This is a genomic window from Companilactobacillus tucceti DSM 20183, assembly GCF_001434665.1.
GTDB lineage: Bacteria > Bacillota > Bacilli > Lactobacillales > Lactobacillaceae > Companilactobacillus > Companilactobacillus tucceti.
The window spans coordinates 1-86,321 of record NZ_AZDG01000009.1 but is presented as its reverse complement, the minus strand read 5'-3'; the positions used below and the strand labels follow the sequence as shown (position 1 = coordinate 86,321).

The window sequence follows — 86,321 nt, the reverse complement described above, 5'->3', positions numbered from 1 at the left end:
TTAAGAGGTGCCTCAGGTCCAAAATCATTCATCAATACGATTTGACAAAGAACCATATGTAGAAAGCAACTTATGCAAATTTATTAATCTTTGGGAACTACGACACCTTTTTTAAGGATCAAGTTTCCATATAGAGCAGTTTCGCCGGTTTGAATTATTGCAAAGCATCCTTTTGAATACTTGTAAAAATTCTGACGTTCAATAGTTTTAATATTATATTTTGGAAAGGCATCTCCGATATCCTTCTTATATGTGTCCCAAATATCTGGACGAGGATCACCTTCAACGGTCTCCATTAAAATGGCTTGATAGTCTGAATATGTATCAAGTGGCATTAATTTAAGAATTCCTTCCAATAGTGTTGGAACGCCTAATCCATCTGCGCGAATAACACGATCGTTATTTGTCAAAGCTGGATAGTTTCCATCAGCTAATAGGATCTCATCCCCATGTCCCATTTCCATAAGACATTTAACAAGTTCTGGGGATAATTCTTTAGGAATATTATTTAACATATCTTAAGCCTCCTTGTGTTCCCAGTATGATTCGATTTCTTCCAATGATTTACCTTTTGTTTCAAGCACGTATTTATGAATATACCAAACGGCAAAGGCAGATAAGGCAGCAAAGAAGTAGAAAATATTAATTCCGATTGCTTCCAAAATAATTGGGAAAATCAATGAGAATAAGGCATTAAATAAGTATTGTGTAAAGGTGATAACACCCATTCCCAAAGCTCTGGCTTTTAGAGGAAGAATTTCTGGAACGTATGACCAGAATACAGGTCCTAAACCAAAGCCAAACATGAATACATATAGGAAAATTGAAATAACAGCAATAGTAGCATTAGTTGACCAAATACACATAGCAATGGCTGGTAGTACTTGACCACCTAAACTAATTTCAAGTAACTTCTTACGACCTAAACGGTCAATGAATGGTAATGATACTAAAGTTGAGATAACTAACGCTGCACCAACACCAAAGTCAGCGATAATACTTGCATGTGCTAATCCAAGGTTATGGAATATTTCTGGTGCATAGTAAACGGCAGCATTAATACCTGTGAATACTTGGAAAGCTGTTAGGACGAATAACAATGTCAAAACTGGTCTAAATTTACCAAATAACTCACCCAAACCAGCTTCTTTAGTCTTCAAACTGTTTTGAATATCGACAATTTCGCCTTCAACTTCTTCATTTGTAACACGAACTTTTTTAAGGACTTTTCTAGCCTTATCGATTTGACCATCTCTGATCAACCAACGAGGACTTTGTGGACTGCATAACATTCCGACTGTGAAGATAACAGCTGGAACAACTCCAAGTCCTAATGTCCAACGCCAAGCATTATTTTCCAAGTTATAAGCACCAACACCGTATGCGGCTAAGATACCGATATTAACACTCAGTTGATAAAGCGATGACATTAAACCACGAATATTTTTAGGAGCTAATTCTGATAAATAAATCAATCCATACATATTAGCAATACCAGCAGCAATACCAAGAACCAATCTAGCAAACATCAAGAATGCAGTTGATCCGGCCATAGCTGACATGATACTACCTACAATAAAGACAATACCTCCGACAATTAAAACATTACGACGTTCAATTTTTTTCTCTAGTGCTGTAAATACAACGATCGATGGTAAAGCACCAAATAGAAGAAAACTTACAACTAAACCTTTTTCAGCGGCGTTTAATCCGAACGCACTAGTAATTGATGGAAGTGCTAATGAAATAGCACCTGAATCATAACCATATAACAATCCGGCAAATCCACCTAATATAGCAAAGACATAAACTATCGGCGCAGTTTTTATTTTCTTTTCTGCATTTTGGACTTCTTCCATGATTTGACCCCCTAACTAACAATTTCTTTCTTCAAGATTTTTGTAAAACCGTCGATTCGACTATTTAATTCATCTGAATCCATAGCTTGTGGGGTTATTATTCTAGTGTCAAAAGAACTCTTAACGATACTTAATCGTTCGGAATCATCTTTAAAGTATCCAAGTGCCTTATATTGAGCTAGTACATTACCTGTAACACTGGCTTCGGTTGGTCCTGTTTGAATTTCTTTCTTACAGAAATTAGCCGTTAATTGCACAAGTAATCTATTTTTGATCCCACCTCCAAACATATAAATTCGTTTAATTTCTTCATTAGTAATACTTTCAAGATTATTGATCGTATCTCGATAACTTAATGCTAAACTTTCAAATACGATTTGTAGCAACTCACCACGTGAACTAGGAAGTTTTTGATCAGTTTCTTTTAAGAACTGAATGATTTTTTCTTCCATATTGCTTGGTGTAGCAAATAGTGGATCATTTGGATCTATATAACTACCAATATATTCAGCACTTTCAGCTTCATCAACCATCTTACTGAATTCAACCATTTCACCTTCGAATGACCACTCTTTTTGAAGCTCCTGAACTATCCAAAGTCCAGTAATATTTTGAAGTAAACGATTTCCACCGTCAAAACATCCCTCATTAGTTAAACCAGCTTCAAAGGCTTGTTCAGTTACAACTGGTTTATCAGTTTGTTGACCAACAATCGACCATGTACCGCAACTGATAAATGCAACATTTTTAGCTTCTTGACTTGAAATAGGCAATGAATATACCGCAGCACCTGTATCGTGTCCAATTCCGTCGATAACTTTAATGTCAGAATCCAAATGTACTTCTTTGGAGATATCTGGCAATACATTACCAAGGACATGTCCACCACGTTGTATATCTCCAAACCATTCTTTCTTAAATCCTAAACGATTGAAGATATCATCACTTAATTCGCGACTGACTCCGTCTAAGAGTCCACTTGTAGAAGCAATTGTAAATTCATTAGACTTAACTCCACTGAAGAAATACTCTACCAAGTTAGGCATAAACATGATATTAGCAACTTCGTCTTTTAGATATGGATGTAAATTCATATCAGCAAACAATTGGAAGTTAGAATTAATTAAATTAGGTTGTACACCAGTTAAAGCAAACAATTCTTTAGGCGTAAGTTTTTCATAAAGTTTATTTTCAAACTCTTCTGTTCGTGTATCACGATAACTATGAGGAGTTAAAAGCATCTTTCCATCGTGTCCTACTAAACCATAATCAACACCCCAAGTATCTACACTTAAACTGTCAATTTTTTTGAGGTCACGTTGGGCGATCATCAATCCGTATTTTATTTCTTGGAATATTTTTAAGTAATCCCAATATAGTGAATCGGTCAATTCTATCGGTTGATTAGAAAAACGGAACTGTTCTTTCAGTTCCATTTTTCCATCTTTCAAAGATGCTGAAATTATTCTTCCTGAACTTGCACCTAAATCAACAGCGATTACATTACGTTTCATTAGATACACATCCATTCATTTTAGTCGTATAGTGGTCCAAATGTCTTACATGCATTAAAGTCAGCAGCTTCAAGGTTAGCTGTACCAAGTGAAGCCCATGAACGTGGTCTGAAGATCTTGTCTTCATCAACGTTATGCATATTAACTGGTATACGAAGAACAGATGCTAATGTGATAAGGTCGGCACCAATATGACCGTAACTAATTGCACCGTGGTTTGCACCCCAGTTGTTCATTACGTCATATACTGACTTGAATGCACCTTCACCAGTTAGTTTTGGAACGAAGAATGTTGAAGGCCAGCCTGGATCAGTACGTTTGTTGACAACATCAAAGACATTTTCTGGTAAGTCAACAGCATATCCTTCAGCAATTTGTAATTCTGGTCCAACACCTTTAACAAGGTTGATACGTGACATTGTTACAGGCATTCCTTCTGGTCCACCCTTTGTAACGTAGTTACTTGAGAAACCACCGCCACGGAAGTAGCCGATATTTGCAGGGATCCAACGTGTATCTTTAAGATTTGCTTTAGCTTCGTCTTCTGTTAAATCATAGAATGGTTTGATAGCTGGTTTGCCATCGATCTTCTCGTCACCTGTAGCGTCAAGTGTTTGTGCACCTGAGTTTGATAGATGTAAGAATCCATTTTCTGCAAGACCTGTTAATTTAGTTCCTGTAACTCTTTCAACAGCATCTGCACTCCAATATGTACGTACATCGGCGAAGATTTGAGGTGTATTTGTTAGTAAGTAGTTGAACAACATTGATGTTCCGTTCAAACTATCATTTTCAGTAGCAAATACGTGTGGTGCGTGAATTCCATTCCAGTCATATTGTGAGTTCATCATTGTTTCCATGTAGTCACCGTTAGGGAAGTGATCAGTCCATTGACGTTGACCTTGGAATCCAGCAGCAATTGCATAATGACCTTCTGACTCTTCTTTGTAACCTAACTCTTCAAGAGTTGTGTTACCATCCATCAAGTCTTTAGCAATCATGTACATCTTGACACATTTTTCTAATTGAGCTTCTTTTTCTTCATCACTAAATTTATTAGGATCATCTTCGTTATATACATCTGGTCCAACTGGTGTATATTCTTTAGCCCATGCGAGAGCCTTCTTAAATTCTTCTGGATCGTAGATTTTTTCGTCCCAACGACGAACGATTTCTGACATATCTACGTATTCATTACGCATACCTAAGTAGTCTTGGAAGAAATCAGCATCTGTGATTGATCCACCAATACCCATGGCAACATTACCAATTGATAGATATGCTTTATTGTGCATAATACCTGTAGCAAATGCAGCTTTAGCAAAGCGAATAATCTTTTCTTTAACATCTTCCGGAATTGAAGTGTCATCTGCATCTTGAACATCTTTACCATAAATACCGAATGCTGGAATACCCTTTTGAGTATGTGCAGCAAGTACAGCAGCTAGGTAAACAGCTCCTGGACGTTCTGTACCATTGAATCCCCAAATTGCATGAGGCAATGTCTTTGTCATGTCCATTGTTTCACTACCGTAGCACCAGCAAGGTGTAACAGTTAAAGTACCACAAACATTTTCTTTATCAAATTTTGCTTTTGCCATGGCAGCTTCATGTACGCCACCAATTGTTGTATCAGCAATAACAGTTTTTACAGGAGTTCCATCTGGATATTTTAATGTGCTTTCAATCAACTTAGCAGCTGATTTTGCCATTTCCATTGTTTGATCTTCGAGTGATTCACGAATACCACGTCTACGGCCATCAATTGTAGGACGGATACCCAATTTTGGAAATTCAGTTTTTAACATAATGTAAACCCTCCATTTTTTGTGTTTGTACTTCATCCACGCCTAGATTATAAAGCGCTTACATTACAACGTTCAATGGATTCCAGCACTTTTGAATAAAGTGCATAAATCACTCCGTTTACCTGTTCAAATTGTGAATTTCTTTTAACAGCTTATCCAAACCAGTTCATTTTTCTAATAGACTACTTCTACGTTTTGATCCTCAATTGACTGTAAAAAGTCTTCCGGTGGCATCTCATCAGTTATGATCACATCTATATCTTCGTGTCCACACAATCTATAGTAATCGACCCGATTTATTTTAGTATGGTCACATAACAAGATGGTCTTTTCTGCTTGCTTTATCATTTGAGATTTTACAGCTGACTGTTCATCACTAGCCATATAAATTCCATTCTTGTCCACACCTGCGCAAGAAATAATAGCAATATCAGCGTGGAAACTCTCCATAAATCTTCTTGCAGAATCTCCAATTATAGAACCTGAAAATGGACGTAAACGCCCACTGGCAATAAAGGTCTTGATCTTAGGATTACCATTTAAACTAGTTGCTAGATGTAATCCATTAGTAATAACTACCAGATTATTTCTTTCACTTAAATACGGTTCTAAATAAGAAGCAGTCGTACTTGAATCTATTATTAATGCCTGATTATTACCTATAAAAGTATCGCAAATACCGGCAATGTATTTCTTACATTCCAGATTTTCACCAGCTCTAACTTGATATCCAAATTCAACATTATTATTGCTGACCAATTCCACTTGTCCAAAGTTTCGATTAATTTTATGTTCATCTTCCAGAACAATCAAATCACGTCTTAAAGTAGAACGGCTCTCATAAGTCAATTCTTCCAATAATTTCATATCTACTATCTTTTTTTTATTCATTATTTCCATAATTTTATCTAAACGTTCTTTTCGATACATGAACTATTGCCTCCAATTTTTGAATCATTTTGAACATATGTGAACTGTATAATGGTTACTATCTGAATTTTATTCAATCTCTTTAACCACTGCTTCTATTTTATCCTAGCAGGATATAATGTTCATTGACATCAAATGTTGTATTTTATCCACAAAAATAATATTTCATTTGAAGGAGTCTTATATTATGAAAATGATGTTTCAAACTGAACGTGAGGATTTAGCCAACACAGTTCACAAGATGTTCGATAGAAAAGATACAAATATTGCCGGCGGAAATATGTCAGTTAAGGTATTTGATCAAAATGATCATCCTTATATTTTGATGACACCTACCTTCATGTCAGAAACATTCTATGCTGATCTTCATGCAGCACAGATTTTAGTCATTGATGGCGAGACTTATGAAAAAGTAGATGGTGTCGGTGATGTCACAAGAGAAGTAAATATGCACGAAGAAGCATACACAGCACATCCAGGAATTCGCTGCGTCTACCACTCACACGCACCAAAGGCAATGTTTTGGGCAACTGCCGGAATGGATATGCCAAATGTTACTGAAGTTACACGTGAATTAGGAGAGATCAAATGCCTACCATATGCACCAGCATGTACTCAAGAATTAGCTGACACTGTTCATGAGGCATTACTAAAAATCGGTGACAAAGCTATGGAAAATGTTTTCCTATTGAATAGTCACGGGATTTTGGTAACATCTACTGATTTACATGTCGCTACAAGAGTTATGGAGACACTTGAATGGAACGCCGAAATTGCTTATCAACAAACTATCTTTATTAAGTTAGGAATTCTACCTGATTATCAATCATGTGGTAAGAATTACAAAGAGCCAATGCCAAAGGGAGCTCTTCCTGGAATTGCAATGCCTCAATTTAACAAAGTTGCTATGGAACATCCTTTCCCAGAGCATATTCAAAGACCTGATGAGGATAAGTATTAAATAGTTTCGTTTGTGCTTCCGATATTGAGTAATTCCACCTGTTGTGCGACCGACTTCAGCCGAGGTCTGAAGTCTCGATTTGAAGCTTTGCTTACGCAAATCTTCGAATCGTCGGTGGAGTAAGAACGCAAGCGTTCAACTCCACTTTCACAACTGGTTCCATTACTCAATATCTCCAGCTTATTTTTAGTTGGTTTACTGTAATAAAAATTAATCGTACGAATACTTAAGACCACCCGCTTTATGGATGGTCTTTTTTATATGACATATTTGTTCACAACTCAACCCAGATAACATTGATCCTATATATATATATATATTTAAATTTACCTATATCAAGCTGGAGGTAATAAGAAAGTGCTGCTAGCTATGAATGTGGTGTTGGTCGCTTGCGACCTTACACCACGGAAGTATTTTGAGATTTGCGTAAGCAAAGCTCAAAATCTAGTTTCGAGACCTTGGCTCGAAACGTTCCCATAGCATGCAGCACTTTCTTATTACCGGAGGCGGCAAAAAAACACCACCAACCTTTTATTTAACCCTCTATAAACCCCTATAAATAAGGCTTTATAAAAATATCCCAATTTTTGTAAGAATGTCTTTCAAAAATTGGGATATATAAATTCACTTATGGTTGTATAGTAATAACTGTAATAGATGTTAACCCTCATAAGAAAAAGTAACATACACACACATAATTAAGTAATATAAAAAGTCTATCGACCACACATCGATAGACTTCCCACACACACAACACACACAAATTATTAATTCAAATATTACGAAATTGAAGATGTAACTTTTTGTTCTATAACATCATACATTGAAACGTAAGCATCAGTAGAAATACGTACATAAGGTATTCCTAATTGACTAGTAATTACTGAATCTGAATACCATGAACTTCCAGGAGTAACAGACAAATCGTCTCTTTCTTCGAAGTTATGATCATAAATAGGAACTGAGTGATCTGAGGCTACTTTGATAACCTCAGGTCTTTTTTTGTACAAATAACTATCATCTGAACTTAAATATGCCCCTGTTGATACTTCGTAATAATCTTTACCGTTAATGTTATTAACACTTCCGACAGCCCATGTACTGTTAGCTGGAAGAGCAACGTCGATCTTATTACCAGAATCGTCATAAAGTGTTGCTTGATCAGATGAAACTTCAGCAGTGTAATTCTTGGCAGTTACTGAATGTGCCTCTGCTGTTGTTGGTGATGCAAATGCTGCTCCGATTCCCAAAACGGATGCAGCTAAAAAAAGAATAGATGTTTTTTTCATGTTTGTACCCTCGACTTTAATTAGTTAAATTACGACATAACATACACAAAATAACCACACATTATTTTGTATACACACAAGAGATTAACCACACACGTAAATCTCTTTCCAAAGTTTATACTACACACCCTTGAAGTAAATTACAACGAAAAATTCCATTTTTTGTAAATCAATCTTACGAAAGTTGGAATTTTTTAATAGGATTATTGTGATATGAGGGTTTTGGGGCATTCTCAAAAAATATTAAATTTATTATATAAATCTAAAAAAAGGACTAGTTGGTCAAAATATGACCAACTAGTCCTTTTCACGTTTACCAACTTGCTTTTTTAACTCCGGGAATCTGACCAGCATGTGCTAATGCTCTAAAATTCAAACGAGACATTTTGAATTTACTCATATAACCTCTTGGTCTACCATCGATCAGATCACGCGAACGTAATCTTGTTGGTGAAGCATCTCTTGGGAGCTTACTTAATTCCTCATAATTGCCAGAACTCTTTAGTTCTTGACGTAACTCAGCGTATTTAGCTACAGTCTCTTGTAGTCTTTTTTCACGCTCAATTTTTGCTTTTCTTGCCATATAATTTACCTATTCCTCTATATTTTGTGAGGAAGTCTCGCTAGATAATCATCGAATCATGTATGACAATAGCAAAGCTTTAATAATATAGCAAATAATTTATCTTATTTAATTTCATATCTCAAAACAGTTTTTAACTTATCAGGTTCAACTCTTCTTGCATCTGACAAATATATTTCTCGATGTATCATTGAAACTCTTGTTTTATTGAGTTTGGCACATTCTTGATTCATCAATTCAAAACTAGCTGGTTCATCATCATACTTCCCAATATGAAGAATCTCGATAACTTGCTTTTTTGAATATGTCTTTCGTTCCAAATCATCCATTAATGGTTGATACTTTTTTTCTTTAACGTTTTTAATGGCTTCTTCAACAACTTCACTTGGCACAAAATCAGGTACTCGCATCATAATATCGTAAATAAATTCATTTTTATCCAAATGATCCATTTTCTGTCCGGCTTCTGTTAATGACCAAACACCTTCTAATGGAAAAACTACATAATCATCAAATTCAACTTCTTTATCTTTACAATACTTTCGGTATTCAGCTTTTATCCCATAAGACATCGGATATAGAGCCTGCAATCGCTCCTTCAAATCGGATCCATTTGGATCACCTTGTCCAGGTAAAGAAATAAATGATTGTTCTGGAATATCTAACACTACTGGTTTTTGCTTTGGTAAATAAAGATTTTTCTCTTGCTTACGCCATTCGTATTTCATAACTATCTCCTAGTAATACTGAAATCCTAACATTGCAAAATTGTTTGGCACATAACGTGTTTCTGTATATTCAAATAAACTTCCAATATCGGTATAAACAAATTTTGTTAATGAACCTACACAGTTCAAATCACCTAATTCCAAAACTTCACTATCTCTTTGATTAGCTGAAACAACTGATGAAATAGATCTTTGAGCTGCTACCTTAAACAATTCATTGTCTCGAATGTATTTATAAACAGAACCTTGCGCGTCTTCTCTACTAAATCCCTTTAAAGCATCAGATCTAAAATAACTATGATCAATTGCTAACCCTTTTCCATCAAATAGGCGTAACCTTTCTAAATAAAAAGCTTTATCATTGATGTTAAACGAGGTTAGGTTTGCTATCTTTTCATCGACAATGATTTCCTTAAAGTTCAAAACGTCAGTATCCAACTCTTGAATAAATTTATTTTGTGGAAAAGAACGTAATCCTTGAAATCCTTCAGAATTATTGGCAGAAAAAACTACTTGGTTGCTACGAACAGGTTCTAATACAACAACCCCACGACCCTTTACAGCATAAACAAGACCCTCTTCTTGCAACTGCTTGAGGGCTCTACGGACTGTGTTTCGTGTGACGTCAAAGCGTTTTGAAAGATCCTCTTCTCTAGGAAGAGATGTCTTTGGAGGATATACATTAGTTTCTATTTCTTTTTTTAGTGCTTCGTAAATTTCTGTATACAATTTCTTTGGCATCAAATTTTCCTCAACTTAGATTATAAAAGAATTATTTGTTTAAACAGGTACTGTTATAACATGTTTAAACATGGTATTATAATAACAGTGAAACCGTTATCAATAAAAGCCAATTTTTTAAAATAATTCAAAAAAATATACTTTTATTATAAACCATAAACCTCATCTTTATTAACATGGAGGTAATATTATGCCTAAAACGACCGATTTAACTTTAATGTCTCCGGTATCTGGAAATGTTATTCCTCTTACACAGGTGAATGACCCTGTTTTTTCTCAAGAATTAATGGGGAAAGGTTTCGGTGTGGAACCTAATGATAACAACGTTTATGCCCCAGTTAGTGGGACAGTAGCTTATGTTGCTGAAACTTTACATGCTTTTGGAATGAAGACTGATGATGGCGCTGAAGTCTTGGTACACATGGGAATCAATACTGTCGAACTATCCGGAAAACCATTTAAACTGAGTATTTCTGCTGATCAAAAAATAAAAGCCGGGCAAGAAATCGGAACGATGGATGTCCAACAAATCAAGGATTCTGGACGTCCAACTACTGTCATCGTAGCAATCACAAATACAGCTGATTATTTAAAAGATATTCATGTACAGACTGGCTTAAAAAAGCTAAAGAAACAGGAGCTATTGTTGTTCCTAAAAACTCTAAATCTTCAAACAAGGAAGATATTTCGTACTCAAAAATTGCAACAGAAATCATAAAAAATGTGGGTGGTAAGGATAATATCAAATCCTTGATACACTGCATAACAAGATTGAGATTTTATTTAAAAGATGAATCTCTAACAAATAAAGAAGAATTAAAGAAAATACCTAAGGTTATCGATGTAGCAAAAGGTGGTGGACAGTATCAAATCGTCATAGGACAAGAAGTTACTAACGTATATGATGAAATAATAAAACAAATTGGTACCGATCATGAAAAACCACCTGAAGAAGATAAAACTAAAAAAGTACCCTTCTTTCAAAAGGTACAAAGAGATTTCTCGCGTTTTCTAAGCGTTTTAACAGAATCCATTGCTCCACTGGTTGGAATTTTGGGTGGCGCTGGTATGTTCAAAGGAGTTCTAGCAATACTACTCCAATTCCATATTATGGAGAAAAGTAGTGGTCTCTATATAACATTAAACACCATTCCTAAAGGTGTATTTTACTTCTTACCGGTTCTCTTAGGTTATACTTCCGCAAAACGACTACATTCGAATCCGGTAATTTTGGCAGTCGTTGGTGCAATATTAGTTTACTTTTCCACCGTAGCCGCTTACCTACCATTCCCTGCAATTATGACAAATTATGTTTCATCTATTTTCCCAATCATCTTTGCAGCATGGGTAGCAAAGCACCTTGAGAGAGTTCTAAAAAAGTTCATCCCCAGAATTTTACAAACTATATTTTTACCAATAATAGAAATAATTATTCTTCTATTACTAGTCATTATCATTGCCGGACCTATTATCTTGATTGCCAGTTATAAACTATCAGATGGTGTAAACACGATCTATAGCTGGAATCCGGGCATAATTGGATTACTGATCGACGGTCTCTATCAATTCTTGATCACTATGGGATTGCATTGGATAATCATACCAATTGTTGTTAATGATCTAGCAACAAACGGTCATAGTTATCTTAATGCCTTGCTTTCAATCACCATGGTTGCCCAAGGTGGTGCTGTTTTAGCTCTAGCACTAAGAACACATGATAAAAAGAGTCGCCAAAACACTTTCAAAGCATCTGCTTCAGCATTTTGTGGAATAACTGAGTCAGCTCTTTATGGATATATATTAAAGCACCAAAGAATTTTTATACTTTCAAACATTGGAAGTGCTATCGGTGGTTTGATCTGTGGATTATTACATGTAAATAATTATGCATTAACCGGTTCCCTTGTTGGGATACTTTCATTTGTAAATCCACAAGCAGGATTTGATACAAACTTTTTGAATGCAATCATCGCACATTTAAGTACTTTACTAATTACCTTTGTTTTAGTTTACATATGGGGAATCAAAAAAAATTCTAACGATTAAAGGTGATATTTATGATTTATACTGACACTTGGCTACAAGACTTTTCCGACTACAACAATATAAATAACATTAATGAATCTGGTCATCAGGAAATAACTATTTTTAAACCCTTAGCTACTAAAAAAATTCGTTTAAGATTAAATAATCTATATGATGACGTCCCATTAAAATTCACCAAACTAGTTATACACAGAGAGGGTCGTAAATCAATTGATGTTCATGTTGACGGAAAATATACCTTTGAATTAGCGCCACATTCAGCAAAATGGACCGATTGGATAGATATAGATATTAAAGCAAATGATTATTTAACGATCGACATTCATTCTCCAAATAAAACTATTCATTCATTAGGATCCAATCTTTCAGAGTCATTTACCAAAATAAAAAACTTTACTGATAGAAATGATGGATTCTTCTTCGGCGTTTCAGCAGTCCAAGCTCAAGTTGAGAAGAAACCAATCAAAATTGCCTTTTTTGGTGACTCGTTAACAAATCAAGGATTTTTCAGTGCCCCTCTTTCAAAAGAATTAACATATATTAATCGAATAGTTACCGCTAATTATGGAATTTCCGGAAATAGATTGCTTCATCCGGGAAGTGGAAAATCACAATGGGTTCAAAGTTTTGGTCCAGCAGGTGTTGATAGATTTGACGAAATGCTCAACGATTTTCAACCCGATATCGTTATCTTCATGGAAGGTGTTAATGATCTATTACATCCCGGTGCAGGAAGTCCCATCGATGAATTACCAACCAGTCAAGAATTGATTGACGGAATCAATAAGTTAAATCAAAAATGTTCTTTAAATAATATCGTCTTTGTACCAATGACAGTCACACCTTTTAGAGGAAATATCAACAACGGAATCTACGCTTGGAATCCTAAAAAAGAAGTCATTAGACAAGAATTTAATAAGTATATAGTTCGATCATTCCCATATGCCGTTGACCTAGCACCCTTTGTCAGCGATGCATCTCAAACAAGATTAGCTTATGAATTTGATAGTGGCGATCATATCCATACTTCTAAATGTGGAGGAAGAAAAATCGCTCAGTTCATAGAAAGAAACCTGATAGACAAAGGATTGGTGGAAGTAATTAAGGCTAATCGACAAATAACAGAGTGAAACAAAACAGAGTGAAACAAAACATGCCCAGCTTTCGAGCATTAAAGGAAATAGTCCCAACAATCCGATTTTGGATTGTTGGGACTATTTATTTTAAGCGGAAAAAGCTATGTTTTGTTTCACGTTTACGCCGCATATATAACTTTATAGCAGTTCAATCGATTCACATTTACAATATTACCTATCCAACCTGACTAGTTCCATCGTTATAATTCAAGGTTACTCCTGATTGAACATTAAAAATATAAACATTAAATTGAACCTCGTTATCACCAATTGATTGTGCTTCCATTTGAACACCACGTGCTAACAATTCATCTCCACGAAAAATTGGTGTTACTCGATATCTAACAAAATGATTACTGCTTTGTTTTAGATAATAAGCAATATCCATTTCATGTGCCTGCATTTCAGGACTATTCAACGAACGTGTTCCCGTCATTAAATTCTTAGGATTATTATTTTGCCCTGTTAATTGGTAACCAATCAAATGACTACGATTATAGAGCCAACCTGAACTGATTTTTTTATTATGCCAACCAGTTGGATTCCAAGTTAGTCCTTCTCTTTTGGCTGTTGGCATCAGAGAAACATTTAATAAAGCGTTAGCAGACGTTGCTCTATTTAGATTATCCAGATCGCCATATGTTTGCCAAGCACCATTAGCAGTTGATTTATCATCATCAGAAAATTCCGGCTGATTATTATTAACAACTATTTCTTGAGTACCTGTATAGTCGAGATTAGCCAAATTATCCTTAGATGTATCAGAACTATTATTGCTAAACTTTCCTTGATCATTTTCAGTTAAAAAGTCTTCATTCTTCGTAATCTTATCTTGAAGATCCTTAATATCTGACTTCAGAGCTTTGTTTTGCTTGTTTAGTTTTGATGCTTTTTTCTGATATGAATAATCTTTAACTACTTTTGTCTCTTGGGTCGGTTTTGAAGAAGAGTTGCTACATCCGGCCAATGTGAATAAGGCCAAAATAGTGATAATTATATTTACTGATTTCTTCATAATTATACCTTGGCCTTTCTATATCCTGCTGCAATCGCTTCTTGTTCAGAATTAAAATAGACTGCATTTGAGGAGTTCATATTATAACCTCTTTGACCTGGAACATGATAAATATGAGAGTTCTTATTACCAACTATTTGTCCGCTACTAGAAGTATTCATATCTCCTTTGGTGACACCAGACCCTGAATCATTACTTGCCTTAGCTTGCTGAGCTTGTGCTTGTTCTTGTGCCTTAGCATCTTCTTGGGCCTTTTTTTGAGCCTTTTCTTGTTCTTCTTGTTGTCTAGCTTGTTCTCTAGCTGCATCTTCTTTTTCTTGTCTTTGTTGGTCTACTATCTCATCTTTTTTATCTTGAGATTTATCAACTTGCTTTTCTAATTTCTTCTTTTTAGCAACTAAAGCTGTATGTTCATCTTTAGCAATTTCATATTTATCTTTACCAACATATTTCTTTACTATTTTTACATTACTATCAGCCGAAGATTCTACACTGTTTGGTTGAGTCCCAAATAATAACAGTAATATGAAAGCTACAGAACTATAAATAAATCTTTTTTTAACACCTTGTCTACGCTTATTTTTTAAACGAAAAAATTTAACCCCATAATAAATCGCTATAACGGCAAAGATTATCTTCGCCAATTGTAGTATAAAAGTCATTCCCACACCTCTCCTATAATTTTAATTGTGTTTTGTAATACCATTCCCCTATGATTTGGGCAATCATAAATCCTGTAGCTATAGCTCCAGCCACCATTGATACCTTAACTATCAATGCAATTGCCTTATCAAAGTTTCCCAAAACTAAACTACTGACAGCTTGATAAGCTGTAGCTCCAGGTACCAGTGGAACTAATCCTGGAATATTAAATAAAATAACTGGCATTCTTTTAATATGAGCAAAAATGATGCCACATATACCAACACTTATCCCTGCTATCAAGTTAGCAAACATTCGTCCAGTCCCAGCTTCAAACAAGACCCAATATGTTAACCAACCGATCGTACCAGACCATCCCGCAAGATTCAGAGCTCTTTTAGGAATATTTATTATTAAACCAAACCCAGCTGTACCAATATAACTAAGTACTACTTGAATTAAAAATTTTACAAAGTAGTCCATAATAACCTCCTAAAAGTATCTGAATAAAACGGCGATTCCGACTGAAATTGCACAGGCACTCATTCCTGCCTCTAGTGCTCTCTCAAGTCCAGATAACAAATGTCCAGCCAACAAGTCACGCAGTGCGTTAGTGATCGCCACGCCTGGAACTAATGGCATTACCGCCCCTATTAGGATACTGTTTAAATTATGTCCCAATCCTAGACGCACGCCTAATATTGCTAAGGCACCTAAAATAAATGAACCCAAGAAATCACTTATAAATCTAATTGAAGTTGTACGAGTAACATAAAAAGCAACCAAATATCCAATAGTTCCAGTGACACCAGCCAAAGGGATATCAAACCAATCATACTGTTGCGTGAAGATTATCATCATAGTTGCACTTACTAAAAATGCCCCTAATAATTGCATCCACATAGGATAAGTCGGCAAATTTTTATCTAGTTTATCCAACTCATCTTTTAACTGACTTAACGTCAACTCTTTATTACCATAACGACGTGATAGTGTGTTTACTCGATCCACTTTTTCCATGTCGATACCACGATGATTAACTGAACCAAACTGTGTTACCGGCTGTCCTTTTATACTCATCATGACCCCTGTCAGAGTAGTGAAAGCAGCACTATTTTTTTGACCAGAGTTATAGGCAATACGTTTTACCGTGTCCTCAACACGATACATTTCAGATCCGCCCTCAATCATCAAACGCCCTGCTAAAAGACAAGTATCTATTACTTCAGTTGCATCTTCTCTTTTATCTTCTTCCATTTGATGTCACCTCGTTTTCATTAAAGTTAGTATAATTTGTGAATCATAATACTTCAATATTAAAGAAAGCATCATAACTAAAGCAACTAATTTTTAACAAAAATAAAAATAGCCAGTATCTGATCGACAGAAACTGACTAATAATTTGAATATTTAATTGTTAGGCGTCGTTCTTTTAACTAACGCAATGACACGGTAAGCAATATCTTCACCAACAAGTGTAATTGCTGAACCCGCTAAAATAATAATAATTCCGATAATTGTACGTGCATTAATAGCCTCTCCCAAAATAAATAATGATAATACGGGGGCCAAGGCTGGCTTGATCAAAAAGATCAATGAAGCTTGCACGATACCGACCTTTTCCATTGATAAGAAATAAAGACCAAAAGCCACTCCTGTAACAAGGACTGATATATATAAGATCAATGGTAAAGTCTGCCATGTTAATCCCTTAAAGAATGGAACGTTGACAAACTCGCTATATCTAGCAGGTAAATTGCTGACAAGATTAGTGTGCGTCAACCCCATCAGGATACCTAGTTCACCAGCACCAAATAAAAATGCTAGACAAGTCATAGATAAACCATTGATTCCAATTTTCCCACCATAGATTCTAGACATAACGCCATATAATCCGAAAATAATAGATGAAAGTAATCCTAAAATAATTCCGGCTGGTTTGCTTAAATTAAATGGATTAATAATAACTAATAACGCAACTAAAGTTAAAATCAGCGCAAATGTATTGGTACGAGTAAGTTTTTCATGGAGAAAAATGAATCCGATCATCAAGCCAAAAATTGGATTAGCACTAAGGATAATCGCAATAACTGAAGCTTTAGATATTTGAATCGATAATTGATACAGCGTCATACTGACAACCACAATAACAAATCCTGTCAACGCACAAAGCCACAAATCTCTTGCTGACAATTTAATATGATTTTGTCGCATATGCATAATGGCAAAAGGCAATAGTGCCAATCCACCAATCAAAAAACGAATGAAGTTCAATTCTACTGGATTGAACTGTCCCCCTGCTATCTTCAGTGCAATTTCCATCGAACTGAATAGAAACATTGGTATGACTATATATAGAATAGACTTTATCTTCAAAACTTTAACTACATCCCCCAATTTTTAGTAAGTAAACAATATAAGTTTACTACTTTGGTGGTAGTGAAATTAAGGGTAAATTTCAAATTTAATAGTGAATTCGGTTTCACAAGGCATTAAAAAAAAGAGTTCACCTATTATGAACTCTTATCTCTTAGAACTTCTACTTTTTGAATCAAGTTACCTAAAAGCACATCGTCAATATTGTTTTGTTCCAATAAATGATCAATCGACTTACATTCTAAGAGTGAACTTAAATCTTCTTGATTTTTTTTATTGGACAAAGTAATCACCCACCTAAAACAGTTTGCACACCACAATGTAAACGATTACATTACCACTATACTTTTTTTAATGTTATTTTACAAATCTTTTTAAATGTAAAAAGGTTCCTGCAATCCTATTGGACTACCGAAACCTTTCGTTTTTGTAATTGAAATATTTTATTTAAAATTTCTTCAACTGTAATCTAACTGCATTCAATACTGCTATGATCGTAACTCCAACATCAGCAAAGACTGCTTGCCACATACCAACGATACCGACAGCACCTAATAATAGGAATAAAATCTTAATAACTAACGCTAGAGTAATATTTTCAACAACTATCTCTCTAGTCTTTTTAGCAATATCCATTGCTTTAGCAATTTTTGATGGTTCATCACTCATAATTACCATATCGGAAGCATCAACAGCGGCATCTGAACCTAAACCACCCATAGCAATACCTAAATCAGCTTGTGTTAAAACGGGCGTATCATTTATTCCATCACCAACAAAGGCAACTTTATTATCAGTTTCAGACATTAGATCATTTACGATATCTACTTTATCTTCTGGTAATAAGTCGGTATAAACTTTATCTAGGCCTAATTTTAAGGCAATATCCTCACCAATAGCTTTATTATCACCAGTCAACATAACTGTTTTAATACCACGTTTTCTTAAACTAGCAATAGCCGCTTTGGAATCAGATTTAGGACTATCAGCAATAACAATATTTCCTAAATATTCATTATTTCTACTAATATATACAATCGTTCCAACACCATCAGACTCAACCACATCTATGCCATTAGCCTTCATGGTTTTAAAATTACCGGCAATAACTGATTGACCATCAATTGTTGCACTAACGCCATATCCGGCTTTTTCTTTATAGTCACTGACAGAAGATTTGATTTCTTTACCAAAAGCAGTCACGATAGATTGAGCAATTGGGTGATTAGAATTGCTTTCAATTGCGGCTGCAATTTCTAATAACTCATCTTTTGAAATACTTTTAGGATTAACACTGGTAACAGAAAATTGACCTTTAGTTAAAGTTCCTGTCTTATCAAAAGCGATTGTGTTAACCTTGTTCAATGATTCCAAGTAATTGCTACCTTTAACCAAGATACCTTGTTTAGATGCCGCACCAATTCCACCAAAGAAACTTAATGGAACGGAGATAACTAAGGCACACGGACAAGAAATAACTAGGAATACTAAGGCACGATATACCCAATCATTCCATTCACCATTGAATAGTAATGGAGGTACGAGTGCTAAAAAGACAGCCATAGCAACAACTATCGGCGTATAAACTTTAGCAAATCTAGTAATGAATTTCTCTGTATTAGCTTTGCGTTTACTTGAGTTTTGCACTAAGTCCAAAATCTTAGCAACTGTAGAATCATTATAAACTTTTGTAACTTTAACTTGGAGAACTCCACCTTGATTGATCGAACCACTTAAAGCATCGTCACCGATCGTGATTTCACGAGGCATTGACTCACCAGTCAAAGCTGACGTATCAACACTTGATTGCCCTAAAACGACTTTACCATCAAGAGGAATCTTCTCACCAGGTTTAATTAATATCGTTTGTCCAACTTTAACTTGTTCAGGACGAACGACTAAAGTTTTGGAACCATCTTTAATAGTAGCGAATTCTGGTTTTACAGATAACAATGCTGATATTGAACGCTTGGATCTATTAACGGCAATGTCCTCAAAAAGATCTCCTACTTTATAAAAATACATAACTGCAACAGCCTCAGGGTATTGACCAATGATCAAAGCCCCTATGGTGGCAATACTCATCAAGAAATTCTCATCAAAAACTTGTCCTTTAAAAAGATTCTTGACAGCATTCAAAACGATCTCTCCACCGATGATAGCGAAAGCAATTAAGTAAAGCCCGATCGAAACCGAATCAGCAAATGAATCATTCGTAGCAAGTATTAAGAAAATTGCAGATAATACTAGCTTAGTGATAGTCATCTTTGACTCTTTAGTCAAAACATTCTTGACCCGATGATTTTTTTTGTTAGTTTGATAATCTGATTCGACTTTGTATAATTTCATCGCGATATCCTCCTTGTGTAAAGCGTTTACATGAATATATGAGCAATCATTCATACATCAATTATAATATAATATTCGATGGTAAACTTCAACCATCTAGAGTAAGAAAGGCGATTTTATGACAGATAATAATTTCGAAAAAGAACACATAAAATCTCTAAACAATTTGAATAACGAAATCCCCAATAATGACGAACTAGAGGCTATGGTCAACGTCTTCAAGGCATTCGGTGATATGACCAGAGTCAAGATCATATTGGCACTGTCACAAACACCATTAAGTGTCGGTGAAATAGCCGATTCACTAGAAATGAGCCAATCATCTATTTCCCATCAATTGAGCTTGTTAAAACAGTTGAATTTAGTTTCAAGTATGAGAAAAGGACGTAATATTCACTATCGACTTAGCGATCAGCATATTATTACTATTTTTAATCAGACTAAGGAACATATTGTGGAAGACGAAAATGACAATTAGAGAGCAATAAAAAAAGCGGTTAGCTTCCGAGCATTACCTAGGATAATAGATATGGCGATTTATGCCATATTTATTATCCGTAGTAAGCGGAGTTGAACGCGTGCGTTCTTACTCCACCGACGATTCGAAGATTTGCGTAAGCAAAGCTTCAAATCGAGACTTCAGACCTCGGCTGAAGTCGATCGCACAACAGGTGGAATTACTCAAAATCTCACAAAACACTAACTAACTTTTAATAACTTCTTGTCCTCTAAGATTCCAAGTAAAAGCAAACAAACCGGCTGCAATCAAACAAGATGCCATAACAGTAATGAACCCTGAATTCCAACCTAAATGATCAACAATAACACCCATAATTGCATTAGCTGCGACTGATCCAAAAAGATATCCAAATAATCCTGTTAACCCTGCAGCTGTCCCTGCAGCTTTTTTAGGTACAGAATCTAATGCTTGTAATCCAATCAACATAACTGGTCCATAAATTAAGAACCCAATCATAAACAATGCAATATTAACCATCATTATATTAGTAGAACGCCAATACATGAAGACAAAAAATGTCACAACCAACATAAATGAAAATCCTGCTGGACCACGACGTCCTTTAAATAACTTATCAGATACCCAACCGGCAAAGATAGTCCCTGGAATACCGGCAATTTCATATAAGAAATAAGAACCTGAACTAGATGCTAATGAAATATGACGGACTTCCGTTAAATAAGCTGGAGCCCAATTTTCAATACCATATCTGACAAAGTAAACGAAAATATTGGCACATGCTATTATCCAGACCCATTTATTGTTCAAAACATATTTAAAAAGTATCTCTTTAGCCGTCAATTCTTTCTCATACATCACATGTTCTTCATTAGAATAATCATCTTTATATTCTTCAATTGGTGGTAAGCCCTGTGATTCAGGTGTATCACGAATTAAAATATAGGCTATTACAGCAATAACTATTCCGACTAGAGCTGGAATAATAAAAGCCCCATTATATGATTTCATACTTGAAATATTCGACGCAAAAAAAGCTATTCCAACTACTGCAAGTGGTGCCATTAAAGCTCCACCAACATTATGAGCAACGTTCCAAACAGAGGTCCAAGACCCACGTTCGGAAACGGAGTACCAATGTGTAATAACACGTCCTGATGGTGGCCATCCCATTCCTTCAAACCAACCGATCAAAAATAACAAGATAAACATCGAAGTGATCGACTTAGTTAAAATCGGAATAAAACCAAATGCTAAATTAATCAAAGCTGTCAAAATTAAACCTAATGGTAAAAAGATCCTAGCATTACTTCTATCCGACACAATGCCCATGAAGAATTTACTAAATCCATAAGCTATCGAAACAGCTGAAAAAGCAAATCCCAATTGTGTTTTGGAAAATCCTTCATTAATTAGTTTCGGCATAACAATAGAAAAATTATTGCGCAATAAATAGTATCCAGCATAGCCAATAAAAATACCAAAGAAAACTTGCCAACGTAATTTTTTATACGTTGGATCGATTTTATTTGTTTCCACTTTCTTTTTGGCAACTGGAGGTGTTAAAAAGTTCATGTTATTCCCCCCTGATTTAAAGTTCACGAACCTTTATATAATATTCTGATAACGCTTGCAGTGCAATATTTTTTCCAAAATAAAAAAGCCTTACATCAAGGCTTTATGCATATAGTGTTTATATAATCCAGCATATCTTCCGCGATAATCACTCTTCCATGGTTTATCACGTCCACAAAAATGCAAGATAACAGTATTATCGATCACCCAATCCAGATCCCACTTACCATCACCAATTGCAAAATACAGTGCACTCATTCGAGCATCAAAATTATATAATTCGTCTGGTATTTTCATTATTTGATGGCCATATAGACCATTCAAAACATCTTGATCTGGTAAAAATAATGTCAGTTCATTTTCTTTAATGTATGCAAATATGTCACCTGCTTTAACAGTTTGACGAATTTTAGGAAGATTAAATAATAAAACTCCTGAATTGTAATAACTCTCAGCTTCATAATTACCCAATCTTACTTTGTTAAATGGTTCCGTCATATTACTGGTCAAAGCTGAATGACTAGCTGCCGCATATAAATTATCGCCAAGATCCAAGTTATAAAGTGTATGCAGATCATTTATAACCAATATATCAGCATCTAAATATAAAATTCGATCAATATCTGGTAAATACTCGTGTGCAAGTAATCGATAATAGATAGTTGCTGGATATCGGTCCGTTATAGGAGCGTCTTTAAAACGAGCTCCATCGACGATAATGGGATGGTATTTCATTCCTACTTTATCGCAAAAATCCTGAATTCTTTTTATTTCCTTCAATTTATCTTTTTGAAGAACATAAATATCAAAATTCCCTTTAGTGTTCATTTTTATCGAATACAAAGTAGTTAACATTTGTTTAACAACATTATCATCAATTGCAAATAATAAATTCATATCATCCCACCTCCAAACTCAGTATAACAAAAAAGGCCATGATATTGGTCATAGCCCTCTGTACACACACTATTTATCAAAAACATGTAGCAAAACGCTTTTTGTCACACTCTACTTATAAGGATTCTCTTTTAAAACTTTTGCATAAAATTCAATGTCATGGAAAGATTCTCCAAAACGTTTTTCAAAATGTTCACTATTTTCAACATCTTTATTCAAAGTCCCATCAGCTTCAAAGTTTGACTCTGCATTCCAAACTAGAACCGGCTTTGGCATTACGATCATATCCATAATTTGTAAAATTGGGACCATTGAAGTAGCTGCCAACATGCCTCCATCACTAAAACAACTATAACTTATAATTTGAACTGGTTTCTTGCTTACTTGAGATCCCACCAAATCTAAAGCATTCTTGAAACCACCGGGAATAGCATGATTGTATTCTGGAGTCATCATGATATATCCATCTTGCTCTTCGACAGCATTGAGCCACTTATCTTCCATATCCGTTGTACCAGAAACCTTTGCCATTAAAGGAATCTCTTCATGGTCATATACTGGTAATGGAAAATCATGTAAATCTAACCAAGTATATTTAACATTTTCTGTATCTTTCATTATTGACTTTAAATGTTTAAAAATCTTACTTCCTAAAGCATCTCCACGCACACTACCCAAAATTATTCCTATTTTTGTAATCATTCAGTCACCCTCAGCCATTCTTATAATATATAATATAAATTCTTTTATTATATATAAAGCGTAGTTGTAGTGTATTTTTAAGTCAAAGTTTATGCTCAAAGGATATTTTTGATATGATTGATTAACAATCACTAAAGGAGCCCATTATGATCAAACAAATCAACAAAGATACAACTCTACTTTCACAAAAATCTACACCAGCAACCCCCAAAGATAGTCAGGCTATAACTGATTTAATAGACACACTAAAATCACACCAAGAAGACTGCGTAGGAATGGCTGCAAATATGATTGGTATAAACAAACGAATCATTGCCTTTCAATTAGGTAACATGGCCATTCCAATGATAAATCCAGTAATTATCAAAAAGAGTGATTCTTATGATACTGAAGAAGGATGCTTATCGCTAATTGGTGAAAGAAAAACTAAACGATTCAAACACATTACAGTTACTTATTCAGATGCTTCATTTAAACCACAAAAACAAGATTTCAGTGATTTTGTAGCTGAAATTATCCAACATGAAATAGATCATCTGGACGGGATTTTAATATAAAAGGTCTGACAAAAATGTCAGGCCTTTTTTGTATTTCTTTATTTAAATCCATCCTAAAAACAATAATAAAAAACTGAAAATCATGAATAATGGAACCAGTTGTGAAAGTGGAGTTAGGTCGATGAACTTCCGACCTTACTCCACTGGCATCTTTGAAAATTTACGAATTATGCAAAGTTTCAAAGTGAGTCTTCAGACCTTGGCTGAAGACGTCCACACAACAGGTGGAATTATTCATGATTTCCAGTTACACCACTATATAAATATATAAAATCTATTCTTCAACCGGTTCCACAATACCGTCAACAACACTTTCAATTGCTTCAACTAAGGGACTATCTGCTTTAATACCAGTTTCGGCAAATCTATCTTCCCACCAGTCAATTCTTATCTGTTGAACTTTTTTGACAACCTTTTTACCAGTATCAGTTAATTTGAGAATTTTAGTTTTACCTGCTCCATCAACTTTACTCAAGTAATTCAATTTTTTCATCTTATTGATCTCTCTAGTAGCTAATCCTTTATCAACCACAAGCAATCTTGCGACTTGATTTTGACTGACTTCTTTATAGTCACCAATCGACAATAAAATACATGCGGCTGTTGGATTTAACTGTAATTTATCAAATTGTTCTTTTGTATCTTTATAGTATTTTCGATGCAAGATCGATATATCTTGGGCCAAATATCCAATATTTTTCATCTTAAAATTCTCCAAGTTTTATGTGTTGACAAATCAACACCAACGATTTATATTTACTACAATAACATCACGAACCAAGATACTCAAGGAGGATATACATTAATGTCAACTGAAAAAAACGGTGCTGAAGCTTTATTCAATTCGATGGTAAACCAAGGGGTTAAGTACGTCTTTGGACTTCCAGGTGCCAAGGTCGATAAACTTTTTGACCTACTAGAATACAGCAAAGATCCTAAAGCCCCTAAACTCATCATTACTCGCCATGAACAAAACGCTGCCTTTATCGCATCAGGTATTGGTCGTTTAACAGGAAAGCCAGGAGTTGTTGCAACTACTTCAGGTCCCGGTGTTTCAAACCTAGCAACTGGATTGATCACAGCTACTTCTGAAGGTGACCCTGTTGTTGCTCTTGGTGGACAAGTTCCTCGTAATGACGTTTCTAGATTGACACACCAAAGTATTCCTAGTAAGGAACTTCTAAATTCTGCTACAAAAGATAGTGTTGAAGTTCAAGACGCCAACAATATCTCTGAAACATTCGCTAATGCTTATCAAACAGCTATGGCTCCAAAATCTGGTGCAACTTTTATTTCACTACCAAAAGATGTGCTAGACGATTCCGTAACTGATGATGAGATTAAAACACTCGCACCCATTCAACAAGGTGGAGCCGACAGCGATACTATTTCTCAAATTATCGACAAAATAAAACACGCCAAACTCCCTGTTATTTTAGCTGGTATGCGTTCTTCAAGTGAAGAAGTAACTGAAGCTATTCATCATTTCTTACACAAGTTCTCGATCCCAGTTGTTGAAACTTTCCAAGGTGCCGGAGTTATCTCAAGAGACCTTGAAAAAAACTATTATGGTCGTGTCGGATTATTTAGAAACCAAATTGGTGATGCCATGCTTAAAGAAAGTGATCTAGTTATCGCCATTGGATATGACCCTGTTGAATACGAAGCAAGAATTTGGAACGTTGACCTTAGCGGTGAGATCATTAATCTTGATAGTATCGCTCCAGAAATTTCAAATGAATACCAACCTGATTTAGTTGTTCAAGCAGATATTGCTAAAACAATTAGAGATCTTGCACACAACTTACCTGATGACATTGGTTTAAGTGATGATTTAAAGAAACATTTACACGAAATGCAAGTAAGTTTCGTTTCTCAAGATAAAGTTCCTGAAAGTAAGGCTGGCAAGGGATTGCATCCCCTAGAAATCGTTCATGCTCTTCAAAACCAAGTTAACGATGATACAACTGTTACAGTTGATGTTGGTAGTCATTATATTTGGATGGCTAGACATTTCAGAAGTTACAAACCAAGACATTTACTATTCAGTAATGGTATGCAAACTCTTGGTGTAGCTCTACCATGGGCTATTGCCGCAGCACTAGAGCGTCCAGAACAGCCAATTGTCTCTGTTGCTGGTGATGGTGGTTTCTTATTCTCAGGTCAAGAACTTGAAACTGCGGTCCGCTTAAATCTTAATATCGTTCAACTAGTATGGAACGATGGTTTTTATGACATGGTTAAATTCCAAGAAGTTGCAAAGTATGGTCGTTATTCAGGTGTTACACTGGGTAAAGTAGACTTTGCTAAATACGCTGAGAGTTTTGGGGCAACTGGTATGCGCGCTGAAACAGCTGATGAATTAAAGGACCGCTTAGCAGAAGCTTTCAAGACTTCTGGTCCAGTTGTAATTGATATTCCTGTTGACTACAGTGACAATATCAAACTTGTTTCAACATTGCTCGAAGACGTATTGAACTAATAGGAAGGAACTTATTATGTCAAAGACAAATATTCTTTATCAACATGGTACTTTAGCTTTATTAGTACCTGGTTTGCTTGATGGAACACTCACCATGAACGAATTATTAAAACACGGTGATACTGGTATTGGAACTGGTGAAGGTTTAGATGGTGAATTGATCATTCTTGATGGCACACCATACCAATTAGATGGTGATGGCAATATAAACATTATTGATGGTGATTTTATAATGCCTTTTGCAAACAGCCACTTCGCTGATTATGCAGAAATGATGGAAATTGAAAATATTGAGCGTGATGATTTACAATCACAAATCAAACAAGCCGCTAACAGCGATAATACTTTCTTCTCCATTAAGATAACTGGTACTTTCAAAAATATGACGACAAGAGCCGTTAGAAAATCATCAAAACCATATGATTCTCTAGCAAAAACTGCCGAAAATCAAAATACGTTCAACAAAGACGAGGTAACTGGTACATTGATAAGTTATCATTCACCTACTCTATTCGATGGAGCAGCAGTTGGTGGTTTCCACAGTCATTTTCTATCAAACGACCATAGTTTTGGTGGACATATTTTAAGCTTCGAATCAGTAACCGGCGTTGTATCTTTCCAACAATTCGATACATTAGAACAGCACTTACCTACTGATAATAAAGAATATATGGAACATGATTTTTCTAAAGATAATATTCTCGACGACGTACATAAAGCCGAAGGGTAAATAAAGGAGAGTGCAAAAACAGGCGGTCTGCAGCTTTTTTTGCACGTTTAGGATATAAAAAGTCGAAATCTTCAAATCTGAAGGTTTCGACTTTTTTGTATCAAATTATTTAGTTTTTGAGTGCTTCAATAATATCAGGTTCAATTTTTTCAGGTTTAGTAACTGGCGCATAACGTTTTATCACTTGACCATCACGACCAATCAAGAATTTGGTGAAATTCCATTTGATACGACCATTACCTGCGGTTTCCTTTAAATAAGTAAACAATGGATCCTCGTCTTCACCATTTACTTTTACTTGCTTTGTCATTGGAAATGTCACTCCATAATGCATCTGACAATAGTCACTTGTTTCCTCATCTGAACCTAATTCCTGATGAAATTGATTAGATGGTAACCCCAATACCTCAAAGCCTTGATCGTGATGCTTCTTATACAATCCCTCAATTGCTTCAAGTTGTGGAGCTAGCCCACATTTACTTGCAGTATTAACAATTAATACTACCTTACCTTTATATTCATTAAAGTTGATTTTGTTACCGTTCATTTCTATTTCTGAAAAATCGTAAATAGTTGCCATGGAGATACTCCCTTCTGTAAGAGTGCGACAAAGCATGGTCAGCTTTTGCGCATTAAGGTAAAGGACCCAATCAATCCGATTTTGGATTAATTGGGTCCTTTTTTAAACGAAAAAAACTGTGCTTTATTACACGTCTACGCTACATATTTAAAATATATACTATTCTTTCAATCAATAAAAGATTTTAACCATTTTTATTCAGTAATTGTTTCAACCCATCTATTTAATAAATAGATACTTACTACCGCTTCAATTATAGCTACCAATAAGAATACAGAAACGTTCAATAGGAATGTCCAAAAATCATTTGAGTTACTGATCAACGCCATTGAATTACCAATTTGTTCACTCAAAAATCCGACAACTCTAAGAACTAACCAAATAACTAAGATATACATCACAATATTTAAAACTTTGCGTCCTGTACTAGGTAAAAAGTTACTTGCGGAACGTCCAACTAAGTGAATCAAATTAATTGTTGTCCATCCTAAAACTACCATGGCAATTGTTAATATAAGACCTGTTAGCCCTGCTAATATTCCGTTTGCTGTTGTAAAACGATGCATTAACTTCATATAAGTTATCACTTCTTGAACCGCGTTCCAATTCATTGCAATAACAATTCCATAAAGAATTCCTTCTATCAAAACTACATATAAGAATGAAACCAAAGTAGATGCTAAATTGGCAAGATAGAATTTTGTATCACTGATAGGTATCAAACGATAACTATCACGAGTAAAAGTTGATTCCTGAAGGACTGCCAGGCGAACAAAAGCAAAGATAAATACAAGGGATGACCAAGAAAATACGATGCTAGAAAATGTTTCTGTACTCATATTTCCTGTAATTGCTACCCAAATCGAACTAACTGCAATGGCAATTAAATCGATCAATAGGATAAAATTCATTGATTTGAATCTCTCATTGATAGTAACTTTAAATAATTTTCCAAAACTAGTCATTTGAATCACCTTCCTCATACAAACCTTCATAAAATTCTTCAATACTTTGACCAGCATTTTCACGAATCTCATCAGTCTTTTTATGACAATTAATAGTCTTATCTTTAACAACTACAATTTCATCTAAAATTGGAGCAATTTCAGCAACATAGTGGTCACTAATAATCATTGTTGAATCTTCAGACTTCCATTTGATAATACTATTGATAATTTTCTTACGACTCATACTATCTATTCCACCAAATGGTTCATCTAGTAAATAAAGATCTGCCTTTCGTGCCAGAGTCAAAGTAATTATCAACTTTTCTTTCATACCTTTAGATAAAGTAGAAATTTTAGCAGTTTTATCTAATTGAGAAAACTCTAATAATTCATCAAAACGTTCCTTATCAAAGTCAGCATAGACAGTACTATAGAAATTACGTAGTTTCTCAATCTTCATTCCAGAAGGAAAACCACCTAGATGATCTGTAAAACTAACATAACTTTTTCTCTTTGCAGCTGTTGTCGCGTCTTTAACAGCTATATTGCCGCTTCCATGTGCACTTCCAGTGATAAGTCTCATCAAAGTTGTTTTACCGGCACCATTTTCACCAAGTAAACCAACGATTTTTCCGCTTTCAATTGTTAAATTAACATCATGTAAAATGTTTTTTAAACTATGACTGTAATTTAAGTTATCGATTTTTAGTAAATCACTCATGTTCACCACTCCTATTTTTCATATAATCTTTTAATTCGGCTAAAATTTCATCGTCAGTCAAGTTCAGGGCATGTAACTGTTTGTATGACAGTGATAATTGTTTTGTAACTAATGCTTTTTTTAAATGTTTGATACTATCAATATCTTCTGTGACAAAATTACCCTTGCCTCTTTGAGATATAATTATTTTTTCAGTTATCATTTCAGCAAGTGCTCTTTGTACCGTATTAACATTAGCAGTAACATCGATAGCTAATTGTCTCACCGATGGTAATTTTGCACCAGGAGCTAAAGTGCCAGTGATAATTTTATGATAGAGATAATTTTTTATTTGGTAATAGATTGGAACCTTATCGTCAAAATTCAAAATCATTCTCCTCTCTATTGTTATAGTTCATTAGTACACTATAATACCATTACAAAAAATATGCAAACAATACTGTCTTTTAGGACTCTTAAATGGGTCCTCTTTTTTGGGTTCATTTTTCTTGCAATCAAATAATAACTGTTTAGTATTAAGGGAAATCAGAGGCCTAGTATCATATATGTATATTAAAATACCCATAATCAATTACTTTTATACACATATTCGGCCTTTAGATTTTAAAAAAATTACTATTTAAACATGGTAATAGTTATGGGTGATGACAATGAAAATAACAACATCGCAAAAAGATTATGACCCTATGAGAAAATATATCCACGATGCTTTTTTTGAACGAGGCCATGTTCTTTTAAAAATAAGACAAATAATCATCACGATTCTAGCTTGGATAATAATGATCGTCCCGATTTATTGGACATTGTCATTAACTGTTTTTGCTAATAAAAATATGCAAGGACAACCTTGGTCCGTTCCAGAAGGAAAAGATTTATTTGACTTCTTTGGACACTTTTTAACTGACGCATTCCTTGTTCTAACCATTATTACAGTAGCTTTTACTCTCTATAATAATTACTACACAACCTATCACGTTAAAAAGCATACTATTTACAACGAGAAAAAATTATTTGCTCGTCGCGAAGCTATCAAGGATTTCTATAGTTCAAAATTCGGAGAACGTTATTATCGAAGAAATGAAATTAGATATTATGTAGTAACACCTGAAAATAATTTTGAGATCAAAACCATAGACAAAATTTATAGTAAATTCGAGGACGCTAAATTATGATCAAAACAGGAATCTCAGTTTTTGATTCTGTGGCTAATTTTCTGTTATTGATCTTGATTTCATACCCAATATTAGGTTCATTTTGTTGGATGATCGGAACTATCTGCTATCAATTTCTCTATGCCCACAAAATCAAAAATTACAAACATATAGATAAAAATATTCAACCATTTGTAACGATCATGATCCCGGCTCATAACGAAGAAATCATGATCGAACATACAATCAATTATTTAATGAATGACTTGAATTATTCTAACTATGAAGTATTAGTCATAGATGATGGATCAACAGACCAAACCCCTGAAATACTGAAACATCTGATGTTAAGATATCAAAATTTAAAAGTTATCCGTATCGAAAAGAACCAAGGTAAAGCTCATGCTTTTAATATTGGCATTGCTTTTACTAAAGGGGAATTTATTCTAAGTAACGACGCCGACTCACTACCTGAACCAGACGCTATTTGGAAATATATGAATTACTTTGATACTTCTGAAGGACAAAATATTGCCGCCGTAACGGCCAACACAGATGTTTTAAATCGAGATACGATTATTTCTAAATCTCAAACCGTTGAATTTTCTAGTATCGTTGGCATAATCAAGCGAAGCCAAATTGGTGTTTTTGGAAATATGTACGCTTATAGCGGAGCCAATACAATGTATCGCCGTGACGCTTTGATCGATGTTGGATTATTCAGACAAGATCGTGCAACCGAAGATATTAGTATTGCCTGGGACCATCAAATCAGTGGCTGGTCAACCGTTTTTGCTCCAAATATTGTATTTTATATGAATGTTCCTGACGACTTAAAGAGCTTATACCATCAAAGAAAACTTTGGGCTAAAGGCGGGACAGAAGTTTGGTTAGCAAATTTTTGGAAAATATTCCTCCATCCTCTAAAATACATTCGCCAAATAGCATTTTTAGTAGATCAAACCTTTAGTACCGTCTGGTCATTTTTCTATTTCATAAGTTTAATGCTTTTTCTAGGATCATTAGTCGGCTTCATTTTTACTGGAAATCTAGAACAAGTGATTTTCTTATTTGCAATGTCATTTGTATTTCTAACCTTTGAAATGATAGCCGGAGTTATGCAATTAGCCGCAGCTTTAATAATTGATGGTAAAGCAGCCAAGTTTAAATATCTAATGTTCATGCCTTTTTATTCATTAGTCTATTGGCAAGTAAATGCACTTTCTGTAGTTACAACCTTTATACCAGCAATAAAAACCATTATGGGATATGGACAAGGTACTTGGAAAAGCCCTGAACGTCATATGAAAAGGAAATAGAGCTGTAGAGAGCGTCAAAAAACACGCTCAGCCTTCGAGCATTAAGGCAAACACCCTCATCAATCCGAATGGATTGATGAGGGTGTTTGTTTTAAGCGGAAAAGGCTGTGTTTTTTGACGCGTTTAAGCTGCATGTTTAAGGTAAAAGTTGTGTTTCTTGTCGCGTTTAAGGAAGATCATTACTCATTAATAAACTTCTGTTGGATCTCTTCAAGTGTCAAACCACGTGTTTCTGGAACACATTTATATGCAAAGAACCAAGCAATAACATTAAATATCGCAAAAATTATAAAGGTTAAACTTGGACCCATAGTGGAATTCATAATTGGGAATACATACCCAACTACAAAGTTTGATATCCATAAGAAGAATGTTGCAGCTCCCATTCCCAATCCACGAATATGTTGTGGAAATATTTCAGAAAGCAAAACCCAGACTAGTGGTGATATTGCTCCTTGGAAAAAGGCCATAAATGTCATCAAACAAATAATTACACCATAAGGAAGCATTGCTGAATTCAAAACATGAGATAGTATTACTAAAGTAATCAATGAAACTGTTGTGCCAGCAATACCGGTCAACATGTATTTACGACGATTCAATTGAGTTATCAAGTGCATACTTACAATTGTTGCAATGACCGCTACAATACCGTTACCAATATTGGCGATCATCGAAGAACTCTTTGTAAATCCAGCTTGATTCAATATACTGGTTCCATAATACATCATGATATTCACACCAATAAATTGTTGCATAATACCTAATCCGGCACCTATTACGACTAGGCGACGAATCCAAGGTTTTCTAAGTTCTTTAACTGGTTTTATTTTTTCAGTATTTTTATTCATTATAGAATGAACAGTTCTAAGCTCTCTTCTGCCATCACTTTCGTCTCTTCTAATAGTTGACAAAATTTTGAGAGCTTCTTCATCTCTGCCTTTAAGAACTAACCAGCGCGGAGATTCTGGTAAAAATTGCATTCCAATAAACAAAGCAGTAGCTGGAATCATTCCAAATCCCAACATATAACGCCAAATATGTGGAACATTTACAAAATTAGCAAATAAGGCGTTAACAACGAAAGCTAACAACTGACCAGTAACGATCATAAACTCATTTTGAGTAACTAATTGTCCTCTAAGATCAGTCGTAGCAATTTCGGATAGATAAGTAGGTACAACTACTGAAGCACCACCTACTCCTAAACCAACAATAATTCTAAAGAAAATAATAGAGATAACATTTGGCGCTATTGAACATCCCAAGGTTCCAAAGAAGAATAGAATTGCCAAAATAATAATCAGGCGTTTTCTTCCAGCCTTATCTGATAGATGTCCTGAAACAATAGCCCCAAAAGCAGCTCCTAAAGTGACACTACTTGTTACTAATCCCTCATTTGATGGGGATAGATTTAATTCCTTTGGACTAGCCATATAGCTAATGGCACCATTAATGACACCAGTATCAAAACCAAATAGTAGTCCACCAATAGTTGCTACACTAGCAATTCCTTTCAGTTTTCGGACAACATTGTCATTGTCATCTGAAGTCTCATCTTCGATATTTATCGCGTTTTCTTCTCTCATTCAACCACCTCTGAAAATATTTAAAACAAAAAGAAAACTTGAATATAGTAATTAAATCAACAAAAAAACAGCCTACCTAAATATGCTGTTTTCTTGCAGTCTTTCCAACTACCACTATTTTCACCCTAACACTAATTTGTGATCAGCGCACGGATATCCAATTTTAAATACCTGTTTCAAACTTAAAAGTCTTATCTTCAATTGTAATACGATTTCTTCCAGACTTCTTAGATTGATATAAATAATGATCGACACGTCTAAATAAATCTTTGATATCTTTATCCGTCGATACAAGTTCTGAAACGCCAAAAGAAACTCTAACGTTTAACTCATTACCATCATAATATAATGGATCATTTATCAACTGATTTCTAATAGAACGAATGATTTTTGAAGAGTCATCAACATTCATCCCTTTAAAAATCACAACGAATTCCTCTCCGCCATATCTAAACAATTGTCCTTTTGATGTCTGTTTGAACAATTGATGATGGAATACCTCAGCAACATGACGCAATACTTTATCACCTGCTGAATGACCATATTTATCATTAAAATCTTTAAATTTATCAATATCAAACATTCCCATTGTTAAAGGAGCACTGTTTTCTTTACTATAAACTTTAAAAATTTCGTCAATAGTTTCATCAAAGTTAGCCCTATTTCTTATACCTGTTAACTCATCATAGTTAACTTTTCTAGACATAATATTGTAGTCATTGAATGATGTTCTGATCCATTTTGAAAACAATCTAATGATCCACATGTAAATAACAAATCCAATTATCATATAAATCGTCTTTAATGGAGAGAATTTATAAATAGACCAGATCAAGATCCACCAAATTCCACCATAAATTATTTGTAACGCTAGGTATTTCCATTCTGTACTTATAATTGTATTTTTATTAAAAGCAATGTAAATGACAGTTATTGCCATAGCAATCAAAATTGCAATAAAGAAAATATTGAATCCCATATTACCAGATGATAAATGGTGTCCAAAAATGTAAAGTGGAGCCAAAATATTTACCGCATCAATAAAGTGATTTTGCATCGTGTATAGACAATAAAGTAATAAAGTCATTTGAGTTGTTGCATAGAACCAATTAGTTGAACTTCCAGCATTTATAGCTTTAAAAATGTGCTGAACCAAAATCATTCCTACAACAAGAGCAGCTACTTCAATAAATCCAAGAAGCATAATAAACGATTTTTTAGTATGCCTTCTAGATAGATCCTCAAAATAATATGACATAAAAGTTAAAATCGTAATCAAACCAACTGTTATCAAGCCAATAATAATTGCATTGATATTAGCATCTATGTTTAAAAGTCTTTGAAAAGTACCAGCTTCTAGCTGTGTTGTCATTCCGTACCTCTAAATTTATTTTTTAAATTAAACTAACTGCTGAGCAGTCAATTACAAGTATACTACATGTTTTTAAAATAATTATATTTATAAAGGCGGTTATGACATATATCGTGTGTTTCTGAGTTTTTATAGCCTAAACGTGTAAAAAAAAGCTGCAACCTCCACATAGTCTAAAACCACGAACGATTGATAGTGCCAATCATTCGTGGTTCTAGGCTACGCTCCGGTGGCAAAACGCCTTTTTTTACACTCTCTAATAATGATGTGGTTCATGCTTAATTTCATGTGAAACATGTCCTAACATAGCATTTACCATTTCTAAAATATGGGGATCATCTAATTTATAATAGACGTGTTTACCTTTTTTTATTCTAGATACTAATTGGTATTGATGGAGCATGGCAAGTTGGCGTGATACCAAGGGCTGTGGCAAATTTACTTCTTCTACGATACTACTTACATCTGCCTCATTATTTTCTAAAAAATACAAAATCTTAATACGACCACTATTACTTAAAACTTTATATATTTTAGCCGCCTCGTTTAATAGCGCATCACTTACTTCCATCTTCAATTACCTCTTAATTAAAATAATGCAATCAAATGACTGATCAGACCACTATCCCAGAAGACATACAATCCAATTATAATGTAGCAAAACTTCATCAATTTTTCTCCGTGGGCAGTCATTACATTTGCAACCATTGGAATATCAGCAATTAATTTAACGACCAAAACTACAATAATTGTCAATATGCCAATAAATACTAACGTCAAAGCAAAGTTTAGCATAGTTTCACCTACCAAGACAGGTAAGAAAATCGATAAATTGCATCCAGCACAAACTGACAAGTATGTGATCAAAACACTTAAGACAGGTGACTTACTAGTTCTATCATTAGAGTCATCATCATCTTTTCTCAAGGCTAAATAAATAGGTAAAAATCCCAATAATCCCAGGATCCACTCTGGCAAAAATAGTAACAAAGCTTTACCAACAAAAAAGCTTGCTGTAAGTAAAATAATATTTCCTAATAAATACCCCAAAATAACCTGCGTTAAGCGATACTTCTTTAATAGAAACAACAGCATAAAAAAGAAATCCAAGTTAACACTTATAAAGGTTAATGTTAAAATCCCGAAATTCATAATATCCTCCTTTTTGAATACGTATATCATATTACACATATGTTATATGTCAATAAAAAATTAGCTCCATAATCTAAAATCGATTACAGAGCTTTAATTTGATAGTAAAAGGTTTGAATATCTTTTGTCTTCGTTACTCTTATTTGGAAGAGACTAATGACATTTGAATTTCTAATCCTAATCCACGAGCATATCTATTCAATGTAACTAGTGTTGGCATTGAGTCCATACGTTCGATTTTTGCTAGTTGAGGTTGTTGCATACCAATTCTATCGGCTAATTCCTTTTGAGTAACTCCAAGTTTTATCCGACTATCATGCAACTTTGATAAAGTGGTTACCACTTTCATCTCATCTTCATTAATGCTACTAGTCTTATCTTTTATATTATCCCATACGATCATTAGTCTTTCTCCTTTCAATCAATAAAAATTAAGCATCTTTAACAGCTGGTTCACGACTTCCTAATCTTACTTTTTCAACTTCATGTACGCTTTCTTCTAAGTCTTGTTCCTTAAATCCAAAGAAGTAAGTACATGTAAATGAAACTATTAAAGCAGCAGCAGAAGCAATTAAGAATCCTGTAAAGCTACTATCGATTCCTTTTGGATTGATAAATGAAGCAAATCCGATAAGTGAGCCGGCAAATCCCCACATATCAACGTGAAGTAAACCTGTTAATAAACCACCAATGGCTCCACCGATATTGGCTGTCCAAAAGATTCTGCCATATTTCAAATTAATACCATACATTGCAGGTTCCGTTATACCAGCAAAAGCTGAAATTGTAGCAGCACCGGCAATTTGTTTCATAGCAACATTCTTTCTTGTTTTAAAGAATACAGCCATAACGGCGGCACCTTGAGCAACCATTGTTGCTGATATAATAGCATTCAACGCACTATGACCCGTTGTAGCAATCTGATTAGCAACGACTGGAATAACAGCCCAATGTAATCCAAAGATAACCAAACATTGATAAAATCCACCTATGATCAATCCCGAAATAGCAGGACTAAAGTTAAGTAACGCTACGATTCCCATAGCTAAATATGAACTCATTAATGTAATAACTGGTCCAACTACTATTAAAATAATTGCACTAACTACAAACACTTCAACAAGTGGACTTACAATCATTCTAACTGTTGCTGGAATATGTTTCTTTAACCAAGGTTCAATAATTGATGCCATCCATGCAGCAGCAATCATTGGAAAGATCGAATATGTATAATTTGCGACATGAATTGGAATACCAAAGAAATCCGCATTCATAGTCATTTGAACTGAACTAGTTTTTGAAGCTAATTGAACTAATGTTGGATATGCTAGAACTCCACCGATAACTCCAACAATTATCTGATTTGCGCCTAACCTTTTAGCGGCTGTAAATCCAACTAAAATAGGCAAGAAGTAGAATACTGAATCTCCCATTGCATTAATTATCATATAAGTACTGCTTGTATTAGATAACCATTTTGCTGAAACAATCAACGATAATAATCCTTTTAGAATACCTGAGGCAGCCAACAATCCAATTACCGGCATCATACTAGCCGTTATAACGCCAATCAATGAACTAAAATAGTATTTTGTTTTAGGCCATATTCCCTTAGGAGCTGGTTCCTTTTGTGCTTTTGATTCATTATCGTTAGTGCCAATTCCTGGTCCAAGTTGAGAAACAACTGCATCAAAAACATCTTCTACCGCAGGTCCAATAACAACTTGATATTGACCTCCAGCTTTAGCAACATCAAGAACTCCATTTAAATTCTTAATGATTTCATCATTTGCTTTTGATTCATCTTTTAAATAAAAGCGTACACGAGTTATACAATGGATAACATTATCAACGTTACTAGCGCCACCGACATTTTTTATAATATTTTTAGCAAGTTCATCAAAGTCCACTTTTTTCTTACTCGCACCGTTGTTATCTGATTCATTTTCTCCTTTAGCCAATAGACTGACGGTAGCAGCCTTATTGCCGGCTTCAACTTCACCTACGTGAATATCGATTTCTTTGAGGACCATTGCTGTATTAGTAATAGCAACAATGACATCAGTTATTTTCCCTGCATTTTTAATTTGATCAATATCCATAGTGGCAATTTGTTGTCCAGCCTCTATGTGGTCTCCTTCTTTAATCAAAATATTAAAGGGTTCACCATCTAGTTCAACTGTATCAACACCCATATGAAGTAAAATTTCCATTCCATCATCAGTATCAATTCCAATTGCGTGTTTAGTGCTGGCAATCAAAACCACTTTACCTGAAACTGGAGATACGATTTTACTATCATTAGGCAATATACCAAAGCCTTCACCCATAGCTTTTTCGGAAAACATTGGATCGTGAACATCAGAAATATTCACTAGATTTCCCCCTACTGGGGCTAGCATATTCATAGTGTTGCTCATGTTTAAACACCTCCTAGCTCTTGTTTACAAATATAAGATACTATAATTAAAAGATGTTTAAACATTATATTAGGATAATTATTTTTATGAATTTTGCAATATATGTTTAAACATATAAAAAAGACCTCATATAAATGAGATCTTAAATAAAAATAACTATGCTACTGTGACTCTCATACGCCCATTACGCTTTGAATAATATAAGTTTTGGTCAACACGATTATAGAAATCCATTGAAGTTTTATCATCTGAAGTCAATTCAGATACCCCAACAGATATCGAAACACTTACGGGCTTTACTCCAGAATGAATTTGCAAATGATTTATCGCTATAAAGATTTGATTAACAATTATTTTCGTATCATTAACCGTATATCCGGGGAAAACAACATTGAATTCCTCACCACCAGTACGGTAAAACAAAACCTTACTATCATTGGCATCTAAAACGGTTTGTACGACTGAAGAAACTTGTTGCAATACATGGTCACCCGTTAAATGTCCGTATGTATCATTAATATTTTTAAAATGATCAATATCAAACATCATCATCGACAAAGGCCGCTCTTTTTTAACACTATCACTAAAGAGACATTCAATATCATCTTTATAGGCCGCAAAATTACCTGTTTGAGTCAAAGCGTCGTGACTAGCAAACTTTTCCAATTGTAGTTTTACTTCAGAATCATGAGATAACATCGTTATGTAAATGTATAACAGTGCTTCAAAAATGGTCATGTATAACCATTCTTGCCAAAATGTAGACCAGGTGAAGTTAAACTTAAATTTCATCCAAGTCCACAATGGACCTCCATATCCAATTACAGTAATCATATAAACAAAGGGTTCGATTTTTAGATTATGGAATCTAAGTCGAACAAAATTGAGTGTCCAGAAAAATGCCATCAAAGTTATCGCATGGCCCCAAGATTGCCAGTACCCTAACGATTGATTAAATACCATATAAACTAAAACGATTGGACCGAAAAAGTAGTATGGAACATGGATATTTAAGAAGTATGCACAAAATGTAATTGCTAATAACTGAAAATTCATAAACTGCCACGATGTACTTTTACCAACTACTAACGTTTGAATACTGAATACAAACACTAGCATGTAGAGAACACCATACCATCCATTAACAAGGTCATCCGAAACGTCCATATGTCGTGAATGTACCCAAGAAATAATCCAATTATAAGTAACCCAATATAAAGTAAAGACACCTAGTATAAAGAAAACACTCGTTACAAAAGGTGGTAATTGCCAATCAGACCACGTCATTATTACCCTTCCTCTTATCATTAATTTAATATTATATATACAATTAGCACGATAAGTCTTATGATAGGCTACTTGAGTTTAGAAATAAAGTGTCCTATTTGACATCTATTTTTGATAAATAAACACTATTTCATTTTCACCAGAGTGATCAGGTGAATATTTCCAGTCAGGATCAGAAAACTTTTTTATTTCTTCAATATGTTCAACTTTATTTTCAGCCATGAAACGAACCATTTCACCACGTGCCATTTTAGCCAATGTGGCTTTAGTTTTTAGCTTTCCATTTACGATACTTCCAAAAACAATTGTAACGAATTTTTGATTTGGTGATAGAAATGGCGTTATAGCTTTTGAATATTCTTTTGAAGCTAAATTAACAATTGGTTCTTCATTATTCGACAAAGCCCGATAAATTTGTTCTCCCCAAAAACTATAAAGATTTTTAGCTCCAGCAACTTTAATTCGAGATTGCATCTCTAAACGATACGGCACTATACCATCAAATGGGCGTAATATTCCATAAAATCCTGATAATATTCTCAAATTATCTTTAACGTAGTCAAGTGCAGATTCAGTAAAAAGATCTGGTGCCATGTATTGATATTGAATACCACTAAAAGCTATCAATGCAGGTGTCAGATGCTTGTTTATATCAAGTTTTTGAAGCCACTCATAGTTTTCCTTGGCCAATTTATCACTACACTGCCAAAGTCTTTTTGCTTCTATATAAGTTAATTTTTTCATTTCAGCCAAAATTATTGCGGTTTTTTCCAGATACTGTGGCAAATCCTCATAATTAAAAGTATCTGTATCTACAACCATCTTTTTGGCAGGCGCTATTATTATTTTCATGATTTTATTTTAGACGAAAAAGGCGACTGTGACATAATTTTTTATTCGTTACCTAAATGTGCAACTCAGCATAGCTTTTTATGCTTAATACAAATAGGAACGAATTCACCTTTTATCTTTATCCTCAAACTTGCTACTTAAACGTGCAACTCAGCATAGCTTTTTCCGCTTAATACAAATATGGACAGTAATCCGTTGGATTACTGTCCTTATTTGCCTTAATGCTCGAAAGCTGGGCATGCTGAGTTGCACTCTTATTCTTCAGCGGCAAGTTTTTCACTTTTTACTTGTGCTGCTAATCTCTTATTACCATGATGCAAATCAACAACTGTCCAAACTAACAATGCCAATACGGCAATAATTAGAATGTAAGCAATAATTTTTGAGGCATCTACATCACCTGCTGTTGGGTGATCACCGAAGAATGCCAAAATTTGATCAGGCAAACTTATAAGGTTCAATATTGTTAATCCGATAACTGATAACCAACCTAGAACCTTGACCCATAGGCTATTCTTGAATCTGTTACCCATTTCCATAGCACTATCTGTCATCATCAATAATGGCAACATTGAAAATGGTAAAGCGAAAGCTAGGAATACCTGTGAATTATTCATTAAGTTATTCAATGCTGTATGTTCGTCAACTGCACTCTTTCCACTAGTCAACATAACACAGATCAAAACTGGAATAACTGAGATCAAACGTGTAACTAATCTTCTCAACCAAAGAGGCATCTTCATGTGGACGAAACCTTCCATGATAACTTGTCCTGTAAGTGTACCTGTAATAGTTGAATTTTGACCAGATGCCAATAAGGCAACGGCAAATAGTGTTGATAAAATACCTGATTTGGCAACGCCAATTAAAATTCCATTACTTAATGTAGAAGTATCTGACAATGCTTCATATAATCCAAAGAATGAAGGGTCTTTAACAGCACCTGTCTTAAATACGGCAACACCCATGATCAATAGCAAGGCATTAACGAAAAATGCGGCCGTTAATTGAATATTTGAATCCCAAGCTGAAAACTTAACGTTTCTAGCAACAGATTCTTCATCATTATGATCAACTTTACGTGTTTGTGAAATAGCTGAATGCAAGTATAAATTATGAGGCATAACAGTAGCACCAATAATACCTAAAGCACCACTTAATGGAGTCATACCAGCAATCTTTTCACTAGTTGAAAAGGTTCTTGATGTTGGAATCAATCCACCGAATACTCCACTCCAATCAGGGTTTGATAAAGCGACTTGATATACGAATACGAATAAAATGACTAAAATCAAGCAAACAACAATTGCTTCGATTTTTCTGAATCCAATTTTTGTTAATAATAGCAAAACTAAAACATCTAAAACGGTAATGAATACCGCGATAACTAATGGTATGTGGAATAACAAGTACAAAGCAATTGCGGCACCAATAACTTCGGCAATATCTGTCGCCATAATCGCAAACTCTGTTAAAATCCATAAAACGATTCCTAATGCCTTACTCGTTCTGGCTCTAATGGCTTGCGCCAAATCCATACTGCTTACAATCCCTAGTTTAGCTGCCATATATTGTAATAACATGGCAATTAAACTAGAAATTAGAATAACTGACATTAGTAAGTACTGGAAATTTTGACCACCAGTAATTGAAGTTGACCAATTACCTGGATCCATGTAACCAACTGCGACTAGTGCACCTGGTCCTGAATAAGCCAATAATGTTTTTACAAATCCTTTATCCTTTGGTACTGAAACTGTCCCGTTAATCTCTTCTAGAGAAGGACCGTTAGCATATTGGATAAGTTTATGCTTACGTGGAGTTTCGTTTTCCTTTGTCATAAATAATCTCCCTTAGTGCAAATTACGATATTTTATTTTCAACGTACGATCATGATTGAGATTGGTGAATACTTAGCCATGTACGCTGCTTGTGATCCAAAATATTTTCTAATTCCCTTTTTGGATAATGAACCAATAACCAACAAGTCAGCTTCTGTTGCTGGTACAACTTCTTTGACGATAGTTTCACCAGGGTCACCTTCGGCGACAAACATTTCTACACGTTTAACACCTGCATCAAGTGCCACTTGGCGATATTCCTTGATGTGTTCTTCCAACTCTTTACGCTCACCATGAACATAATCTTTGGTTAATGCTTGATAAACATTCATTTCATCATTTTCCAAAATAGAAGTAATTATCATCGTGGAATCATCTTTGATACAACGTCTCATTGCATATCTAAATGCAAGTTGAGCATCTGCTGAATCATCAACACCCACTAGAACTCTATTGAAAGTATTTTTATCTTTTGACATGTTAATTGCTCCTTTCTACGTTTCCCATTCTAGTACAAATTAATAATCTGTAAAGATTTTTTTAGTCCATGCTAATAAAATCTTTTTGATTATTTATCTTGAATTCTAACCTCAAAAGTGATTTAGTCAATCAATTTGCAATATAAGTTTAAACAAGATTGCACTGCAAAACGTTATATATCGGCAGTGTAACTAATAGAAGAAATAATTTCCAGTTCATTTTATTAAAAATTATTTAGCCTGTTAAATATTAATATTAGGTTTAGCTAATTTTATGTTGACAGCTAGATTATCTCAAAATATGCTTAAAGTATTAAAAAATATTCTGGTGATCAATAATGAATGACTTAAATTTTCTGAAATTAATATATGAATTAGGCGGTTTCTTACATCCCGTCAGCAACGGTGCCATAGCAAAGAAAGCCCGTTTGAGTAACGCCTCTGTAACGGAGCGCACAAAGAATATCTATGAAAATACAGAGTTTCTAACATATCGGCGTTATTACGGATCTCAACTTACCAAAAAAGGAATCGAATTACTTAAACCGTATATCCAACAACAAAGATTAATTGAAACTTGGCTAGTAAATAACTTGGATTATTCTTTAAAAGATAGCCATATTGAGGCTGACATATTGTCAACATCCGTAAGTGATAATTTTGTCTCCAGATTAAATAGATATTTAAACTATCCCAAAATTTGTCCACACGGTAATGTCATTCCCAATAATTCTGAAATTATCACCGATGATCCTTTGACATTAACTGATGAACTAAAAAAAGACCAAACATACGTAGTTCAGAGCTTTTCTGAAGATGACTACATATTTGGCCTTTTAGAAACAGTCGATATTAAATTGAATGATTCTATAAAGATATTAGATATTATTGATGGTATTGTGATCATTTATAACTATAGAACTAATAGTAAACAACTATTACCTAAAGTATTAGCTGGTTCTATTAGAATAGTTGAAACTAGTAAAGCAATACTTGAATAAGTACTTATGATTGTTCAATTCCCGCTTGTTTCAATATTTTACTTTCAATTCCATGTTCCAACTCTTTATCATGATGAATCGGAACAGGAACAGTTACATTAGTTGTTGGATTATACATTTTTAAGTGTGAACCTTTTTGGGATTTTTCCACAAACCCATTTTGTCTTAATAACTTAACAATTTTTTGAGGCTTCATTGCCATTTTATTACCTTGAATTCTCGCAATTAGAATTGCGTTATTTCTACTTAATTGTAAATTGTAACACAGCAAAAGAGTGCAACAAAAGTTAGAAATCAAAAACAGGGGCTGTGGTAAAACCATTTTCCCTTAAACATGCAGCATAAACGTGGAACAAAACATAACTTTTTCCGCTTAATACAAATGACTCCAGTAATCCAAAATCGGATTACTGGAGTCATTTGCCTTAATGCTCGAAAGTTGAACATGTTTTGTCCCACTCTCTCCTACTTTACATCATTTTTAATAAATTCATTCGTTGCAACTCGATAATAAACATCCCCATTGATAACTACAACTTTATCTACTTTATAAGCGGCATTAGCTGGTAGTACAACTCCAGTTTGATTGCCACGTTCATCGTAAACGGTAGTTGGTTCGTCAGTAGTTATATTATTATGTACACTTTCGTATTCATAAACTTCTTCGACTGGAACAAATTCATTTGTTGATACACGATAATAATTTCGACCATTTATAACCGCAATTCTGTCAGTTCTCCATTCAGTACTTGGTCTTAAACTTCGACTAACAGGAGCTCCAGTATAATTGATCAAATCACCTTTTTCATTATTATATACTCTAATAAATGTTGGTCCTTGATAAAGATATACATAAACATTGCTTGCTTTAACAAATTCATTTGTCGATACACGGTAATAAAGAACGTCATCTAAAGTATATTCTTCATCACTGAGCCAATCGGTATTTATTCCAAGCATTCTATCAGAAATCAATTTGCCGTCTCTGTTATATAACTTAACCGTCTTAGTTGTAGTACCAACTGTTTGATTCTTCTTGACTATTTTTGCTGAATCATCATTAGAGATATTAGCTACCAAAGGATCTGTATGATTTTTAACTTCATCACCATCACTAATTCCGTCTCCATCTGTATCGGGATTTAGAGGATCAGTGCCATACTTGATCAATTCATCTGCACTAGTTAATCCGTCCTTATCAGGATCAGATGTATAATGGATGATCTTTGGTTCACCAGAATCATCAGTAGTTACAACGGTTGCAGCACCATCTTCATCTGGAAGAATTGCCTTACCTTTAGTAGGATCGATAGTTTGGTTCTCAACTTCTTTGCCATCATCAGATTCACTAACAGTCTTTGTACCTGTTGTAGGGTCATAATTGTAGACAGTCTGTTTATTTCCATCATTGTTCCATTCCTTTGTTACTTTAACAACATTTCCATCTTTATCTTTTTGAGTTATCGTAACATTTCCATCTTTGTCAGTATCTTTACCCAAAACAGTTAATTGTCCGGGAACAATAGTGATATCGTAATTAGGATTGTCACTTGATGCTTTAATATCATATGCACCAACTGTTGTAGCATCAGGTTCTTGATAACTTAAATGTAGACTATTTAATAAATTATTATCGCCGATTCTAGGATTTCTTAATATAGCCTTATTTTCAGGATCGTCTTGACCAACATATACTGTCTGATTATCAACTGTAATAACGATTGGACGCTTTGCAACAGTCAATGTAGCCGTATTAATTGAGTCATCGCCAAAACTATAATTAGGATTTTCAGATTTCAATCTATTTATAGCTACATCAGTCAATTTAATATCGTAACTTCCAGCTTGTAAGTCAGCTTTATTAACGACATTCCCATCTTTTAGAATTTCAAAATCATCTTGGCTGAATGTTGTTTTACCAACGCTAGGTGTGGCTAAAAAACTAGGCTTATCTCCGTAAGTCATCTTTGAATCATTCACTTTTACACTAGCTGATGCTGGTTTGATCGTAAATGTCCCAGGTGTAACTGTAACATCGTAGTTAGCGCTATTAACAGTACCAGTTATGGCGTATGTTCCAACATCAGAACCATCAACACGACTTAATTTAACTCCTAAATCTGAAAGTTTATCGCCCTTTACGAGAACATCGCTAGATTCGTCAGTTAATTTTAATTCTGGATCTTTATCACCATAATTTTTACTACTATCTTCAGCAATTACTGTTACTGGTTTCTTTGTAATACTAAACTTACCTGCTTTGAAAGTAACATTGTAGTTATTATTCAAATCAGATGGATTATCGAGATTAATTGCATAGTCATTAACATTTTCACCAGCGACTCGACTTAATTTAACTCCTAAACTGTCAAGAGTATCACCGTTTACTAATCCATCAGCTGAATCCTTTGTTAAATTGAACTTAGTTGGATCAGTATTTCCATAAACTTTACTACTATTGTCAGCAGTAATTGTAATATCTCTTGGAGTTACAGTGAGTTCTGCTCGTTCTGGGTTATTGAAAGTATAATCAGGATTTGCATCATGAAGTTTGTCTAATGCTTCAGCTTTTAATTTAACAAAGTAAGTTCCACCAACTTGTAAGTTAGTAGTTACGGCGTTTCCGTTTGGATCCACAATTTCATAGTCGCTTTGTTCAAGAGTGTTAGAAACTCCACCGACATTTATATCACTCACAAAGTTAGGTGTATCACCATAAACAACTTTAGTAGGTTCAATTGTGATACTGTCAGCTGTAACAGCAGCAGGCTTGATCGTAAATGTTCCTGAGTTGACTGTGATTTCATAGTTCTTATCCAAATTAGATGAATCGTCTAATTTAATAGCATAAGTTCCGGCATGTTCACCGTCTGCACGTACTAATTTAACACCTAAATCTGAAAGTTCATCACCATTTACAAGTACCTTAGCTGAGTCAGGAGTCAAAGTTAATTCTGGATCAGTTGATCCATAAACTTTACTGTTATCTGCTGCAGTAACTGTAATTGCAAGTGGATTTATTGTAAACGTTCCTGGATTGACTGTGATCTTGTAATTGTCATTCAATTTAGACGACTTATCGAGATTAATCGCATAATCGGATCCAACATCTTCGCCAGTATTACGGACTAAATTAACTCCCAAGTCTTCAAGTGTGTCGCCGTTCACTAATTCATCAGCTGAATTACTTGTTAAAGTGAGCTTAGGCTCATCTGCTCCGTAAGTCTTACTATTATTATCAGCTGTAACAACAATTTCTTTTGGTGTAACGGCTAATGTATTTCCATTAAAGTTATTGAAACTATAATTCTTATTTGCTGAAGTTAATTTGTTTAAAGCGCCATCTGCTAATTTAATAGTATATTGACCATCAACCTTCAAGTCAGTATTTGCCACTTTATTATTATCAGAGTCAAAAATCTCATAATCAGTTGAATCTAAATTATTAGTAAAATCATTAGCTTTAGATGTTCCAGTAAATATAGGAGTATCACCATAAACCACGTCAGTGTGACCGATGTCAAAACTAGCATCTGCCTTTGTAATAGTAAATGTACCTGGAGTTACAGTGATTTCGTAATTAGGGTTCGTTGCCGTTCCACTTATTGCATAATCTCCGACATCATCCCCTGCTACACGTGTTAAATTAACCGTCAAATCAGTTAATTTATCATTATTAACAAGTCGTTTAGCAGAGTCAACAGTCAATGTAAATGTAGGGTCATCGTTGCCGTAAACCTTAGTACTATCAGCCGCTGTCACTGTAATGTTCTTTTTATTGATAGTAAATGTGCCGGGTGTAACTGTAATGTTGTAATTCTTATTTAGAGTTGAAGAAACATCTTTATTTATGCCGTATGTATCAACATCTTCGCCCTTATCACGGCTTAATTTAACACCCAAGCTTGTAAGTGTATCGCCATTTACTAAACCTTTTGCGGAATCATCAGTTAAAGTGAATTCACTTGGATCAGCATCACCATAAGTTTTATGGCTATCCGAAGCTGTAACTGTAATATTCTTTGGATCTACGGTTAATTTTGCCACTTTCGGAGCACTAAATTCATAATTAGAATTAGCGTCGTTAAGAGTCTTTAGTACACCATCTTTTAGTTGGATATTATAATCTTCACCAACTTGGAATTTAGAATCCACTGCTTTACCTGTGGAATCAACAACTTCAAAATCATCTGCTGTTAAATTATCAACTGCATCAGTATGATCCACACTCCAAGCAAATGTTGGTGCATCACCATAAGTTATTGTTTTTGGAGTTATATCGATATCAGCTGGTGCTTTTGCAATCGTGAATGTACCAGGATTTATCGTCACATTATAGTTCTTGCTATCACTAGTACCAGTTATGTCATATGTTCCGACATCTTCACCTTTAACACGCTCCAAAGTCACACCTAAAGCAGACTTAGTGTCATCACCAACAAGAGAACCGTCTTTTATACTGTCAAAAGTAAGTTCTGGATCTTTTTCCCCATAAACTTTACCTAAATTATCAGCTGTTACGGTAACTGGCTTTTTACCAATAATAAAAGTACCTGGTACTACAGTGACATCATAATTTTTAATATCAGAAAGTTTTATTGAAGGATCCATATTAATTGGATATTCACCAGCATCATCACCATGATCCCTAGATAACTTAACGCCAATACTTTCCAAAGTATCACCATTGACTAAGTCGTCAGTAGTGCCAACAAATTCAGGTTCACTATTATCACTATCACCGTACGTTTTACCATATATTCCCTTTGGAACTGTCACAGTCAATGGACGTTTAGTAACTGTTAATTTCCCAGTGTTGAATGTCGTAATAGTATAATTTCCTTTACTTAAATCGGTTTGAGCTTTGTCTGTATATCTAATTGAATAGTCTCCGCCAGCTTGCAATTGGTTAGCTGTGACTACTTTGTTTGCTGCATTATCAAATATTTCCAAATCAGTTGCATCTGTCTTAATCGTATCTACATTGCCACTCAAAACCGGAGTATCTCCATATGCTACTGTTAAATTATTGACATTCGCTTCAACACTCTTTGGATTGATCGTTAAAACGCCGGAAACATAAAGTCCGGCATTATCATTCGTACTCAAGCTCTTTAAGTAAGTACGTCCAGCATCAGTCAGCATTAAAACATATTGACCGACATCTTTTGGAGTAACGGGAGTATCACCTTTACCTGAAGCACCCCAAGTATAAAACTGATAATAATTTGGATTATCTAAGCCTTGAATTTGAGCGGTAGTAGGGGTTCCAAAATCCGGACCAAAACTGACATTAGGGAATCCATTATCATCACCATAAGTTACACTCCATGAGTCAAATGTTGCCAAACTGTTTTGTGCATCCTTATTAGTTGTTTTCAAAGATGTCAGATCATCATTAAAACTGATCAATAAGTTTTTAACGGCTTCCAGGTTTTCATAGCCAGTTTGTCCATCGTTATAAATATCTGTAGCGGCGGTATCTGTCTTGCCTTTTTCAAAAGCGGCTTTAGCTTGCCCGTTTTTATCAGAAACTTCTTCATAAATATTAACAACTGATTGTAATAATTTATCAGCGGCTGCTTTTTGAGCCGTAGTTAGGCCTGACAAACCAACAAAAGTATCATACATGGTTTGAGCTTGTTGTTTATAATCGTCAGCTTTAGTTTGATTAGCGGTAGCTTGTTGTTCCCAATAATCTAAAGTGGCAGTAGTTGGTAAAAGAATACTATCGACACTTTGAGGTTTTGTACTATCTAGAGAATCGGTTGCATTAGCGTTACCAACATCTGACCAATAATAATCATCACTATTAATAGCAGTTTTTCCACCACTAGCTACAGCATTGCCCTTAGAATCCTGGTAAGCTTGTTTATCTAAAGTATCAGAAATTGATTGACCTGTTCCGACGGTAGCATTATCTACAACGGATTTACCGTCAACTGTTTTACCTGTTCCAGTGTAATAATGTCCTACTGGATTAGCCGTACCTGTAGTCGTTGATGTATCTGTATTAGTTGTACCTTGATCAATTGGTAAAACATCGTCGGCTATTGCCTGACCATCAGCGGGTTTATTTAAAATAACCGATGTAGGTGTATATCCTGGAATTTGAACCAGAATCGGTTTACCGTCAACTGCCACTACTGTCACTGGATCTAATCCACTAATAGGCTTTTTAGTTGTGGAATCAACGGGAGTGACCTTCGCTTTAAAAGCCAATCTCACCGGAACTGTCATCTGCTGATTATCAGCATCCGTAACTGTATAACTATAGTAAGTACTATCTGCAATACCATCCTCGTCCTTGATAACGTGGACCGTTCCGTTATTATTTGAAACAACTTTGCTACTATCGATCACATAAACATTACCAGCTGAATCTGTTGGTATAACCGCTACTAATGAAGGATCAACTTCACCATCTGCAACGGCACGATCTGCAGCAGCTTGAGTTGAGAAAATTGAAATAGTATCACCGATATTGGCGACAGCTTTAACGTTTGTTTTATCTAATAAAGCTCCTTGATCCGCTGAATCAACCAAATTAATTGTTAATGGAATCGTCTTAGGTGTATAACTAAAGCTACTTATTTTAGCAGAATAATCATTCAAGCTACCACCGGTTGAAGCGGCAACTGAAAGTGAATAACCAGTACTGATATCATCAATGTGGCGACTAAAAGATGTTCCGTTTAATGTAACAGTTAACATTTGTGTGGAAGCATCGTAGTGCATTGTAAAATCATTAACTGGTTGTGAACTACGAGTTAGTCCCAAGTTACTAGATGACTGAACATCCCCAGTATTGGTACTTTGCAAACTACCAGATGAATCAGTTGTTCTCCAACCTATATATGGATAGTTATAACTATATGTACTAGGATCATTAAAGTTGCTATTATAATATTCATCAAAAACAAATCCAAAGGCATTACTCAAACCACCAAGGCCTAATTGTCCACCAGAGCCACCTTTAGTAGCTTCAGCAGGATCTCCTGGTGCAAAGATAAAGCCAACACTGTCAGCACCACCGGAACTTTTACTACCAATACCTAAAGCTCCTGACATATCAAAATTATGTCCAAAATCGATTTCATGTTCGAATGAAACGTGAGCAGACTGGTGTCCTGATATAGAACTTGATCTGCCAGGTGAAGAATAATACTGATGATCCCCAAGTGTTGTAAGGTCAACAGAACCATCAGAACCAATTTGAATATTGTGTGTGTTATCAGCAGCATCAGAATCCGAATCCCCGCCATCTCTATTTTCAACGTTAGCGGTAAAGTGCCCTGCAATTTGATCAGATGTTAGATTAACAGTCGATGTGTCAGCACCGACACTAACATTTTGATTCTGGGATAAAACTGGGTACTTAGTTGCATTCGTACTATCTTGTGTTGTACTGCCCTGTTGTGTTTGCGCAGTAGCTTGTGCTACCGGTTGATTTTTTGAGGTATTACTTGTTGTATTAGATGTACTTTCGGTCGTATCACCAGCGCTATCTCCTGTTGGCACCGGTGACTCCGCAGCACTATTTGACATAGTAGTTTGTGTTGTTACAGCTGATGCATGGGCATCAACGACTCCCATACTTTCAGCAATCGCAAATACTGAAAAGCTTACTAGTAAACCACCAAATATTCTCGTCTTGATTTTCCAACCGGTGTGTCCCTTATATAATATGAATCTCTTCTTAACATCACCGTTGGTCACTTTTTGTCTCAAAGTTTAGATCCCCTTTTAGATCAATTATTAGATATAATCGATTTATCTCTATTTTCCCTGAATTTAACTTCGACATTATGACAATTTCGTGTTTGTAAGTTCCTCAAATTATATTTAAAACTAATAGTAAAACTATAACCTCACTTTCCTTTAAATAACTGTCAGCAAAGGTTTTACTGGCCTTTTCATAAAAATAATTATAACGTCTATAATATAGTTCAACAGTTGGATATATTCAACACAATCTGCAATGAATTTATCCTTGTTGAACTGTTCTAGTTTAGAATTTGCATAAAAAAAGACCTATGATTCAACCAAATCATAGGTCTATCTCTATCTCTCGAAATAACTAATCAAATTAATACAATAATTTTACTTATTTTCATTACAACTACTTTAATAGTTTATCATTTTCATAGATGATATAATTAAGTAGTCAAATAAATAAAAAATAATCAACATTAATTGTTCTTGAGGGAGGGCAACTTTAATGAGGAAAAAATATCTACTGAGCTTATGGGGATCTATTATCCTCATGAGCATTTTTGTTATAGTAACGGCTAATGCCACTAACGTTTCCGCTACTTTAACCAGTAGCACTGATTTGGCTGTTTTAAAAGAAGCCCCTAATGGGCTCCCACTCAGCCAATACATGTCAAATTCCACTCCAACTCCCGTATCGGGAAGTCCTTTTAAAACTAATTCAGCTCAAATAGTTGATCACTCTGGTGATAACTCTACCGATGGAAATATAATTTCTCTAGCAAATGGTAAGAATACCTACGGATCACTTTGGTCAACAAAAAAAACTTTTGATATTACTAAACCTCAAACTATTTCAGCATGGATGTATTTTGGATCTGGTAACGGTGAGGACGATATAAACAGTGAGGGTATCACTTTCGTTCTTCAAAATGATGCCCGTGGTAATGGTGCATTAGGTGCTGGATTAGACGGTATAGGCGCATATGGTTTCGACAAATCTACATCTAGTGTCTTTAATACTTATTCAGAAAAAGTATCTTTCATGCAAAATTCAGCCATCCAAAACAGCGTTGCACTAGAATTTGATACGGCAAAAAACAACATGTATAACTCCAAAAATGCTCCCATAAATATGAGCTCAAGTGGGATTCCCCTTGTCGGAACTACTTTTTCTCAAAATGCTTATGATACTCAATTAGGGACAACGCCACCTTCTTCGCTTGGAATACCGGGCACCCTAACATATGGAAGTGCTAGCCGGTACGGAAATATAGCAGTAATCTATCCCGCTTTTGCTGGAACCTATTATCAAACAAGTATCGATTCAAACATCAATAGTAACTATCCCGGATTTGATAAAGCAACAGTCATGGTTCATGTAGACTCACAATTAGCTGATTTAACCGATTATACTGACTCATCAAATAATCCAGTCTACTGGCATCACGTAACCATCGATTGGACACCAGCACCATCTGGATCTAATATTGCAAAACTTTCTTACGCTTTTAATGACATAACTAAGGAAGGACTAGAGAAAACCCCTACTACAAAAACTATAGATATTGATACCACCAAGTTAAACGCAACAGATAATTTAGTTCGCTGGGGCTTTACAGGAGCAAATGGTACATCTAATTTAGTTGCTACTAAACTAGTGGCTTTTGATTCAATCCCTGAATCACCTACTTCTGATGTAAGTGCATCGATCACTGATAAAACTTTAAACAAAACTATCATAGACAGCTCCACAGATAAAACCGTTTCTAATGGTGACGATTTATCATTAAATTATAATCTTAACTATATACGTGGTAAGGAATCCTGGAAATCAATTGCTTCTAAAATAAAAATTCCTGATAACGTCACTTTAAAGCCTGATGCTAATGAGAACATTGCTACTATAGATTATGGTGATGGTCAAAGTCCAACTAAGATATCTAAAGATGATATCGTTGGAGGAAATCTTCAATATACTTTGGCAAAAGAACTCGATACAAATAATAGTTCCGCTAAAATTTCTATTTCAGTAACTGCCGTGAACGAGATATCAAGTGATATCAACGTAAAACAAGCACCCGCTTCATTTACAGGTACAAATAGTATTGCAATGACGAGTTCTCCTGCTTTCACCATTTTGGCCAAAAAAGATTACAGTTTAGTTCTTGGCACAGATAAAACTGAATACGACTTGTTATATAAGAATGAAAATGCTGGTTTAAGTTCAAATCTTAATCTAGGATATAGTAGTAACGCACCAAGTGATCTTAAAGGATCAGATATTGTTTTCAACTTATCTATTGGAGATCATAATTACACTGCCGCTCAAGATTTAAGTCTTCAAACTGGTCAAACAACTTCTTCAACTATGGATATAAAACAATTAATTGAAGGTGCTGGAGATAATTTCTGGGACGTATTCCCAGTTAACTCTACTCAACAAGTTAAAGTTACGGCAATCGATAGAACTAACGGATTAGTATCTAATGCAGTTACTTACAACGTTAATGTTCTACCGGATAAGTCACTTACGTTGAACGTTTCAGATAGCTTAGCTTTTCAAAATATTCATTACGGTAATCAGTCAACCTATCTAAAACGTACTTCCGATTTCAATTTAAGTGTAACTAGCTTACGCGAGCCATGGCAATTATCAGTTACATCAAAAGGATTATATAATTCCGATAATAGTCTTAATAAAAATATGAACCTAGTTTATAAAAAAGATAACGATTCTGATTACATGAATGTCAGCGAAACACCAGTAATCGTCGCAACAAACAATCAATCATATACTACAAGTACTACTGATAATATTTCAGGAAACTGGACCAGTGATACTGGATTACTTTTAAAACAATTAGGATTAAGTCCAGTCGGTCATTATACTGGTACACTCACTTGGACAACATCAGACGTAATTGGAAATAATTAAAAAAAGAGTGCAATGATACACGTTCAGCTTTCGAGCATTAAGGTAAAAGATCCTATCAATCCGATTTTAGATTGATAGGATCTTTTGCTTTAAGCGGAAAAAGCTGTGTATCATTGCACATTTATGCCACCTGTTTAAAGACAATAATATTTTTCTCCCAAAATCATTTTTTAATTTATATTTATTACATAAATTTGGTTACTTTTTTCTCATAATGATATAATTACTTATATCAGACAGTTATAAAATGATTTACATTTATTGTTCTAACAGGGGGGCAATACAGATGAAAAATAAATACAAATTAAACTTGTGGGGACTTATATTCCTCATGAGCATTTTTGCTATCTTAATAACAAATACAAACAACGTTTCAGCTGACTTAATCACCAGAGACGATAAAGATGTCTTGCAAGACGCTCCTGATGGTGTTGCAATTGGTAATTACTTGACTAAATCAACTGTTACAAACCCACCAGGGGATGATAAGTTTCCGTATAAAACTAACTCCGCACAAATATTAGATCGAAGCGGAGCCTCAGCACCATCTACGGGTAATATTATTTCTCTAGCTAATGGTAGATCTTCCTATGGTGCCCTTTGGTCAAATGGTCGAACATTTGATATTACTAAACCTCAAACCATTTCTTTTTGGGTTTATTTCGGAACGGGAGCTGCATCAGACGATATAAATGGCGAAGGTATCTCTTTCGTCCTTCAAAATGATAGTAGAGGTACTGCCGCTTTAGGAGCCGGTCTTGAAGGCTTAGGTGTTTATGGTGCTGATACTGCTACTTATAGCCCTGGTTTTCTACTTACACCTGAGTCTTATACTTCTAAGACACCAAGTTATATGGCCACAACAGCGGTTCAAAATAGTATGGCATTAGAAATTGATGCCAAAAATAATAATTTCCATAAAGAGTCACCCATTCAGTTAAAAAAAGAAGGACTAGCCTCAGATAGTTCATTGTATTCACAAAATAGTTTTGATACTCATCCAGGTGGGATACCGACCTCCTCAAAAATTCTTGGGACACTTTCTTATGGTACCAACGGTGGTCAATATGGTAACATTTCCGTAACTTACCCAGCGCTAACAGACACCTATTCCCAAACTGATGAGTTCAGTGATTATAGTAATTATGATCATTTTAATAAACTCACTATGATGGTTAAATCAAACTCCACCGACGTAGATCTAACTAATGATAAAGATGCCAATGGTAATCCTGTTTATTGGCACCACATGACTATTAATTGGACACCAGCTCCTACTACTGGTTCTAATAAAGGTATTGCCACTTTAACATATACATATAATGATATTAGTAAAGGTGGAATAGAAAATACTAATTCTAAAACAGTAAGTAACCCAATAAATATCGATAATTTGAAAGCACCAGCTTCAAACAAGGTCCTTTGGGGATTTACTGGTGCTACCACCCCATCTGATTATGCTGCTACAAAATTAATAGCATTTGATTCAATCCCTGAATCACCTACTACTGATGTAAGTGCATCAATCACAGATAAAACATTACACAAAAAAATCACCGACGAATCAACTGACAAGACAGTGGCTAATGGTGATGACCTTTCACTTGATTACAATCTTGAATACATTCGTGGTGACGACGACTGGAAATCAATTGTTTCTAAGATAAAGATTCCTGATAACTTTGAAATTAAACCTGATGCTCAATTAAACGTCGCCACTATCACATATTCTGATGGTAAGGAACCTGAAGTGATTACAAATGACGAATGGCAACACGACACCGGAACTCTTCAACATCAGTTATTAAGAGTCCTATCCAATGATAATAACGTTGCTAACATTTCTATTTCAGGTACTGCCACGAACGATACATCAAGTGACATCAACGTAAAACAAGCGCCTGCTTCATTTACAGGTACGAATAGCATTGCGATGACAAGTTCTCCTGCCTTCACTATTTTGGCTAAAAAAGATTACAGTCTAAACCTAAGTACAGATAATACTGACTACAAATTGTTATACAAAAATGAAGATGCAAGTTTAAGTTCAAACCTTAATCTAGGATATAGTAGTAATGCGCCTAGTGATCTCAAGGGTTCAGATATCGTCTTCAACGTAACAATTGGAGATCACAATTACACTGCTGCTCAAGACTTAAGCCTTCAAAGTGGCCAGACATCTTCTGCAACTGTAGACTTCAAGAAATTAATTGAAGGTGCTGGAGATAATTTTGGGGATGTGTTCCCAGTAAATTCAACCCAACAAATTAAAGTTAAAGCTATCGACAGAACTAATGGCTTAATATCTAATGAAGTTACATACAACGTTAACGTTATGCCGGATAAATCACTTGCTCTAAATGTTTCAGATAGTTTGGCCTTTCAAAATATTCACTTTGGTAATAAGTCAACCTATCTAAAACGTGCTTCAGATTTTAATTTAAGCGTAACTAGTCTACGTGAACCATGGCAATTATCCGTTACATCAAATGGGTTATATAACACCGATAATAGTCTTAATAAAAATATGAACCTAGTTTATAGAAAAGATAATAATTCTGATTACGTTAATATTGGCGACACACCAGTAATAGTTGCAACAAATGACCAATCATACACTACAAGTACTACTAATAATATTTCAGGAGATTGGACCAATGATACTGGATTGCTTTTAAAGCAATTAGGATTAAGTCCAGCTGGTCATTATACTGGTACATTAACTTGGACAACGTCAGATGTAATTGGAAATAATTAAACAGAGAATAACCCGAATAAATTATTATGATTTATTCGGGTTATTTTTACTAATTACTGAAAATAAAATAATAATTCAAAACTTTATATTAGGGATTCATAGTATGAAAGGAACTTTAAAAATGGCAAACAATATAATAGGGATAATAAAATTTTCTTCTAACAAAAAACTTGATAATGGATCCACTCCTTTCGAAGATTTAAAAAAGGGAAACATTTTTTTTAATGATCCAAGCCTTTTTTCTAAAAATGCAAAATTAGGACCGGGGCAGAAGGCCGTAGAGGGTAGTGTAAAATCTACAATCATTAAAGATTGGACAAACCATCAAATTGTTAATAATAACTCTTTTGAAACTCCAAAAGGATTCATTTTTAACAAATCATCTAAAATAATACAAATAGTAAGTACTTTTAAATCAAGTCCGTTTTTAGGATACAAAAACAATATAAATTTAAATTCTTTGTCAAAATATTATAATGCCAATCTATCAAACGAATATGATTTATTTTTGAGCCCTGTAGATTACTATCAAAATGCATATTACGACAAATCGAAAAAAAAACTAATAACAGATTACTTGATTAAAAACGCCCAAATTAGTTACGGCAAAGATAGTACATGCAAGATTTCCTGTTTTGCCACAATCAAAAGAAAAGATATTATTAACGGACATCTCAAAAAGCAATATATCGATGATATTTCAGAAATTGCAGAAGATAGAAATTGGGTATACATAAATTTCTCTGATTTTTTGAAAGAATTACGTAAAATAAATTTTAAAGGTAATCATGGTATAGTTACATATTATCAAGATATTTATCCTCTAACTCAAAGCGAAATATCATTTAATCCTAATAAAATTTTTTTCTTCAAACCCAACAAGTATCAAAACCAGCACGAATACAGATTAGTAATTGGCGGTCCAAATAAAAGTTACAAAAATCCATACGGAAAAATTCTTCATCTAAATTGGAAGTCTAAAATTCAATATAGTAATATCGAAAAAAACAATTTAGAAAGCCTTTCTGAATTGAGATTTTAGCTTTAAGAACATGACAAATGTGATTCAAACAATATATACTTTATCATTTATAAGAATTTTCACGTAAGAAGGATATATTGTTAAATTATTAGTAATTATGCCTAATAAAAGGATTGAGATACATCATATGAATTTTTAATGCCATCAATTAATTCTTTCTTAGAAGAATACTTAATCGACTTATATTTTATAAATTCCATTATTTCTTTCATTTCTTTTAATTTTAGTTCATACCACAATGCTATTTCAATCATATCTTTGCTATCCAACAAAGTTAAAACATTGGACCCATCTTTAAAAATTATATATTTACCATATTCATCCTTAAACCAATTCTCCTGTTGCCTGCTAGAATTGTTCCAAATATTAGCAGCCCCAAATGATAACTGTGTTAATTCCATTTCAGAACCTAAAATAATTATTGAATCTTCCAATAATTTAAATTTAGTACTTTCATCTGGTTCAAAATGATTTCCAATAGCCTTGGCAATATTTAATCCAGATGGAACTTCATCATTCAATTGTGGAAATCCAAATAGAGAAATAATTCTTTTAGAACTTACATTAAATTTATACGAAATTGAATCTATTTTGAAAGTTACATTAAATAGTCCATTATCCACAACAGTAATATTAAGTGATGATATATTTTCATTATGATCATATGTTCTTTTAATTCTATCTAAATAAGGTACGCTCATCATATTAGCAGCTAAATCTGTTCGCATAATACCATTATTTTTTTCAACTTCTTTTTTAATTTCTTTAATTTTCTCTTTGTTTATTTTTTCTTCATTATGTACAGTATCTTTATCTAAATGAAAATTGGGTTTATCCATACATTTATTTTGGTACTCCTCAATCAACTTACAAGTTTTATTATAATTGTTTAATTTCTCTTGCATTTTTCTTGATTCTCTGGTGAATGATCCAATTTTTAAATAAGATCGAACATATCTTTTTAATAAATCGAAGTCTCCCCAGAATCTATTTATTAATTCTTGTGGCAATACGTATTTTTCCAGCAATATTTTATTACGCCCAGCATTCATAACATACTCAATACGAGGATATTTCTTTATAAGATGTTCATATCTTGATTGTTCCCTATCATTATTTGCAACATGAGCACTAGCCATAAACTCATTATCACCTAATTTCTGCACGCAACTAGATCCTAGAGTAATATATCTACCATCCGTTCTATTCGATGCATAATAAACTATAGACTTCAAATTTCTATTACAGAAGGCGCATTTGAATTGATGCCCATCCTTTTCTTTATTTTTTATTTCATATGGTGAACGTGTATTATCAACTCGCCACTCACCTAAAGATACCCGTACCCAATCATTGACTCTATGTTTTATTTCTAATATTCGCGACTCATCTTTAACATCATTTTCATATATATTATTATGCTTCTTAAGAAGATTATAAACATAGCCTAATTCCCCAGGCTTACCTATAAAATTACTAACTCGTAAAATATTAGCTTCTACTTCTGTAATCAATAATTTAGTCAAACAATATACTCCTTTTATAATAGAATTTATTATGAATATAATATCCACTTACGTTGTCGGACACAAGTTCTTAATATAATATATGTTCAATCAGTAATTTTAAATTTAATAATTTCAAAAAAAGACCCCACATCAGTGAGGTCTTAATTTCTATCTACCATTCATAATCAACAGGATCAATCAATCCATTTCCAGTAGCTTTATCTAACATAATTCTTTGTTCAAAGTGAGCTACGTTACGTTTTGTTTCTTTGACCATATCTGGGTTAACAGATACATAGTCAATACCACTTTGAATTAAGAAGTTTGTAAAGTCAGGAAATTCTGAAGGTGCTTGTCCACAAATTGAAACGGTTCTTCCATCTTTGTGTGCTGTCTTGATCAAATGACGAATTGCACGTTTAACGGTAAGGTTACGCTCATCAAACAATGAAGAAACTGTGTCATTATTACGGTCACAACCAAGCAACAACATTGTTAAATCATTTGATCCGATTGAATATCCATCAACGAATTGGTTAAATTGATCGGCCAAAATAATATTCGAAGGAATTTCAGCCATCATATAGATCTTAAAGTCTGCACCTCTTACTAATCCTTGATCTCTAATAATATCAGTAACTTTTCTAGCTTCATCAACTGTACGAATGAATGGAATCATAATATTTAGATTCTTCAAGCCATACTCATTTCTAACTTTCTTAACTGCTTCTAGTTCTAGTTTAAAGGCATTGATATATTTTGGATCATAATAACGAGAAGCTCCACGCCAACCTAACAAATCAGCTGGTTCATGTGGTTCGTATTTATCTCCACCTTTTAGATTACGATACTCACTAGACTTAAAGTCAGATAAACGCAATACAACTGGTCTTGGTGCCATTGCACGCGCAACTTTAGAAATTCCATCAGAAAGCATATTGACAACTTTTTCTGGATGGCCTTGTTCAATTAGGTATAGAGGATGTTCATGAATATATGATGTCCAAATAAATTCTTCACGCATCAAACCAATACCGTCAGCAGGAAGTGATGAATACTTGTCGGCTAACTCTGGGTCACCTAAATTCATCATTACACCTGTTGCTGTTGGAGCAAATGTTTCAGCGGCAACTACTTGGCCAACTTGATTTCCTGAATCTGATTTCTTTAAAAGTCCTTCTACTTTGCCTGCATAAACAACACCATTTTTGGCATCAACAGTTACTACATCACCATTCTTCAAAGCATCAGTAGCAGCTACATGTCTACTCTCTGTTCCGACGATACATGGAATCTGCATTTCACGTGAAACGATTGCGGCGTGACATGTCATACCACCATTATTGGTAATAATAGCAGCGGCTTTCTTCATAGCTGGAACCCAATCAGGAGAAGTCATCAATGTAACAAGTACTTCACCTTTCTTAAATTGGTCAATATCTTTTGGATCGTCAATAACATGAACTACACCACTGGCTAATCCAGGACTTGCTGGCAATCCACGAACAACAACTTTAGCATCTGATTCTGCAACCACGTTATCATCTCCAGTATTAGTGTCATCATTATCTTCTTTATTTTTTTGTGACCAATATGTTTCTGGACGAGCTTGCACGATCCAAAGACGATTTGTATTAACATCTAAGGCATATTCCATATCCATGTAACAGCCATAATGCTCTTCGATCTTCTTAGCATAGCCGGCAAGTTCAAGTACTTGTTCATCAGTTAAGACTTGTTTGTCTTGTAACTCTTCTGGTACTGCCTCTTCTTTAGTTCCACCATCAGCAACTCTAGTTAACTGAATAGTTTGTTTAACAACATTTCTTTCAACAATTTTTTGAGCTTTTTTATCTATAACAAAATGATTTGGAGTAACTTTTCCTAAAACAATATATTCACCTAAACCACGAATACCGTCGATAGTGATCTTAGAATCATCACCATTTGATACATCAACAGAGAACATAATTCCTGAAGCCTTTGAAAAGACCATCATTTGAACAGCTGCTGATAAAGCAACTTTTTCATATGGGAATTGTTGCTTGTGACGATAATAAGTAGCACGATCTGTGAATAGTGAAGCGTAGCATTGTTGAACACGGTTAACTACGTCATCTCCACCTTTAATATTTAAATATGATTCTTGTTGACCTGCAAAGGAAGCATCCGGAAGATCTTCCGCAGTAGCAGACGAGCGAATTGCTACAAATGGGTCTTTTTGATCCATCTTATCAGCAAGATCTGCATATGCTTTCTTAATATCTGCCGCTAAATCATCTGGCATTTTAGCACCAACAATTAAATCACGAATCTGCTTGCACATTGTTCGGAGTTCGTCTGAATCTTCATAATCTTTCATGCCATTGAGCAAAGCATTGACTTTATCATTTAGCCCCGTTGTCTGCATAAAATACCTGTATGCACTAGCAGTTGTTGCAAAACCATAAGGTACTGGAACATCCATTGATGACGTCATTTCTCCTAGTGAAGAAGACTTACCACCAACTAAGTTAACATCTTGGCGATGTAATTCGTTGAACCATAAAACATTTGCCGTATTACGATCAATCATGAAATTACCTCCTTTTGAGTGAAACAAAAATAGATTGTGAAAGCGCTCTCAATCACAACTTTATTGTAAAGCACAGCTGTTTAAAGTGCAAAAGAGTTTTACCGTGAAAATAAAATTTGTGTAAACAAAAGGAAAAAAAGTTTAAAAAAAGCAAATAGAGACCGTGACACAAGCCACAGTCTCTATCTAATAAATTTTATCTATCCACACCATATCTCAGAACAACAATTTCAGCCATCGTAATTTCACGATAAAGAACATTAAACAGGTCTTCATTGATCTCATGATGAACTTCATATCGTTTTAAAAGATAATCTCGTTCCGTCTGAAATACTTGACGATAAATGGACATAAGTTCATGTACCTGCTCAGGCGTATATTCATCATGCTTAACAATTCTCTTCCATTCCATGAAAAATTGTCGAACAGTTGTGTGACCATTTTGCGATCTTAAATCAAAAGTTATAGCTTCCTTAAATTCTTGCGATATTGGCATTGACCACAATTCCTCAATTCCGGTATCAATCATTTTTTGTCGAATTATTGCCATTTTAGCGTTTGCATCAGCATCAACTTTAACTCTTGGCAATAAAAATCGGAAAAGAATTGTCGGAACTAACAAACTCAAAATAATCAATAAACTTTCCGACATTAATACTAGATTAAAATCAGCAGTTTTAACTTGTGTTTCGGCAACTGTAAAAGCTAAAGCAAATGTTACAGCTCCATGAATTCCACCTAAAGCAAAGATCCAAGACTCTCGATTAGATACTTTATGGAACAATCGGACGTATACATATCGAATCAATAAATTTGCCAAATAGAGAATAACTCCCATGGTGATCCACAACAACGAACCATTGTAATTTACAGACCTATCCATAGTTATACGAACCAACATAATACCCAAAATAATAAATACAATACTATTTAAAATATCACTCAACAATCCGACTAATTGACCAATATCACTAGCTAATTGTGGATTAGCTAATGTACTGCGGTCTCCTTCAGCGTTATGTACTAATCCAGCAAATACAACTGCAATAATACCTGAAACGCCTACTTTTTCAGCACCAAAATATAGGATAAACGGTGTCATAAGATAAACCACCTTAAGTGGAGTTCCATTATTATAAGTATTATTAATGAAATTCAATTTGGAACGAAGCATCAACTGGCGAATATAAACAATCAGAACACTAACTACACCACCAAAAACAATTCCGCCACCTGCAGAATAAACAAAATTCCAAAGCGTTTGTGGATAGTTAATATATCCGTTGACATACCACAAGATAGCCATATTAAGTAAGATGATACCTGAAGCATCATTAAATAATGATTCCAGTTTTAAACTAATTTTCTCACGGTGAGGTAAAATTAATCCCATTGTCACAGATTCAGTGGCAGTTGCATCAGTTGGTGTACTAATTGCTGCCAAAATAAACGCTAATGGCAATCCTACTCCGGTTAATAAATGACCACCAACCCCTGCAAAAACAGCACATAAAGTGACCATCCCCACAGTTAAACTGATAATTTCGCCAACATGTTTCCCAACTAAATTTAACCGAGTATTCTGACCTTCAAAATACAATAGTGGAGCAACAATTAAACCGATAAATATTTCTGAATCAAATCTTTCAATTAATCCGTTTAAGAAAGGGATAATTGCTATCCCTGCGCCGATAAGCATACTAACGTAGTTTATGGACAATCTTGGTAACCAACGACGATTAGCGACAATGCTAAACATAGCGCCAACAATCAATACTACTGTAGAAACAAGTAGTCCCATATGAACACCCCATTTTAATTAAACTAACTAATATTGATTATTATGCAAATTCGTAAAAAGTAAACATTTAATTACTATAATTAGCATTAAATGCGTAAATTATTTTTTTAAAGTAAAAAAAGAATAGATTCATTTAAAACAAATGAATCTATCCTCTAATTTGTCGTTAAATCACGTTTCTTAACTGCTTCACGTCTAAACAAGTAACCTAAAATCAAAATAACAGCAATAATCAGAATCAAAGCCGTCAACATAATATTATGAATTCCCGAAAAGAAAATTCGTTTCATCTGCGGTACATAAGCTTTTGGCAATTCCTTAGCTACCGCCGCATTACTCAATTTATTCAACATTGAAATCGTAATATGACCATGACTCTCACGAACACCTTTGATCAAGGCCAAATTTAAAATTACACCATAAATTGAAGACATAAATGTTTGGCTCAAAATTCGTACTAGGTAGGCAAACGAAGTTGAAATTGGGACATCCCTTGGCTCTACATCAAATTGAACTGCAATCAATAAAGCATTAAAACAAACTCCGACACCAAATCCTTCAAAAACTCCCATTACTAACAAGAAAGTATAACTGGCATGCTGATTGGCTAAATATAATCCAGCAAAGGAAATCAAAAATGCAGCCGTACCAATCGCAACAATGGAATAGCGACTCAATTTTCGTTGCATAAATGGCTCCCATTCAGAACCAATAAAGTTGGCAATCGCACCTGGAATTTGAGTCATTCCACCAATCAAAGCACTCAAGCCCATAATACCTTGAGCCCACATTGGAATATAAATGTTAAAGGCCACGAATGATCCCCATAACAAAGCAAATAAAATCAAATCAATAACCAATTTTTCATTTTTGAACAAACGATTAGGAACTATAGGATCATCAACTTTAGCCTCAACTCGTGACATCCAATAAATTAATCCAGCACCTAGGACGATAAATCCAATCGTGATAAAAATAGACGATACACCTAATAACTGAATACCAATTAAAACCGATGTTAATCCTAAAACCATCAAGACAGCACCGTAATAATCGACTTTTTCTTGATTTAGTTTTTCTTTCAAATTAAAGAATAGAGCAACAATCATAATCGATAATAAAGCCAATGGCAAATTAATATAGAACACCCAATGCCAACTGAAAGTATCAACGATCCAGCCACCAATCAAAGGCCCTACGATCGAAGTTCCGCTAAAACCTGCAGAGGCAATACCGATAACTTGCGACCGACGTTTAATATTTTTGAAAAGTTGTGAATAAATAATAAACGGAATGGTATTCATACCGCCAGCACCAATTCCCATGACACTTCTGGCCGTAATAAACCAAATAATGTTAGGTGCTAATCCTTGGAACAACGCTCCCAACATGAAAACGATTGTTGCTGTAATATAAGCAACCTTATTCCCCTTTTTTTCTCCAAATTTACTCCACAACGGAGTGGAAACAGCCATCCCCAAAAGAAAAATAGCAACGATCCAGCCCATATACTGAATACCATGCAAATCACTAATAATAGCTGGTAACGCGGTATTGATGATAGTTGCATCTAACCCCGCCATCATATTAGATAGAACTAACGCAAACGTAACTAAAATTTTACGATTTCTACTCATACCCCTACTTCTTCCTATTAACATCCCAACAAAAAATAAGACTCACACACTGTGCAACGTCTTATTTATCAAGTTAAACATCATATTATGTTTATAATTATAGACTTTTTATAAATTTCATACAATTAGTAATTCTAAACGGCTACGCCGTTTAGAATTACTTATGGGGTCGCCTCAAGGCGACGGCATTCCTTTGACATGCTATTAAGAATTACTTATTGAATATCGTAACCATACAGTATCGCCAACTGGGGTAGCTGATTTTAGAGTGAAGTTTACGAGTTTATCCGGATCATCAGTTGGTAATGGTTGGAATAACGCTGGAGTTTGACTATCGCCATCAACACCAGGAATCAAGACAATGCTGACTTCATCACATAAACCTTGTTTGATAAATGACCAATTGAGGACTCCGCCACCACCTAACATAATGCGGTGCAAATTAAAGGCTTTTGTTAATTTAGAAATTGCTAAAGGTGCATCAAGAATCTTGTCCCCTGCAATCACATAAGATATCTGTTTCTGACGTAAGAATGCTTTGTAGGCGTTACTGGCTTGATTAGTCAACACCTCAACAACAGTTGCTGTGGTGTCATTATAGTGAAGTTGATTACTTTCCCAGCCCAAACGACCATGCGGATCAATTGAAAAATAATATTTTGGATGAGTATTGGGCACAATAAAATCACCATCCGGAACACGTGCTGCTGTTTTATCCAAGTCAGGCTGTTTATAGAAAGTAAAATTATCATCAGTAGTTTTTCGTCCTGATAACCAACCTTCATTGGGGTCAAAAGCTCCACCTGGTTCAAACGCTGCATGATAAAATAGTTCACCTGCATCGCCAGCATTTTTGGCTTGATGATATTTTCCGACAATTTTCCCATTTAAGGACATTGTCATATGGCAAAAAATAGTAGGTCTTTGCATAAAATAGGTCTCCTTAATTTATATTACGGACAGTGTAATACTTAAAGTCGACTTGAAGTCAAATTTATTTAGGATTATTTAATGGGACAAAAAAATACGACCAACACACAATGTGCGGTCGTATTTTTAGTAATTCTAAACGGCATAGCCGTTAAGAATTACTTATTAGTTCAACTTCTTCTTACTTACAACTTGTAACTTATCATCCAAGTCATAAACAACTGGTTCACCAGTAGCCATTTCAACGTCCATGATGTCAGCATCACTAATGTTTTCAATGTATTTTGTCAAAGCACGTAGTGAATTACCGTGTGCAGCGATGATTACGTTCTTGCCATCAAGCAATTTAGGTGCGATTTCATCTTCCCAGAATGGAATTACACGTTCCAAAGTAACTTTAAGGTTTTCACCACCTGGAACGATTCTTGGGTCAAGGTTTGCGTAACGACGATCGTTAGCTGCTGAACCTTCGTCTGTAGCTTTCAATAATGGTGGCAAAGTATCATATGAACGTCTCCAGATATGAACTTGTTCATCACCGTATTTTTCAGCTGTTTCTTTTTTGTTTAATCCTTGCAAAGCACCATAGTGACGTTCGTTAAGTCTCCATGTCTTTGTTTCAGGGATCCATAGTTGGTCACAGCCTTCAAGAGCGTAGTGCAATGTCTTGATAGCACGTGTCAATACAGATGTATATGCTTGGTCGAATTCAATTCCAGCTTCTTTAAGAAGTTTACCAGCATTTTGTGCTTGCTTAACTCCTTCTTCACTAAGGTCAACGTCAACCCAGCCAGTAAATTGGTTTGATAAATTCCATTCACTTTGTCCGTGACGAATGAAAACTAATTTTGACATTTAAAAATCCTCTTTTCATTTCTTATACAACTCCACATTTTACACGAAAAAGACAACAAAAAAAAGTTATGTTCCTTAAAAGGAACATAACTTTCTTATAAAAACGTTTTCAGTTTTATTGCTTATAAACTGGTGTCTCAACATCAGCTAATGTCGAAATATCCATTTTAATTTTTGCATTCTTATTTAAGTAGCCATTTACTTTATCACTACCTGCAAATACGGCAGTAATCTTATCAGTTCCATTCAATAATTCAGAAATTGATTTAGCATTTTGGTCTTGTGTCATAACGACTGGAATTATCTCAAATCCAGCCTTTCTAAGATCTAGCAATTCTTTATAGTACTTAGAATCAATAGACACGAAAATTGTAGCTGAAACTTGACGCAATGCCTGATGCTTTAACCACCAAACAATTAACTCGTCATCAGATTCAAATGTATTGATCAAAACATTTCCAGGTGTGAACAATTGGATCAAAGGTTCATCATCTGTGTAGCTCTTGATCATAACCAACGTTCCATCTTGACGATAGAAGTTTTCGCGGACAACTTTATTAGGATCATGATGATCATAAAATTGAGTTGCGGAAATCACTCCATTAACATCAAAAATATCACGACTTAGCAACTTACCCTTCTTATAATGACGAATAACTTGCAAGTTTTGATCATTGTCACGAGAAACTTCCATGATCAATTCATTATTAGAATTGATTATTTTATCTTTATTATCATCTAAATGTTCAACGTGATAATCTTCTTCAAAAGGAACTTCAGCTGGTGTGATTGGAATATTATTGTTTCTATCTTGAAGATCATTATACATATTTAATAAGTAGGCATTATTGCTGGCCATATCATTATTTTGATAATCCATCCACGTCTCATTTGCATGATCATCATAAGAAACAGAAATTGCATTAGCAATCAAATTCTTCTCTAATAAGGTTTGATTGATTTGTTTCCACATCTGAGATTCATGATGATCGGGATCAGCTGATAAGTGATCCGTAAAAATGAAATAATTACGATTAGGATCTAAGAAAATTTCGTTAGCCATTTCGTCGGTATCAAACCATTTACGTAACGAATCATTGATTGTCTTGATTTTAGCGGCCGCATTTTCACGAAGGTCGTTTTCATCAACACCAGCACTACGCAAAATATGATTACTATAACTTCTTTCAGCAAGTAATTCATGGCGCAGTTTACTCTTCAAAGAATCAGTTTGTTCCAAGACATTTTCTAGATCTTGTTCAGTATATTGCCAATCGTCAGCATTTTCTGCTTCAGGAACAGGTTGTTCTTCATAATAGTATCCTGGCATCTCAGGACCTTGAGAGTAAGGCTGTGTTGGGCCTTGTTGAGGTTGTTCTTGTGGTTGAACCTGTTGAAATTGTTGAGGATCATTGTTAAATTCTGGCTGAAATTGTGATCCTTGATAAGGCTCCATATTATTTTGTTCATAATTATTGCCTGTATCTGGACTATCTTTTTTCTTCCTATCAAAAAATGACATATGCGCGTCTCCTCTATACTCAATAACCTAATTATAATATACGCCAAACAATAAATTCTATTTAGTTTTACGATATTTTTTTAGTCTAATTTTACTTCTTTTTTTATTTCCGCCAATTGAATGTACTCCCAAAATATCTAGGAAGAAGACGAAAATTGGAATACCAATGATCAATCCCCATGTACCGATCAATTCTTCAGAAACTAATAAGACAACAAACGTAAAGAAAATTGGCAGATGCGTCATGCTAGACATGAACTGTGGATTTAAGAAGTATGTTTCGATCATATGAATAACAATAATCATAATGATTATATAAAGAACATATTTAATACCACCAACTGAGTACGCTACAAAACTAAGTGGTATCAAGGAAATAATCACTCCGGCAACTGGAATAAGTGACAAGATAAATACCATAACTGCCAATGCAATTACTCCTGGCATCCCCATAATGACCAACGTAATAGTAGTCAAAGTTGTATTAACGATGGCAATCATCAATTGAGCTTCAATAACAACTCCAAATGTATTAACGAATTTTTGTCCATAGTAACGAAGGTCGTCGAATAACCAACCATATTTACTATCTAAAAACTGACGTCCAAATTCATTCATCTGCTCTACTTGACTAGTATAGAAGAAACTCAATAGGAATGACAAAAGAATATTCAATCCAACTGCACCTACACTAGTAATGTAGTTGACTAATTGTGTTACTGCAACCTTAATTTGATTATCCAAGTTGATCTGTTGTAGATAATCATAAACTACTTGCAAGTAAGGATTAGAACGCATCTCCTTACTCTGATAAAAAGTCTGTAAAGATGAGAACATCTTGACAGTTTGGCTAACTAATTGTGGAACATAATTAGTTACTGCGAACACCAGCATGGCTATTATCAACAAATACACCGGCACAATGATCCAAACTGGCTTAACATTGATCTTTTTTTGCACAAACCTGACAAACTGAACGGACAAAAATGTAAAAGTAAAGGTCAGAAGAAATAAACTCATCATACTGCGGAAAAGATAAAATACTAAAATGACCACAAGTAGTAGAGTTACTCGTCTCAGCCTTAAATTGGCAACGAACTTATCATATGAAAACATAAAAATCTCCCTAACTTACTAATGTACTAACTAGAATAACAAACATCATTACAAATGTCGTTACAAGAGTGTACCTATGATACCAGACAATTGCCGTGAATTCTCTAAACATGGCCGGATATTTGAAAAGTTGTAAAGTTTTAGCAGAAACGAAGTGTGGACGTAGATTTAAATCTTTAGAATACCGGTTTACCCGAGGTACATGATACTCACTAGTCACGATCAAAACATGTGGAAAATAATTATTCTTCCAATCTGCTCTAATCTCAACTGATGAGAATTCCAAATTTTGCATCGTATTCAAAGATCTATCCTCAGTCAATATATAGGATGGATCAATCCCATTTTTTATCAAATATTCCTGCATCATAGAAGCTTCTGACTCAGGACTAGCAGAACTATACCCACCACTTACTAAAATTTTAGGACGACACTTTAATCGTCGATACGTTTCAATAGCTTTATCTAACCTACTTTTAAGATTGGGCGGAATTCTACTACTCATAATTCTCGTTCCCAAAACAACAATATAATCTACATCCTTAATAGTAGAATCTTTAAAAAGCCATACCTCAATTATATAAACACTCATTACAATGAAAAAAACTAAATTAATAAAAAATAGCATTCCAACAACACTACTAAAGATAGGTACCATACTCCATTCTGGTACACTTCCCAGTATTATCAAAAAAATTCCTGTTAAACTCATAAATAGCCAAGGCCAACGACTAAATATCAGTCTTGAATCCTTAACTAAGAAAAACTCTATAATTGCAATACTAACTATTCCCAAAAAATAGAGCATAAATCCCTCCAAAGATTAATTTACAGTAAACTTCAAAGCTGGAACCTTTAATGAGACATCTTTTACTAAGGTCCAAGTGACCGTAGTAGAATCTTTATCAGGTTGTCTCAAAAGATACAGTTTATTATTAAGCATCCCATAAACTAAGAATTTCCCTTTACTTGTTGCAACAGTCGGACTATTATCCCCATTTTGTGCAGCGGTCACTAAGAAAACATATTGCATATCAGGTTGACTATTTCCATCTACATCAACCCCTTTGTAATCACTGACGTTTTGATTAGTACTATATTTACCACCAAAATCAACTTCTACATCACCGACTTTTTGCTTATTGTTGTCAGAAATTGCAGCAACCAATTGCATAAAATCAGCGTTAGACTGGACAGGGTTCGCCAAATAAGATAGATAATAATTATTAGTTTGAGTAATGGCGTCCTTTAATTCAGTCTGATTAGAATTAGATTTGGTCAAAAGATTCCCTTTACTATTAGACTGGCCTTCTTGTTGTCTAACGGTATAATCACTGGAAAATAGATACAACTGATTGGAATCTTCTTCGATCCTTGTTCGAGCTAAGTCAATTTGATTCCCTGTAGATTTTGAATCAACCTTCAAATTGACACTCTTAGGCAAAAGATGGTCCTGATTTTGACCGTGGAAGTAATATTCGATCGTCAATAAATTCTTGGGTACCAAATAATACTTTCCATATAAACTTTTAATTTGGCTCGAAGTAACTAGCGTCGTCATGATAGTAGGATTATCGACTTTATCATTTAAAGCCTGCGCAGCATGTTCAGTCAATGTCATTTGGTAAGTTCCATCATTATTAACGGTTAAATTACCGTCAGTTCGACGATAATTAATAATTGTTTTGAAATTATACTTTCCAATAAAATTAGTGTTTTTTGGAGCTTCAGCACCATAATCAATATTTACAATATGATTCTTCATCTGCTCATAACTAATTTTTTGTGATCGACTCTTATTTTCCTGAACGGCCTTAGATTTCTTATCGGTCTTAGTAATGTAAGCAAATTTGTATGTATCACCCTTATAAGTTACATAATAACCTTGCATATGGCGCCCATAGACATTTTCTTTGTACTTTTTACCAAGAGTAAAAGCTAATTTATTGGCACTATTAACAGTGATCGTCTTACCATTATTATCCAATGTAAAAGTAGGTCTCTTATTATGTACATTTAATCGCTGAATACCGACTTTATCACCGATCGATGACATGTCATTAACAATTGCTCTTTTATCAGTAAACTTCACTGAAACAACATTATCCTCGCCTTGATCTTGATATAGATACCAAGTATGGTTCGTAGCAGTCACTACTGCATTGTCTTTTTTGCTACATCCTAAAATTACGATAAAAAAAGCTAACACAGCCAAAATTGATAAAAGTTTTTTCCACATATCTTAAAAACCTTTCATATATATAAAGACATTATACAACGCGGTACCCTAATGAAAGTATAAAAAAAATCCCTAACGGGATTCTTTTAAAGCTATTCAAATTAGAATGCTGAATATTGTGAGTATGTATCCATTACCCATTCTTTAACTGATACACGATAGTATACGTGACCGTTAAATGTCTTTGTTTCAGCTACGGCCCAAGGTGTGTTATTAGCTAGAGCACGAACAGTTTGTTTTTCAGGTAGTCCAGTATCTTCATTGAACATGTAGATAGGAACATAAGAACCATCTGGATTATTAACTTGTGTTACACCGATAACATCTTTGTCACCAGTATTATTGTTAGCGTCGTCGCCACCATTTGTTGAACCGTTACCATCTGTAGTACCGTTGTTCTTCAAATTATTGTAGTATTGACCAATCAATTCGTACAACTGTGACATACTGTAGCCCCAGTTATTGAAGTAACCAATAGGATCATTATGGTTTGTTTCACCGTACATCTTAGAAATATCATCATGTGATACAACTGTCTTACCAGGTGTAAATGGTAAGTTGTATTGAATCAACTTAGAAGCAATGTAATATGCGTCATTTGCTACTGATCTAGCAAATTGATCAGTTGTGTTAACTTCACAAAGCTCTACTTGAACATAATTGTTATTGGCAGTATGTCCAGCACCCCAAACACCATAATCAGTGTTGTGAATATTGATGATCTCGTTTGCGTCAACGAAAGCATGAACATAAGTCTGAGCATTTCTCCACTCGCGATTGAAGTAAGTTACCTCATTACGTGCTGATGCACCTGGAGTAGCTGTCTCATGGACAACAACACCGATAGGCTTACCAACACCGTTAGAATAACCGAACCATTGATCAAATGTTCCTTCTTCATTTTGAATTGAAACAGGTTTAATATTATTAGCTGCTATATAATCGTTAATTGCTGAAGCTTTTGCTGTTTGTTGAATTGATACTTGGGGAACCACTTGGTTCACCGTTACATATCCCGCACCGGCTAGTGCAACAGACGTTGCTAGAGTAGCCATTAATCTCTTTTTTGATACCACATAAATTATCCTTCCCACCGTTAAATTTCTTAACCACTAATTATAACAACATTTTCTGTAAAATTGACAAAAGTAATAAAGCTGTAATCAGATAGTAAACTTTATGACGCTACCATCATTTGCAATTTGCTACGAAGCTTACTGCGCCAGTGTCTAAGGTTACGTGTGGAACAGTCATAACGCTTCGCCAATGTTACTAAAGATTCTTGATTTATGAAATGTTCCTGCAATAAAATAATTTCCATTTTAGCAAATTTCTGTAAATCCACATCTTGTATTAAGTTGAGTATTTCTTTTTCTTCAATTTTTCTAAAATCAAATTCTTCCAGAGAATGTACTTCCTTGTACTGTTTCTCCTTTCTCAATAAATCAGTTAGCTTCCAAACTAAGTGCTGATATAGATAAACTTGAGGATTATTTTGATTTTGCGCTTTCTCAAATCCTAAAGCATAAAGAATGACTGCCTCTTGAAAATAATCTTCATAATCAAATCTAGTTGGATAAATATGAACTCTTTTTAAAACTCCGTGAATCAGACGTTCGTTTTCAATTGCTGAAATAAATCCTTGTTCATTCATTGTGAGTAAGCTCCTAAGTTTTTTACTCACAGGCCTGTGAATGAACTAATAATAACGATAATTTTTATGTAATATTAGTTGCTATTCCTCAATATAAAAACGTATCCGACAATAGTGAATAAAACCTTCAAAACAAAAAGACGCCCAATTAGGACGTCTCTTTTAGTAATTGCGTTTAGTTTTACTTATTTTTTGTTTGTAAATAATAACTGTTTCTCGGTATCCCAACTCGCCACGACACATTTTCAAGAAAATCGAATCGACTAAATGGTCAACTCCCTGTTCTACTTCTTGATATTTTTGTGGAATTTTTTGGTGACTAGGACAAATACACGTAGAAAATGCAGTTAGGATACTTCCACTATTTGCGACAGTGACTTTTAAATTCATCGACCTTAAATAAATCTGAGCTGAAGAAACAAAATATTCTGCCATGACACTTACGTCATGAACTCTTGTACTAAGGTTTCCTTTGGGAAAATCAAATTCAATATTGAATCCTTGTGTAGATTCAAATTTAGCAATTTGATCAACCTGACTAAAACCAGCCACATAATGTAAACCGATCCAGTCAGCATTACTACGACTTCCACCAGTTAGTGGCATATAACCGACATTGCCATGAACTAATGGTAAAAAATGTTTGAACTTAAAATAACTAGATAAAATTCTGGAGACCATAAAACCAACACGATTGCTTTGGTGAAATTCATTCATTAACTGCTTAGTTGTTCTTTCAACAATGAAGACTCCTTTTGTGTCATGAACTACCAATGAATTTCCGTAAGCCAATCCCTGATCTTTGATATCAAACAATGCCACAATATCATTATCAACTATAAAATTATCATCAATATATAAGAGCCTCAATCCTTGATCCAATAACCATTCCTTACTGATCACTTGGTTAGAAAACTGGTAAATATTATGCATGCTTTACAGCTCCATTTTATATTTTTCGTGGTTCAAATGCGTAAAAACGCTCCCACAAAAAAAAGACGCCTTAGGCGTCTTAAACAGCAGTATAAATACAATATTTTCCATCGACCCAGCCACCGACAACTTGATACCAAGTAGTTCCATCAACAATCTGTTTAGAATTTACTTTCCAAGTTGTCCCGTCTGCCAATCGTTTACCTGTAAATTTATGATTTTTAGCCGGACTATTGTATACATTTACACCATATCCCGGAATGTAATTGATCTTGACCGTACCATTTACAGATGTTACATAATTTGAGCCTGTTGCTTGTACATCATTTGCACTGACCCATTCGTCAGATGAAACACGATACCAGATCGAGCCATCTGTATGAGTTGATTTCTTATCAACTTTCCAGTCAGTATTAGCAGCTAAAGCTCTGTTTGTACTTACTTGGTGCTTTGAGTTATACAATCTAGCACTTGGTGTGGCAATTACGTGAACCACATCAGGATAATCGATCACGACATCTTGATCTGAATCATCAGTATTAGTTTCTGAAGCTAGTTGAATATCTGAGTCTTTAACATAAGAATCAGTTCCTACTAAATAATACTTTGCTCCATCATCACCAAGAACATAGGCTGTTGTGACCCATGAGGATTTGTAAGGCAAAGTACGATCAGTTACTGAATTAGAGTTGCCTGACGAATAGACCTTGGCACCATTTGTATTAGAAATAGTTGCAGTATCACTGATAGAAACTGGAGGTTGAGTTGCTGTAGTTTCGTCTGACTTCAATTTAACATCTGAAGCTTTAACAAACTCATGTGTTGAAACTTGGTAGTAAGTTTCACCTTCTGGAGTAACAACTTTAGAAATCACTCTCCAAGGAGTTCCTTCACCTAAAGCACGAGTGCTTACTTGTTGGTCAGGATAGGCATCAGTATAAAGTGGTGCGGCACCTTTCTTAGTTACAGTCGCAACATCATCGATCTTTGTTTGTGTACCATTTACTTGTTGAGTTGCACCGCCATTATTATTGTTGTTATCTTCAGATCCACTATTATTGTCTTCTGAACCACTGTTAGTTTCAGAATCTTCATCATATTTGCTTAAATTATAAGTTTCAATCATTTTATTCAGTGTTGCAGCATAAGTTGGTGCTGTGGCATATTTCCCCTGTAAAGCCGCAGTTGCGTCTTTATATGTCGCAGCATTTTCTTTCCATGCACCACTGTAATATTTATGATCCCATGAAACACCATTACGAAGCTTATTACCGTTGTCCGCAAATGATTCATAGTAACTAGGATACTTACAGAAATTAGCATAAATATAATACCAACCTTGGGAAGCATCCCATTCTGCAGTTTTTATCGTAATATAGGCACCATTGTAATCACCTTTGATACCAAATAAATTATTTCCTTCAGTAGCTAGGTCAGATACTCCCCAGCCACTTTCGAGGATAGCTTGAGCTAACATAATTGATGTATAAACACCATATTTTGCTGAAACTTTTTGAGCCATCGGAACAGCCATTGCCAAAAATGACTGTTGTTGTGCAACAGTTGCACCGGCAGTAGTAGTAGCTTGTGTCAAAGCCGCAGTTTGTGCCCTTAACAAACTACTTTTAGCTGCTTTAACGTCAGACGCATCTGACCCTTCAGCTGGAGTATCAGTCGAGTCGGAAACTGGTGCTCCTTGCTCATCCATAACACTAGCTACACTATTGTCCTTGCCATTTGAACCTATTTTTTCTGCTGCATCATTATCATTGCTTTTATCATCAGCTGAAACGGCCGCTCTTACGTGGGACGTATTTGATGAAATACCAACTGCAGCCAGAACACTAGCTAGCGCAGTTGATGCTACCCATTTTTTGTTCATGTCTAATTTCCCCTGTTTTAAAAAAATTTCTCGTCTAATATCAGACTACTATGTAACGGTTTTCTGTTCAATAACATCAAGTAAACCGTAATAAATTCTAAACATTTGAGCAAAAAATTTAATATAACTGAAACAAATTTCAAATTCATATATTTTTGCACAATTAATTGTTTAATTTCAAATTTTTATCTTAAATATAAAAACCCTTAAGACGCACAAATCCACTACAAATTTGTTTATCTTAAGGGTATTATTTTATTCTTCATTACGATCGATATAGTCAACATAATCCGCTTCTATCCATTCGCCATCTTTAGCAATACGATAGAAGGCCTTGCCATCATCACCGATTCCGCGGGCATCTGTATACCATGCTGTTTGTCCTTTGACAAACTTATCTTGTAACATTTTACGATCCATTTCATATGTATCGAATAGGAAGACCACGTAGCGGTCATCTTGGTTTACCTTAACAATACCGTTTACGTTTTCTAGCATTGTATTACCACCTTTTTAAGCTTTATCCTAATTATACCCTAAATGCGAAAAAAAACAGGCTCACTTGTATGAACCTGCTATTTATTTAAATATTTTATATATTGCCGCCTACGGAAGCAAAAATCTAGGCTGCTGTGGGACCACCGATTGGAGTCACGGACTCCAATCTCGATTTTGAACTTCGCAAAGTACGCGAATTTCAAAATTCGTCCTGTGGTGTAAGCACTAAAGTGCTAACGCCACATTCACAGCTGCCTAAATTTTTGCTTCCTCCGGCTAAGTTTATCTCTATCTTAAATAACAACACTATAGACTTGCGTCTACTCCGTCTTGTGCTTTCACAAACTCGTCATTTGAAACCCCATAGTAAACTCCACCATGCATATCAGTTCCAATTTTGTCTACCATCCAACTTGTTCCACCAGACAAGGCTCTGTTAGTTAGTACTTCATTGTTAGAATTTCTTAAGCTATAAGTATTATGTGTTGTTGCTAAAAGAATTGCTTTAGGTTTATCCAATTTAGTAACTGTCATGCCCTCAGTCACTTTTCCGTCTTCAATGAAATCAACATCAGAAGCATTGACCCATTCGTGTGTTGATACTCGATATTGTTTAATACCATCAACAGTTCTTTCGCCGTCCATCTTCCACGATGAGTTGGCTAATAAAGCACGATTATCAACTTTTTTATTGTCTTCATTATATAAATCGTAACTACTCTTATCAATATGTGTTGTTACTATTCCCTTTTTAGCAACTACCACTGGTCTGTTATTATTTGTATTTGTTCCGGTGTTAGTACCCGTGTTGCCTCCGGGATTTGTTGATGGTTTTGTACCTACTACTAATTTACGGACATAATTTAATCCTTCATTAGAAAACGAAATGAAACTATCAACAGATTTGGCTTTACTAAAATCACTCAATATCGTACCATTCAAGGTTAGCTTAGTATCTTGTGGATTCCATTTTAATAAAGCCGTATTAATAGGACTAGATGACCCAAAGAGGAGGCCAACTCTTTGATAATAAATATCTCCTTCTTTAAATTCCCCATCGTAATCACCAAAATCTACTGGATTTGTAAGATTTTTAGCGTCTTCTTCACTAGTAAATAAATCAGAATCATATTCTTCACGGGTAAAGGAACCTAACGAATTATCATTTTCATCAGTGATAGAATAATTTACCTTTACCACTTCATTACTACTATTGACCACTCCTAGTATCGGAGTCCCCGGATCGATATAATCCGTAGTCCCTACTTTAATATTTATTTCCTTAGCTGTAGCTGGATCAGTAGCAACGCTTTCAGCTTTAACAATATGAATCATTGGCACAGTGATTGGTGAAACTGTAATCATCAATGCTGAAGCTATCCCTGCATATTTAATTGATTTTTTCATGTTTAAATACCCTCTTTTTTTATACCTACATGAATACACTTTTTAGTATAACTCTAATAAAAAAAGATTTGCCTAATAGGCAAATCTTTTACTATTTAACGAGTGTTACACCATCGCCGGCTTTAACAAATTCATCGGTTGAAACTCCATAGTAAGTATCACCATTAGAATCAGTTCCGACTTTATCAACTATCCAACTTGTCCCACCTGCCAAAGCACGTGTTGTAGATAATTTGAGTTTTGAATTATGTAATCCATAACGACTGTGTTTAGTCCCTAAGTTTATTTGTTTTGGAGTATCTAATTTTTGAACAGACATCCCTTCAGTAATTTCACCATTTTCATCAAAATCCACATCTGACGCGTTTACCCATTCATGTGTTGATACTCGATATTGCTTAACACCATTTACAGTTCTAACTTCATCAACTTTCCATGATGAGTTCTTACCTAACGCACGATTATCAACTTTTTCATTATTATCGTTATATAAGAAGTAGAAACCGTTGTCGTTGTGTGTAGTTGCTACACCAGAAATGGATTGGATGTTTCCTGAATTGTTTGAATTATTGTTGTTATTAGAATTACTGTCTGATTTATCTACGTTGATTTCACGGATGTAGTAAATAGCGTTGTTACTAGCCCAAACTTTAATGGGAGCATCTGGAATAACCCACATTTGATTACTATCCATATTTATGGGAATCTCTTGACCATTAATTAATAATTTGTAATTAACTGAGTTTCCATCTGACCAATTACTATCATCCAACCATTTTCCCATAAAATCAGAGAGATCCCCGGGAACAGGTGCACTAACAACTTGATAATACTCTGCTTTTTTACTTGCATCAAAAGTATCAATAGTTTCTGGTTGAGGAGGATTATCAGTTAAGGAATTCCAGGCATCAGCTTCAGTCAAATATAAATTGCCAGAGGCTTTTGCCTCAGAAGCATAACTATCATCTCCAGCTTTTAGAGTTAGGCTTCCAAAATCAACATCACTAACCTTGGAACCGTCCTTTACATGAATAGGCTTATTATCATAAGTTCCATCAACACTACTTGGAACCTTTGCATGTTCGAAAGAAGTTTCTGCATTATTGTCTATTGTTTGAATATTACCTTTTCCATCAGGATATTGGAAACTGAAAGCTAGTTTAAATGACTCTTTATTGTCACCTATATTATCTAAGCCTGCCTTAGATGTTACAGGGGTTCCATCAGCATTTGTAGCTTTTACAACAACATTTATATGTTCTTTTTTTAAAGCATCTTGAACAGATGTAGAAATATCCGATAAAGCCTTACTTATTACAGATGTTTTAAATAGTTCATCCATATTTTGACTATAAAATACTTTTTGACCTGGATAGTAAAATCCTAAATTGTAGGCATTTGAAGGTCCCATATCTAAAGATAACAAATTACTTCCATTATTTTGGTAATCACGATCGTTTAGAGCAACATTGCTTTTTAAATTTTGCTGAAAAGTATTAGCAACACTTTCTGCGTCTTCTGATGAAGTAGAAATCATATCACTATTAGTCAACGAGTAATCAATAGGATCACCATATGCTTTATTATTGTACATAATTGTGGCCCTAAGTTTTAGAGTTCCACCATTATCACTAACATTCTTAACAAGATCTAACGCATTAGCAAAATTAGGTGAATTAATAGATTGGGCATTGTCATCCGAAATATTTAACGCATTTCCTTTGCTATCCACAACTTGGTTCAAAATTGAAATAGGACTTAGAGTGTTGTCACTCATTTGAATCGTTTTCGTATCTTTCAAGCTTTTAAAAAACTTACTATCTATAAATTGAGTTGCATTATTTCCATTCATCATAATAAATGAAGAATCAAAGCCAAGGTTATCACCTAATATATTAGGAAATTCAGCCGTATCACTATAAGCAGTATCATTAAATGATTCCCTTAAATCATCCATAATTTTTATATCATCATCACTCGGTGTTGCTGTTGTCGCAGCTTTCACTACCGTTCCTGATTCTGTCAATACTTGCGTTGCCACTGGTGAAATAGCTAATAAAGTAGCAGCCGCAATCCCTGCATATTTAATTGTTTTCTTCATAACTTTTCTCCCTGCAAAAATCATTATATTAGTATGTACAACCTCATTATAACTTGTTTCGGGTATAAAAAAAGAAGATAATCAAATATCGATTATCTTCTAAAGTTGAAATTAGTTAGCTAAAACTACGCCTTCGCCAGCTTTAACAAATTCATCTGTTGAAACACCGTAGTAAGTATTGCCAGCAGCATCTTTAGCAATCTTATCTACTTGCCATGCAGTACCACCACCAAGGGCACGTGTATCTGATTTAACACCCTTTGAGTTGTACAAGAAGTAAACCATTCCTGATGTTGAAACGTTAACAATCTTGTTCTTGTCAAGTTTTGTAACAGTCAATGCACCTTCTGGATCAGTATTTGAACCTGAGTCATTACCTGATTCTGTACCGTTGAAAGTTACATCTGATTCAGGAATCCATTCGTGTGTTGAAACACGGTATTGTTTTTCACCAGCAGCATTTGTACGAACCTTATCTGTTCTCCATGGTGAGTTCTTTGAAATAGCACGGTTTGAAACTAGTTCGTCGTTATCGTTGTGTAGTGTGTAGAATTGCTTGTCTGATTTAGCAGTAACGATACCGTCAGCATCTTTAACCGTCCAAGCTGAATCATCTTTTGAACCAACTGTTACTGTACGTACAAAAGTAATTGTCTTACCACTAACTTTACCATTATCTGTTTCTGTCTTTGAAGAACCATTAATAGTATATGTTGAGCTATTTGAGTTGCTTGTTAAGTATGTTGCTAGCAATGAATTGTCTGCAACTGTAACTGTAATTGGTTGATAATATGTAGCAGCTGAACCATCTTTAGTTGTGAAAGTTGAACCAACTGAAACAGTTGTACCATTATTCAAAGCTGAAGCATATGAACCGTAGAAGTCACCTAATTTGTAACTTGTAACTTCAGCAGAATCTGTCAACAAGTTGTTACCATCTTGATCTGTCAAAGATAAATCAGTTGATTTTTGCAACTTAGCATCTGTTGTACTTGAGTTATATGCAACCTTATAAGGTGTAGTGAATTTAGCATTTAATGCACTAACAGTTTTAGCAGCTTCTTCTTTAGCAGGTGTTAAATTGATAACGATAGTTTCGTCAGCGGTATTTGATGCATCTGTATTATATTTAAGAGTGATTGAGAATGTAACACCCTTACCATCTTTATTATTCAAAATGCTTTGAGCATCTGAAAAACTTAATGGTGTATTAGAACTACCATTTTGTGTTGCTGAAATGGCAACGATTTTTCCATTGTTATTATCGATTTTTGTCGTCAATGAATCATTATCTAAAAATTGACCAAAGAATGCATTTTCCAAGAATTCACTAGCTCCAAATGAAGATGCCAAGGCTTTTGTTCCATCAGCATTATAATCAGCAGCTGTGAAATTCTTAGCTTGTGCTGGTGTATATGTGTCAGATTTCTTGAATTGGTCATTATACTTACCAGCATCTGTAGCTGTAGCATATGTTGTATCAGCTTGCACTGTTGTAACTGAACTAACAACAGGTGCAGCTACTGGAGCAACAGCTAGCAATGTAGCAGCTGTGATTCCAGCATATTTAATATTTTTTTTCATGTTTATCCCCCTCGAGATGTAAAAGATTTGTGGGAAATTTAGGGTAGGCCTACTTCCACTAATTACATTATATTTGTCATAAATTTTCTAATCAACGAAGTATTCGATACTAAAGGATTTCTTAAACAAGATAGATAAGTGTGAAAAAATAATGAGAAAATTTGTGTTATAATTACCACGTAAACACATACTGCATGATTTACAGAACATAAATCACCATCCTACTTGCGATAGGATGGTGATTTTTTAATATCCTTAACTAATTTTTAAACTCTAATATTTGTAAATAAAAAATTTAAATTAACTCTTTATCTGATCTTTCAGCTTCTTCAATACCTTCATTAAGCCTATCGACAATAGTTTTAACAGATTCTATGGCATGAATATTAGAAATACCGAGTCCAAATGAAGCGTATCCTTTACTTAAGTCACCCTCTAGCATTCCTAAACGCATGCCCTCATATCTATTAGATGCATTAAATATATCCTCATTACTCTTTCCTGCTTTATCCATCTCAACCAATTTGTTTGGAAGCTCTCCTGGAATAGAACGATAATATGCAGGCACAGAACGATACATCAACACATCTTCAGCATTTATATCTGGCATTTGTCGTTTGATATTATCTGCCATTCTTGATTCTTCACTAGCTAAAAATGCCGTTCCAACATAAACACCTTCGGCACCTAGTGCAAACGCAGCCTTAGCGGTACGTTCATCAGTAATTCCACCTGCTGCCATTACAGGCGTATGATCCACTGCATCTACAATCATAGGAACGATTGAGAAAGTTCCGATAACTCTTTCAGGCACAGTACCACCTTCATCAAATCCAGTAGCAACTATAATATCAGCACCATTTTTTTCAGCCTCTTTAGCATTCTCGATAGTTGGGGTAATGTAGCGATAAATGATTTTGATATTGTTATCTTTTAATTTCTTAAATAGCTCAGGTACAATCGGTCCTACGTATGTAACGGCAGGAATCTTTTCTTCGATGATGAGCTTCAACATTGGTTCTGAGAAAGGATCATTATCAGTTCCAGTTGGTCCAAAATTGATTCCAAATGGTTTATCTGTTAATTTCTTTGTTTTTTCAATTTCTTGACGCATTCTTTCGATAGTTTCATCGATTGATTTTGTAACGGCTGTTTGTCCGGCATTAAAACCTAACATACCCATACCACCAGCGTTACTTACAGCTGCCACTAGTTTGGCGTCAGTTAACCATAATAATGGTCCTTGAATAATTGGCTTTTCAATATTTAAAATTTCAGTGATCCTATTTCCCATAGTCATTTACCTCGATTCAAAATCTCTTTCCACCTATGACAATAAGATATTCGTATTAATATTTTAAGTTACAATATAGTTAACGTGTCTCACTAATAGACAAATTATCCTTTATGTCACACATTTTATTTAAATAGGAGAAATTCAAATGAGCGTAAATAACCTGATCGACGAATCCCTCTCAAATTCTTTACAGGAATTACTTTCTGAAAATATTGATTTAAAAGATATTTCAATTCAAGATATTACTTCCAAATCAAATGTATCAAGAGCAACATTTTATCGCCACTTCAAAGATAAGTTCGATTTAGTAAACTGGATATTTGAAACATTTAATAAGGACATTCAAGAAAAATACAAAATTGATAACAACTTCAGACAATTATCGATAGACACATCAACTATGATATATAACAATAAGAACTTTTTCAAAAAAATATTCGAGTACGAAGGACAAAATTCATTCACCGATTACTACCGAAAAAGTGCTATGGAATATACAACTGATCAATATAAAACTAAACTAAATATAAAAAAATTGGATACTAAATTAATATATTTAGCAGAGTTCAATGTGGCCGGTTTAACACAAGCAACCAAGTGTTGGGTAATAAATGGTTGCAAGGAAACACCAGAAGAAATTTCTAAAATATTAATGGATAATTTATCTGAAAAAGAAAAGGAAATTTTTTCTACTCAAAAATAATGAGAAACTGTGTTATACCCAACATATAAATAACCATCCTACTTGCGATAGGATGGTTATTTTTTCACCAGTGAAATGTCGGGCGTTATTGGTTAAAGCAACTTGCTTAGATTTACTACTTGCCATTATTTTTTGATTTATCGCTATAGTTTTCCCATAATTCTGTTGTGTTAATTGTTGGCAATAAAACGGTACTACTAGAATCCAGACCAGTAATCATAGAAATCACACTACGAGCATAAGGAAACAATATTGCCGTACCATTAACAAACATAGCTTCAGCAATTGCATCCTCACCACTTTTAGATAGCGATTCACTAATATCAAATTGTCCTTGTATAACAAGTTTGACACCAAATCTACTACTTCCGTCTTTTAAAGAAATTTTAAGCGTAACTATAGATTTGTTCTCTTTAAAGTCGACACCAACTGATGGAGAATACTGAAAACCGGAATCATACTTTTCCAATCTATTCTTTTCTTTTGTGTATTCTAAATCTTTTATAGAATATCCGTTTAACTTCATTATTGGTTCTGTACTCTTCGTCATAATTATTTCCCCAAATAGTAATCTAATTGAATTATGACTTTATAATAGCATAAAAATACAACAAAAAAGAGAAGCATCTTTTTGCTTCTCCTTCTTTATATTTTTATTAATAGATCCATTATTAAATTCATTGGAAAATTCCAAATTATCAGAATATTCACTATAATCATTAAACTCAATTTCTCCGAATGAACGATAATTTAAATTAATATCTGGTAGGAAGTCCTCCACAGGATTATCTTCTAACTTACTATAAATAGTACCATCTGGCGAAACAAATGCTGCTTTAGTACCTTCTGGAGCCAATTCAACAGCTAATCCTATTTCCTCAGCTGCTTTTAATATTTGTTCTTTGGTGTACATAAGTCCCACCTCCATTGATAATTATACTATACATTCATCAACTCGATTCTGTCAAAATCTATAAGTTGTTGATCTTTAATATTTAATTGCCTTTCTTGAGCATAAAATCCGATTTCTTCTATTTTAAACTTATTTACATTAACTTCAAAAGTTCTACAACACGCCCTATAAGGATTTAATTGCATGTATAATTCTAATATTTTAGACCATATGACATGATTCTTTTCTTTAGGGTGTTTATGAATAAAGTCTTGTTCCTCTTCAGTAAACTTAAATTGAAAGGGAGCGTCCTTTAAGTCATTATAAAAATCCATAAATTCCTTAGACCCACCCATACTATCTAAATCCAACAAATCTGACTCATCAATTTGTATATCAACAGACAGTACTGCTTTTTTCCCTTGATCCTTTATACAACTGGACCACCATTTTGCAGCATCTCTATCTTCTATGAAAAAGTAAGCCCCATTACCCAACCAATGATTAACACGCCTTTTATATGTAAAATGTCTATCTTTTAAAATACTTTTAGCATTAGATAAAGTTGTCTGTCAAGGGCAGTTTAAAAATGTAGGTTTTCGGCAGAAAGAAATGTAGGTTTTCGGC

73 protein-coding genes are annotated in these 86,321 nt (G+C 34.6%); 15 read left to right on the top strand and 58 right to left on the bottom strand.

Translation table 11 applies throughout. The features are described from left to right. Nucleotides 1–83 precede the first annotated feature (83 nt). From FC72_RS05420 to FC72_RS05400, 5 genes are all read right to left on the bottom strand, one after another. Complete coding sequence (locus FC72_RS05420) at nt 84–515, bottom strand: RbsD/FucU family protein (protein ID WP_057765575.1); 432 nt, start codon at nt 513–515, stop codon at nt 84–86. 3 nt (nt 516–518) lie between these two features. Further along, on the bottom strand, nt 519–1,859 hold the full coding sequence (locus FC72_RS05415) for a sugar porter family MFS transporter (protein ID WP_057765573.1): 1,341 nt from the start codon (nt 1,857–1,859) through the stop codon (nt 519–521). A gap of 11 nt (nt 1,860–1,870) precedes the next feature. Beyond that, nucleotides 1,871–3,373, bottom strand: a complete 1,503-nt coding sequence (locus FC72_RS05410; RefSeq protein ID WP_235805151.1) for a rhamnulokinase — start codon at nt 3,371–3,373, stop codon at nt 1,871–1,873. Nucleotides 3,374–3,393: 20 nt separating this feature from the next. Beyond that, nucleotides 3,394–5,181, bottom strand: coding sequence for an L-fucose isomerase (locus tag FC72_RS05405; protein WP_057765569.1), 1,788 nt, complete (start codon nt 5,179–5,181; stop codon nt 3,394–3,396). A gap of 174 nt (nt 5,182–5,355) precedes the next feature. Next, on the bottom strand, nt 5,356–6,111 hold the full coding sequence (locus FC72_RS05400) for a DeoR/GlpR family DNA-binding transcription regulator (RefSeq protein ID WP_057765567.1): 756 nt from the start codon (nt 6,109–6,111) through the stop codon (nt 5,356–5,358). Nucleotides 6,112–6,280: 169 nt separating this feature from the next. Here FC72_RS05400 and FC72_RS05395 point away from each other — a divergent pair, with 169 nt between their 5' ends. Next, entirely contained in the window at nt 6,281–7,072 is a 792-nt protein-coding gene (locus tag FC72_RS05395; protein WP_420806041.1) for a class II aldolase/adducin family protein, read from the top strand. A gap of 779 nt (nt 7,073–7,851) precedes the next feature. Here FC72_RS05395 and FC72_RS05390 read toward each other — a convergent pair. From FC72_RS05390 to FC72_RS05375, 4 genes are all read right to left on the bottom strand, one after another. Continuing rightward, nucleotides 7,852–8,361, bottom strand: coding sequence for an SLAP domain-containing protein (locus FC72_RS05390; protein ID WP_057765563.1), 510 nt, complete (start codon nt 8,359–8,361; stop codon nt 7,852–7,854). Nucleotides 8,362–8,674: 313 nt separating this feature from the next. After that, nucleotides 8,675–8,944, bottom strand: coding sequence for a 30S ribosomal protein S14 (rpsN, locus tag FC72_RS05385; RefSeq protein WP_057765561.1), 270 nt, complete (start codon nt 8,942–8,944; stop codon nt 8,675–8,677). Nucleotides 8,945–9,048: 104 nt separating this feature from the next. Then, nucleotides 9,049–9,672, bottom strand: coding sequence for a GyrI-like domain-containing protein (locus FC72_RS05380; protein WP_057765559.1), 624 nt, complete (start codon nt 9,670–9,672; stop codon nt 9,049–9,051). Between the two features lie 9 nt (nt 9,673–9,681). Then, nucleotides 9,682–10,413: a GntR family transcriptional regulator gene (locus FC72_RS05375; RefSeq protein ID WP_057765557.1), complete on the bottom strand. Its 732-nt coding sequence runs from the start codon at nt 10,411–10,413 to the stop codon at nt 9,682–9,684. 190 nt (nt 10,414–10,603) lie between these two features. Between FC72_RS05375 and FC72_RS05370 the strand changes: the two genes are divergently transcribed. Genes FC72_RS05370 through FC72_RS05360 form a run of 3 tightly spaced genes read left to right on the top strand, consistent with a single transcriptional unit; the run spans nt 10,604 to nt 13,589 of the window. After that, entirely contained in the window at nt 10,604–11,131 is a 528-nt protein-coding gene (locus FC72_RS05370) for a PTS sugar transporter subunit IIA (RefSeq protein ID WP_057765556.1), read from the top strand. A 53-nt stretch (nt 11,132–11,184) separates the two neighbouring features. Next, the gene (locus FC72_RS05365) at nt 11,185–12,459 is read left to right on the top strand and encodes a PTS transporter subunit EIIC (RefSeq protein WP_057765554.1); all 1,275 of its coding nucleotides are present in this window, start codon (nt 11,185–11,187) and stop codon (nt 12,457–12,459) included. An 11-nt stretch (nt 12,460–12,470) separates the two neighbouring features. After that, entirely contained in the window at nt 12,471–13,589 is a 1,119-nt protein-coding gene (locus FC72_RS05360) for an SGNH/GDSL hydrolase family protein (protein WP_057765552.1), read from the top strand. Nucleotides 13,590–13,770: 181 nt separating this feature from the next. On the opposite strand, the gene FC72_RS05355 is transcribed toward FC72_RS05360, so the two are convergent. The 7 genes from FC72_RS05355 to FC72_RS05330 form a co-directional block, all read right to left on the bottom strand. After that, nucleotides 13,771–14,613, bottom strand: coding sequence for a DNA/RNA non-specific endonuclease (locus FC72_RS05355; RefSeq protein WP_420806040.1), 843 nt, complete (start codon nt 14,611–14,613; stop codon nt 13,771–13,773). Further along, nucleotides 14,613–15,272, bottom strand: coding sequence for a sunset domain-containing protein (locus FC72_RS05350; protein ID WP_057765549.1), 660 nt, complete (start codon nt 15,270–15,272; stop codon nt 14,613–14,615). The genes FC72_RS05355 and FC72_RS05350 overlap by 1 nt, the downstream gene beginning before the upstream one ends. Nucleotides 15,273–15,285: 13 nt before the next feature. Next, nucleotides 15,286–15,735, bottom strand: coding sequence for a threonine/serine exporter family protein (locus tag FC72_RS05345; RefSeq protein WP_057765547.1), 450 nt, complete (start codon nt 15,733–15,735; stop codon nt 15,286–15,288). A 9-nt stretch (nt 15,736–15,744) separates the two neighbouring features. Then, a complete protein-coding gene (locus tag FC72_RS05340) occupies nt 15,745–16,509 on the bottom strand; it encodes a threonine/serine exporter family protein (protein ID WP_057765545.1) in 765 nt (254 codons plus the stop codon). A gap of 153 nt (nt 16,510–16,662) precedes the next feature. Next, a complete protein-coding gene (locus tag FC72_RS05335; RefSeq protein WP_164477891.1) occupies nt 16,663–17,628 on the bottom strand; it encodes a DMT family transporter in 966 nt (321 codons plus the stop codon). A 137-nt stretch (nt 17,629–17,765) separates the two neighbouring features. Further along, nucleotides 17,766–17,912, bottom strand: coding sequence for a hypothetical protein (locus FC72_RS10755; RefSeq protein ID WP_157051115.1), 147 nt, complete (start codon nt 17,910–17,912; stop codon nt 17,766–17,768). A gap of 163 nt (nt 17,913–18,075) precedes the next feature. After that, nucleotides 18,076–19,893 (bottom strand): heavy metal translocating P-type ATPase, encoded by a 1,818-nt coding sequence (locus FC72_RS05330; RefSeq protein WP_057765577.1) that lies wholly within the window; start codon nt 19,891–19,893, stop codon nt 18,076–18,078. Nucleotides 19,894–20,095: 202 nt separating this feature from the next. Between FC72_RS05330 and FC72_RS05325 the strand changes: the two genes are divergently transcribed. Then, complete coding sequence (locus FC72_RS05325) at nt 20,096–20,455, top strand: ArsR/SmtB family transcription factor (RefSeq protein ID WP_057765541.1); 360 nt, start codon at nt 20,096–20,098, stop codon at nt 20,453–20,455. Between the two features lie 225 nt (nt 20,456–20,680). Here the strand turns inward: FC72_RS05325 and pgtP are convergent, their stop codons facing one another. From pgtP to FC72_RS05310, 3 genes are all read right to left on the bottom strand, one after another. Beyond that, nucleotides 20,681–22,030, bottom strand: coding sequence for a phosphoglycerate transporter protein PgtP (pgtP, locus tag FC72_RS05320; protein ID WP_057765539.1), 1,350 nt, complete (start codon nt 22,028–22,030; stop codon nt 20,681–20,683). A 90-nt stretch (nt 22,031–22,120) separates the two neighbouring features. Further along, entirely contained in the window at nt 22,121–22,927 is an 807-nt protein-coding gene (locus tag FC72_RS05315) for a glycosyltransferase family 8 protein (protein WP_057765537.1), read from the bottom strand. A 111-nt stretch (nt 22,928–23,038) separates the two neighbouring features. Then, nucleotides 23,039–23,629 (bottom strand): NADPH-dependent FMN reductase, encoded by a 591-nt coding sequence (locus FC72_RS05310; RefSeq protein WP_057765535.1) that lies wholly within the window; start codon nt 23,627–23,629, stop codon nt 23,039–23,041. A 146-nt stretch (nt 23,630–23,775) separates the two neighbouring features. Here FC72_RS05310 and FC72_RS05305 point away from each other — a divergent pair, with 146 nt between their 5' ends. Continuing rightward, nucleotides 23,776–24,186, top strand: a complete 411-nt coding sequence (locus FC72_RS05305; RefSeq protein WP_057765532.1) for a peptide deformylase — start codon at nt 23,776–23,778, stop codon at nt 24,184–24,186. A 274-nt stretch (nt 24,187–24,460) separates the two neighbouring features. Here FC72_RS05305 and FC72_RS05300 read toward each other — a convergent pair whose 3' ends face one another. Beyond that, a complete protein-coding gene (locus tag FC72_RS05300) occupies nt 24,461–24,889 on the bottom strand; it encodes a MarR family winged helix-turn-helix transcriptional regulator (protein ID WP_057765530.1) in 429 nt (142 codons plus the stop codon). A 102-nt stretch (nt 24,890–24,991) separates the two neighbouring features. Here FC72_RS05300 and alsS point away from each other — a divergent pair, with 102 nt between their 5' ends. Both alsS and budA read left to right on the top strand, forming a co-directional pair. Next, nucleotides 24,992–26,668 (top strand): acetolactate synthase AlsS, encoded by a 1,677-nt coding sequence (gene alsS, locus FC72_RS05295; RefSeq protein WP_057765529.1) that lies wholly within the window; start codon nt 24,992–24,994, stop codon nt 26,666–26,668. A 16-nt stretch (nt 26,669–26,684) separates the two neighbouring features. Then, entirely contained in the window at nt 26,685–27,398 is a 714-nt protein-coding gene (budA, locus tag FC72_RS05290; protein ID WP_057765527.1) for an acetolactate decarboxylase, read from the top strand. 109 nt (nt 27,399–27,507) lie between these two features. On the opposite strand, the gene FC72_RS05285 is transcribed toward budA, so the two are convergent. The 4 genes from FC72_RS05285 to FC72_RS05270 all read right to left on the bottom strand — a co-directional run bounded on the left by FC72_RS05285 (nt 27,508) and on the right by FC72_RS05270 (nt 30,013). Continuing rightward, nucleotides 27,508–27,978: a glutathione peroxidase gene (locus FC72_RS05285; protein ID WP_057765525.1), complete on the bottom strand. Its 471-nt coding sequence runs from the start codon at nt 27,976–27,978 to the stop codon at nt 27,508–27,510. A gap of 194 nt (nt 27,979–28,172) precedes the next feature. Then, nucleotides 28,173–28,943 carry a hypothetical protein gene (locus tag FC72_RS05280; RefSeq protein WP_057765524.1) on the bottom strand — a complete coding sequence of 257 codons (771 nt, stop codon included), beginning with the start codon at nt 28,941–28,943 and terminating at the stop codon, nt 28,173–28,175. After that, nucleotides 28,936–29,646 carry an ATP-binding cassette domain-containing protein gene (locus FC72_RS05275; protein ID WP_057765521.1) on the bottom strand — a complete coding sequence of 237 codons (711 nt, stop codon included), beginning with the start codon at nt 29,644–29,646 and terminating at the stop codon, nt 28,936–28,938. Before FC72_RS05275 ends, FC72_RS05280 begins: the two co-directional genes overlap by 8 nt. Then, on the bottom strand, nt 29,639–30,013 hold the full coding sequence (locus tag FC72_RS05270; RefSeq protein ID WP_057765519.1) for a GntR family transcriptional regulator: 375 nt from the start codon (nt 30,011–30,013) through the stop codon (nt 29,639–29,641). Before FC72_RS05270 ends, FC72_RS05275 begins: the two co-directional genes overlap by 8 nt. Nucleotides 30,014–30,296: 283 nt before the next feature. Between FC72_RS05270 and FC72_RS05265 the strand changes: the two genes are divergently transcribed. Together FC72_RS05265 and FC72_RS05260 are read left to right on the top strand one after the other, a co-directional pair. Then, on the top strand, nt 30,297–30,818 hold the full coding sequence (locus FC72_RS05265; RefSeq protein WP_057765517.1) for a hypothetical protein: 522 nt from the start codon (nt 30,297–30,299) through the stop codon (nt 30,816–30,818). Beyond that, nucleotides 30,815–32,116 (top strand): glycosyltransferase family 2 protein, encoded by a 1,302-nt coding sequence (locus FC72_RS05260; RefSeq protein WP_057765515.1) that lies wholly within the window; start codon nt 30,815–30,817, stop codon nt 32,114–32,116. Before FC72_RS05265 ends, FC72_RS05260 begins: the two co-directional genes overlap by 4 nt. 179 nt (nt 32,117–32,295) lie before the next feature. Here FC72_RS05260 and FC72_RS05255 read toward each other — a convergent pair whose 3' ends face one another. The 10 genes from FC72_RS05255 to FC72_RS05210 all read right to left on the bottom strand — a co-directional run bounded on the left by FC72_RS05255 (nt 32,296) and on the right by FC72_RS05210 (nt 43,108). Further along, nucleotides 32,296–33,705, bottom strand: coding sequence for a sugar porter family MFS transporter (locus tag FC72_RS05255; protein WP_057765513.1), 1,410 nt, complete (start codon nt 33,703–33,705; stop codon nt 32,296–32,298). 163 nt (nt 33,706–33,868) lie between these two features. Then, nucleotides 33,869–35,077 (bottom strand): GGDEF domain-containing protein, encoded by a 1,209-nt coding sequence (locus FC72_RS05250; protein WP_057765511.1) that lies wholly within the window; start codon nt 35,075–35,077, stop codon nt 33,869–33,871. 256 nt (nt 35,078–35,333) lie between these two features. Continuing rightward, nucleotides 35,334–35,648 carry an ArsR/SmtB family transcription factor gene (locus FC72_RS05245; RefSeq protein ID WP_057765509.1) on the bottom strand — a complete coding sequence of 105 codons (315 nt, stop codon included), beginning with the start codon at nt 35,646–35,648 and terminating at the stop codon, nt 35,334–35,336. A 17-nt stretch (nt 35,649–35,665) separates the two neighbouring features. Beyond that, nucleotides 35,666–36,229, bottom strand: coding sequence for a cadmium resistance transporter (locus FC72_RS05240; RefSeq protein WP_057765508.1), 564 nt, complete (start codon nt 36,227–36,229; stop codon nt 35,666–35,668). Nucleotides 36,230–36,368: 139 nt separating this feature from the next. Continuing rightward, complete coding sequence (locus FC72_RS05235; RefSeq protein ID WP_057765506.1) at nt 36,369–36,632, bottom strand: helix-turn-helix domain-containing protein; 264 nt, start codon at nt 36,630–36,632, stop codon at nt 36,369–36,371. A gap of 28 nt (nt 36,633–36,660) precedes the next feature. Further along, complete coding sequence (locus tag FC72_RS05230; protein WP_057765504.1) at nt 36,661–38,649, bottom strand: PTS sugar transporter subunit IIABC; 1,989 nt, start codon at nt 38,647–38,649, stop codon at nt 36,661–36,663. Nucleotides 38,650–38,805: 156 nt separating this feature from the next. Then, nucleotides 38,806–39,936, bottom strand: coding sequence for a GGDEF domain-containing protein (locus tag FC72_RS05225; RefSeq protein WP_057765502.1), 1,131 nt, complete (start codon nt 39,934–39,936; stop codon nt 38,806–38,808). A gap of 105 nt (nt 39,937–40,041) precedes the next feature. Then, complete coding sequence (gene yaaA / locus FC72_RS05220) at nt 40,042–40,788, bottom strand: peroxide stress protein YaaA (protein ID WP_057765500.1); 747 nt, start codon at nt 40,786–40,788, stop codon at nt 40,042–40,044. Nucleotides 40,789–41,042: 254 nt separating this feature from the next. After that, nucleotides 41,043–42,629, bottom strand: coding sequence for an Nramp family divalent metal transporter (locus FC72_RS05215; protein ID WP_057765497.1), 1,587 nt, complete (start codon nt 42,627–42,629; stop codon nt 41,043–41,045). 38 nt (nt 42,630–42,667) lie between these two features. Further along, a complete protein-coding gene (locus tag FC72_RS05210) occupies nt 42,668–43,108 on the bottom strand; it encodes a universal stress protein (protein ID WP_057765495.1) in 441 nt (146 codons plus the stop codon). Between the two features lie 338 nt (nt 43,109–43,446). On the opposite strand from FC72_RS05210, the gene FC72_RS05205 reads away from it, so the two are divergent. Continuing rightward, entirely contained in the window at nt 43,447–44,109 is a 663-nt protein-coding gene (locus FC72_RS05205; protein ID WP_057765493.1) for a metal-dependent transcriptional regulator, read from the top strand. 4 nt (nt 44,110–44,113) lie between these two features. Here the strand turns inward: FC72_RS05205 and FC72_RS05200 are convergent, their stop codons facing one another. Continuing rightward, nucleotides 44,114–44,311: a type II toxin-antitoxin system HicA family toxin gene (locus FC72_RS05200; RefSeq protein WP_057765491.1), complete on the bottom strand. Its 198-nt coding sequence runs from the start codon at nt 44,309–44,311 to the stop codon at nt 44,114–44,116. Nucleotides 44,312–44,574: 263 nt separating this feature from the next. Then, nucleotides 44,575–51,840 (bottom strand): MBG domain-containing protein, encoded by a 7,266-nt coding sequence (locus FC72_RS05195; RefSeq protein WP_057765489.1) that lies wholly within the window; start codon nt 51,838–51,840, stop codon nt 44,575–44,577. A gap of 535 nt (nt 51,841–52,375) precedes the next feature. Between FC72_RS05195 and FC72_RS05190 the strand changes: the two genes are divergently transcribed. From FC72_RS05190 to FC72_RS05180, 3 genes are all read left to right on the top strand, one after another. After that, the gene (locus FC72_RS05190; RefSeq protein ID WP_057765487.1) at nt 52,376–54,760 is read left to right on the top strand and encodes an L-type lectin family protein; all 2,385 of its coding nucleotides are present in this window, start codon (nt 52,376–52,378) and stop codon (nt 54,758–54,760) included. A gap of 286 nt (nt 54,761–55,046) precedes the next feature. Further along, entirely contained in the window at nt 55,047–57,518 is a 2,472-nt protein-coding gene (locus tag FC72_RS05185) for a hypothetical protein (RefSeq protein ID WP_057765485.1), read from the top strand. A 103-nt stretch (nt 57,519–57,621) separates the two neighbouring features. Further along, complete coding sequence (locus tag FC72_RS05180; protein WP_157051114.1) at nt 57,622–58,560, top strand: hypothetical protein; 939 nt, start codon at nt 57,622–57,624, stop codon at nt 58,558–58,560. A gap of 101 nt (nt 58,561–58,661) precedes the next feature. Here FC72_RS05180 and FC72_RS05175 read toward each other — a convergent pair whose 3' ends face one another. The 19 genes from FC72_RS05175 to FC72_RS05085 all read right to left on the bottom strand — a co-directional run bounded on the left by FC72_RS05175 (nt 58,662) and on the right by FC72_RS05085 (nt 84,096). Beyond that, the gene (locus FC72_RS05175) at nt 58,662–60,086 is read right to left on the bottom strand and encodes a hypothetical protein (protein ID WP_057765481.1); all 1,425 of its coding nucleotides are present in this window, start codon (nt 60,084–60,086) and stop codon (nt 58,662–58,664) included. 154 nt (nt 60,087–60,240) lie between these two features. Then, nucleotides 60,241–62,643, bottom strand: a complete 2,403-nt coding sequence (gene ppsA / locus FC72_RS05170; RefSeq protein WP_057765479.1) for a phosphoenolpyruvate synthase — start codon at nt 62,641–62,643, stop codon at nt 60,241–60,243. Between the two features lie 196 nt (nt 62,644–62,839). Beyond that, the gene (locus FC72_RS05165; protein ID WP_057765477.1) at nt 62,840–64,444 is read right to left on the bottom strand and encodes a cation:proton antiporter; all 1,605 of its coding nucleotides are present in this window, start codon (nt 64,442–64,444) and stop codon (nt 62,840–62,842) included. A gap of 155 nt (nt 64,445–64,599) precedes the next feature. Continuing rightward, complete coding sequence (locus FC72_RS05160) at nt 64,600–66,081, bottom strand: MFS transporter (protein WP_057765475.1); 1,482 nt, start codon at nt 66,079–66,081, stop codon at nt 64,600–64,602. Nucleotides 66,082–66,285: 204 nt separating this feature from the next. Further along, on the bottom strand, nt 66,286–67,011 hold the full coding sequence (locus tag FC72_RS05155; RefSeq protein ID WP_057765473.1) for a RibD family protein: 726 nt from the start codon (nt 67,009–67,011) through the stop codon (nt 66,286–66,288). Between the two features lie 165 nt (nt 67,012–67,176). Beyond that, the gene (locus FC72_RS05150; RefSeq protein ID WP_057765471.1) at nt 67,177–67,866 is read right to left on the bottom strand and encodes a 2,3-diphosphoglycerate-dependent phosphoglycerate mutase; all 690 of its coding nucleotides are present in this window, start codon (nt 67,864–67,866) and stop codon (nt 67,177–67,179) included. A 115-nt stretch (nt 67,867–67,981) separates the two neighbouring features. Continuing rightward, complete coding sequence (locus FC72_RS05145) at nt 67,982–69,388, bottom strand: hypothetical protein (RefSeq protein WP_057765469.1); 1,407 nt, start codon at nt 69,386–69,388, stop codon at nt 67,982–67,984. A 57-nt stretch (nt 69,389–69,445) separates the two neighbouring features. Continuing rightward, nucleotides 69,446–70,504 (bottom strand): AI-2E family transporter, encoded by a 1,059-nt coding sequence (locus tag FC72_RS05140; protein WP_057765467.1) that lies wholly within the window; start codon nt 70,502–70,504, stop codon nt 69,446–69,448. Nucleotides 70,505–70,514: 10 nt separating this feature from the next. Continuing rightward, the gene (locus tag FC72_RS05135) at nt 70,515–71,312 is read right to left on the bottom strand and encodes a YdcF family protein (RefSeq protein ID WP_057765465.1); all 798 of its coding nucleotides are present in this window, start codon (nt 71,310–71,312) and stop codon (nt 70,515–70,517) included. Between the two features lie 15 nt (nt 71,313–71,327). Further along, nucleotides 71,328–72,743, bottom strand: a complete 1,416-nt coding sequence (locus FC72_RS05130; protein ID WP_057765463.1) for a hypothetical protein — start codon at nt 72,741–72,743, stop codon at nt 71,328–71,330. A 101-nt stretch (nt 72,744–72,844) separates the two neighbouring features. Continuing rightward, entirely contained in the window at nt 72,845–73,819 is a 975-nt protein-coding gene (locus FC72_RS05125) for a peptidoglycan recognition protein family protein (RefSeq protein ID WP_057765461.1), read from the bottom strand. Between the two features lie 101 nt (nt 73,820–73,920). After that, complete coding sequence (locus tag FC72_RS05120; RefSeq protein WP_057765459.1) at nt 73,921–74,397, bottom strand: sigma-70 RNA polymerase sigma factor region 4 domain-containing protein; 477 nt, start codon at nt 74,395–74,397, stop codon at nt 73,921–73,923. A gap of 162 nt (nt 74,398–74,559) precedes the next feature. Continuing rightward, on the bottom strand, nt 74,560–75,330 hold the full coding sequence (locus tag FC72_RS05115; protein WP_057765457.1) for a hypothetical protein: 771 nt from the start codon (nt 75,328–75,330) through the stop codon (nt 74,560–74,562). 79 nt (nt 75,331–75,409) lie between these two features. After that, nucleotides 75,410–77,212: a glycoside hydrolase family 73 protein gene (locus FC72_RS05110; RefSeq protein ID WP_057765455.1), complete on the bottom strand. Its 1,803-nt coding sequence runs from the start codon at nt 77,210–77,212 to the stop codon at nt 75,410–75,412. Nucleotides 77,213–77,467: 255 nt separating this feature from the next. Next, on the bottom strand, nt 77,468–77,710 hold the full coding sequence (locus FC72_RS05105) for a hypothetical protein (protein WP_057765453.1): 243 nt from the start codon (nt 77,708–77,710) through the stop codon (nt 77,468–77,470). Between the two features lie 306 nt (nt 77,711–78,016). Continuing rightward, nucleotides 78,017–79,117: an SLAP domain-containing protein gene (locus FC72_RS05100; RefSeq protein ID WP_057765451.1), complete on the bottom strand. Its 1,101-nt coding sequence runs from the start codon at nt 79,115–79,117 to the stop codon at nt 78,017–78,019. A gap of 91 nt (nt 79,118–79,208) precedes the next feature. Further along, nucleotides 79,209–81,218, bottom strand: a complete 2,010-nt coding sequence (locus tag FC72_RS05095; protein WP_057765449.1) for an SLAP domain-containing protein — start codon at nt 81,216–81,218, stop codon at nt 79,209–79,211. A gap of 111 nt (nt 81,219–81,329) precedes the next feature. Then, a complete protein-coding gene (locus tag FC72_RS05090; protein WP_057765447.1) occupies nt 81,330–82,802 on the bottom strand; it encodes a hypothetical protein in 1,473 nt (490 codons plus the stop codon). A 295-nt stretch (nt 82,803–83,097) separates the two neighbouring features. Continuing rightward, complete coding sequence (locus FC72_RS05085; RefSeq protein WP_057765445.1) at nt 83,098–84,096, bottom strand: NAD(P)H-dependent flavin oxidoreductase; 999 nt, start codon at nt 84,094–84,096, stop codon at nt 83,098–83,100. Nucleotides 84,097–84,244: 148 nt separating this feature from the next. Between FC72_RS05085 and FC72_RS05080 the strand changes: the two genes are divergently transcribed. Further along, complete coding sequence (locus FC72_RS05080; protein ID WP_057765443.1) at nt 84,245–84,802, top strand: TetR/AcrR family transcriptional regulator C-terminal domain-containing protein; 558 nt, start codon at nt 84,245–84,247, stop codon at nt 84,800–84,802. A 115-nt stretch (nt 84,803–84,917) separates the two neighbouring features. Here FC72_RS05080 and FC72_RS05075 read toward each other — a convergent pair whose 3' ends face one another. From FC72_RS05075 to FC72_RS05065, 3 genes are read right to left on the bottom strand one after another with little or no spacing between them, the layout of a single operon-like run. Beyond that, nucleotides 84,918–85,352, bottom strand: coding sequence for a protein-export chaperone SecB (locus tag FC72_RS05075; protein ID WP_057765441.1), 435 nt, complete (start codon nt 85,350–85,352; stop codon nt 84,918–84,920). Nucleotides 85,353–85,391: 39 nt separating this feature from the next. Further along, nucleotides 85,392–85,715 carry a hypothetical protein gene (locus FC72_RS05070; protein WP_057765438.1) on the bottom strand — a complete coding sequence of 108 codons (324 nt, stop codon included), beginning with the start codon at nt 85,713–85,715 and terminating at the stop codon, nt 85,392–85,394. A gap of 26 nt (nt 85,716–85,741) precedes the next feature. Continuing rightward, nucleotides 85,742–86,191, bottom strand: coding sequence for a hypothetical protein (locus FC72_RS05065; RefSeq protein WP_057765436.1), 450 nt, complete (start codon nt 86,189–86,191; stop codon nt 85,742–85,744). Nucleotides 86,192–86,321: the final 130 nt, after the last annotated feature.

Excerpts from the sequence above, each read along its gene's own strand:
- FC72_RS05420 (WP_057765575.1), bottom strand. The coding sequence starts at position 515 with ATGTTAAATAATATTCCTAAAGAATTATCCCCAGAACTTGTTAAATGT.
- FC72_RS05415 (WP_057765573.1), bottom strand. The coding sequence starts at position 1,859 with ATGGAAGAAGTCCAAAATGCAGAAAAGAAAATAAAAACTGCGCCGATA.
- FC72_RS05410 (WP_235805151.1), bottom strand. The coding sequence starts at position 3,373 with ATGAAACGTAATGTAATCGCTGTTGATTTAGGTGCAAGTTCAGGAAGA.
- FC72_RS05405 (WP_057765569.1), bottom strand. The coding sequence starts at position 5,181 with ATGTTAAAAACTGAATTTCCAAAATTGGGTATCCGTCCTACAATTGAT.
- FC72_RS05400 (WP_057765567.1), bottom strand. The coding sequence starts at position 6,111 with ATGTATCGAAAAGAACGTTTAGATAAAATTATGGAAATAATGAATAAA.
- FC72_RS05390 (WP_057765563.1), bottom strand. The coding sequence starts at position 8,361 with ATGAAAAAAACATCTATTCTTTTTTTAGCTGCATCCGTTTTGGGAATC.
- rpsN (WP_057765561.1), bottom strand. The coding sequence starts at position 8,944 with ATGGCAAGAAAAGCAAAAATTGAGCGTGAAAAAAGACTACAAGAGACT.
- FC72_RS05380 (WP_057765559.1), bottom strand. The coding sequence starts at position 9,672 with ATGAAATACGAATGGCGTAAGCAAGAGAAAAATCTTTATTTACCAAAG.
- FC72_RS05375 (WP_057765557.1), bottom strand. The coding sequence starts at position 10,413 with ATGCCAAAGAAATTGTATACAGAAATTTACGAAGCACTAAAAAAAGAA.
- FC72_RS05370 (WP_057765556.1), top strand. The coding sequence starts at position 10,604 with ATGCCTAAAACGACCGATTTAACTTTAATGTCTCCGGTATCTGGAAAT.
- FC72_RS05360 (WP_057765552.1), top strand. The coding sequence starts at position 12,471 with ATGATTTATACTGACACTTGGCTACAAGACTTTTCCGACTACAACAAT.
- FC72_RS05350 (WP_057765549.1), bottom strand. The coding sequence starts at position 15,272 with ATGACTTTTATACTACAATTGGCGAAGATAATCTTTGCCGTTATAGCG.
- FC72_RS05345 (WP_057765547.1), bottom strand. The coding sequence starts at position 15,735 with ATGGACTACTTTGTAAAATTTTTAATTCAAGTAGTACTTAGTTATATT.
- FC72_RS05340 (WP_057765545.1), bottom strand. The coding sequence starts at position 16,509 with ATGGAAGAAGATAAAAGAGAAGATGCAACTGAAGTAATAGATACTTGT.
- FC72_RS05330 (WP_057765577.1), bottom strand. The coding sequence starts at position 19,893 with ATGACTATCACTAAGCTAGTATTATCTGCAATTTTCTTAATACTTGCT.
- FC72_RS05325 (WP_057765541.1), top strand. The coding sequence starts at position 20,096 with ATGACAGATAATAATTTCGAAAAAGAACACATAAAATCTCTAAACAAT.
- pgtP (WP_057765539.1), bottom strand. The coding sequence starts at position 22,030 with ATGAACTTTTTAACACCTCCAGTTGCCAAAAAGAAAGTGGAAACAAAT.
- FC72_RS05315 (WP_057765537.1), bottom strand. The coding sequence starts at position 22,927 with ATGAATTTATTATTTGCAATTGATGATAATGTTGTTAAACAAATGTTA.
- FC72_RS05310 (WP_057765535.1), bottom strand. The coding sequence starts at position 23,629 with ATGATTACAAAAATAGGAATAATTTTGGGTAGTGTGCGTGGAGATGCT.
- FC72_RS05305 (WP_057765532.1), top strand. The coding sequence starts at position 23,776 with ATGATCAAACAAATCAACAAAGATACAACTCTACTTTCACAAAAATCT.
- FC72_RS05300 (WP_057765530.1), bottom strand. The coding sequence starts at position 24,889 with ATGAAAAATATTGGATATTTGGCCCAAGATATATCGATCTTGCATCGA.
- alsS (WP_057765529.1), top strand. The coding sequence starts at position 24,992 with ATGTCAACTGAAAAAAACGGTGCTGAAGCTTTATTCAATTCGATGGTA.
- budA (WP_057765527.1), top strand. The coding sequence starts at position 26,685 with ATGTCAAAGACAAATATTCTTTATCAACATGGTACTTTAGCTTTATTA.
- FC72_RS05285 (WP_057765525.1), bottom strand. The coding sequence starts at position 27,978 with ATGGCAACTATTTACGATTTTTCAGAAATAGAAATGAACGGTAACAAA.
- FC72_RS05280 (WP_057765524.1), bottom strand. The coding sequence starts at position 28,943 with ATGACTAGTTTTGGAAAATTATTTAAAGTTACTATCAATGAGAGATTC.
- FC72_RS05275 (WP_057765521.1), bottom strand. The coding sequence starts at position 29,646 with ATGAGTGATTTACTAAAAATCGATAACTTAAATTACAGTCATAGTTTA.
- FC72_RS05265 (WP_057765517.1), top strand. The coding sequence starts at position 30,297 with ATGAAAATAACAACATCGCAAAAAGATTATGACCCTATGAGAAAATAT.
- FC72_RS05260 (WP_057765515.1), top strand. The coding sequence starts at position 30,815 with ATGATCAAAACAGGAATCTCAGTTTTTGATTCTGTGGCTAATTTTCTG.
- FC72_RS05255 (WP_057765513.1), bottom strand. The coding sequence starts at position 33,705 with ATGAGAGAAGAAAACGCGATAAATATCGAAGATGAGACTTCAGATGAC.
- FC72_RS05250 (WP_057765511.1), bottom strand. The coding sequence starts at position 35,077 with ATGACAACACAGCTAGAAGCTGGTACTTTTCAAAGACTTTTAAACATA.
- FC72_RS05245 (WP_057765509.1), bottom strand. The coding sequence starts at position 35,648 with ATGGAAGTAAGTGATGCGCTATTAAACGAGGCGGCTAAAATATATAAA.
- FC72_RS05240 (WP_057765508.1), bottom strand. The coding sequence starts at position 36,229 with ATGAATTTCGGGATTTTAACATTAACCTTTATAAGTGTTAACTTGGAT.
- FC72_RS05235 (WP_057765506.1), bottom strand. The coding sequence starts at position 36,632 with ATGATCGTATGGGATAATATAAAAGATAAGACTAGTAGCATTAATGAA.
- FC72_RS05230 (WP_057765504.1), bottom strand. The coding sequence starts at position 38,649 with ATGAGCAACACTATGAATATGCTAGCCCCAGTAGGGGGAAATCTAGTG.
- FC72_RS05225 (WP_057765502.1), bottom strand. The coding sequence starts at position 39,936 with ATGACGTGGTCTGATTGGCAATTACCACCTTTTGTAACGAGTGTTTTC.
- yaaA (WP_057765500.1), bottom strand. The coding sequence starts at position 40,788 with ATGAAAATAATAATAGCGCCTGCCAAAAAGATGGTTGTAGATACAGAT.
- FC72_RS05215 (WP_057765497.1), bottom strand. The coding sequence starts at position 42,629 with ATGACAAAGGAAAACGAAACTCCACGTAAGCATAAACTTATCCAATAT.
- FC72_RS05210 (WP_057765495.1), bottom strand. The coding sequence starts at position 43,108 with ATGTCAAAAGATAAAAATACTTTCAATAGAGTTCTAGTGGGTGTTGAT.
- FC72_RS05205 (WP_057765493.1), top strand. The coding sequence starts at position 43,447 with ATGAATGACTTAAATTTTCTGAAATTAATATATGAATTAGGCGGTTTC.
- FC72_RS05200 (WP_057765491.1), bottom strand. The coding sequence starts at position 44,311 with ATGGCAATGAAGCCTCAAAAAATTGTTAAGTTATTAAGACAAAATGGG.
- FC72_RS05190 (WP_057765487.1), top strand. The coding sequence starts at position 52,376 with ATGAGCATTTTTGTTATAGTAACGGCTAATGCCACTAACGTTTCCGCT.
- FC72_RS05185 (WP_057765485.1), top strand. The coding sequence starts at position 55,047 with ATGAAAAATAAATACAAATTAAACTTGTGGGGACTTATATTCCTCATG.
- FC72_RS05180 (WP_157051114.1), top strand. The coding sequence starts at position 57,622 with ATGAAAGGAACTTTAAAAATGGCAAACAATATAATAGGGATAATAAAA.
- ppsA (WP_057765479.1), bottom strand. The coding sequence starts at position 62,643 with ATGATTGATCGTAATACGGCAAATGTTTTATGGTTCAACGAATTACAT.
- FC72_RS05165 (WP_057765477.1), bottom strand. The coding sequence starts at position 64,444 with ATGGGACTACTTGTTTCTACAGTAGTATTGATTGTTGGCGCTATGTTT.
- FC72_RS05160 (WP_057765475.1), bottom strand. The coding sequence starts at position 66,081 with ATGAGTAGAAATCGTAAAATTTTAGTTACGTTTGCGTTAGTTCTATCT.
- FC72_RS05155 (WP_057765473.1), bottom strand. The coding sequence starts at position 67,011 with ATGCAAAGACCTACTATTTTTTGCCATATGACAATGTCCTTAAATGGG.
- FC72_RS05150 (WP_057765471.1), bottom strand. The coding sequence starts at position 67,866 with ATGTCAAAATTAGTTTTCATTCGTCACGGACAAAGTGAATGGAATTTA.
- FC72_RS05145 (WP_057765469.1), bottom strand. The coding sequence starts at position 69,388 with ATGTCATTTTTTGATAGGAAGAAAAAAGATAGTCCAGATACAGGCAAT.
- FC72_RS05140 (WP_057765467.1), bottom strand. The coding sequence starts at position 70,504 with ATGTTTTCATATGATAAGTTCGTTGCCAATTTAAGGCTGAGACGAGTA.
- FC72_RS05135 (WP_057765465.1), bottom strand. The coding sequence starts at position 71,312 with ATGCTCTATTTTTTGGGAATAGTTAGTATTGCAATTATAGAGTTTTTC.
- FC72_RS05130 (WP_057765463.1), bottom strand. The coding sequence starts at position 72,743 with ATGTGGAAAAAACTTTTATCAATTTTGGCTGTGTTAGCTTTTTTTATC.
- FC72_RS05120 (WP_057765459.1), bottom strand. The coding sequence starts at position 74,397 with ATGAATGAACAAGGATTTATTTCAGCAATTGAAAACGAACGTCTGATT.
- FC72_RS05115 (WP_057765457.1), bottom strand. The coding sequence starts at position 75,330 with ATGCATAATATTTACCAGTTTTCTAACCAAGTGATCAGTAAGGAATGG.
- FC72_RS05110 (WP_057765455.1), bottom strand. The coding sequence starts at position 77,212 with ATGAACAAAAAATGGGTAGCATCAACTGCGCTAGCTAGTGTTCTGGCT.
- FC72_RS05105 (WP_057765453.1), bottom strand. The coding sequence starts at position 77,710 with ATGCTAGAAAACGTAAACGGTATTGTTAAGGTAAACCAAGATGACCGC.
- FC72_RS05100 (WP_057765451.1), bottom strand. The coding sequence starts at position 79,117 with ATGAAAAAATCAATTAAATATGCAGGGATAGCTTCAGCATTGATGATT.
- FC72_RS05095 (WP_057765449.1), bottom strand. The coding sequence starts at position 81,218 with ATGAAGAAAACAATTAAATATGCAGGGATTGCGGCTGCTACTTTATTA.
- FC72_RS05090 (WP_057765447.1), bottom strand. The coding sequence starts at position 82,802 with ATGAAAAAAAATATTAAATATGCTGGAATCACAGCTGCTACATTGCTA.
- FC72_RS05085 (WP_057765445.1), bottom strand. The coding sequence starts at position 84,096 with ATGGGAAATAGGATCACTGAAATTTTAAATATTGAAAAGCCAATTATT.
- FC72_RS05080 (WP_057765443.1), top strand. The coding sequence starts at position 84,245 with ATGAGCGTAAATAACCTGATCGACGAATCCCTCTCAAATTCTTTACAG.
- FC72_RS05075 (WP_057765441.1), bottom strand. The coding sequence starts at position 85,352 with ATGACGAAGAGTACAGAACCAATAATGAAGTTAAACGGATATTCTATA.
- FC72_RS05070 (WP_057765438.1), bottom strand. The coding sequence starts at position 85,715 with ATGTACACCAAAGAACAAATATTAAAAGCAGCTGAGGAAATAGGATTA.